Source organism: Serratia sp. 1D1416 (genome assembly GCF_003641105.1).
GTDB classification, from domain to species: Bacteria; Pseudomonadota; Gammaproteobacteria; order Enterobacterales; family Enterobacteriaceae; genus Serratia; species Serratia ficaria.
Genome location: NZ_CP032738.1, coordinates 5233943 through 5345620, shown reverse-complemented (window position 1 = coordinate 5345620; position 111678 = coordinate 5233943). Strand labels below are relative to the sequence as shown.

At 56.4% G+C, this 111678-nt stretch carries 115 protein-coding genes and 9 pseudogenes (1 of these 124 running past the window's edge); 71 read left to right on the top strand and 53 right to left on the bottom strand.

What is annotated here, in order from left to right; genetic code table 11:
- Nucleotides 1–659, bottom strand: the 5' portion of a protein-coding gene (gene mtr, locus D7I37_RS25970; protein WP_061795869.1) for a tryptophan permease. It extends 586 nt beyond the left edge of the window; the window shows 659 of its 1245 coding nt (coding positions 1–659); its start codon is at nt 657–659; its stop codon lies off the left edge, out of view.
- Between the two features lie 274 nt (nt 660–933).
- Between mtr and D7I37_RS25965 the strand changes: the two genes are divergently transcribed.
- Nucleotides 934–1188, top strand: coding sequence for a YkgJ family cysteine cluster protein (locus D7I37_RS25965; RefSeq protein WP_061795870.1), 255 nt, complete (start codon nt 934–936; stop codon nt 1186–1188).
- On the opposite strand, the gene D7I37_RS25960 is transcribed toward D7I37_RS25965, so the two are convergent.
- From D7I37_RS25960 to D7I37_RS25945, 4 genes are all read right to left on the bottom strand, one after another.
- Nucleotides 1185–2363 carry a sugar efflux transporter gene (locus D7I37_RS25960; RefSeq protein WP_061795871.1) on the bottom strand — a complete coding sequence of 393 codons (1179 nt, stop codon included), beginning with the start codon at nt 2361–2363 and terminating at the stop codon, nt 1185–1187. The genes D7I37_RS25965 and D7I37_RS25960 overlap by 4 nt on opposite strands.
- Nucleotides 2364–2530: 167 nt before the next feature.
- Nucleotides 2531–5008: a trimethylamine-N-oxide reductase TorA gene (gene torA / locus D7I37_RS25955; protein ID WP_129544696.1), complete on the bottom strand. Its 2478-nt coding sequence runs from the start codon at nt 5006–5008 to the stop codon at nt 2531–2533.
- A 12-nt stretch (nt 5009–5020) separates the two neighbouring features.
- Entirely contained in the window at nt 5021–6181 is a 1161-nt protein-coding gene (locus D7I37_RS25950; RefSeq protein WP_129544695.1) for a NapC/NirT family cytochrome c, read from the bottom strand.
- Between the two features lie 254 nt (nt 6182–6435).
- Nucleotides 6436–6858 (bottom strand): NUDIX hydrolase, encoded by a 423-nt coding sequence (locus D7I37_RS25945; RefSeq protein WP_061795982.1) that lies wholly within the window; start codon nt 6856–6858, stop codon nt 6436–6438.
- Nucleotides 6859–7105: 247 nt separating this feature from the next.
- On the opposite strand from D7I37_RS25945, the gene fruB reads away from it, so the two are divergent.
- The 4 genes from fruB (at nt 7106) to D7I37_RS25925 (ending at nt 11584) form a co-directional block, all read left to right on the top strand.
- Nucleotides 7106–8239, top strand: coding sequence for a fused PTS fructose transporter subunit IIA/HPr protein (gene fruB / locus D7I37_RS25940; protein WP_061795874.1), 1134 nt, complete (start codon nt 7106–7108; stop codon nt 8237–8239).
- The gene (fruK, locus tag D7I37_RS25935) at nt 8236–9177 is read left to right on the top strand and encodes a 1-phosphofructokinase (RefSeq protein ID WP_129544694.1); all 942 of its coding nucleotides are present in this window, start codon (nt 8236–8238) and stop codon (nt 9175–9177) included. The genes fruB and fruK overlap by 4 nt, the downstream gene beginning before the upstream one ends.
- Before the next feature lie 12 nt (nt 9178–9189).
- Nucleotides 9190–10878: a PTS fructose transporter subunit IIBC gene (fruA, locus tag D7I37_RS25930; RefSeq protein WP_061795876.1), complete on the top strand. Its 1689-nt coding sequence runs from the start codon at nt 9190–9192 to the stop codon at nt 10876–10878.
- Nucleotides 10879–11011: 133 nt separating this feature from the next.
- Nucleotides 11012–11584 (top strand): DJ-1/PfpI family protein, encoded by a 573-nt coding sequence (locus D7I37_RS25925; protein WP_061795877.1) that lies wholly within the window; start codon nt 11012–11014, stop codon nt 11582–11584.
- 20 nt (nt 11585–11604) lie between these two features.
- On the opposite strand, the gene nfo is transcribed toward D7I37_RS25925, so the two are convergent.
- From nfo to D7I37_RS25910, 3 genes are all read right to left on the bottom strand, one after another.
- Nucleotides 11605–12444: a deoxyribonuclease IV gene (nfo, locus tag D7I37_RS25920; RefSeq protein WP_061795878.1), complete on the bottom strand. Its 840-nt coding sequence runs from the start codon at nt 12442–12444 to the stop codon at nt 11605–11607.
- A 97-nt stretch (nt 12445–12541) separates the two neighbouring features.
- Complete coding sequence (locus D7I37_RS25915) at nt 12542–13618, bottom strand: YeiH family putative sulfate export transporter (protein ID WP_095098483.1); 1077 nt, start codon at nt 13616–13618, stop codon at nt 12542–12544.
- Between the two features lie 156 nt (nt 13619–13774).
- Complete coding sequence (locus tag D7I37_RS25910; protein WP_129544693.1) at nt 13775–15667, bottom strand: acyltransferase family protein; 1893 nt, start codon at nt 15665–15667, stop codon at nt 13775–13777.
- 282 nt (nt 15668–15949) lie between these two features.
- Here D7I37_RS25910 and yieE point away from each other — a divergent pair, with 282 nt between their 5' ends.
- Both yieE and D7I37_RS25900 read left to right on the top strand, forming a co-directional pair.
- On the top strand, nt 15950–16816 hold the full coding sequence (gene yieE / locus D7I37_RS25905) for a DNA-binding transcriptional regulator YeiE (protein ID WP_061795881.1): 867 nt from the start codon (nt 15950–15952) through the stop codon (nt 16814–16816).
- Between the two features lie 216 nt (nt 16817–17032).
- Nucleotides 17033–18511 (top strand): amino acid permease, encoded by a 1479-nt coding sequence (locus D7I37_RS25900; RefSeq protein WP_061795882.1) that lies wholly within the window; start codon nt 17033–17035, stop codon nt 18509–18511.
- Between the two features lie 43 nt (nt 18512–18554).
- Here D7I37_RS25900 and D7I37_RS25895 read toward each other — a convergent pair whose 3' ends face one another.
- Nucleotides 18555–19652, bottom strand: coding sequence for a diguanylate cyclase domain-containing protein (locus tag D7I37_RS25895; protein ID WP_095098480.1), 1098 nt, complete (start codon nt 19650–19652; stop codon nt 18555–18557).
- Nucleotides 19653–20033: 381 nt separating this feature from the next.
- Between D7I37_RS25895 and D7I37_RS25890 the strand changes: the two genes are divergently transcribed.
- Both D7I37_RS25890 and D7I37_RS25885 read left to right on the top strand, forming a co-directional pair.
- Nucleotides 20034–21116, top strand: coding sequence for an iron ABC transporter permease (locus tag D7I37_RS25890; RefSeq protein WP_129544692.1), 1083 nt, complete (start codon nt 20034–20036; stop codon nt 21114–21116).
- Nucleotides 21113–21901 carry an ABC transporter ATP-binding protein gene (locus tag D7I37_RS25885; RefSeq protein WP_061795885.1) on the top strand — a complete coding sequence of 263 codons (789 nt, stop codon included), beginning with the start codon at nt 21113–21115 and terminating at the stop codon, nt 21899–21901. The genes D7I37_RS25890 and D7I37_RS25885 overlap by 4 nt, the downstream gene beginning before the upstream one ends.
- A 57-nt stretch (nt 21902–21958) precedes the next feature.
- Here the strand turns inward: D7I37_RS25885 and D7I37_RS25880 are convergent, their stop codons facing one another.
- From D7I37_RS25880 to puuR, 5 genes and pseudogenes are all read right to left on the bottom strand, one after another.
- Nucleotides 21959–23953, bottom strand: a complete 1995-nt coding sequence (locus D7I37_RS25880) for a ligand-gated channel protein (protein WP_061795886.1) — start codon at nt 23951–23953, stop codon at nt 21959–21961.
- A 240-nt stretch (nt 23954–24193) separates the two neighbouring features.
- The gene (locus tag D7I37_RS25875; protein ID WP_129544691.1) at nt 24194–25189 is read right to left on the bottom strand and encodes an ABC transporter permease; all 996 of its coding nucleotides are present in this window, start codon (nt 25187–25189) and stop codon (nt 24194–24196) included.
- A complete protein-coding gene (locus D7I37_RS25870; protein WP_061795888.1) occupies nt 25186–26697 on the bottom strand; it encodes a sugar ABC transporter ATP-binding protein in 1512 nt (503 codons plus the stop codon). The genes D7I37_RS25875 and D7I37_RS25870 overlap by 4 nt, the downstream gene beginning before the upstream one ends.
- Nucleotides 26698–26823: 126 nt before the next feature.
- Nucleotides 26824–26952 (bottom strand): annotated as a pseudogene (locus D7I37_RS25865) (FAD-dependent oxidoreductase); the annotation flags it as partial.
- 6 nt (nt 26953–26958) lie between these two features.
- Complete coding sequence (gene puuR, locus D7I37_RS25860) at nt 26959–27516, bottom strand: HTH-type transcriptional regulator PuuR (RefSeq protein ID WP_061795889.1); 558 nt, start codon at nt 27514–27516, stop codon at nt 26959–26961.
- Nucleotides 27517–27910: 394 nt separating this feature from the next.
- On the opposite strand from puuR, the gene D7I37_RS25855 reads away from it, so the two are divergent.
- On the top strand, nt 27911–29329 hold the full coding sequence (locus D7I37_RS25855; protein WP_095098474.1) for a glutamine synthetase family protein: 1419 nt from the start codon (nt 27911–27913) through the stop codon (nt 29327–29329).
- A 531-nt stretch (nt 29330–29860) separates the two neighbouring features.
- Complete coding sequence (locus D7I37_RS25845; protein ID WP_061795891.1) at nt 29861–31228, top strand: APC family permease; 1368 nt, start codon at nt 29861–29863, stop codon at nt 31226–31228.
- A 60-nt stretch (nt 31229–31288) separates the two neighbouring features.
- Here the strand turns inward: D7I37_RS25845 and sbcB are convergent, their stop codons facing one another.
- Nucleotides 31289–32719 carry an exodeoxyribonuclease I gene (gene sbcB, locus D7I37_RS25840; RefSeq protein ID WP_129544689.1) on the bottom strand — a complete coding sequence of 477 codons (1431 nt, stop codon included), beginning with the start codon at nt 32717–32719 and terminating at the stop codon, nt 31289–31291.
- Nucleotides 32720–32899: 180 nt separating this feature from the next.
- Between sbcB and D7I37_RS25835 the strand changes: the two genes are divergently transcribed.
- Complete coding sequence (locus D7I37_RS25835) at nt 32900–34084, top strand: site-specific integrase (RefSeq protein WP_129544688.1); 1185 nt, start codon at nt 32900–32902, stop codon at nt 34082–34084.
- Here the strand turns inward: D7I37_RS25835 and D7I37_RS25830 are convergent.
- From D7I37_RS25830 to D7I37_RS25765, 15 genes are all read right to left on the bottom strand, one after another.
- The gene (locus D7I37_RS25830; RefSeq protein ID WP_129544687.1) at nt 34065–34256 is read right to left on the bottom strand and encodes an AlpA family transcriptional regulator; all 192 of its coding nucleotides are present in this window, start codon (nt 34254–34256) and stop codon (nt 34065–34067) included. The genes D7I37_RS25835 and D7I37_RS25830 overlap by 20 nt on opposite strands.
- A gap of 25 nt (nt 34257–34281) precedes the next feature.
- Nucleotides 34282–34842, bottom strand: a complete 561-nt coding sequence (locus tag D7I37_RS25825) for a 3'-5' exonuclease (protein WP_129544686.1) — start codon at nt 34840–34842, stop codon at nt 34282–34284.
- Between the two features lie 29 nt (nt 34843–34871).
- A complete protein-coding gene (locus tag D7I37_RS25820) occupies nt 34872–35108 on the bottom strand; it encodes a DUF4060 family protein (RefSeq protein WP_129544685.1) in 237 nt (78 codons plus the stop codon).
- Between the two features lie 160 nt (nt 35109–35268).
- Nucleotides 35269–35487, bottom strand: coding sequence for a hypothetical protein (locus D7I37_RS25815; RefSeq protein WP_129544684.1), 219 nt, complete (start codon nt 35485–35487; stop codon nt 35269–35271).
- 9 nt (nt 35488–35496) lie between these two features.
- Nucleotides 35497–35754 carry a hypothetical protein gene (locus D7I37_RS25810; protein WP_129544683.1) on the bottom strand — a complete coding sequence of 86 codons (258 nt, stop codon included), beginning with the start codon at nt 35752–35754 and terminating at the stop codon, nt 35497–35499.
- Nucleotides 35747–36082, bottom strand: a complete 336-nt coding sequence (locus D7I37_RS25805; RefSeq protein WP_129544682.1) for a hypothetical protein — start codon at nt 36080–36082, stop codon at nt 35747–35749. Before D7I37_RS25805 ends, D7I37_RS25810 begins: the two co-directional genes overlap by 8 nt.
- A 4-nt stretch (nt 36083–36086) precedes the next feature.
- Nucleotides 36087–36341, bottom strand: coding sequence for a hypothetical protein (locus tag D7I37_RS25800; RefSeq protein ID WP_129544681.1), 255 nt, complete (start codon nt 36339–36341; stop codon nt 36087–36089).
- Complete coding sequence (locus tag D7I37_RS25795; RefSeq protein ID WP_129544680.1) at nt 36338–37141, bottom strand: phosphoadenosine phosphosulfate reductase family protein; 804 nt, start codon at nt 37139–37141, stop codon at nt 36338–36340. The genes D7I37_RS25800 and D7I37_RS25795 overlap by 4 nt, the downstream gene beginning before the upstream one ends.
- Nucleotides 37142–37150: 9 nt before the next feature.
- Nucleotides 37151–37369, bottom strand: coding sequence for a hypothetical protein (locus tag D7I37_RS25790; RefSeq protein ID WP_128143555.1), 219 nt, complete (start codon nt 37367–37369; stop codon nt 37151–37153).
- On the bottom strand, nt 37366–38181 hold the full coding sequence (locus tag D7I37_RS25785; protein WP_128143554.1) for a DNA-binding protein: 816 nt from the start codon (nt 38179–38181) through the stop codon (nt 37366–37368). The genes D7I37_RS25790 and D7I37_RS25785 overlap by 4 nt, the downstream gene beginning before the upstream one ends.
- Before the next feature lie 84 nt (nt 38182–38265).
- Entirely contained in the window at nt 38266–39075 is an 810-nt protein-coding gene (locus D7I37_RS25780; RefSeq protein ID WP_129544679.1) for a DUF2303 family protein, read from the bottom strand.
- A gap of 30 nt (nt 39076–39105) precedes the next feature.
- Entirely contained in the window at nt 39106–39471 is a 366-nt protein-coding gene (locus D7I37_RS25775) for a hypothetical protein (RefSeq protein ID WP_129544678.1), read from the bottom strand.
- A 548-nt stretch (nt 39472–40019) separates the two neighbouring features.
- Nucleotides 40020–40148 (bottom strand): hypothetical protein, encoded by a 129-nt coding sequence (locus D7I37_RS27605; RefSeq protein ID WP_256369326.1) that lies wholly within the window; start codon nt 40146–40148, stop codon nt 40020–40022.
- 19 nt (nt 40149–40167) lie between these two features.
- Nucleotides 40168–40440 (bottom strand): hypothetical protein, encoded by a 273-nt coding sequence (locus D7I37_RS25770; protein WP_129544677.1) that lies wholly within the window; start codon nt 40438–40440, stop codon nt 40168–40170.
- The gene (locus tag D7I37_RS25765; protein WP_129544676.1) at nt 40424–40624 is read right to left on the bottom strand and encodes a hypothetical protein; all 201 of its coding nucleotides are present in this window, start codon (nt 40622–40624) and stop codon (nt 40424–40426) included. Before D7I37_RS25765 ends, D7I37_RS25770 begins: the two co-directional genes overlap by 17 nt.
- Nucleotides 40625–41038: 414 nt before the next feature.
- On the opposite strand from D7I37_RS25765, the gene D7I37_RS25760 reads away from it, so the two are divergent.
- Entirely contained in the window at nt 41039–41446 is a 408-nt protein-coding gene (locus tag D7I37_RS25760) for a hypothetical protein (RefSeq protein ID WP_129544675.1), read from the top strand.
- Nucleotides 41447–41485: 39 nt separating this feature from the next.
- Here the strand turns inward: D7I37_RS25760 and D7I37_RS25755 are convergent, their stop codons facing one another.
- Nucleotides 41486–42187 (bottom strand): helix-turn-helix transcriptional regulator, encoded by a 702-nt coding sequence (locus tag D7I37_RS25755; RefSeq protein ID WP_129544674.1) that lies wholly within the window; start codon nt 42185–42187, stop codon nt 41486–41488.
- A 105-nt stretch (nt 42188–42292) separates the two neighbouring features.
- Here D7I37_RS25755 and D7I37_RS25750 point away from each other — a divergent pair, with 105 nt between their 5' ends.
- The 37 genes and pseudogenes from D7I37_RS25750 (at nt 42293) to D7I37_RS25565 (ending at nt 73079) form a co-directional block, all read left to right on the top strand.
- The gene (locus D7I37_RS25750; RefSeq protein ID WP_129544673.1) at nt 42293–42529 is read left to right on the top strand and encodes a helix-turn-helix domain-containing protein; all 237 of its coding nucleotides are present in this window, start codon (nt 42293–42295) and stop codon (nt 42527–42529) included.
- 58 nt (nt 42530–42587) lie between these two features.
- Entirely contained in the window at nt 42588–43112 is a 525-nt protein-coding gene (locus tag D7I37_RS25745; RefSeq protein ID WP_128143546.1) for a YmfL family putative regulatory protein, read from the top strand.
- Between the two features lie 520 nt (nt 43113–43632).
- On the top strand, nt 43633–45165 hold the full coding sequence (locus D7I37_RS25735; RefSeq protein WP_129544671.1) for a DEAD/DEAH box helicase: 1533 nt from the start codon (nt 43633–43635) through the stop codon (nt 45163–45165).
- On the top strand, nt 45162–46130 hold the full coding sequence (locus D7I37_RS25730) for a toprim domain-containing protein (RefSeq protein WP_129544670.1): 969 nt from the start codon (nt 45162–45164) through the stop codon (nt 46128–46130). Before D7I37_RS25735 ends, D7I37_RS25730 begins: the two co-directional genes overlap by 4 nt.
- A complete protein-coding gene (locus D7I37_RS25725; RefSeq protein ID WP_129544669.1) occupies nt 46127–46708 on the top strand; it encodes a recombination protein NinG in 582 nt (193 codons plus the stop codon). Before D7I37_RS25730 ends, D7I37_RS25725 begins: the two co-directional genes overlap by 4 nt.
- Complete coding sequence (locus tag D7I37_RS25720; protein ID WP_129544668.1) at nt 46705–47367, top strand: hypothetical protein; 663 nt, start codon at nt 46705–46707, stop codon at nt 47365–47367. Before D7I37_RS25725 ends, D7I37_RS25720 begins: the two co-directional genes overlap by 4 nt.
- A 299-nt stretch (nt 47368–47666) precedes the next feature.
- A complete protein-coding gene (locus D7I37_RS25715) occupies nt 47667–48707 on the top strand; it encodes a site-specific DNA-methyltransferase (RefSeq protein ID WP_129544667.1) in 1041 nt (346 codons plus the stop codon).
- Between the two features lie 61 nt (nt 48708–48768).
- Nucleotides 48769–49122: pseudogene (locus tag D7I37_RS27210) on the top strand (putative holin); the annotation flags it as partial.
- A gap of 15 nt (nt 49123–49137) precedes the next feature.
- Entirely contained in the window at nt 49138–49419 is a 282-nt protein-coding gene (locus D7I37_RS27205) for a phage holin family protein (RefSeq protein ID WP_128143539.1), read from the top strand.
- Nucleotides 49416–50042, top strand: a complete 627-nt coding sequence (locus D7I37_RS25705) for a glycoside hydrolase family 19 protein (RefSeq protein ID WP_129544665.1) — start codon at nt 49416–49418, stop codon at nt 50040–50042. The genes D7I37_RS27205 and D7I37_RS25705 overlap by 4 nt, the downstream gene beginning before the upstream one ends.
- A complete protein-coding gene (locus tag D7I37_RS25700) occupies nt 50039–50623 on the top strand; it encodes a hypothetical protein (protein WP_129544664.1) in 585 nt (194 codons plus the stop codon). The genes D7I37_RS25705 and D7I37_RS25700 overlap by 4 nt, the downstream gene beginning before the upstream one ends.
- A 183-nt stretch (nt 50624–50806) precedes the next feature.
- Entirely contained in the window at nt 50807–51322 is a 516-nt protein-coding gene (locus D7I37_RS25695; RefSeq protein WP_129544663.1) for a hypothetical protein, read from the top strand.
- Between the two features lie 269 nt (nt 51323–51591).
- Nucleotides 51592–52086 carry a DUF1441 family protein gene (locus D7I37_RS25690; protein ID WP_129543381.1) on the top strand — a complete coding sequence of 165 codons (495 nt, stop codon included), beginning with the start codon at nt 51592–51594 and terminating at the stop codon, nt 52084–52086.
- Nucleotides 52086–54203, top strand: a complete 2118-nt coding sequence (locus tag D7I37_RS25685) for a phage terminase large subunit family protein (RefSeq protein ID WP_129543380.1) — start codon at nt 52086–52088, stop codon at nt 54201–54203. The genes D7I37_RS25690 and D7I37_RS25685 overlap by 1 nt, the downstream gene beginning before the upstream one ends.
- Nucleotides 54200–54415 (top strand): hypothetical protein, encoded by a 216-nt coding sequence (locus tag D7I37_RS25680; protein WP_054306639.1) that lies wholly within the window; start codon nt 54200–54202, stop codon nt 54413–54415. The genes D7I37_RS25685 and D7I37_RS25680 overlap by 4 nt, the downstream gene beginning before the upstream one ends.
- Before the next feature lie 7 nt (nt 54416–54422).
- On the top strand, nt 54423–55934 hold the full coding sequence (locus tag D7I37_RS25675; RefSeq protein WP_129543379.1) for a phage portal protein: 1512 nt from the start codon (nt 54423–54425) through the stop codon (nt 55932–55934).
- Nucleotides 55888–57975, top strand: a complete 2088-nt coding sequence (locus tag D7I37_RS25670) for a ClpP-like prohead protease/major capsid protein fusion protein (RefSeq protein ID WP_129543378.1) — start codon at nt 55888–55890, stop codon at nt 57973–57975. The genes D7I37_RS25675 and D7I37_RS25670 overlap by 47 nt, the downstream gene beginning before the upstream one ends.
- A gap of 78 nt (nt 57976–58053) precedes the next feature.
- Nucleotides 58054–58403 (top strand): annotated as a pseudogene (locus D7I37_RS27775) (DUF2190 family protein).
- On the top strand, nt 58404–58763 hold the full coding sequence (locus tag D7I37_RS25655; protein ID WP_054306635.1) for a head-tail joining protein: 360 nt from the start codon (nt 58404–58406) through the stop codon (nt 58761–58763). It begins immediately after the preceding pseudogene.
- Between the two features lie 2 nt (nt 58764–58765).
- Nucleotides 58766–59437, top strand: coding sequence for a hypothetical protein (locus D7I37_RS25650; RefSeq protein ID WP_054306634.1), 672 nt, complete (start codon nt 58766–58768; stop codon nt 59435–59437).
- Nucleotides 59438–59977, top strand: coding sequence for a hypothetical protein (locus D7I37_RS25645; protein ID WP_232238924.1), 540 nt, complete (start codon nt 59438–59440; stop codon nt 59975–59977).
- Nucleotides 59977–60594 carry a phage baseplate assembly protein V gene (locus D7I37_RS25640; protein ID WP_129544747.1) on the top strand — a complete coding sequence of 206 codons (618 nt, stop codon included), beginning with the start codon at nt 59977–59979 and terminating at the stop codon, nt 60592–60594. Before D7I37_RS25645 ends, D7I37_RS25640 begins: the two co-directional genes overlap by 1 nt.
- Before the next feature lie 37 nt (nt 60595–60631).
- Entirely contained in the window at nt 60632–60991 is a 360-nt protein-coding gene (locus tag D7I37_RS25635) for a GPW/gp25 family protein (protein WP_033638731.1), read from the top strand.
- Nucleotides 60966–61883, top strand: coding sequence for a baseplate J/gp47 family protein (locus D7I37_RS25630; protein WP_054306632.1), 918 nt, complete (start codon nt 60966–60968; stop codon nt 61881–61883). The genes D7I37_RS25635 and D7I37_RS25630 overlap by 26 nt, the downstream gene beginning before the upstream one ends.
- Complete coding sequence (locus tag D7I37_RS25625) at nt 61870–62406, top strand: phage tail protein I (protein ID WP_082394670.1); 537 nt, start codon at nt 61870–61872, stop codon at nt 62404–62406. Before D7I37_RS25630 ends, D7I37_RS25625 begins: the two co-directional genes overlap by 14 nt.
- A 4-nt stretch (nt 62407–62410) precedes the next feature.
- Nucleotides 62411–63106, top strand: a complete 696-nt coding sequence (locus D7I37_RS25620; protein ID WP_129544660.1) for a phage tail protein — start codon at nt 62411–62413, stop codon at nt 63104–63106.
- A 68-nt stretch (nt 63107–63174) separates the two neighbouring features.
- A complete protein-coding gene (locus tag D7I37_RS25615; RefSeq protein ID WP_242502745.1) occupies nt 63175–63555 on the top strand; it encodes a hypothetical protein in 381 nt (126 codons plus the stop codon).
- Complete coding sequence (locus D7I37_RS25610) at nt 63555–64136, top strand: tail fiber assembly protein (RefSeq protein WP_129543376.1); 582 nt, start codon at nt 63555–63557, stop codon at nt 64134–64136. The genes D7I37_RS25615 and D7I37_RS25610 overlap by 1 nt, the downstream gene beginning before the upstream one ends.
- Nucleotides 64137–64175: 39 nt before the next feature.
- Nucleotides 64176–65701: pseudogene (locus D7I37_RS25605) on the top strand (phage tail sheath family protein).
- Complete coding sequence (locus D7I37_RS25600; RefSeq protein ID WP_129544658.1) at nt 65698–66204, top strand: phage major tail tube protein; 507 nt, start codon at nt 65698–65700, stop codon at nt 66202–66204. Before D7I37_RS25605 ends, D7I37_RS25600 begins: the two are co-directional and overlap by 4 nt.
- Before the next feature lie 57 nt (nt 66205–66261).
- The gene (locus D7I37_RS25595) at nt 66262–66561 is read left to right on the top strand and encodes a phage tail assembly protein (RefSeq protein ID WP_129544657.1); all 300 of its coding nucleotides are present in this window, start codon (nt 66262–66264) and stop codon (nt 66559–66561) included.
- A gap of 103 nt (nt 66562–66664) precedes the next feature.
- The gene (locus D7I37_RS25590; protein WP_129544656.1) at nt 66665–68293 is read left to right on the top strand and encodes a hypothetical protein; all 1629 of its coding nucleotides are present in this window, start codon (nt 66665–66667) and stop codon (nt 68291–68293) included.
- Nucleotides 68290–68766 (top strand): phage tail protein, encoded by a 477-nt coding sequence (locus D7I37_RS25585; RefSeq protein ID WP_033637992.1) that lies wholly within the window; start codon nt 68290–68292, stop codon nt 68764–68766. Before D7I37_RS25590 ends, D7I37_RS25585 begins: the two co-directional genes overlap by 4 nt.
- Nucleotides 68741–68956 (top strand): tail protein X, encoded by a 216-nt coding sequence (locus tag D7I37_RS25580; protein ID WP_054306623.1) that lies wholly within the window; start codon nt 68741–68743, stop codon nt 68954–68956. The genes D7I37_RS25585 and D7I37_RS25580 overlap by 26 nt, the downstream gene beginning before the upstream one ends.
- A 1-nt stretch (nt 68957) precedes the next feature.
- A complete protein-coding gene (locus D7I37_RS25575; protein ID WP_129544655.1) occupies nt 68958–70085 on the top strand; it encodes a contractile injection system protein, VgrG/Pvc8 family in 1128 nt (375 codons plus the stop codon).
- A gap of 14 nt (nt 70086–70099) precedes the next feature.
- Nucleotides 70100–72268, top strand: a complete 2169-nt coding sequence (locus D7I37_RS25570) for a hypothetical protein (protein ID WP_129544654.1) — start codon at nt 70100–70102, stop codon at nt 72266–72268.
- A 13-nt stretch (nt 72269–72281) separates the two neighbouring features.
- Nucleotides 72282–73079: a hypothetical protein gene (locus D7I37_RS25565; RefSeq protein WP_129544653.1), complete on the top strand. Its 798-nt coding sequence runs from the start codon at nt 72282–72284 to the stop codon at nt 73077–73079.
- Between the two features lie 34 nt (nt 73080–73113).
- Here D7I37_RS25565 and D7I37_RS27145 read toward each other — a convergent pair whose 3' ends face one another.
- From D7I37_RS27145 to D7I37_RS25545, 6 genes and pseudogenes are all read right to left on the bottom strand, one after another.
- Nucleotides 73114–73272 (bottom strand): hypothetical protein, encoded by a 159-nt coding sequence (locus tag D7I37_RS27145; RefSeq protein WP_165283127.1) that lies wholly within the window; start codon nt 73270–73272, stop codon nt 73114–73116.
- Nucleotides 73273–73565: 293 nt separating this feature from the next.
- Nucleotides 73566–73889, bottom strand: coding sequence for a DUF1493 family protein (locus D7I37_RS25560; protein ID WP_129544652.1), 324 nt, complete (start codon nt 73887–73889; stop codon nt 73566–73568).
- 2 nt (nt 73890–73891) lie between these two features.
- Complete coding sequence (locus D7I37_RS25555) at nt 73892–74353, bottom strand: STM2901 family protein (RefSeq protein WP_129544651.1); 462 nt, start codon at nt 74351–74353, stop codon at nt 73892–73894.
- A gap of 61 nt (nt 74354–74414) precedes the next feature.
- Nucleotides 74415–74552: pseudogene (locus tag D7I37_RS27510) on the bottom strand (DinI-like family protein); the annotation flags it as partial.
- A gap of 230 nt (nt 74553–74782) precedes the next feature.
- Nucleotides 74783–74971, bottom strand: coding sequence for a DNA polymerase III subunit theta (locus tag D7I37_RS25550; protein WP_061795893.1), 189 nt, complete (start codon nt 74969–74971; stop codon nt 74783–74785).
- 72 nt (nt 74972–75043) lie between these two features.
- Nucleotides 75044–75253: a hypothetical protein gene (locus tag D7I37_RS25545; protein WP_095098468.1), complete on the bottom strand. Its 210-nt coding sequence runs from the start codon at nt 75251–75253 to the stop codon at nt 75044–75046.
- 256 nt (nt 75254–75509) lie between these two features.
- On the opposite strand from D7I37_RS25545, the gene D7I37_RS25540 reads away from it, so the two are divergent.
- Nucleotides 75510–76619, top strand: a complete 1110-nt coding sequence (locus D7I37_RS25540; RefSeq protein ID WP_129544650.1) for an SDR family oxidoreductase — start codon at nt 75510–75512, stop codon at nt 76617–76619.
- Nucleotides 76620–76634: 15 nt separating this feature from the next.
- Here D7I37_RS25540 and D7I37_RS25535 read toward each other — a convergent pair whose 3' ends face one another.
- The gene (locus D7I37_RS25535) at nt 76635–77381 is read right to left on the bottom strand and encodes a helix-turn-helix transcriptional regulator (protein WP_061795896.1); all 747 of its coding nucleotides are present in this window, start codon (nt 77379–77381) and stop codon (nt 76635–76637) included.
- A 176-nt stretch (nt 77382–77557) separates the two neighbouring features.
- Here D7I37_RS25535 and D7I37_RS25530 point away from each other — a divergent pair, with 176 nt between their 5' ends.
- From D7I37_RS25530 to araD, 10 genes and pseudogenes are all read left to right on the top strand, one after another.
- Nucleotides 77558–78325: an N-acetylmuramoyl-L-alanine amidase gene (locus tag D7I37_RS25530; RefSeq protein WP_129544649.1), complete on the top strand. Its 768-nt coding sequence runs from the start codon at nt 77558–77560 to the stop codon at nt 78323–78325.
- A 93-nt stretch (nt 78326–78418) separates the two neighbouring features.
- A pseudogene (locus D7I37_RS25525) lies at nt 78419–79485 on the top strand (FUSC family protein).
- A 161-nt stretch (nt 79486–79646) separates the two neighbouring features.
- Complete coding sequence (gene tmaR, locus D7I37_RS25520) at nt 79647–79964, top strand: PTS system regulator TmaR (protein ID WP_004935612.1); 318 nt, start codon at nt 79647–79649, stop codon at nt 79962–79964.
- Between the two features lie 547 nt (nt 79965–80511).
- On the top strand, nt 80512–81579 hold the full coding sequence (locus D7I37_RS25515; RefSeq protein WP_061795900.1) for a zinc-binding dehydrogenase: 1068 nt from the start codon (nt 80512–80514) through the stop codon (nt 81577–81579).
- A gap of 134 nt (nt 81580–81713) precedes the next feature.
- Nucleotides 81714–82631: an ABC transporter substrate-binding protein gene (locus D7I37_RS25510; protein ID WP_061795901.1), complete on the top strand. Its 918-nt coding sequence runs from the start codon at nt 81714–81716 to the stop codon at nt 82629–82631.
- A 57-nt stretch (nt 82632–82688) separates the two neighbouring features.
- Entirely contained in the window at nt 82689–84179 is a 1491-nt protein-coding gene (locus tag D7I37_RS25505; protein WP_129544828.1) for a sugar ABC transporter ATP-binding protein, read from the top strand.
- Nucleotides 84176–85165 (top strand): ABC transporter permease, encoded by a 990-nt coding sequence (locus tag D7I37_RS25500; protein WP_061795903.1) that lies wholly within the window; start codon nt 84176–84178, stop codon nt 85163–85165. Before D7I37_RS25505 ends, D7I37_RS25500 begins: the two co-directional genes overlap by 4 nt.
- Before the next feature lie 18 nt (nt 85166–85183).
- Nucleotides 85184–86671: an FGGY-family carbohydrate kinase gene (locus tag D7I37_RS25495; RefSeq protein ID WP_095098462.1), complete on the top strand. Its 1488-nt coding sequence runs from the start codon at nt 85184–85186 to the stop codon at nt 86669–86671.
- On the top strand, nt 86658–87527 hold the full coding sequence (locus D7I37_RS25490) for an L-ribulose-5-phosphate 3-epimerase (protein WP_129544648.1): 870 nt from the start codon (nt 86658–86660) through the stop codon (nt 87525–87527). The genes D7I37_RS25495 and D7I37_RS25490 overlap by 14 nt, the downstream gene beginning before the upstream one ends.
- Entirely contained in the window at nt 87521–88213 is a 693-nt protein-coding gene (gene araD, locus D7I37_RS25485; RefSeq protein ID WP_095098456.1) for an L-ribulose-5-phosphate 4-epimerase, read from the top strand. Before D7I37_RS25490 ends, araD begins: the two co-directional genes overlap by 7 nt.
- Before the next feature lie 7 nt (nt 88214–88220).
- Here araD and D7I37_RS25480 read toward each other — a convergent pair whose 3' ends face one another.
- On the bottom strand, nt 88221–89225 hold the full coding sequence (locus D7I37_RS25480; protein WP_061795908.1) for a LacI family DNA-binding transcriptional regulator: 1005 nt from the start codon (nt 89223–89225) through the stop codon (nt 88221–88223).
- 480 nt (nt 89226–89705) lie between these two features.
- Here D7I37_RS25480 and D7I37_RS25475 point away from each other — a divergent pair, with 480 nt between their 5' ends.
- Nucleotides 89706–90116 carry a hypothetical protein gene (locus D7I37_RS25475; RefSeq protein ID WP_061795910.1) on the top strand — a complete coding sequence of 137 codons (411 nt, stop codon included), beginning with the start codon at nt 89706–89708 and terminating at the stop codon, nt 90114–90116.
- Between the two features lie 199 nt (nt 90117–90315).
- On the top strand, nt 90316–90711 hold the full coding sequence (locus D7I37_RS25470) for a VOC family protein (protein WP_061795912.1): 396 nt from the start codon (nt 90316–90318) through the stop codon (nt 90709–90711).
- A 17-nt stretch (nt 90712–90728) separates the two neighbouring features.
- Here the strand turns inward: D7I37_RS25470 and D7I37_RS25465 are convergent, their stop codons facing one another.
- The gene (locus D7I37_RS25465) at nt 90729–91115 is read right to left on the bottom strand and encodes a helix-turn-helix domain-containing protein (RefSeq protein WP_061795913.1); all 387 of its coding nucleotides are present in this window, start codon (nt 91113–91115) and stop codon (nt 90729–90731) included.
- Between the two features lie 112 nt (nt 91116–91227).
- Between D7I37_RS25465 and D7I37_RS25460 the strand changes: the two genes are divergently transcribed.
- Entirely contained in the window at nt 91228–92277 is a 1050-nt protein-coding gene (locus D7I37_RS25460; protein WP_095098440.1) for an NAD(P)-dependent alcohol dehydrogenase, read from the top strand.
- Nucleotides 92278–92401: 124 nt separating this feature from the next.
- Here D7I37_RS25460 and D7I37_RS25455 read toward each other — a convergent pair whose 3' ends face one another.
- Both D7I37_RS25455 and D7I37_RS25450 read right to left on the bottom strand, forming a co-directional pair.
- The gene (locus D7I37_RS25455; RefSeq protein ID WP_129544647.1) at nt 92402–93688 is read right to left on the bottom strand and encodes an MFS transporter; all 1287 of its coding nucleotides are present in this window, start codon (nt 93686–93688) and stop codon (nt 92402–92404) included.
- A pseudogene (locus D7I37_RS25450) lies at nt 93681–94723 on the bottom strand (mandelate racemase/muconate lactonizing enzyme family protein). The gene D7I37_RS25455 and the pseudogene D7I37_RS25450 overlap by 8 nt, the downstream one beginning before the upstream one ends.
- Before the next feature lie 528 nt (nt 94724–95251).
- Between D7I37_RS25450 and D7I37_RS27505 the strand changes: the two are divergent.
- Together D7I37_RS27505 and D7I37_RS27135 are read left to right on the top strand one after the other, a co-directional pair.
- A pseudogene (locus tag D7I37_RS27505) lies at nt 95252–95788 on the top strand (SUMF1/EgtB/PvdO family nonheme iron enzyme); the annotation flags it as partial.
- Between the two features lie 89 nt (nt 95789–95877).
- Nucleotides 95878–96084 (top strand): annotated as a pseudogene (locus D7I37_RS27135) (transcriptional regulator); the annotation flags it as partial.
- A 179-nt stretch (nt 96085–96263) separates the two neighbouring features.
- Here D7I37_RS27135 and D7I37_RS25440 read toward each other — a convergent pair.
- The 6 genes from D7I37_RS25440 to D7I37_RS25415 all read right to left on the bottom strand — a co-directional run bounded on the left by D7I37_RS25440 (nt 96264) and on the right by D7I37_RS25415 (nt 102401).
- Entirely contained in the window at nt 96264–97382 is a 1119-nt protein-coding gene (locus D7I37_RS25440; RefSeq protein WP_129544645.1) for a M20 family metallopeptidase, read from the bottom strand.
- Nucleotides 97382–98137 carry a glutamine amidotransferase gene (locus tag D7I37_RS25435; RefSeq protein WP_129544644.1) on the bottom strand — a complete coding sequence of 252 codons (756 nt, stop codon included), beginning with the start codon at nt 98135–98137 and terminating at the stop codon, nt 97382–97384. The genes D7I37_RS25440 and D7I37_RS25435 overlap by 1 nt, the downstream gene beginning before the upstream one ends.
- A gap of 13 nt (nt 98138–98150) precedes the next feature.
- Entirely contained in the window at nt 98151–99230 is a 1080-nt protein-coding gene (locus D7I37_RS25430) for a phosphotriesterase (protein WP_129544643.1), read from the bottom strand.
- A gap of 3 nt (nt 99231–99233) precedes the next feature.
- On the bottom strand, nt 99234–100235 hold the full coding sequence (locus D7I37_RS25425; RefSeq protein ID WP_165283126.1) for an ABC transporter permease: 1002 nt from the start codon (nt 100233–100235) through the stop codon (nt 99234–99236).
- 18 nt (nt 100236–100253) lie between these two features.
- The gene (locus tag D7I37_RS25420) at nt 100254–101000 is read right to left on the bottom strand and encodes an ATP-binding cassette domain-containing protein (RefSeq protein WP_165283125.1); all 747 of its coding nucleotides are present in this window, start codon (nt 100998–101000) and stop codon (nt 100254–100256) included.
- A 378-nt stretch (nt 101001–101378) separates the two neighbouring features.
- Entirely contained in the window at nt 101379–102401 is a 1023-nt protein-coding gene (locus tag D7I37_RS25415; protein WP_129544640.1) for a LacI family DNA-binding transcriptional regulator, read from the bottom strand.
- Nucleotides 102402–102745: 344 nt separating this feature from the next.
- Between D7I37_RS25415 and D7I37_RS25410 the strand changes: the two genes are divergently transcribed.
- Nucleotides 102746–103699: a substrate-binding domain-containing protein gene (locus D7I37_RS25410; protein ID WP_129544827.1), complete on the top strand. Its 954-nt coding sequence runs from the start codon at nt 102746–102748 to the stop codon at nt 103697–103699.
- A gap of 1 nt (nt 103700) precedes the next feature.
- Here the strand turns inward: D7I37_RS25410 and D7I37_RS25405 are convergent, their stop codons facing one another.
- Entirely contained in the window at nt 103701–104573 is an 873-nt protein-coding gene (locus D7I37_RS25405; protein WP_129544639.1) for a PfkB family carbohydrate kinase, read from the bottom strand.
- 26 nt (nt 104574–104599) lie between these two features.
- On the opposite strand from D7I37_RS25405, the gene D7I37_RS25400 reads away from it, so the two are divergent.
- From D7I37_RS25400 to D7I37_RS25385, 3 genes are all read left to right on the top strand, one after another.
- Nucleotides 104600–105445 (top strand): BtpA/SgcQ family protein, encoded by an 846-nt coding sequence (locus D7I37_RS25400; RefSeq protein WP_129544638.1) that lies wholly within the window; start codon nt 104600–104602, stop codon nt 105443–105445.
- On the top strand, nt 105445–106089 hold the full coding sequence (locus D7I37_RS25395; RefSeq protein WP_129544637.1) for a TenA family protein: 645 nt from the start codon (nt 105445–105447) through the stop codon (nt 106087–106089). The genes D7I37_RS25400 and D7I37_RS25395 overlap by 1 nt, the downstream gene beginning before the upstream one ends.
- Nucleotides 106090–106390: 301 nt before the next feature.
- Nucleotides 106391–107074: a hypothetical protein gene (locus tag D7I37_RS25385; protein WP_129544636.1), complete on the top strand. Its 684-nt coding sequence runs from the start codon at nt 106391–106393 to the stop codon at nt 107072–107074.
- Between the two features lie 178 nt (nt 107075–107252).
- Here the strand turns inward: D7I37_RS25385 and D7I37_RS25380 are convergent, their stop codons facing one another.
- Complete coding sequence (locus D7I37_RS25380; protein ID WP_129544635.1) at nt 107253–108185, bottom strand: GIY-YIG nuclease family protein; 933 nt, start codon at nt 108183–108185, stop codon at nt 107253–107255.
- A 336-nt stretch (nt 108186–108521) separates the two neighbouring features.
- On the bottom strand, nt 108522–109103 hold the full coding sequence (locus D7I37_RS25375) for a TetR/AcrR family transcriptional regulator (protein ID WP_129544634.1): 582 nt from the start codon (nt 109101–109103) through the stop codon (nt 108522–108524).
- 145 nt (nt 109104–109248) lie between these two features.
- On the opposite strand from D7I37_RS25375, the gene D7I37_RS25370 reads away from it, so the two are divergent.
- Nucleotides 109249–110007 carry an SDR family NAD(P)-dependent oxidoreductase gene (locus D7I37_RS25370; RefSeq protein ID WP_129544633.1) on the top strand — a complete coding sequence of 253 codons (759 nt, stop codon included), beginning with the start codon at nt 109249–109251 and terminating at the stop codon, nt 110005–110007.
- Between the two features lie 65 nt (nt 110008–110072).
- On the opposite strand, the gene D7I37_RS25365 is transcribed toward D7I37_RS25370, so the two are convergent.
- Both D7I37_RS25365 and D7I37_RS25360 read right to left on the bottom strand, forming a co-directional pair.
- Complete coding sequence (locus D7I37_RS25365) at nt 110073–110915, bottom strand: MBL fold metallo-hydrolase (RefSeq protein WP_129544632.1); 843 nt, start codon at nt 110913–110915, stop codon at nt 110073–110075.
- An 86-nt stretch (nt 110916–111001) separates the two neighbouring features.
- Complete coding sequence (locus tag D7I37_RS25360) at nt 111002–111556, bottom strand: sugar ABC transporter (RefSeq protein WP_129544631.1); 555 nt, start codon at nt 111554–111556, stop codon at nt 111002–111004.
- Between the last annotated feature and the right edge of the window lie 122 nt (nt 111557–111678).

Sequence of the window (111678 nt, the reverse complement as noted above, 5' to 3'; positions counted from 1 at the left end):
TTGCGGTAATACTTCACCAGCCCGGGGATGTTGCCGTGGTAGCCGAACGAGGTCAGCAGGTACGGCAGCGCCGCCAGCGCATAGGGCAGGTAGCTGGCGTCGTTGTCGCCACGGTTGAACAGCACCGCCGGCTGTACGTGGGTGAACATGTCGCCGACCGACATCACAAAGGTGATCACCATACCGCCGATCAGGACGGTGCTGAGGCGATCGACCGCGCGGGTGGACAACCAGACGATAAACGCCACCAGGATGGCGAACACCAGCCCGGCGGCGCTTTGGCCGACGCCGACGCTGCCTGCCAGCGTGTGGGCGATAATCGAACCGCCGGCGGAAATATAGGCATAGGTGAGGATATACAGCACGAAGGCTATCGAGATGCCGTTGATGGCGTTCCAGCGCTTGCCCAGCAGGTCCTTGACGATGGTGTGGAAGCTGGCGCCGCTCGGGTAGTGGAGGGTGGCTTCGAGGATCATCAGGCCGGAGATCAGCATGCAGGCCCAGGTGTAAACCAGCAGCGCGACGGAACCGCTGAACCAGACGCCGGAAGTGACGATCGGAATGGAAAACATGCCGGCGCCAACGGCGGTACCGGCAATGATCATCGCGCCGCCGAGTACCGAAGGGCGGGCTGGCTTCTGGATGGTGTCCGTAGACATTGAGGCTCCTGGTGGGCTGGGGTTCTTTTGTACTAGCCCAATGGTACAGGTGCGGATGATGCATGTAAAGGGCAGTCGATGCGCGTTTCGCGCATTTCAGGCATGATTTAGGCCGTTGCTGGGCATTTGTTGGCCACCGGAGGTTTTCGCCACTGGCGAGGTGCGCAAGATGCGATGTAAAGATTGGCGGGAAAAGCGGGATTCTGCTGGCGGCGGATGAGCGCGGCTGATATTGTCGCGCTTCACTTCCCCCAGCCCACCAGGAGCCGCGCTGATGGACTGCCGTACCGACTGTGGCGCCTGCTGTATCGCGCCGTCAATATCCAGCCCGATCCCCGGGATGCCCAACGGCAAGCCGGCCAATACCCGCTGCATTCATCTGGATGAGCGGCTGCGCTGCGGCCTGTTTCATTCTCCGCTGCGGCCGAGGGTCTGCGGCAGCCTGCAGGCCAGCCGCGAAATGTGCCACGATCGCCGCGACCAGGCGTTGATTTACCTGGCTAGGCTGGAAGCGGACACCGCGCCCTAAGCGTCTTTCAGCTTCCACAGGCACAGCGCCGCGCCGGCCACCATCGCCAGCGCGGAATAGAACACCGCGTGATAGTTCCAGATCTCCGCTACCGTGCCGGCGATAGAGCCGGCGATGATCCAGCCGACCCGAATGGTGTTGGTGAACAGCGTGGTGGCCGCCCCGGCCTGGCCGGGCATCAAATCCTGGAAATACAGCATGCCGATGCCCGCCAGCACGCCGATAAACACCGCGTTAAGCAGCTGCAGCGCAATCAGCTGCCAACTGCCGGTGATAAACAGCAGGCCGATATAGAACAGCAGCCCGGCGCCGACCGCGCCGCGCATCAGACAACCTTTGCCGAAGCGTTTCGCCACCATGCCGGCGAGCAGCATGGTCGGGATCTCCAGCCCGGCGGCGGTGCCCATCAGTATGCCGGTCAGCCGCTCCGGCAGCCGCAGCGCGTGCGCCATATACAGCGGCATGTTGATCAGATACATGCTGTTGGCGGTCCACATCAGGGTGCAGGCGGCGAACAGCAGCAGCGCGTCGCGGCGATTCTGCCGCGGGGCTTCCAGCGTTGCGCCGCCTGCCGCCGCGGCTTTCGGCATCGAAGGCAACAGCTTCCACACCAGCGCGCCGCACAGCACAAAGGCCGCCGCCCCCGCCAGATACATCACCTTGAAACCGAAGCCCAGCGCCAGCGCGAAGGCGATTGGCGGGCCGATCACCCAGGCCAGCGACACCTGCGCGCGCATGATGGAGGTGAACATCACCGCCTCGCGCCCGGTGCGGTCGGCATGCTCCCGCGCCAGCGCGAACATCTGCGGATTGGCGGTGGAGCCGAAGCTGGTCAGCAGCACGCCGACCGCCAGCAGCAGGTAATAATTGCGGTTCCAGGCGAACAGCACGAAGCCCAGCGCGCCGAGCATGCAGCAGAAGAAGATCAGCGACTTGCGATCGCCTCTTTTATCCGAACGGCTGGCGAGAAACTGGCTGACCAGAATGCCGATGACCGCGCTGCCGGTAAAAAACAGCCCGACCATCGCCGGGCGCACCTTGACCTCGGTCGCCAGGAACAGGCTCAGCGTAGGCGTCTGCAACGCGCCGGCAATGCCGGTAAGGAATGCCGCCGCCAAAAAGGCCAGCGAAGTGAAGTCGGGAGAGCGGCGCGTTACCGCGGTTGAAGTCGGCATAGGGTCATTAAACAGTCGGAAAAGGGGAGGTCACGCGCATAATACGCCCGTTCTTTTAAAAAAAACAAAAAACAAAAAGGAAAAAAACAAAAAACGGTTTCAATTCGTTTAAGCGCCAGGCGCTGGGGGGAAAGGGGGCGACGGTTCCACCGCCCCCGGTGAAGCGATTAGGCGCCGGCCGGCACCGCATGCGCGGTATTTTTCAGCACCTCGCCGCGGTATTTTTCGATCTGCAGCTGCGCCATCTGCCCGCAGTTGCCCTGCGCCAGGCTGGACGAGCCTACGTCGAAGGTCAGGCAGTTGACGTTGCCGTTCTTGCACAGCGAGCCGGGCTGCGCCGGATCGGCCGGATCGAACCAGGCGCCTTCGCTGATGCGCACCACGCCGGGGCGTACGTCTTCGCTAACCACCGCCCCCACCAGGATCTGGCCGCGATCGTTGAACGCCCGCACCAGATCGCCGCCGGCGATGCCGCGCGGCTGCGCATCCTGCGGGTGAATGACGATCGCCTCGCGATCCGCCACCGCATATTTTTGCCGCAGCGGCGTGTTGTCGAGCTGCGAGTGCAGCCGGTTGGTCGGGTGCGCGGTATTGAGCGACAGCGGGTATCTGGCCGCCTCCGGCCCGCGGTACCATTCGTGCGGCGGCATCCAGGTCGGGATGCCGGGACAGTCCCGATAGTTCATCCTGGCGATGGCGTCCGAGTAGATCTCGATTTTACCGGACGGCGTGCCCAGCGGGTTCAGCAGCGGATTTTCGCGATAGTCGGCGAAGCGCACCCACTGTTTGTTGGCCTCCGGCACCGGGAAACGCACGTAGTTGTTGGATTGCCAGAACATGTCGAACGGCGGCAGCGCCACCCGGGCGCCGCGCGCCTGAGTTTTCATGTCGTCATACATGCCTTTCAGCCACTGGGTTTCATCCTTGCCCTCGGTAAAGGCGTCCTGCACCCCCAGCCTGGCCGCCATGGCGGCGAAAATGTCGAAGTCGCTGCGCGATTCATGCTGCGGCGGCACGCACTGGTGCATCGGGAACACGTACAGCTGCGAATAGTCGCCGCCCATCTCCAGATCGTTGCGTTCGTAGCTGGTGGTGGCCGGCAGCACGATGTCGGCATGCTTGGCGGTGGCGGTCCAGTAGGGTTCGTTCACCACTATGGTGTCCGGCCGCTGCCAGGCCTTGACCAGGTTGTTGGTGTCCTGATGCTGGTGGAAGGTGTTGCCGCCCGCCACGTAGACCATTTTCACCTCGGGGTAGGTGACCTGCGCGCCGTTGAAGTCGATGGTCTTGCCCGGGTTGCTCAGGCATTCGGCGATGCGCGCCACCGGGATCGGGGTCGGTGAGTTTTTCGGCGCATTGCCGGCGGAGATGCCGGCGATGATGCCGCCCTTGGCGGTCGGGCTGCCGCCGGAGGAGTAGTGATAGCTGAAGCCGAAACCGCCGCCCGGCAGGCCAATCTGGCCGAGCATCGCCGCTACCGTGACCAGCAGCCAGTGCTGCTGCTCGCCGTGGTGCTGGCGCTGAATGCCCCAGCCGCCCATGATCATGGTGCGGTGTTTCGCCATGTCGCGCGCCAGCTGGCGCAGCACCTCGGCGTCGACGCCGCTGATGTCGGCCGCCCATTCGGCGGTTTTCGGCGTGCCGTCGCTCTCGCCCAGCAGGTAAGAGCGGAATTTGTCGAAGCCGACGCTGTAGGTCTGCAGGAAATCCGGATTATACAGCTTTTCGGTCAGCAGCGTATGGGCGATGCCGATCAGCATCGCGCCGTCGGTATAGGGACGCGGGGCGATCCATTGCGCGCCGACAAATTTGGCGCTGTCGTTATGCACCGGATCTATGCTGATCACCCGGGTGCCTTTGTTTTTCAACGCCTCGAAGCCGGTCTGGCCGACGTGGTCCGGCACGTTCCAGCTGTTTTTCAGCGTGACCATCGGGTTGCAGCCCCACAGGATCACCAGTTGGCTGTTTTCGACCACGTTTGGCCAGGCGGTCTGCTGTTCGTAGACCTCCATCGAGCCGACCACGTGCGACATGATCACCTGCGCCGCGCCGGTGGAGTAGTCGCCGGCATAGCCGAGGAAGCCGCCGGTCAGGTTCATCAGCCGCTGCAGCAGCGTGCGGCTGTTGTGCAGCATACCGACGCTCTTCCAGCCGTAAGAACCGGCGTAGATCGACTGCGGCCCGTGGTCTTTCTGCAGGCGGGTGATTTCATTGCACACCAGTTCGATAGCCCGTTCCCAGCTGACGCGCACCCATTCGTCGCGGCCGCGCAGCTCGGTGCGGCTGCCGGGGCCGCCTTCCAGCCAGCTTTTGCGCACCATCGGGTATTTGACGCGGTTTTCGGCATGCACCTGATACGGCGCCATGGCGATCAGCTCATTCGGATAGGGGTCGTCTGCGATCGGCTGCACGCCGACCATCTTGCCGTCCCGAACTATGGCTTCGAAGGCGCCCCAGTGCGCGCCGGTCAGAATGCCTTTCTGCGCCTGACGCAGCGCCACAAACTGCGGCAACGCTTCGCTGATGGCCTGCGCCAGCGCGGATTTCGACCACAGGCCGGACAGCAGCGGAGCGGCGACCAGCGCGGCAGCGCCGGCCAGAAAGCGGCGGCGGTTCATTTTTAGCGGTTGTTGATGGTTGCTCATTGCGCTTCTCCCTTAAAGCTTGGCCGGTGCGGCGGATGGCATATCGCTGGCGTGTTTTTGCACGTACTGGGTCAGCACCCGCAGCTGTTCCTGCGTCAGCGAGGTGCGCGGCGCCATGCCTTTAATCACGCCGATCCACTGGTTGGCGTTGAAACGGTCGAGCGCGGTCAGCCCGTGGCAGCCGGTGCAGTTGGCCGACATCATGTCCGCCGCGTAGCGCCAGATTTTCTGCTGGTCGTCGATCAGCTGCTTGCGCGGCAGCCAGACCTGCAGCGCTACCCGATGCCACACCAGCCCGGTTTCCGCATCGGTCAGGGAGTCGCCGGTTTTCAGCTGTTTGCGGGCGTCTTCACCCAGCAGCACGCTGAGAATGCGTTTGCCCTGGGCGGCGTAGAACACTTCGCTGACTCCGTCCTGCTGCCAGCCTGCAACGCTGGCCAACACCCTGTCGCCCTCCTGTTTCACCACCTGCACTTCGGTGGACGGCATCAGGTTGCCGGCGTTGTGGTTGTCATCGGCGCTGAGGAAGAACGGCTCGGTGGCGATGGTGTAGAGGGTCGTGGCGTCAGGGGCGGTCTCCGCCGCGGCTTTCGCCAGCTCGGCGGCGCCCGCCTGGGTTTCGCCGCTCATGTCCGGCAGGATATGCGCCACGCCTTTGTGGCAGTCGATGCAGGTTTCACCCTGCTTGATGGCCACCGGGTGCTGAAGGCGCGCTTCCGGCCGCTGGGCGGTCATGTCCATGGCGTCAAAGCTGTGGCAGGAGCGGCAGGTGGCGGAGTCGTTTTCTTTCAGCGTTTTCCACACCGACTGCGCCATCGCAAGTTTGTGCGCCTCGTATTTCTCCGGCGTATCGAGGGTGCCGACCATCTCGCCATAAATGTCTTTTACCGCACGGACCTTGGTCCACAGGTAATCGAGCGGCTCATGCGGCACGTGGCAGTCGGCGCATTCGGCGCGGATGCCCTTGGCGTTCTGGAAATGGACGCTGCCTTGGTATTCGGCCAGCGGCTGTTGCATGCTGTGGCAGGAAACGCAGAAGGCGGTGTCGCTGGTTTTATGGAAGACGGTGGCGGTGCCGGCCAGCAGCGCCGCACCGAGGATAATCCCCAACAGCACCAGCCATACCCATCCCCACCGGCGCTTTTTCTCGGAGCCAGTCAGTTTTTTGCTCATGGTAAACCCGCTTATTATTATGAAATCACAAGTAAAATCTTGCCAAAGGGCCGCCGCAGGGGGCCGGCATGCCGTACTGATTATCGGGTTGATAATAAAAGGCACCTAATACCATAGGGTTATTCTGGGTCAATAAAATGGCGTTTAGCGAATAATTTAGGGTTATATCTTGTTGTATATAGCGGTTTTTTATCAGGAATTATGGCGGGGGCGGCAGGATCGCGGCCTGGGGATGAACCGCGATCGCTGCTGGGTTATGCGTTCGGCAGATAGGCCTGGCCGCTCAGCCACAGGCGAATGGCGGTGCGGCTGGCTTCGAAATGCGGTTCCGGCAGATGTTCGGGCGAGCACCAGCGCCACTCGGCGCATTTATCCGGCTCTTTCAACTCGGCCTGGCCGCCGGGGTGCGCCACCTGCAGACAAACAGACACCGTGTGTTTGCCTTCGGCGCGCCAGGTTTGCAGATTATTACTGACGCCGACAAAGCGCGGCGCATCGATCAGTAACCCGGTTTCTTCGGCGATCTCGCGCTGGGCGCACTGTTCGAAGGTTTCGCCGGCATCCAGATGCCCGCCGGGAATCGACCAGAAAGGGGCGTGCCGGCCGCAGCGTTTTCCCAGCAATATTTCCCCCTGCGGGTTAACGATAATCACCCCCACGCCAGTGACGACAGCCATGCTTTTCTCCTTCAGCAAAGTTTCAGCACAGTATGTCATTTTGCCGGCCGTGCGGCCAACCCTTGGGGAAAAGTGTGCGGAAGCTCAAAAATCTGCAATGGCAAAAGGGAGAAAACTTGCTTTCATCCTGAGCAGCTCACACACTCCTTGAAACGTTTCAGCGTTATCGGCCGCGACTCTCGCCGCAGGTAACGCTCCTTTTTCTCAATGAAGCTGAAACGATTCAATTCAGCAGGAGAGGAGAATCATGTTCCAGTTGTCACCGCAAGACATTCACCTGGGCGCCGCCGCCGGCGACAAACAGGACGCCATCCGCCAGGTGGCCGCCGCGCTTACCGCGGCCGGCTGCGTTAGCGCCGCCTACGTGGACGGCATGTTGCAGCGCGAGCTGCAAACCTCCACCTACCTGGGCAATGGCATCGCCATCCCGCACGGCACTACCGATACCCGCGATTTGGTGCTGAACACCGGGGTTCAGGTGTTCCAGTTTCCGCAGGGCATCGAATGGGGCGAAGGCCAGACCGCCTATGTGGTGATCGGCATCGCCGCCCGCTCCGACGAACATTTGGCGCTGCTGCGTCAGTTGACCCACGTGCTGAGCGACGACAGCGTCGCCGATCAGCTGGCGAAAACCGACTCTGCGGAAGAGCTGCGCAGCCTGCTGATGGGCGAGAAACAGGCGGCCGAGTTCCGTTTCGACGCGTCCCTGATTGCGCTCGACGTCGCCGCCGACAGCCTGATGACGCTGCAGGCGCTCAACGCCGGCAGGTTGCAGAAGATCGGCGCGGTCAACGCGCAGTTCGTCAGCGACGTGATCACCCGCAAGCCGCTGAATCTGGGGCAGGGTATCTGGCTGAGCGACAGCACCGAGGGCAACCTGGCCAGCGCGGCCACCGTCAGCCGCCCGGCGCAGGCGTTCGACGAAGACGGCGAGCCGGTGGCGCTGCTGTTGACGCTGTCCGTCGCCGATCCGCAGCCGCTGGCGGTGCTGAACTATTTGGGCGATCTGCTGCTGGCCAATAAAGCTGAACGCTTGCTGAACGCCGACGCCGCTACCCTGTTGGCGCTGCTGACCAGCGAGGTGGCGGAAGAAAGCGCCACGCTGAGCGCCGAGTACGTGATCCGCAACGAACACGGCCTGCATGCCCGGCCGGGCACCGCGCTGGTTAACGTGATCAAGCAGTTCAGCAGTGAAATTACCGTCACCAACCTGGACGGCAGCGGCAAGCCGGCCAACGGCCGCAGCTTGATGAAGGTGGTGGCGTTGGGCGTGAAAAAAGGGCATCACCTGCGCTTTACCGCCAATGGAGAAGATGCTGAAGCCGCGCTGAAAGCGATTGGCGAAGCCATTACTGAAGGACTGGGCGAGGGCGCAGCATGAGCAGAAGAGTAGCAACAATCACCCTGAACCCGGCTTACGATCTGGTGGGGTTCTGCCCGGAGATCGAGCGCGGGGAAGTCAACCGGGTGAAAACCGCCGGCCTGCACGCGGCAGGTAAAGGGATCAACGTCGCCAAGGTGTTGAAAGACTTGGGCATCGACGTCACCGTCGGCGGTTTTTTAGGCAAAGACAACCAGGACGGCTTCCAGCTGCTGTTCAGCGATCTGGGCATCGCCAACCGTTTCCAGGTGGTGCCGGGACGTACCCGCATCAACGTCAAGCTGACCGAGAAAGACGGTGAAGTGACCGATTTCAACTTCTCCGGCTTTGAGGTAACGCCGCAGGACTGGGAGCGTTTCGTCAATGACTCCCTGAGCTGGCTGGGCCAGTTCGACATGGTGGCGGTCAGCGGCAGCCTGCCGGCCGGCGTCGATCCCGACGCCTTTACCGACTGGATGATCCGCCTGCGCGCGCAGTGCCCGTGCATCATTTTCGACAGCAGCCGCGAGGCGCTGGTCGCCGGGCTGAAAGCCGCGCCATGGCTGGTGAAGCCGAACCGCCGCGAGCTGGAAATTTGGGCGGGGCACCCGCTGCCGCAGTTGGCCGACGTGGTGGAAGCCGCGCATGCGCTGCGCGATCAGGGCATCGCCCACGTGGTTATCTCGCTCGGCGCCGAAGGGGCGCTGTGGGTGAACGCGTCCGGCGCCTGGATCGCCAAACCGCCGTCTTGCGAGGTGGTCAGCACCGTGGGCGCCGGCGATTCGATGGTCGGCGGCCTGATTTACGGCCTGCTGATGCGCGAATCCAGTGAACATACTTTGCGTTTGGCCACCGCCGTGGCCGCGCTGGCGGTAAGCCAGAGCAACGTCGGCGTGACCGATCGTCCCCAGTTGGCCGCGATGATGGCGCGCGTCGACCTGAAACCTTTCAACCCATAAGCAGGAGGCAGAATGAAAACGCTGCTGATGATAGACAGCTCGCTGGGACAGGCCCGTAGCCACCTGGCGAAACGCATGCTTGAAGCCGCCGCGGCCAAAACCGGCCTGACGCTGGCGGCGTCGCCGGCGGACGCCGAGCTGGTGGTGGTAGCGGGGCAGGCCGTGCCCGCCGACGCCGCGCTGAACGGCAAATTGGTTTACCTGGGGGAGGTTGAACAGGCGGTTCGCGAGCCGGAAGCCTTCCTGGCGCAGGCCAGGGCCGGGGCCAAGGCCTATCAGGCGCCGGCTCAGGCCGCCGCTCCGGCGAAAGCCGCCGGGCAAAAACGCATCGTGGCGATCACCGCCTGCCCGACCGGCGTGGCGCACACCTTTATGGCGGCCGAAGCCATTGAAAGCGAAGCGAAGAAGCGCGGCTGGTGGGTGAAGGTGGAAACCCGCGGCTCGGTAGGCGCCGGCAACGCCATCACGCCGGAAGAGGTCGCGGCGGCCGATCTGGTGATCGTGGCGGCCGATATTGAAGTGGATCTGGACAAGTTTGCCGGTAAGCCGATGTACCGCACCTCAACCGGCCTGGCGTTGAAGAAAACCGCGCAGGAGCTGGACAAGGCGCTGGCCGAAGCCGAAGTGTTTCAGCCGCAAAAAAGCGGCGGCGCGGCGCCGACAGGGAAAAAGAAAGAGGGCAACGGCCCTTATCGCCACCTGCTGACCGGCGTGTCGTACATGCTGCCGATGGTGGTGGCCGGCGGCTTGTGCATCGCGCTGTCGTTCGTGTTCGGCATCAAGGCGTTTGAAGTCAAAGGCACTCTGGCGGCGGCGCTGATGCAGATCGGCGGCGGCTCGGCCTTCGCGCTGATGGTGCCGGTATTGGCCGGTTTTATCGCCTTCTCGATCGCTGACCGTCCCGGCCTGACCCCCGGCCTGATCGGCGGCATGCTGGCGGTGAGCACCGGCGCCGGCTTCCTCGGCGGCATCATCGCCGGTTTCCTGGCGGGCTATGTCGCCAAGGCGATCAGCGGCAAGCTGCGCCTGCCGCAAAGCATGGAAGCGCTGAAGCCGATTCTGATCATTCCGCTGGTGGCCAGCCTGATCACCGGCCTGATCATGATTTACGTGGTCGGCACGCCGGTGGCGAAAATCATGGAAGGCCTGACCCACTGGCTGCAGTCGCTGGGCACCGCCAACGCGGTGTTGTTGGGGGCTATCCTCGGCGCGATGATGTGTACCGATATGGGCGGCCCGGTGAACAAAGCGGCTTACGCCTTCGGCGTGGCGTTGCTGAGCTCCTCGGTGTATGCGCCAATGGCGGCGATTATGGCCGCCGGTATGGTGCCGCCGCTGGCGATGGGGCTGGCGACGCTGCTGGCGCGCCGCAAGTTCCAGAAATCCGAGCAGGAAGGCGGTAAAGCGGCGCTGGTGCTGGGCCTGTGCTTTATCTCCGAAGGGGCCATCCCGTTCGCGGCCCGTGATCCGATGCGCGTACTGCCTTGCTGCATCGCCGGCGGGGCGCTGACCGGCGCGCTGTCGATGGCGTTCGGCGCCAAGCTGATGGCGCCGCACGGCGGCCTGTTCGTGCTGCTGATCCCGGGCGCCATCACGCCGGTGTTGCTGTACCTGGTGGCGATCGCCGCGGGTACGCTGCTGGCGGGCGTGGCTTACGCCCTGCTGAAACGCGCCGAAGCGCCGGCGGCCACCCTGGCTTAACGGTTACGCAGGCAAGTAAGCAAAGCGCGGCCCTTGGGTCGCGCTTTGTCATTTCCGGCCGCCGCATGGCTAAAAGCCCCAACTGTTTCTATGATGGTGGGCAGACGGAAACCGACGTTTAACCGGAGAATCAATGAATAAAAAAGCGGCAGTGATAATGACCCCGGGCTTTGCCGACTGGGAATACGCTTTGATCGCTGGCATCGGTGGGCCTTTCTATGGGCTGGAGGTGGCATTTTTTGCGCCGCAGGTGGGGCGAATTCGTTCGCAGGGCGGCCTGGTCTGCGAGGTTTCAAAGGGGCTGGACGAACTGGCGGCATGGCATCCCGATGCCGTGGTGGTAGTGGGGGGCACCCTATGGGAACGCGAACAGGCGCCGGATATCGGCGCATTGCTTAACGCCCAGCATCTGCGAGGCATAACGTTAGCGGGTATCTGTGGCGGTACATTGGCACTGGCGCGTGCGGGTTTGCTTAACGACAGGGCGCATACGTCCAACGAGGTGGGATTTTTAACGCGCAACGCAAAGAACTACACCGGCGAACCGCTTTTTATCGCCAGTGCCTCAGCGGTGGCGGACACCAACGTCATCACGGCCCCGGGCACCGCGCCAGTCAGCTTTGCCGCCGCTATTTTCAGCGCCCTAGGGATCGATGAGGCGACGGTGACACAGTTCAAAGCCATGCTGGCCGCCGAACATGCCTGAGAACGCCGCCGTCTGAGCGGTTACTGCTGCGCTTTCAGCCAGGCGATTTCTTCCGCCCAGATGTCCGGGTTCACCGTTTCGAGGATCAGCGGAATATTGTCGAAGCGCGCATCGCGCATGATGTAGCTGAACACCGTTTTGCCGATGTTGCCTTCGCCCAGGCTGTGGTGGCGGTCGACGCGGCTGTTGAACTCGCTCTTGGCGTCGTTCAGGTGCATGCCGCGCAGGTAGTTGAAGCCGACGATATCGCCGAGCTGCTTAAAGGTTTGCTCGCAGTCCGCTTCGGTGCGCAGGTCGTAACCGGCGGCGAAGGCGTGGCAGGTGTCGATGCAAACGCCGACGCGGCTCTTGTCTTCCACGCCGTCGATGATGGCCGCCAGGTGTTCGAATTTGAAGCCCAGGTTGCTGCCCTGGCCGGCGGTATTCTCGATCACCGCCGTCACGCCCTGGGTTTTATCCAGCACGATATTGATCGACTCGGCGATGCGCGCCAGGCATTTGTCTTCCTCAATCTGCAGCAGATGGCTGCCGGGATGGAAGTTCAGCAACGTCAGGCCCAGCTGTTCGCAGCGCTGCATTTCATCGAGAAAGGCGTCGCGCGATTTTTCCAACGCTTCGCCGACCGGGTGGCCCAGGTTGATCAGATAGCTGTCGTGCGGCAGGATTTGCCCCGGGCCGAAGCCGTACTGGGCGCAGGCGCTTTTAAACTTATCGATCACGTCGGCGGGCAGCGGGGCGGCCTTCCACTGACGCTGATTTTTGGTGAACAGGGCGAACGCGGTCGCCTCTAATTCGTGCGCGCGGATAACCGCCTGATCCACGCCGCCTGACGCGCTGACATGTGCACCGACAAACTTCATTTTGATTCTCCTGTGTTATCGGCGTCATTATGGCATTGATGGCGGGCAGATTGAATGGCGGAAAAAAATAGCCCGCCGAAGCGGGCCGAAGGGGAGGTTAAAGCAGCGACTGCACCAGTTGGTTAATCGCGCCGCCGCCGACGATCAGCCAGACAAACAGCAGGGTGGCCAGCAGAATCGGTTTTACCCCGGCCTGACGTACCGCGCTGATGTGGGTGGTCAGCCCCAGCGCCGCCATCGCCATCGCCAGCATCCAGGTGTCGGCGGTAATCAGATGCCGCACCAGCGTGGCCGGGAGCAGGTCGAACGAATTCAGACCGGCGACGGCGATGAACAGCACCGCGAACCAGGGAATGGTGATGGCGGATTTGTCCGCCTTGCCGGTGGCGCTGCCGCGGCTGATGTAACCGGAAAGCAGCAGCAGGAACGGGGCCAGCATCATGACGCGGATCATTTTGGCGATCACCGCGGCGTTTTCGGCGTCCGGGCCGATGGCGTGGCCGGCCGCCACCACCTGCGCCACTTCGTGGATGGTGGAGCCGGCGTAGATGCCGAAGGTCTCCTGGCTGAGCGGCAGCCACTGGAAGTGCGCATTCAGCTGGTACAGCCACGGGTAAACGAAGATAGCCAGGGTGCCGAACACCACCACGGTCGCCACCGCCACCGCCACCTTGCTGGAGTCGGCCTTCAGCACCGGTTCGGTGGCCATCACCGCCGCTGCGCCGCAGATGCTGCTGCCGGCGCCGATCAGCATCGCGGTCTGGCTGTCGATGCCGAACACTTTCTTGCCCAGCCAGCAGGCCAACAGGAAGGTGGTGGTCAGCGTCAACGCGTCGATAATGATGCCGGTGGCGCCGACGTCGGCGATCTGCTGAAAGGTCAGCCGGAAGCCGTAGAGAATGATGCCCAGCCGCAGCAGACGCTGTTTGGCCAGCTGAACCCCGCTGTGGCAGCTGGGCTGCAGCCAGGGATAAAGCGTGTTGCCCACCAGAATGCCGAACAGGATCGCCAGCGTCAGCGCCCCCAGGCCCAATCCCGCCACCCAGGGCAGGTCGCCGGCCCAGATGGCCAGCGCGGTCAGCGCGCCGGTCAGCAGCAGCCCCGGCACCAGCCGCGGCAGGCCGAACAGGGGATAACGCCGTTCTGGAAAGGTATGCGTAGTATCGGTCGCCATATAACTCAGTCCTTCATCAAATTCCTTGCTGACAAGACTACGTTTCGGCGGCATAAAAGAGAAATTGATTATATATTTATAACCAATCTGAATAAGTGGTATAGGGCAAAGAGGCTCGCAAAATGCGAGCCTCTGAGCAGGGAGAGAAAAGGCTATCTAGGGGTAAAAGAAGTGATGATTGTTGAGCTGGTTGACGATGCCCTTTGCGACATAGTTTGCGCCGCTTAGGGTAAAGTGGCCGTAGTCGAAGGCAGAAGGTTGGCCGCTGTCGGTCATTTCCAGGCAATGGCCCGCCGGGCAAATCAAGTCGTAAACCGAGATATAGTTGACCTTCATGGACGCCGTCAGCGTTTTCAATTCGCTGTCCATCGCTTTCCGGCCTTTAACGATAGAACGGCTCGCCAGCGCAGGATCGCCATTTTCCTGATAAGCCAGCAGTTCCGGCAGCGGGCCCTTGTACTCGACCGTCGGCCCCAGTATGTAAAAGTTTTCCGTATATTTCCGCAGATAAGCTATGGTTTTAATAAGCTGATCTTTATCGTATTGATTCCAGCGCGCTGAGATGATCACGCCATCGATCTTGTTATTGGGAATAAAGTCTTTGTACACGTAGTTTATTAAATCGGTGCAGCGGTTGCTCATTTTCTGCTCGGTGACCGGCTTGCAGCCTGACGCGGTAGCCTGCATCAGGTTTACCTTATCGCCGGCGGCCAGGCTGATGGCGCGCCACAGGTGGGCGCCGTGGCTGTCACCGATCAATACGAAATTTTTCTGCGTTTCGGAAATCTTCAGGCACTTTTTCTTATCGTAGGCGCCATCGCCGCCGGGTTCGCCATTAATAAAGCACTCGCCCAGGCGATATTGGTAATTGTACTCATTTGAACCACGGTAATTGATGTAGTCGGCGATCTTCAACGACTCAGTGGAAAAGCTGCCGTTGTCATTCTTTATGTAACCAATGAACGCGGTCAGCGACGCCGCGAGTACAACGCTGGCCGCAGAGGCCGCGACAATACTTTTCGATGGAATGTTTTTCAGCTTATATCTGAACGGTATTTCGATTAAATAACGCGATGCGATCGCCAGCCCAAAGGTGAGCGAAATAACCAGCAGGCTCTTTTGCCACAGGCTGACGTCGAGCAGCAGGTTGGCGTAAACGATGATCGGCCAGTGCCAAAGATACAGGCAGTATGAGATCATGCCGATATACACGACGGGTTTGAGCGCCAGTATCTTGCCGACGATAGAATCCCGGCCGGCCAGGATTATCAGGAAAGCGCCAACGCATGGATAAAGTGCGTTATAGGAAGGGAACTTCTTGGTGGTGTCTAACCAGAGGAACCCAAAGATAATCAACGCCAACCCCAACAGGCTCAGGGCATGGCGGGTCGTCTTTTTATTCAGGGATGGCGAGTGCTCCATGCCGCTGACCGCCAGTATTGCCCCCATCGCCAGTTCCCAGGCGCGGGTCGGCAACATATAAAATGTCATGCTGGGCTGGAATTTTAGGCCCGCCAGGCTGAGTAGGAATGAACCGGCGATAATCAGGGTGATGATCAGGGTGATCCGGTTGCGGAAGAATTTTAACGCGGTGAAAAGAATAATAGGGAAAATGATATAAAACTGTTCTTCCACCGCCAGTGACCAGGTATGCAGTAGCGGCTTCAGCTCTGCTGGGCCATCAAAATAGCCGGTTTGACTAAAAAAGAAAAAGTTCGAGGAGAATAGGGTGGTGGCTAAGGCGCTCTTGCCTAACTCTGCAACCTGTACCGGGAGAAGTATATGGTAGCCAACGGCGAGTGTAGCGAATAATACAACAAATAAAGGCGGAAGGATTCTTAAGCTGCGTCGTTTGTAAAAATCGATATAAGAAAAATCACCTTTAATATATTCCTGGAAAATTATCCCTGAGATTAAATAACCCGAAATAACAAAGAATATATCGACACCGGTAAAGCCACCAGGAATACCGCCAAGCCCCATGTGATACGCGATGACCGGCAGAACGGCAAGCGCCCGTAAGCCGTCGATATCTGCTCTATACTTCACTTTTGCACCCAATTGGTAAGAAAAACGTTAGCGGAGTATAAGCAAATTGGGCAGTTATTTTGAAGGATATTTCGCCAAAACCCCGGTTTTGGGCATTAAAATAAGATAAAGCTTAGAATTGTTAACGAAAGTGTTTTTGGACGTAACGCGCCTGCGTTATGGTGTCTTCGTTTCTCGCCTAAGCCCCGCCACGGTCTTTGTGCGCGGGAGTTCAGGTTTTGATCGCATTTAAGGTTATAATTTCTCAAAGAGAATTTTTGAAATTTCAACACCGAGACGGTTATGCACATCACCCTGCGTCAATTGGAAGTTTTTACCGAAGTGCTGAAAAGCGGATCCACCACTCAGGCTTCGGTGGTGTTGGCGCTGTCGCAATCTGCGGTCAGCGCGGCGCTGGCGGATCTGGAAGGGCAACTCGGCGTTCAACTGTTCGATCGGGTCGGCAAACGGCTGGTCATCAACGAACATGGCCGCCTGCTGTATCCCAAGGCGCTGGCGTTGCTGGAGCAGGCGGGGGAGATAGAGCAGCTGTTCCGCCACGACGGCGGCGCGCTGCGCATCGCCGCCAGCAGCACCATCGGCAATTATATGCTGCCGGAGATGATCGCCCGCTACCGGCAAGCCTTCCCCGACACGCCGTTGGAGCTGAACGTCGGCAACAGCCAGGATGTGATCGTGGCGGTGGCGGATTTCCGCGTCGATCTGGGGCTGATTGAAGGGCCTTGCCACATGCCGGAGCTGGTGACTCAGCCCTGGCTGGAGGACGAGCTGGTGGTGTTCGCTGCGCCGGATAACCCGCTGGCGCAGCAGCCGCTGACGCTGGAGGCGTTGGCCAATGCGCCCTGGATCCTGCGTGAGCGCGGTTCGGGCACCCGTGAGGTGCTGGATCATCTGCTGTTGGCGCACCTGCCGCATTTCCAGCTGGTGATGGAGCTGGGCAATTCGGAGGCGATCAAGCACGCGGTGCGGCACGGTATCGGCATCAGCTGCCTGTCGCGCCGGGTGGTGGGCGAGCAACTGGCCAGCGGCGCGCTGGTGGAGCTGGCGGTGCCGCTGCCGCCGCTGATGCGCACGCTGTATCTGATCCATCATCGGCAGAAACACATCTCCAATGCCTTGCAGCGTTTCCTCAGCTACTGCGCGCTGTAATCCCTCACCACGCAAATCTCGCCTCTGCGCAGGAAAAATAAGCATAAAAACCTGCGCGCTGTCACATTAATGACAGTAAGTAAGGCTAACTGGCCCGTTGCTAATAATTGCCGCTGAGTTATGAAGCTATCTTATATCAGTGCAATGTTGCTAGTTCGCCGGTGGGTATTTGTTACAATCCGCCCTCATTTTTTTTGACGAGCAGATAGGGTAAGAATGGCTCAGCAGGATATAAAAACATCGGGGCAGCAAGCACCCGGATTGCGCCGCGAGCTGAAAGCCCGGCATTTGACCATGATCGCCATCGGCGGCTCCATCGGCACCGGCCTGTTTGTCGCTTCGGGCGCCACGGTTTCTCAGGCCGGCCCCGGCGGGGCGCTGTTGTCCTATGCCCTGATCGGTTTGATGGTGTACTTCCTGATGACCAGCCTCGGCGAACTGGCGGCCTTTATGCCGGTGTCCGGTTCGTTCTCCACCTACGGCGCCAAATACGTCGAAGAAGGCTTTGGCTTCGCGCTGGGCTGGAACTACTGGTACAACTGGGCGGTCACCATCGCCGTTGACCTGGTGGCTTCGCAGCTGGTGATGAGCTATTGGTTCCCCGATGCCCCGGGCTGGATCTGGAGCGCGCTGTTCCTCGGCCTGATGTTCCTGCTCAACTATATTTCGGTCAAAGGGTTCGGCGAAGCGGAATACTGGTTCTCGCTGATCAAAGTGACCACCGTCATCATCTTTATCGTCATCGGCGTGATGATGATCTTCGGCATCCTGAAAGGCGGCGAACATGCCGGCTGGCAGAACTGGACGGTGGGCGACGCGCCCTTTGCCGGCGGGTTCTCGGCGATGATCGGGGTGGCGATGATCGTCGGCTTCTCGTTCCAGGGCACCGAGCTTATCGGCATCGCCGCCGGCGAATCGGAAAACCCGGGCAAAAACATCCCGCGCGCGGTGCGTCAGGTGTTCTGGCGTATCCTGCTGTTCTATATCTTCGCCATTCTGATCATCAGCCTGATCATTCCTTACACCGATCCGAGCCTGCTGCGCAACGACGTGAAAGACATCAGCGTCAGCCCGTTCACCCTGGTATTCCAGCATGCCGGCCTGCTGTCGGCGGCGGCGGTGATGAACGCGGTGATCCTGACCGCGGTGCTGTCCGCCGGCAACTCGGGCATGTACGCCTCGACCCGCATGCTGTTTACCCTGGCTTCGGAAGGCAAGGCGCCGCGCATCTTCGCCAAGCTGTCGAAGGGCGGCGTGCCGCGCAACGCGCTTTACGCCACTACCGTAGTGGCCGGGCTGTGCTTCCTCAGCTCGATGTTCGGCAACCAGTCGGTTTACCTGTGGCTGCTGAACACCTCGGGCATGACCGGCTTTATCGCCTGGCTGGGCATTGCCATCAGTCACTACCGCTTCCGCCGCGGCTATATGCTGCAGGGGCATGACCTGAACGATCTGCCGTATCGTTCCGGCTTCTTCCCGCTGGGGCCGATCTTCGCCTTTGTGCTGTGTCTGATCATCACGCTGGGGCAAAACTATCAGGCGTTCCTGGAAGACAAAATCGACTGGTACGGCGTGACCGCGACCTATATCGGCATTCCGCTGTTCCTGCTGATCTGGTTCGGTTACAAGCTGACGCGCGGCACCCGTGTCGTGAAGTACAGCGAAATGGAATTCCCGAAGATGGACGTTAAATAATCTGCAATGCTGAAACGCGGCGGGATCCCGCCGCGTTATTGGGTCATTTCCTGCCGTTTTTGGCCAACGCCCGTTGCGCCGCCGCCATGAGACTTTCCACCGTCGCATAGTCCTGCGTCAGCGCCAACGCGCCGGCGTTGAGCTGCATCGTCACTTCGCCGAAATCACCGAAGCCGTAAGGCGCCTCCAGCGGCGGTAAAATACGCGCCAGGAATTCGCCCTCGGAACCGTAGGGCAAATCGTGCACCAGGATCAGAAATTGGCCGCCGATATAGCGGCAGACGAAGTCGCTGGGGCGGATCAGCATCTTGAGACGCTCGCCGACGGTGCGCAGCACGCCATCGCCAATCAACACGCCGTGGCTTTGATACAGCGCCGCCAGCGGGCCGAACTCGATAATAAACAGGTGCGAAAGCGGATGAACGGTTGCCGAAGGACGGCAGATCTCCTGCATCACCGCCTCGCCGCCGGCGCGGTTCAGGAAGCCGGTGAGGTGGTCGCGATGCGCCGCCTGCTGCTTTTCCCACGCCAGGGTGACGCGCAGCACCAGCTGCCGGTGGTAGAGGGCAATTAAGCCGTGGGCCAGCAGCACCCACAGCGGCGTGATGTCGGCCAGCAGAAACAGGTTTTGCACCCGCGACAGCGGCGCCGTCAGCAGATAGGGCAGGGTCAGTACCATCACTTCCAGCAGCGCGAAGCGCGGCGCCGCGGCGTGACGCTGCATCAGCCAGCAGGCCAGCGCGGTCACCGCCAGCCCGGCGAACAGGATCAGCACGAAGCGCCCCGACAGCATCGCCAGCACGGCGCCGGCGCCGACCAGCGCGGCCCACAGCAGCGCCATCACCAGCATGGCGTTCGGCCAATTCGGTGAACGATGGCGCGCCAGCCACCAGCGCCCGGCGGTCAGCAGCAACAGCAGCAGCAGCAGCCCAATGCCGACCAGCAGATGGCTCAGCCAGGCATAGCCGGCCAGCAGCAGCGCCGGGCCGGCGGCGTTCAGCCAGGGCGTCAGCGGGGAAGGCACCAGCGTAAGCCGCAGCTGGCGTTGGAAAGGGCCGTCGTCGGCATGCAGCGGGCTGTGCAGCAGCCAATGCAGCAGTGCCGGCCTCTTGGGCGTTAACCTGGTAGGTGGACTTCTCATTGCAGCCTCATCAATAAAGCCCTGTGCATAATAGGGACTGGAACCTCTGGTCCGGACGCGGTGATGCGTTGCGGAGCGCTTTGGCTTTGGATTCTATGTGGTTTTCTCGTCGTTTGTCATAGCCGGGCCGGTTCGGGGGCCACTTTCGGAATTGTTAACCCCGGGCAATTAACATGGCCGCAGCAGGCACGTTGGATAATAAGTATAGAAAATAAAACGTTACATCTTGATACGCCCGATTACAGCGATAGTTATGATTGATAAGTATTATCGTTTGCTTTATTGTTGGCGGCTGCTTAACGGTTAATGCAGCACTCTTTCCAGGTAAAAGCGGCCGTTCGCCTGCCGCTATCGTTATCGTCGTAACAGGTATCCGAAATAATGAGCGTATCCACCGATCCCGCCACCGGCGCCAAGGGGCAACCCGAGGTCAACGTGATGGGGCGTTATCAGCATATTCTTCGTCACCGCTTACTGATTATGGGCGTGCTGGCCCTGGCGATCCTCGGCTCGCTGCTGCTGGACTTCACCATGGGGCCATCCGGGCTCTCGCTGTCCTCGCTGTGGCAAACGCTGATCGACCCGGCGGCGGCGGACGCCGGCACCCGCGTGATCGTATGGGATATTCGCTTGCCCTACGCGCTGATGGCGGTGGTGGTGGGCTTTGCGCTCGGCCTGGCCGGCGCCGAAATGCAAACCATCCTGAATAACCCGCTGGCCAGCCCCTTTACCCTGGGGGTCTCTTCCGCCGCGGCCTTTGGCGCCGCGCTGGCCATCGTGCTGGGCATCGGCATTCCGGGCATCCCCGACCAGTGGTTCATTTCCGCCAACGCCTTTATTTTCGCGCTGTTCGCCGCGCTGATGCTGGACGGCATCACGCGCTGGACGCGGGTGGCCACCTCCGGCGTGGTGCTGTTCGGCATTGCGCTGGTGTTTACCTTCAACGCGCTGGTGTCGATGATGCAGTTCATCGCCAGCGAAGACACGCTGCAGGGCCTGGTGTTCTGGACCATGGGCAGCCTGGCGCGGGCCTCGTGGGACAAGCTGGGCATTCTGCTCGGCGTTTTCGCCGTGCTGCTGCCGCTGTCGATGATGAGCTCGTGGAAGCTGACCGCGCTGCGCCTGGGGGAAGACCGGGCGGTAAGTTTCGGCATTGACGTGCGTCGCCTGCGCCTGACCACGCTGCTGCGCATCAGCATCCTTTCCGCGCTGGCGGTGGCTTTTGTCGGCCCGATCGGTTTTATCGGCCTGGTGGCGCCGCACATCGCCCGCATGATTTTTGGCGAAGATCACCGCTTCTACCTGCCGGCCAGCGCCCTGATTGGCGCGCTGGTGCTGTCGATGGCGTCGGTGGCGTCGAAAAATCTGGTGCCCGGCGTCATCATTCCGGTCGGCATCGTCACCTCGCTGGTGGGCGTGCCGTTCTTCCTGAGCATTATTCTGCGCCACCGGGGGAATGTATGAGCCAGGGTTTGCGTATCGAACATTTCTCCGCCGGCTATCCGAAGCGCCAGGTCATCCGCGACCTTTCGGTGCCGATGCTGCCGCGCGGCCAGATCACCGTATTGCTGGGGCCGAACGGCAGCGGCAAGTCGACGCTGCTGCGTTCGCTGGCCGGGCTGAATCCGGCGCAGGGCAAACTGTGGCTGGACGACGGCGACCTGATGCAGATGCCGTTCGCCCGCCGGGCGGAGAAGGTGGTTTATTTGCCGCAGTCGCTGCCCGCCGGGGTGCATCTGCACGTGCTGGAATCCATCATCGTGGCGCAGCGCGCCTCGGGCGGCCGCAGCAATGCCGGCAGCGAAGCGGAAGTGATGGCGCTGCTGGAACAGCTGGGCATCGCCCATCTGGCGCTGAGCTATCTCGATCAGCTGTCCGGCGGCCAGAAACAGCTGGTGGGGTTGGCGCAGTCGCTGATCCGCCAGCCTTCGCTGCTGCTGCTCGACGAGCCGCTGAGCGCGCTCGATCTCAACTACCAGTTCCACGTGATGGATCTGGTGCGGCGCGAAACCCGCAGGCGCAATATCATCACGGTCGTGGTGGTGCACGACATCAACATCGCGCTGCGCCATGGCGACCACGTGCTGATGCTGCAGGATGGCGAGGTGATTGCCGACGGCGCGCCGGAACAGGTGATTACCCCGCACAGCCTGGCGCGGGTGTATGGCGTGCGCGGCCGTATCGAGCGCTGCTCGCAGGGCACGCCGCAGGTGCTGATCGACGGCTTGGTCAACCAACCGGTGATTTAGGCCCGCGGTTGCGCGGTAAGTCAGCTAAAAAAGGCCCTTTGCAGGGCCTTTCGCTTATCAGAAGTTGTAGCTCATGCCGACGGTGTAACGGCGGCCGTCCAGCGTGGTGTTGTAGTGATCGTAATCCACGCTCTTGTCGAGAATGTTGTAAACCCCGCCGGTCAGCTGCAGGTTTTTCGCCGCCTGGTAGCTCAGGCCGGCGTCGACAAAGGTGTAAGACGGCGTGCTCTTGGCCATCGAGGTGCGGCTCAGATAGTCCGAGGTTTTGCTGCGGAAGTTAACGCGCGTCCATACGCCCAGATCATGAGTGGCCTGCCAGTCCAGCACGGTGTTCAGCATATGTTTCGGCATCTGATTCAGCGGTTTACCCTGGAAATCGCCGCTTTTCTGCTCGGACGAGGTAAAGGTGTAGTTGGTGTTCCACTTCCAGTCTTTGCTGATCTGCCAGCCGAAGGTGGCCTCCACGCCGCGCATATTGGCTTTATCGACGTTGACGCGATCGCTGATGAAATAGTAAGGGGTGTTGCCGATCATGCACTGCGCATCGCCATCGCCGCTGTCACAGCGGCGTACCTCGGTGATCTTGTCTTTGAAGTCGGTGTTGAACACCGTTACGCCGGCGTTGATGCCTTTGAGGCTATCCCACATCAGGCCGATCTCTTCGCTCAGGCTCTTCTCAGGCTGCAGATCCGGGTTGCCGATAATGATCGACGTACGCCCGCCACCGGTAATTTGCCCCCAGTTGGCGGAGGATTGGCGCAGGTCCGGCGAGCGGTAGCCGGCGGAGACGCCGCCTTTCAGCGTCCACTGTTCGGTCAGATGCCACACGCCGTACATGCGCGGCGTCCAGTGGTTGCCGTAGTTTTGGTCCTGATCCATACGGATGCCGGTCGTCAGGCTGAAGTCGTTGGTCAGCGCCCATTCATCCTCGGCGAACAGCGCCCAGCTCCAGCGGGTCAACTTGCTCAAGCCGTCGGCGGCGTCCAGCTGATTGCCGCCGTCGCTCAGTTTTTCGTAACGGTACTGCCCGCCGAGGTTCAGCATGTGCGATCCCAGCTCGAATTGGTTCTGGGTATTGAAGATGGTGTTGTACATCTTCATGTCACGGCCCGGGTTATTGGTTTCTTCACGCTGAATGTAGCTGGTGGAGTTGCCGAAGTCGTAATAGCCGTTGTGGGTCAGGGCGTAGTTGGTGCGGGTATAGAGGCTGTCGCTGACGCTGTTTTGGGTGCATTTATTGTTGCGGCAGTTTTCGGCCGCCATGGATTTGCCCGGCGTGCTGTTGCGGTCCTGCAGCGAGCGGCCGACCTCGAAGTCGAATTCGTTTTTGTCGTCCGGCGTCAGCGTGAACACCGCGGTGCCGCTGCGCATGCGCTGTTCGTTGAAGCCGTTAAGGATCTTGTCCTCGGCGCGGCGCGACAGCAGGCCGTTGACCCGCAGGCCGAGCAGGCCTTCAATCAGCGGGCCGGAGGCGTAGGCGTTGGTCTGGAACAGATCGCCGGAGTTGCGGTTTTCCTGCAGGGTGGCGTCGCCGTGCAGCGAGCCTTTCCACTCGGTGCGGGAGGTTTTGCGGGTGATGACGTTGATCACGCCGCCCATGGCGTCGGAGCCGTACAGCGAGGACATCGGCCCGCGCACCACTTCGATGCGTTCAATGGCTTCCAGCGGCGGCAGCCAGCCTTGCTCGATGCCGGAGTTGTCGCTGTTCGGGCGGGTACCGCGGGTGTCTACGCGCTTGCCGTCCACCAGGATCAGCGTGTATTTGGACGACATGCCGCGAATGCTGATGTCGCTGCTGCTTGCGCCGCCGGTAACCACCACGCCCGGCACGTCTTTCAGCGCGTCGGTGATGTCGCGATAGGCCTTGTCTTCAATCTGCTGGCGCGGGATCACCGAGATCGAGGCGGCGGAGTCCTGGATCTTTTGCTGGAAACCGGAGGCGGTGACCACCATGGTGTCCTGAGCGTCGTCCTGCGGTGCGGCCAGCGCGCCGGCGCTGCTGAGTGAGGCGATAATCAATGCGGCGAGTCTGTTATAGCGTGGCTTTTCCATGAGGCAAACCTTTCCTGGTTTAGTGTTGTTTATTAACGTATTGAATAATTGGATAAATAATTCCATTGCCGCGGCGAAATGCATCGTTTCGCCCGCGTTGCGTCAGGGTATTGTAAGGATTTCAAACCAAATGTAAACGCAAATGATAATTCGTATCATTTGTATGATTGCGTCAATAAAGAGGGGAGTAACCGGATGAATTAAAGGGAAAAGCGGCGCAGCGGGGCTGCGCCGTCAGGCTTAGCGTTTCTGGATGTAGGTGATGGCCAGCGCCAATGCCAGCACCAGGCCTTTGATAATATCCATCGCGTAATAAGGGACCGAAAGCATCACCAGGCCGTTCTGCAGCACGCCGAGGATCACTGCGCCGACCAGGGTGCCGAGCGCGTTGGGTTTGCCGGAGCCGGCCAGCGAAAAGCCGATATAGGCCGCGGCGACCGCATCCATCAGATAACCGCCGCCGGCATTGACCTGAGAGGAACCAATACGTGACGCCAGCAATATGCCGCCAAGCGAGGCCAGCAGGGCAGAAATGACATAGGCGGAAACCCTGTAACGTACGGTGCGGATACCTGAAAGGCGCGCGGCCTCGGGATTGCCGCCGATGGCGTACATGCGCCGGCCGTGCTTGGTCAGCGACAGGAACAGCTGGACCACCAGGGTGACCGCCAGCATGATCAGCACGATCACCGGCACCTGGCCGAGGGCGGAAAACACCTCGGGGATCGTCCCCTCCGCCATATCCCCGCTCGGCAAGACCATGTTCTGGGTAATCGAGCCGCCATAGCTGTAGGTCATCGCCACCCCCTGGATGACGAACAGGCTGGCCAGGGTGGCCAGCATATCGGGGATTTTCAGCACCACGATCAGCAAGGCGTTGAACAGGCCGACCAGCGTGCACAGCAGCAGCGTCAACATTATGGCGCCGGCGGTGCCGAAGCCGTGCCAGACGAACAGCGAAATCACCAGCGCATTGGCCAGCGAGGCGGTGGAGCCGACCGACAAATCGAAGCCGCCGACCGACAGCGAAATAGAGACGCCGATGGCGATCACCGTAACGATGGCGATCGAACGCAGAATATTGATGATGTTATTGGGATCGAGGAAGTTATCCGACGCCAGGCCGAACAGCGCGATCAGCGCCACGACGGTGAGCAGCATGCCCCATTTATAGAGAAACTCAAACAGCTGATGGCGCCAGGGGCGGGCATTCTGCAAGGATAATTCTTTACTCACGCTGGGGTTCCTCCGGTGGAATACAGTAATAGCGTTTCTTCATCAATATCGGCGGCGTTCAGCTCCGCCACGACGCGGCCGTCCCACAGCACGCAGATGCGATCGCACAGGCCAACCAGCTCGGCGAACTCGCCCGAGGCATAGATGATGCCCTTGCCGGCGCGCGCCAGCCCGTCGATCAGGCTGAACAGCTCCTGCTTGGCCTGGATATCCACGCCTTTGGTCGGCTCGTCGAAAATCAGCACCTCGGCGTCGCCGCGCAGCCATTTGCCGATCGCCACCTTCTGCTGATTGCCGCCGGACAGCCGCGCCAGCCGCTGTTGCGGGCCGGAGGCGCGAATGCTCAGGCGCCGCATGATGTCCTGCGCCCAGCGCAGCTCCCGGCGCCGGCTGAACAGGCTCCAGCGCGAGAAGCTGTCGTCGGCGCTGACGCTCAGGTTCATCGGGATCGCTTCATCGATGAATATGCCTTCCTTGCGGCGCTCTTCCGGCACCAGCGCCAGCCCTTGTTCGACCGACAGGTGCGGCGCGCGCGGCCGCCAGGGCTGGCCGCGCAGCTCGCCGCGCTCGATGCGCGCCGGCGCGGCGCCGAACAGCGCCTTGCACAGCTCGGTTTTGCCGGCGCCGGCCAGCCCGGCGATGCCGAGGATCTCTCCCCGATGCAGCCGCAGCGAGACGTCGCGCAGCTTGTGCCTGTCGTGCAGACCCTGCACCTGCAGCAGCGGGCGGTCGCCGTGCGGCGGTCGCGGCGGCGGGAAGATGTCGTCCAGCCGGTGGCCGAGCATTTTCTCGACCACCTGTTCGCCGCTCAGGCCGTGCATGGCGTCCTCGCTGACGTGGCGCCCGTCGCGCAGCACCGTCAGCCGGTCGCAAACCTCACTCAGCTCATGAATGCGATGGGAAATAAACACGATGCCGATGCCTTCGGACCGCAGGCGGCGCACCACCCGGAACAGGCGTTCGCTCTCGGCGCGATCCAGCGGGGCGGTGGGTTCGTCCAGCACCAGAAAGCGGCAGCGGTGCGACAGCGCCCGCGCCAGCAACACCTGCTGTTTTTCCGCCAGCGTGCAGTCGGCCAGGCGTCGGCGCAGGCTGAGCTTCAGTTCCAGCTGTTGCAGCAGCCGCGCCGCCCGGCGGTGCAGTTCGGCCCAGTTCAGCAGGTGGCCCGGCTCATTCAGCCAGTCCAGCATGATGTTTTCCGCCACCGACAGCTGCGGAATCAACGCCACGTCGACCTCCTGCTGCACCACATGGATGCCGTGTCGGCGCGCCTGCAGCGGGGAATGGATATCCACCGCCCGGCCGTCGATCAGAATGTCTCCGCGGTAGTGGTCGTGCGCGCCGGACAAGATCGCCATCAGCGTCGACTTGCCCGCGCCGTTGGCGCCGACCAGCGCATGGGTGGAACCGCCCTGCAGGGTGAAATCGACATTCTGCAGCGCGTTGAAGCCGGCGAAGGCGATCGAGATATTGCGCATCTCGAGGCGTGAGGGCGTGGCGGTTGGCATAGTGTGATCGGGACGTTTAGGTGTTTAGATGGCTAAAGGTGATCTTTTGTAACACAGATCGCGATTTTGACAAGCCACTAAATGACATAACTAAGACGAAAAAAATCCTTGAGCGGGCGGGGCGTCAGATCCCCAGCCGATGCGCGCCGCTGCCGGAACCACGACGCGGCAACCCGCCTTCGTCAGGTGCAGCGCCGACGACGGGCCGGTAAAACCGCCGCCGACGATGCAGACGTCGCAATGGATGTCTTTGCTCCGGCGTCAGAAGGTGGTGGGGGTGTGCGCGCTGACGATGCGGCAGACGCGCGCCGAGGTATTGCTGAAGCTGTGCGGAATGCCGGTGTTGATGGCGTAGCTCTGGCCGGCGGACAGGCAATAGCTCTGGCCGTTGATGGTCAGCACGATTTCGCCTTCCAGCAGGGTGCCGATCTCCTCGCCCTGATGCTTGATCTTCTCGCCGGTGGTGGTGCCGGGCTGGTAGGTTTCCAGCATCATCGCCAGGTTGCGCGCCGGGTTGCCGTTATGCACCAGCTTCATCGATACGCCCTGGCTGCCGATTTCGATCAGGTCTGCGGCGTTGATCACCACCTTGGGTTCGTCGGCGGCTTCCGGCTCGGCAAAGAATTCCGACAGCGACAGCCCATACACCTTCAGCAGCTTTTGCAGCGTGCTGATGGCCGGACTGACCTTGTCCTGTTCGATGGTGCTGATTGCGCTGTGGGTTAACCCGGACAGTTCGGCGACCCGGCGCTGCGACAAACCCAACTGCAAACGGATCTGTGACAGGCGCTTGCCCGGCGCCAAGCTGACTTCGCTCATAGCGGTACTTCCTTCTGATAGGGACGACAGGCAGAAATGAATAACGGTATCGGGCGCCTGTCTGAGTGATATCGACACAGCATGATATCGGTAGTTGGGCCGGGTTTGGAAAATATATTGCCCATGGTCACCCTCGTTGCGACGGACGAAATTCTGTACGCGAAAATGGCGCCAAGGCCTTTTCGGTCAATATTTTATCAATTTAGCAGCCGGTGGCGAATAATCAAACAGGATTGTAACATTTGCAAACCCATTCTGTTAAGGCTATGTTTCATATTATGGATGTTATTTTGAGCGCCCGTTCCGGCGCAGTCTACAGAGAAATCAGACCATGTGTTGAATCGAGCGGCAAGTGGGCGCCAAGGCGCTCTCTGAGCATAATGGCGGGTGACCTATGCAAACCAATATCGCGGCAGTTGAAAATTTTGCGCAGCACAATGAAGAGAGGCGAAGTAGCGCGTTCCAACGTGAGGTCGCTCACTATTTGGAACGCCACCCCTCCACGCAGTATATCGATATCCTTCTCACCGATCTGAATGGTTCCTTCCGCGGCAAACGCATTCCCGTCTCAGGGCTGAAAAAACTGGAAAAAGGCTGTTACTTCCCCGCCTCGGTATTCGCTATGGATATCCTCGGCAACGTGGTGGAAGAGGCCGGTCTGGGCCAGGAGCTTGGCGAACCGGACCGCGTGTGCATGCCGGTGCCCGGCTCGCTGACCCCCTCGGCGGCGGACCCGGAAAATATCGGTCAGGTATTGCTGACCATGCTGGATGAAGATGGCACTCCCTTTGACGTTGAACCCCGCAATGTCCTGAATCGAGTATGGCAGGCGTTGCGCCAGCGCGGCTTGTTCCCGGTGGTAGCGGTAGAGTTGGAGTTCTATCTCATCGATCGACAGCGAGACTCGGAAGGGTATCTGCAGCCGCCGTGCGCGCCCGGCACCCAGGAGCGCAACATGCAGAGCCAGGTCTATTCGCTGGATAACCTGAACCATTTTGCCGAGGTGCTGAACGACATCGACACCCTGGCGCAGATGCAGGGGCTGCCGGCCGACGGCGCGGTGGCTGAGGCCTCGCCCGGTCAGTTTGAGGTTAACCTGCAGCATACCGACAACGTGCTGCAGGCCTGCGACCACGCGCTGGCGCTGAAGCGTTTGGTGCGGCTGGTGGCGGAAAACCACCATCTGCACGCCACCTTTATGGCCAAACCCTACGAGGAATACGCCGGCAGCGGCATGCACGTGCACATCAGCATGCTGGACGGCGAGGGGAAAAACCTGTTCGCCGACGCCGCGGGGGAAGATTCGCCGCTGCTGCATCGCGCGCTGGCCGGGATGATTACGCTGATGCCGGCGTCGATGGCGCTGCTGGCGCCGAACGTCAACGCCTTCCGCCGCTTCCAGCCGGGCATGTACGTGCCGACTCAGGCCTCCTGGGGGCATAACAACCGCACGGTGGCGCTGCGCATTCCGATCGGCGAGCCGGAAAACCACCGGGTGGAATACCGCGTGGCGGGGGCCGACGCCAATCCTTATCTGGTGGTGGCCGCTATTCTGGCGGGCATTCTGTACGGCCTGGACAACGCGTTGCCGCTGCCTGAGCCGGTGACCGGCAACGGGCTGGAGCAGGAAGGGCTGCCGTTCCCGATCCGCCAGAGCGACGCGCTGTATGAGTTCGAGCATCAACGCGAGCTGACCCAGTACCTCGGCGAACGCTTCGCCCGCGTCTATCATGCCTGCAAGATGGACGAGCTGATGCAGTTCGAGCGGCTGGTGACGGAAACCGAGATCGACTGGATGTTGAAAAATGCCTGAATGGGCGTAAAGTTAGTGACATCGTTCTGACGGCGAGCGGGTTAATAGCGGATTAATTCGCCTGGCAGGCGGGTTTCCGAACGATCGCCAAAAGAATTTGTGTAAGAAGGTTTCCGGATCTTGTCATCCGGAGGCATTCTGGTGCAAAATACCCCCAATGCAGATAGCCGACGTTTTAAAGCGTCGGTTATTTTTTTTGCATTTGTGTTTTACAAACTGAGCGTTTCATACACCAAGCGAGGCCGGACACCGATCCGGATAGATAAACAGTTTCGTGCACGATCAAACAAAACTTTATGGTCGTGACTCATGAGGATAAGAAAGATGGGGCAATTTTTCACTTTAGCGCCGGTGCCCGCCGGTTTCCGCTGCGGCCGCAGCGATTATGGAGCAGTCGAGGCTTCCTTGACCCGCTATCCAGCTTCCAATCCCCTTCTTTTAGAATTAAGTCGCTCGTTGCGAAGTTTCCCCGCAACCTTAAGTCTTGGCGTGTCCACCATCCGCAAGGCAGAAGGTAAGGGGGGCTGAACAATGTCCGATAACATCATCAGCGCCGCTCCGGCTCAGCGCACTCAGCTGCGTAAAACCCTGACTTTAGTTCCGGTAGTGATGATGGGCCTGGCTTACCTGCAGCCAATGACCATCTTCGATACCTTCGGCATCGTATCCGGCCTGACCGATGGTCACGTCGCGACCGCGTACGCCTTCGCTCTGCTGGCGATCCTGTTTACCGCCCTGAGCTACGGCAAGCTGGTGAAGAAATTCCCTTCGGCCGGTTCCGCCTATACCTACGCCCAGAAAGCCATCAGCCCGCACGTCGGCTTTATGGTGGGCTGGTCATCGCTGCTGGACTACCTGTTCATGCCGATGATCAACATCCTGCTGGCCAAAATTTACCTGGAAGCCATCTTCCCGGGCGTGCCGTCGTGGATTTTCGTGGCCGCACTGGTCGGTTTGATGACCCTTTTCAACCTGCGCGGCATCAAGCTGGTGGCCAACCTGAACTCGATCATCGTGGTGGTGCAGGTGGCGATCATGATCGTGTTCCTCGGCCTGGTGATTAACGGCGTTTATCACGGCGAAGGCGCCGGCACGCTGGTCAGCAGCCGTCCGTTCTGGTCCGAGAACGCCCACGTGGTGCCGATGATTACCGGCGCGACCATCCTGTGCTTCTCGTTCCTCGGCTTCGACGGCATCAGCTCGCTGTCCGAAGAAACCAAAGACGCGGAGAAAGTGATCCCGAAAGCCATCTTCCTGACCGCGTTGATCGGCGGGGTGATCTTTATCGTGGTGTCTTACTTCGTGCAGCTGTACTTCCCGGACATCTCGCGCTTCAAGGAACCTGACGCGTCGCAGCCTGAAATCATGCTGTACGTGGCGGGCAAGTTCTTCCAGTCGGTGATCCTGGTGTTCTCTTGCGTCACGGTGCTGGCATCCGGCATGGCGGCGCACGCGGGCGTTTCGCGTCTGATGTACGTGATGGGCCGCGACGGCGTGTTCCCAAGCCGTTTCTTCGGCTATGTGCACCCGAAATGGCGCACCCCGGCGCTGAACGTGCTGCTGGTGGGCGCCATCGCGCTGTCGGCGGTGTCGTTTGACCTGGTTACCGCTACCGCGCTGATCAACTTCGGTGCGCTGGTGGCCTTCACCTTCGTCAACCTGTCGGTGATCTCGCAGTTCTATATCCGCGACAAGATGAACCGCACGCTGAAGGATACCTTCAACTACCTGATCCTGCCGGTGATGGGCGCGCTGACCGTGGGCGCGCTGTGGATTAACCTGGAAGCCAGCTCGATGACGCTGGGCCTGGTGTGGGCGGCGATTGGCCTGATCTACCTGGCCGTGGTGACCCGCAGCTTCCGCTTGCCGGTACCGCAGGCGAGCGAAGACGCCGCATAACGCGAAAGAACGCTTTACGCGATTAAAGAAAAAGGCCGCTTATGCGGCCTTTTTTGCGTATTAGCCCGCCAGCTCGCGGCCGTAGTCAAACAGCGCTTTCAGCAGCGCGGTTTTTTCTTTGTCCCCTTCGTGCAGGTTATACAACGCTTCCAGCTGCAGCAGGTAATTCTGCACCCGCTCCGCGCTCAGCGCTTCCTGCCGGTGTTGCAGCCAGCGGCGCTGCTCGGCGTCGTCCAGCGTATTCGGGTAGTTGCGCGCGCGGAAGCGGAACAGCAGCTCTTTCATGCGATCGTCGCTGAAGGCCAGATCCAGCGCCGGCAGGTTTTGCGGCTTGGTTTGCTGGATAATCTTCATCGCCGCCTTGTCGGCATCGCTGAAGAAACCGTCGTACAGCCGGGCGTCGACGTCATCGGACCCCTTGAAAGGCTCGGCTTCGGCAAACAGCGCCACCACTTTTTCGCGCACTTCCGGATGCTGACGCAGCAGCTGCAGATTCTGCAGGCAGGCCTGGCGATCGATGCCCAGCCGCTCGGCATTTTCCGGCAGCAGCGTTTTGGCCGGCGCCAGCACCGGGCACTTGTTGATGTGTACCAGCTTGATCGGCACCGGCGCCTGGCCAGCGGCCAACTCGTCGCGGCGGGTATACAGCCGCTCGCGCAGCTGCTCGGCGCTCAGGGTCAGCAACGGGGTCATGTCGCCGGCCAGGTCGCACATGATCACCGCGTTCTTGTTGTCCGGGTGCCAGGCCAGCGGCGAAACCCAGCTGGTGTTGCCGCGCGCAGCGCCGAACATGCCGGAAACGTGCACCAGCGGGGTCATTTCGGCGATGTCGATCAGCGCATTCAGCTTGTGCTTGTTGCGGTGTTGCAGCAGAAAATCAAACAGCCGCGGCTGCGCCTGCTTGACCAGCCTGGCCATGGCGATGGTGGCGTAAACGTCCGACATGGCGTCGTGCGCCTGGGTATGCTCGACGCCGTTGGCGCGGGTCAGGTGTTCCAGACGGAAGCTGGGGAAACCCTCTTCGTTTTCCGGCCAGACGATGCCGTCCGGGCGCAGCGCATGGCAGGCGCGCATCACGTCCAGCAGATCCCAGCGCGAGTTGCCGTTTTGCCAGCTGTAGGCATAGGGATCGTAGAAGCTGCGGTAGAAAATGTTGCGGCTGACTTCGTCATCGAAGCGGATATTGTTGTATCCCAAAATACAGGTGCCGGGCACGCTGAACGCCTGATGGATCTGGCGGGCGAATTCCGCCTCGTTGACGCCTTTGGCCCGCGCCTGCTGCGGCGTGATGCCGGTGATCATCACCGCTTCTGGCTCCGGCAGGTAATCATCGGCCGGGGCGCAATAGATCACCAGCGGCTCTTCGATGATGTTGAAATCCATGTCGGTGCGCACGCCGGCAAACTGCGCCGGGCGGTCCATCGATGGGCTTTTGCCGAAGGTTTCGTAGTCGTGGATGTAGAATGTGTTCTGTCTATCGTTGTCTTTCACTGTCTAATATTGTCCGCGTTTGTCGGTTAATTTGCAGATTTTAAAGGATTTATTCCTTAGTTTATCGCTATCTTTGTCCATCTTTGTTATTGATTGTATTGTCCTGACTGCCTTTGTCCATGTAGTATTGCGTACAAATTTGGTACATAACCACAAATCGACTGCGTACAAAAAATTATTATGGCTATCAGCGATACAAAACTGCGTTCTATACATGGTAAACCATATTCGGGTAGTCCAGAAGTATCAGATGCTGACGGACTCAGTGCCCGTATATCGCCTAAGGGCGTAATCACATTTCAATACAGGTATCGCTGGCATGGTAAGGCTCAGCGGCTGGGTATTGGCAGATATCCTGCGGTAGCGCTGAAAGACGCGCGTGCAATTACATCTGAGCTGCGTATTCTTTATGACCGAGGGATAGACCCCCGTCAGTACTTTGAAACTAAGGGTAGCGCAGACACTAAGGTCACGGTCAAGGATTGCCTGGACTATTGGAAAGAAAATTATGTTGATATGTCGCTACGTGAAAACACTAAGGGACTGTATAAATCTACCGTCATTAAACGTTTAAGTAGCGCGTTTGAAGGCCGGCCAGTCACAGACATAACAGTCAAACAGTGGGTTGATCTCTTTGCGCGGGAAGAGCGGGAAAATAGCAGGAGGGCGCGGCAACTTCTTGTACAGTTGCGCTCGGCGATGGGGTGGTGTATCCGTCGGCATTTCATACCTGATTGCTCTGTGATGAAGATAGAACCGCGTGATGTTGGCAGCAGGTCTGAAAACGGGGAACGGGTACTGACATATTATGAGCTGGCAGAGATATGGGTTGCGATAGAACGCAGCAGGGCATCAACGTCAAATAAACTTCTTCATCAGATGCTGATGCTGTGGGGGGCGCGTGTTTCTGAACTTCGGTTAGCTGAGCGGAACGAGTTCAATATGCGTGAGATGATTTGGACGGTCCCAAAGGAACACAGCAAAACAGGGAAGGAAATTAGACGTCCGATCTTCACCAAAATGGAGCCTTTGCTGGAAAAAGCAATGCTGACGTATGACAAGGTTCTTTTCCCTGGGAATAAAATTACAGAACCTTTAACTATCGCGGCTGCTAACAGGTACATAAAGCGTATTCGTGAAGGATTGGACTTGGGATACTGGCGTGCTCACGACTTTCGTAGAACGTTGGTCACACGCCTATCTGAGGAGGGTATTGCCCCACACATTACTGAAAGAATGCTGGGGCATGAGTTGGGTGGGGTAATGGCTGTATATAACAGGCACGATTGGATAGAAGGGCAAAAAGAAGGGTATGAGATACATGCAGACAAGTTGTTCTGGCATGTTAAGAAGATTTCTGGTTGATACCGCCGTTTAATATCCACTGGTCAACCGCACTTTCTAAATATGCTTTTGGATGAGTGCGTACTGGCTTAGGGAAGCAATGTTTGCTCTGATAAGTGTACATCGTCTGACGTGACGAAATGCCAAGTTTGGCCATCACCTCTTTTTCAGGGATCAGGTTAATATTTTGCATAGTTACCTCGGTGATGTTGGTGGGTTTATTCTGCGGGGATAAGGCGTTGGTAAATCGCGGAAACATATCTTGCCTGGTGGGTTGCATCAGCCAGGGCGTTATGGCGTTCTCCGTCAAACGGTATATCTCGCTTAGGGTCAAAACCAACAGCTCTGCCCAGCTCAACGATGGTTCGAACGTCTCTGTCGTTGAACCATTCCCACGGCAGTTGAACGCACACGCGCTGGTATGATTCGCGTAGGATTACGTTGTCGAATACAGCGCCATTACCCCAGACACGCAGGCCGCGAGGCGTCGTTACATTAGCCCGAATGAATTTATTCAGGTCGTACAACGCAAACAGCAGCGACGGCGCACTGTCAACGCAGATAGCTGCGCGGGCTTCACTACTTTGCTTCATCCACCAGATTATCGTGTCAGCATCAGCTACTGCTTTGCTGGCAATCGCGCTTTTGAGGTCCACTGCAGTATAAAACGACTCACCCAACTCGCCGGTTGCTGGCTCAAATAGAACCGCCCCAATCGCTACGATGGGGGCATTTGGGTTATTACCCATAGTCTCAAGGTCGAGCATCATGTGTTTCATTATTTAAACCTATTAATATCAGGCTGTGGCTACATGCCTGAATGATGAATTTTTGTGAGTGAGCGGACACCAGTAATTACAGTTGCCGCTATTGTGGTTTTTCGATTTACAACTTCTATTTGGTAGGCTTTCCCGCGATAACGTACGGGGTATGTGACGTAATTATATTTATTTCCGGTTCCGAATTGCGCCTTATGCTTTTCTATCGCAATGTTAGCGGCAAAAACATGAACCGGCTCAGTGTCCCCTCGAATGACTTCTTTCATTCGTACCCATCCCAGCCATCTATCTCTTCTCGTTTACGATTTTCAATGAACCTCACGATAAATATAATGATTATGTAGTTCACGGCCATTAATAACGCCGCAACGTATCCCAGCGCAGGCCATGCGAGCAGGCTGATGATTGTTGCTATTAGGAGTATCATCACGGCTTCACCTCCGGCACCGCATCCCGCGCGGCCAGCGCTTCTTCCAAAGCATTCACCAGCATTTCCACTGTCTCGCCGCTGAATGACTCCTGCGTTTCACATATGGTGCGCAGGCGCTGAATATTCCCCTCGACGCTTTCGCCAAACTTCGGCATCGCTTTGCGTCTTGCGATCCCGGCTTTTATTTTCGCTAATGCTTCAGTTGTGATTGCCACGCCTCCCCCTTAACCCGCGGTTGATTCGACATTGTTCGGAAAATTTAAATACCCCAGCACTGCGCCGGCTTTCTCCGCTGCCGGCCCGAAGTCATGTTCGACCCCCATGTGCAGCGCCTGGTCTATCGTCCCGCGCAGCGATAGGTCGTAAACCGTGACGTCGCAGTCGCCGGTAGTGAAGAACGCGAGGCGATCGGACGGGCACGCTTCCAGCACCCGCTGAACGTCATCCAACCATTTCTGTTCTGATGCTGACAACTTACTCATCGTCAACGCTCCGCCATTTCACACCGGCGTCATTCATCGCCTGTTCGTAAATGCTCGCCACCTGCGCGGCTTTGTAGTGCTTCCATATTGACGGGATAACCACCACCACCGGTGCAGGGTACGGCGCTGCCGCCAGTTCGGTGCGTAGCTGTTCGATTTCAGACATAACCCGCCGGGATTTTTCGCGCTCACGTTCCAGAGTCTGCTCAGATGCTTCCAGCGCCTCTATCAACGCACCACAATCAGCAGGCGATAGGACCGGATAGGTGTCTTCTTTTGCGCAGGTAGCAAGGCGCTGCGCCAGCTCTTCCAGTTGTTTATTCATCATCACCTCATACGGTTTGCTGGTAGAGTTTTTCGTGAATGGCTTCAACGGATACTTCGTGCTCTTCGCAGCAGTCCCGGAAGTCGCTCTGGTGTTCGTCAAGGAATGACTTCAAGGCATGAGCCTCTTCCTCTTCGAGCTGGTATTTCCTGATATCTTCGAACGCCACCATACATAGGCGCCCACCGAGAATGTCTGTGTTGCAGTAGACCGCCGGCTCTTCCCCGTCGTTGAACTCAACAATAAACGTGTACTTGCTCATACTGCCTCCTTAGAAGCTTGACTACGCTGGCTCGGCATTCGAGCTGCCAGCTCATTACGGGTATCGTTAGAAAACATTTGAATGATCCCTTCGAACGAGTTTTTACCCCGGTACATGATTAAGTCAGTGTCGTTACGACTTGCCACCTTTCGGACGTTGCTACAGGTAATGACCGACAAAAATTGACGCGCCAGCGCTGGTTCATCTTTCGCAGCGAGGGCAATTTTCTGTATGGATTTTTTAATGCAAAAAACGCAGTTCCCCAGGTGCTCTGGGATTTGCAGATCGAAAGGTTGCCGGCTCCACCAGTCCAGGACATCCTGCTTACCAAGGCTGGAAATATCTGCCAGGTAGCTGGTGTGCGGCTTCTGTGTCAGGCGTTTTGGTTCGTCGGCACGTATACCTATCCATGTGTGGTAGCCTTTGCGCCCTATATGCTCGTCGCAGTATTTTTTAAACGGGCCAAGCTTCATGCGGTCCGTGCAGAACTCTCCGCTAACGTATGGAGTTCCGTATTTCTCCAGCATGGCGCGCCACGGTTCTAGGTCGGGGCCAATGTCGCCTAAACTGACCACGCGGTAGCTATTGCCTTTCCCGAGCACTGGATTTACTACAACGCGCAGACATACCAGGTCGATCCCCCAATGCTTAACTACATCACGTATAAACTGGTAGGTGGCCGGATGTTCTGCACCGGTGTCCATGAATACGAAATGGGTGCTAGGGTCCCGCTGTCGCATGAGGTATGCAAGGTACGCTGATGTCCGGCCGCCGGAGAAGCTGACAACGTTAATGGACATATCAAGCCTTTATTTATCTATTTCAGAGTTGTAATCATTGTGGGTAAGCAATTGCCAATTATTCCCGCCGTCTTTTGAAAGCAATCGCCAGTGTTTGTTTACCCGAAGTGTGAGATATTTTTTACCGTAGGTTTTCTTTGGGAATAATCGACCGAGGCGGAGTTGATTTAATTTATCCAGCGCCTTTGCTGTAATCCACAAAGGCGCATTATTAAACTTGATGCTCACTGCTGGTGGCCTTCATTGCGATAATCACTGATGATCTGGACCACTTCGTCTTTAACACCTGAAGGAAGTAATAGCATGTCGCTATCTCCTTGGATGATTGGTGCTGCATCAAACAACAGCTCTACAAGTCGGCGCGCTTTCTTGGCGCTAAATTGTGGCTGGGCGACGCTCTTAGTGATTTTTTTCTTACCTGAGGCCTCAGCCTTTTTCATTAGGCGCGAGGCTTCACGGTCTGCGTATACGCCGTGCTCTCGGTTTATTTGGATAGCCAGTGCGTAGTTAATAGAACCAGTGCGAACCAGGCTTTTAATGTAGGGGCTGCATTCTTGCAATTGCAGGTGTTGAATAATGTCAGATTCAGATCGCTTAACTTTCTTTGCTATCTCTGAGTTAGTCCATCCTTGGTTCACCAGCCGTTGATAGGCTGCGCCACGCTCAATGGGAGTTAGCGCCAGCCCCTGCGAGCTAGTGACCATGAATGCAATCTTATCGGCCTCAGTACCCACAAAATCTTTGCACTCAATGCGCACTACCTCATGACCAGCTTCAACGGCCAGAAGTGCGCCGTGGTAGCGGTGGTGTCCGTCGATGACTTTCACGCCGGTTTCAGTCACTTCAACAGCAAGTGGCGGTATATATTCCCCGGCAATCCACGCATCCCTAAACTCTTCGACGTGTGCCTGATTTAACTCACGAACGTTATAGCCCTCTTCGGCATAAATTTCGCTGAGTGGAACTAAGAACGTTTTGCGGGTAGTAATATCAGAACCGATACTTTCTTTTGCAGAATAACGCTGACTTAAAGTTGCCATATTTTATTTTTCCATCAGTTAATTGATAAAATACTTCACTATGCGCCACACACGGTGGCGCATAAGGCTGCACTTTATTGAGGTTTAAATTCGGCCTTCGAATACAGGAACGTCCGGCAGTTGGTTTTGCAGGTCAACCATAATTTCATTGTAGGCATGCTCAATGATTTTTTTCGGGTCAATCAGTTCATACCACAGGATCAGCCGCCCTTCGCGGAGGCGGTAGCGAATACGAGCATCAATTTGATATGGAGTGCCGTTATGGAACGGTGAGATAGCCAGTGAAATTTTTTCTGGCAGTTTAGTGTTGCCACTGCCGGTTTTTTCGTTGCTGAATGCCATCTGATATGTTCCGTCGTTTAAGCGGGTAACCGCTTTAAACTCAGATGTGCGCGTTTCCTGGAATGCCAGTACCATTTCCAGAAGTGCTGTGCCAGAGGTAGGGTTTGAGTCAGATTCTGGAGCAATACATTTAATATATTGCTCGATGAACTCTGCAAACATTACCTGATCCATTTTTTCAGCATCGTATTTACTGAATGCCTTCCATTCATCAGAAAGAGGGCAGTCATACGTTACATAGTGAGTGCTTTTGAACGGCGTTTTACTGTCCAGGTGATAGTCAATAAATGCACGGAAACGAGTGTTTTCAGTGTCCGCAAAAATAACACTTCGTTCGTCTTTGAAGCGAGAAACATATCCGATGAACGACGATGGCGAAATAACGACCACATGCTGTTTTACCTGCTGCTCATCAACCATGAAGTCTTTCAGTGACTCCAAAGAGTAGCCGTGAGGCACAACAGCATAAGGAACGTCGGTTTTAATTAAGTTGTTTGCTATTGCTAACTCAGCGATATGCTTAACAGACTCGTTATTGGTGGTAATAGCCATTTTATTTCCTTCTGGTTAGGGGAGTATTGGTTAGCCGTTTTGCGTCAATTTAATCGGCGCAACAGCAGGTGAGGTATCAATAACACGTAAATCCATTTGCACCTGCGATGGGTCATCACGCAGTAAATCACCGTCGGCGGTTGAGAACATAATAGTGTCGGCGCGTTCCAGCTCAGGAGTTGACAACTTGACGCTCGGCGTAACTTTCATCGTGTTTTCATCACGCGTATTCAGCATCTGGTAATTTAACGTTAGCGTGACGGAGCCTTTTTTACCGGTTTCACGTACAGCCTTAATTACTTTGGCCTGTGCTTCGGTCAATTCGCCGTCCAGCGTTCCTTTGTTGATATAGGCCAACTGTTGGCTAAACGGGGTACACTTAATTTCTTCAGACATTCGCATTTCTCCTTTTGACATACAGAGAAGAACTCGGGCCGGGTGACGCCCTCCACGTTAATGGATGCCTGAATTCTTCTATCTATGAAAAAGGGCGACCAGCCTATGAACATTATCTTCACCTCTTATTGGTTGAAGTTCGGCCTGGTCGCCAAAGACTACACACAGCGAATATTTAAAGCGGGTGGCCTTTTTGGCTGAGGATTTTTAGCAGACGGGCAAAGAACGTGAGTCGAGTTGCTTGAACGGCAGGGACGACACGCATACCGTCTACGACGATTGTGTTAATATTGTGGTTGATCATGTTGAATCTCCGTTCTATTGGTCATGCCCCGGCAAAGATTGGCGTCTGCAGCCGGGGCTATTTATTTCAGAAGTACCAGCGCGCGTAGCTATTAAGAATGCTGGTCCCGTTACAGTGGCCGAATTCTCTTATTGCTCTTCGGCGCTGCGTGCGTATTTCTCGCCGTGCTCTTCGACGTTCACGCTTGGTTAAGGTAATTCTCATAGGGGAGTCCTGCTGTGCGCCCAGCAGGGCGCGGTGGGGGTTAGCTGTTCAGCGCCGCTTTGGCTTCTTCAATACGCGCAGCGGTTCCCGCGTTTGGCTCAAGCTGCTGAATTCGCTGTGCGTCCTGCAGTAACTGCGCAATGATGTGTTTCAATTCTTCGTTGCTCATCGTGTAAACCTCTGCTGTGTTAATTCTCGCGCTGGCGAATGGTGTACCCGTAGCCGAGATATGCGTGTTCTTCAGTTAGCCTATAGGCTTCCGCTTTCGCTCGGTCTTCTGCCGCCCAGTAGAACGAGTCGTAAGTTTTACGCGGCGCGTCTTGAAATGTGGCGACGACGTAATCAGTGGCGTCCGGCCCGTTCTCGACTACTTCATAAATCAACGAGTGCACCTCTGTTCTGTAGTAGCGCGCCCTTTGGGCGCGTTTGAATGGGTCGTATTGCTCAAAAACCAGCTTCAATACAGATGTATTCTTGGCCTTTGGTAATGCCGAAAGGACCACATTCACCAACTTCCGAGCTTACAAATGCGCGGCCAAATTCGCCGCAATCACCGGTTGGATGGCTATAGAAAACAGATTTATCGCCATGCCCTTCGGCTTCCAGTTTTTGTAAATTTTTAATCATTTCGGATAGAGTCATCATATTCTTCCTCAGTGGTCTTATGCCTGCCGCCCTGGCTTAGCAGCGGCAGGGTAAATCCACTTTCCGTTTAGGCTGGTTGCTGCGTTAATGGGGCGCCATGCCAAACTGCCCAGTGCGCTATGCGCCTCCTTTCCCCTGGTGCGTCGCTGTGGGAACCCGACCTGTAACACCGTCGTCGCGTGGCTGGCCTGCTAGGCCATTAGCCGCTTTACTGCTTCATTGGATTGCCCTCCTGTTGTTGTGTTGTACATGACTTGTCAGCCTCCCACTGCGTAATCCTCTACGTAAGCTATCGCCCGCGGGCGCTTCACTTACCTGCCTGGTATCCGTACCGGCGCTATTTCAATTTGCCAGGGCGCGGTGGTCAGCCTGTCATGCGGTTCTGATTGTTAAAGAGCGTCCCGGTGGTTTGGGGTGACGTTGTTTCTGTTTGTGGAGTCATTAAAAACTATGGTTGTTTTTGTGTCAACAACGAAGGTTGTTTTTGTTGTCGGTTTTGTTTTATTTGGTTGTTTTTGGTGGTTATTTATTTTTCTGGGATTTGGTGTTGGAGCACTTATTTTGTGTGAGTGGCGGTGTATGTTAGTCGAAACTCATTCGGGGGATATGGATATGAAAGGCGTCAGCAGAGAGCAGCAAAAAGTCTATGAAGGGGTGTGCGCGATGATTGGCCGGGCAGTGATTGGGTTGGATGATATGGGGCATACCATATCAAAAGAGCTAATAATTTCTGCTTTAGAACAGCTTAGAGAGCGCGTGGATGAAGAGGGGGGCGATTACCCGCGATATCTTGATGTGGCGATCAAGAAGCTTGTAGGCTAGTTAAGTGTGTAAAACCCGGACCGGTGCCGGGTTAGATAGCTAAAGTTTTCCGTACATGACCGACTCGTGTAGAAGTGCTTTTCCCATCACATAGAATTGATCTTCTGTGTTTTCATCGATATACCATTTTTCAAGGTAGGGGTTGTCAGAGAGTACAGCGAGTTTAGAACCTTGCATCTGAAGGCGCTTCACATGGAACGTACGCCCGTATACGAACGCATAAACTCCATCTGTAGTGAATTCGCGAATAGCGACATCGAAAAAAAGCCGATCCCCTGACTTGATTGTGGGTGACATGCTGTCCCCATCTACCGTCATAACTTTTACGTCATCAGCTGAGCGACTACCGAATAGTGCCTTGGCTCGATCGGAAGTAAACTCAATTGCGTTTAATACTTCAACGACTTCGGAAAGCATGTATCTCCCTGGACCTGCGCTAACTACCAAATCAAGAACCTCAACTCGATAGATGTCGGGGGCATTCCTGACGCTATCTGTCAAATCGATACTCTTAGACTCTGTTGCACTATCGCACATAGGCTCTGTTCCTTCTGCAAGCCACGCTGGACGTACATCAAGAGCATTAGCAAGGTCAAGAATTTTGGTCGTTTCCTTGGCTTTTCCCACCTCTATTTTTTGGATGGCAGCCTGGCTTACGCCGATCAACTCCCCAAGAGCTCTCTGAGAAAGCCCCTTTTTGTTTCTGGCTATTTTGAGCCTTTCAGCAAGTGTCGTTTTCATTTTTCCAATTTACAACCTCGGTTGTATTCAATCAAACGAATATGGTTGTTGACTTTTTGACAACCATGGTTTTATTATTGACGTAAATAACGATGGAGGTTGTTTATGAACGAGGTAATAAAAACCGCTATCGCTTTAGTTGGGTCGCAAAAAAAACTTGGGCATGCCTGTGGGGTATCGCAGCAGGCTGTTTATAAGTGGCTGCACAACAAGGCGAAAGTTTCACCTGAACACGTAGGTCACATCGAGCGAGTAACGAATGGGGAAATCCATGGATACATGATTCGCCCTGATCTGCCGCACATGTTCAAAAAACCAAACAAATCTAGCCCATCAATCTGATGGCGACAGTATCTCGTAACTGTTGCTGCGGGGTAACCACAGTCTTAGGAGTACAACTGTGTCACAGCAAAAAGCGCCTGACTGGCAGGCAGAAAAACAACCTGATTGGGTCGTCTCTGTTGCCCGCAAAATCATTACTGGGTTGCCTGGCGGATATGCTGAGGCTGCACAGTGGCTGGGGGTGACTGAAGACGCGTTATTTAACCGCCTTCGCCCGAACAGCAATCAAATTTTCCCGATCGGCTGGCTCATGGTTCTGCAGCAGGCTGGTGGAAATACCCACTTTGCCGATGCCGTATCTCGTCAGTCGCGCAGTGTGAACGTACGTCTGCCCGAAGTTGAAGACGTCGATCGAGACGATATCAACGCAAAACTGATGGAAGCGATCGAGTACATCGGCAAGCACTCCGAACTTGTCCGCAAGTTCACCGAGGACGGTGAGATAGACGCCGATGAGCGTCAGGCACTGGATGCCAACAGCTACCGCCTCATCGCTACGTTTCAAGAGCACATCTTGCTGCTTTATAGCGTGTTTTGCCCGCCGGATGCACCGGTGAGGCAGCAATTCAAATGGAACGTCTGAAATGACGTAACGCCAACGACAGGAGGGCCGTTTTATGCAGCCTTCGACGTTTGTACGGACAGTTATGCCCACGGTTTATTGCCGTGAGGATGCCGCATGGATTCAAGGACAGCTTGGAAGGCTACCGCCTGGGCAGCGCGGGAGAATCGCGCTCGCATACGCGGAGGTATACCAAACCGCGTTTGACGGCGAGGAGGTTTCCTACCGGCAGGAGAACGCGGGGCGGAAAGCGGCGAATACCCGGCTCAGGTTGTTTGTAGTCCGGTACTCAAGAGCCGGTCAGGGCGGAACGATAGCCCCTCCGCTGGTGGGGCAGAACAGGGCAGCAGCATGAAATTTTTAGCAGGTGTTTTTTTAAACGGGGGAGAGGGGAAGGGTAAGAGGGGGGAAAGGGGGGTGATCGGGTTGGGGTGTGGGGGTAGGGACGGCCTTACCAAGAGGGATGATCTTTAAGGGATCGAGTAGTGGTGACCGCCGGCAGAAGTTTAGACGGCTAAATACTTAAACGAGGAAATGACGAATGCTTACCATTGAACCACGCGAAAAACAGGTTGTTGCACTGAATATGCTGCGCGCGGCATGGAAGCAGCATGCCTCGTTCATGATGTATGCCCCGGTTGGGTTCGGTAAAACCGCGATTGCTGCGCTGATTGCTGACGGCTTTCTGAGTCGTGGCATGCGTGTAATGTTTGTGGCTCCGTATACCGTGCTGCTCGACCAGACCGCCAGCCGCTTTATCGAATATGGCTTACCTGCCGAGGAAATTGGGTATATCTGGCGTGACCACCCGGCCTATGACCCTAGCCGCCTGATCCAGATTGCCTCTGCCGATACGCTTATCCGCCGTGAGTTGCCGGACAACATCGACCTGCTGATCATCGACGAGGCTCACCTCAAGCGCAAAAAAATTCTGCAGTTTATCGACCATCTGACAAAGAACACCGCAGTGAAGGTGCTGGGTCTTTCTGGCACCCCGTTCGCTAAGTTCTTGGGCAACTACTACGAGAAGCTGATCAAGCCAACGACGATGAAAGAGCTGATCAGCATCGGCGCCCTGAGCAAGTACGAGTTTTATGCACCGTCATATCCAGACCTGTCAAAAGTGAAAACCTCTGAGCATGCCGTTTACGGCCGTGACTACAACGAAGGCCAGCTCGGGGAGGTCATGAGCGAAGCTACGCTGGTGGGGGATATTGCGCAGAACTGGCTGGAACATGGCGAAGACCGCCCAACTATCTGTTTTTGCGTCAACGTGGCCCACGCAAATTTTGTCGCTATCGAATTCAACCGCGTTGGTGTGGCTGCTGAGGTCATGACGGCATCAACACCACACGACGAACGCCAACTTATTATTCGCCGCTTTGAGCAGGGCATAACGAAGATCATCGTGAACGTTGGCGTTCTGGTTGCTGGGTTCGACAGCGACGTGCGTTGCATCATCTATGCCCGCCCGACGAAATCAGAAATCCGCTGGTTACAAACCTTGGGCCGTGGCCTGCGCTCTGCACCAGGGAAAGACCACTGCCTGATCTTCGATCACAGCGGCTCGGTTCACAAGTTGGGTTATCCCGACGACATCGAATACGACTACCTGCCGTCCAGCTCAACGGGCATGGAAGACGCAGCGAAGCGCAATGAAAAAACCGATGAACAGGAGCGCCTGCCGAAAGAGTGCCCGAGCTGCCATTACGTTAAGCCTGCCGGAATTTATATCTGCCCAAAATGCGGCTTTAAGCCCCTGGCCGGCGAAGATGTGGAAACGGACAAGTCTCGCGGCCTGAAAAAAATCAAAAAGGCCAAAGTGACGGTAACGCTAGAAATGAAACAGAGCTGGTGGTCACAAATCCTCTATTACCAGCGTACCCGCAGCCTGCAGGGGAAACCCGTTAGCGACGGTTGGTGCGCCCATACCTACAAGCAGAAGTTTGGCGTTTGGCCGCGTGGGTTGCACAGAACCCCAAAGGAGATGACGCCAGAAGTGAGCAATTTCATTAAGTCCAAAAACATCGCATTTGCCAAAGCGAAGCAGAAAGAACAAAGGAACGCAGCATGAACACCAGACAAGCCGCCATTGGGCGTTGGCCCGAGATTTTCAAGTTTTACGGCTTACCTCCGGTGACGGGTAAGAACCACTTCAAAGGTGAGTGCCCGCTGTGCGGGAGAAAGGGTAAGTTCCGCAGTGATGATAAGAACGGCACCGGCTCATATATCTGCGTGTGCAGTGCCGGTGATGGCTGGGCGCTACTGAGTGGTGCCACCGGGAAAGAGTTTAAAGTTCTGGCCCCGGAAATCGACAAGCTGATCGGCAACGAGTATACGCCGGACGGCAACTATATGCGCCCTATGAGCACTGTTGATGCTACCCGCAACAAAGTCAGCAGGAAGTTTGCAACGTTGCCGCCGCTGCGCGGAACGGGGGCCAACAAATACCTGCAGAACCGAGGTATCAGCAGTTTGCCACATGACCATATCCGCTACTGCGATCATCAGCGTGCCGCTGGTGGGGTTTACCAGGCGATTTACTCCCTGGCGACGGATGACAAAGGCGAACTGTGTTACCTGCACAGAACCCTCCTGGATGGGGATAAAAAAGCGGTCGCTGGTGGCGCACAGAAGAAGCTGAGCAAGCTGCAGGAAGATACGTATTTAGAGCATGCCAACTCTGTCGCTATCCGCATGTTTCCTGTGGCTTCGACGCTTGGCATAGCGGAGGGCATCGAGACGGCGCTGTCGTGCCACCAGATCACGAACTGCAACACCTGGGCGACGCTCAACACGACATTTATGCGGAAATTCCGCGTTCCAGCCGGTGTTAAACGGCTAATTATTTTCGCAGATGCGGACAGTAACGGGGCAGGGCATGCAGCGGCCTTTGAGTGCGCAAGTGCGAATCTGCATAAGAAAAACGACCTGGAAGAGGTGTGCGTCCGCTGGCCGAGTCGTGGCGATTTTAACGACCTGCTGCAAAACGGTGCAGAGGTTTATGAGTGGGTATTCCGCCGGGAGGGCGCCAAGTGAAGAAGCCAGTCAAAAAAGTAAAGGTCTACAAACCGAAGGAGTGCGCGCAGTGCGGGAAAACGTTCACGCCAGTGAAATACCTGCAGAAAGTATGCGACCCACGTTGCGCCATTGACTACCAGCGCGCGGCAAAACGGCGCCAGGAAGAAAAGGAACGCAAAGACAAGCTGAAGCTTCGAAAGCTGGCCGTTAAACCGTTGCGTTATTTCATCAACCAGGCGCAGACCGAATTCAATGCGTACATCCGCGAACGCGACGCCGCTGAACCGTGTATCAGCTGTGGTCGCCATCATACCGGCCAATATCATGCCGGCCATTATCGCACTGTGGGGAGTCATCCAGAGCTGCGGTTTGATGAGGACAACTGCCATAAGCAGTGTTCAGTTTGTAACAACTTCAAGTCAGCGAATTTGAGCGAATACCGCCCTAACCTGATAGCGAAAATAGGTCAGGCGCGGTTTGACCGACTGATGGGGCCACCGCCGAAGCTTGGAAAGCTAACCCGCAGTGACTACGAGCAAATTCGCGACACATATAAAGCCAAACGCAAAGCATTGAAGCAGGAGAACGCAGCATGACCCCTAACCAGAAAAGACAGTTAAAAAATAACGCGTGGTCAGCAGCTGCCGCAGCGCCGCGTAAGTCATATCTCGGCAAGTTAAAACGTCTGAACGAAGTCCAGTCCGGCTGGATTAAATCGCTGCTTAGTGTCTGGGGTGAGTGTGTGGGTGGAAACACGGCAGGGCACCTCACCGGCGGCGGTGGAAGTTTCTGGGGCTGCATCATTCACGAAGAATGGAACGACGAGCAGGCGCAGAAGATAACGCGTGTTCTGAACGAACTGCGCAAGGCTGGCTATAAGGGCGAAGAACTGATCGCGATGGCTAAAACTATCATCTGGCCGTCAGAAAGTCTGGCAGACATGATCGCTAACGCGAAAGAAGCGGATGACGCAACGTTTGTGGAGTCCGTGATTCTGAAGGCGTTCAAGAAGGATAACCCGGTTTACATCCTCGGCCTGGACTACTACACGACAACCAAAACGGTTACGGACATGGGGCGCTATATGCGGCACTACCACGCGCCGCACCTGACGCGCATCCAGTCAGAGGACCGTGTGCGCTGGTGCATTGAGTTATTTAATTATGCCGCGTTCGTTGCTATTCGTGCGGCTATTTGTGCCGAAAATGCAGAAAAAGTGAAAAAATACTTGAAAACGGATAATGAAAACGTATAATTCATGTATGCTTTCGCGAAGCTGTACCATCAAGCGACAGTAAAAATCACCCGCCGCCGAGCGGGTTTTTTTATGCCTTAGCAATGCGAAGCGCCATCTAAATAATCAACGCCTTAGGCACTGGGTGTGTAGTGGTGAATTTGGTGGGTGGTGCTTCTCATTGCAGGAATAATGTTTGTGAGGTGGGCCGCGATAAAGTGGAGCAACACCCTATCGCGAGAACGCTCATGTAGAAGGTCACAAGCGAACCTTTGCCCGTGCTGCTAACAGCAGGACGAGCGTATCAACTAAGGGCGCTTATGATTTCAAACACACGTCTTATCAACGCTGACACAACAGCGTTTATCAAAACTTTGCCGGATAACTCCATCGACCTGATCGCGACTGACCCGCCGTATTACCGGGTTAAATCCTGCGGCTGGGATAACCAGTGGAAGAGCGAGGCCGAGTATCTCGCCTGGCTGGATTCGTTGCTGGTGGAGTTCTACCGGGTGCTAAAGCCGAACGGTAGTCTTTATATGTTCTGCGGTAGCCGCTTGGCACCCGATACTGAGCTGCTGGTGCGCCAGCGTTTCGACGTATTGAGCCACATCATTTGGGCGAAGCCTGCCGGTCCGTGGAAGCGGATGAACAAAGAAAGCCTGCGGTCATACTTCCCATCGACTGAGCGGATCATTTTCGCCGGTCACTACGCTGGCCCACTACAACCGAAGGTAGACGGCTTCGCTGCGAAGTGTGGAGAGCTGAAGCACAACGTCTTTAAGCCGCTGATTGATTATTTCAGAACGGCCCGGCAATCCCTCGGCGTGTCAGCGAAGGAAATCAACGCAGCGACGAAAACGCAGATGTGCAGCCACTGGTTCTCAGAGAGCCAATGGCAGTTGCCGAGCGAAAAGCAGTATCAGGCGCTCCAGGCTTTATTTGACCGTATCGCAAAAGAGCGGCATCAGGCTGGTGGATTGAATCGCCCCCATCATGAGCTGGTGCGGGAATACCGGACACTGAACCGCGAATATCTGGCGTTGTGCCAGGAATACAAGTCGCTTCGCCGTCCCTTCACTGTAACGGCAGCGGTTCCGTACACCGACGTTTGGCACTACCCACCGGTAGCGTTTTATCCTGGCAAGCATCCATGTGAAAAGCCCGCAGAAATGATGGAGCACATCATCAGTGCCAGTAGCCGCCCCGGTGACGTGGTGGCCGATTTCTTCATGGGTTCTGGCGCAACCATAAAGGCTGCGATAAAGCTGGGGCGTATCGGCCTGGGCGTAGAGCTTGAAGAAGAGCGGTTCAAACAGACTGAAAGGGAGATACATCCCGAAACCACACGCCCTGGCTAACCGCCGGGGTTTTTTATGCCCTCGACATGGTGAGGACAGCAAACAGCAATAAGGAGACACAATGGCTGCCGATCCAGCAACTGCATCATTTGTAGGAAAAGCGCTTACAGGCGCAGGTGTCGTGGGCTTTATTACCGGTGATTACGGGGTAGCGTTCGGGGCTTTTTCTGGCGCCGTTTTCTACGTGACTACGGCGACTGATTTACCGTTTCATAAAAAAGCCGGGTATTTCATTTTTTCGTTCCTGACTGGGGTGATTGGCTCTGACGTCGTTGGTGCGAAGCTTGCTCAATGGCTCAACTACAGTGACCGGCCGCTTAATGCACTCGGCGCCGTTATCTTGTCTGTTGTGGCGGTCAACGTGATGACGTTCATCAACAAACAGATGGAAAATCCAGGATCGTTCCTATCGAGGTTCAGAGGGGGACAAATGGCAAATGACCCACTGGTAGTTCTGAATGTCGGCCTGTGTGCTGCGATTGTCGTGCGATTGATGTTTTATCGTCGAAACGGTGCAGCTCATCGCTGGTGGGCTTCCTGGCTGGCATATGCGCTCATTGTTGCTTATGCATCCGTGCCTATCCGTTTCTTATATCACTTCTACATCGAGACACATTGGGCAGTGATATCCATCAATCTAATCATCTGCATTGCGGTGTTCCGTGCTAAGGGAAACGTCGCAAAACTTTTCCGAGTTCTGAGGCCACAATGACACAAATCGAATTTCAACGGGCGGCTGGTATTAGCGCCGGCTTAGCTGCACGCTGGTATCCACACCTGATCGCAACGTTTACTGAATTTGGCATTCAGTCTGCTGCTGAGCAAGCGATGTTCATCGCGCAAGTAGGTCACGAATCACGCGGGTTTAAAGCTGTCGTCGAGTCATTCAACTACAAAGTTGATGCGCTAATGCGCACGTTTGGGCCGTTATCCCGCTCACGCCGCCTTAGTCACCAACAATGCACGGCACTGGGCCGCACAATTCAGCAGCCGGCACAGCAAGAAGCTATCGCAAATTTAGTTTATGGCGGGCGAATGGGTAACCGAGATGCTGGTGATGGCTGGAAATACCGGGGCCGTGGGTTAATCCAGATTACCGGTCTGAATAACTACCGGGAATGCGGCGCGGCTTTGAAACTTGACCTGGTTGCCACCCCTGAGTTGTTGGAAGAGGATTTAAACGCTATGCGCTCGGCAGGATGGTTTTGGAATGCCAACAACTGCGGTCGCTATTCTGATGACGTCGAACGATGCACGCTGGTGGTGAATGGCGGGAGAAACGGACTAGCAGAACGGCAGGAGCTTTATGAGCGAGCCATGAGGGCGCTGGCATGAGCTGGTTCCCACTGTCGCACGGTAAAGCGCTGGTGGCTTCTATCGTGTTGGCCCTGCTTACCTATCTTGCGCTCAGTAATTGGGGGCTGCGTAAAGACTTGCGATTGGCCGAACAGCACAGTAAGAAGCAGCAGGAAACGATAGGGCAGCAGGCAGACATTATCGCCAGCCAGGCTCTGAATTTTCAGCGCGCAAACGCGATAAACGCCACCGCTTACCAGTACGGCATCAGCGCCGACGCCGCCACCCAGGAGAAAGAGATTGAATACCGGACGATCCTCAAAAATCAGCCGACGTGTGATCTGGCTGTTCCCGTTGCTATTGCTGGCCGGTTGCTCGACTACACGCACCGTCTACGTGCCGGCGCAGTGTCAGGCGATACCAACGACGCTGACGCAACCGGTGCTGGCTCCACTGCCTCCGGCACCCTGACATATTGCCAGGCGGTATTGTGGATTGACCCGCTGTTGTCGGCGATAGACAAGGCGAACAATCAGCTGCGTTCGATACGCCAGCTTGATTCGGAGAGAAATGATGGGAAGAAAGGCTCCAACTCCGCCACCATACAATCCGGGGGATAAAGTGGTTCGGCCACCGCCACCACCTACACCGCCATCACCGGTAACAAAATAGGCATTACAGATGGCACTCACTGAGCGCCATCGATAATGCACGATAACCGTAGATAAAGCTTTTTAGATTGCCATGTCGATAGCCTTTGTTACCATATTCTGATTATTTGGCTATCTAAAGGGACGGGCTACATGAATTTTAAGCATGGCATTTTACTTTTATCCATGATCGCGTCTTGTTCTGCGTTCGCGTCGTCTTGGAAGGTGTCGCACCAAAACGATGATATGCGCGGGACTTCTCAAAAGCTGGCTTATGCAACTTCTGACAATTTGGTTAATTTTGAGTTTCCATACAATGGTGGGTCACATCTTGGGATCATGGTTGCCTCAGCAAACACCAAGTTAGGGGAAGGGGAAAAGCCTGACAACCTTCCTATCATCAGAGCAATGCTGTTTATCGATAAAGGGCAGTTTCAATGTAATCCTTATAATGATTGTCATATCTCAGTTAAGTTCGATAATGGAGAAATACAATCATTCCCGATGGAAGAGGCTAGTGCCGGTCGTGCTGATGCCATCTTGTTCTCAGATTCCGAAGAGTTTATAAATAACCTTAAAAATCATAAAACGGTTATTATTGAAGCTGAATTTTATCGCGCAGGTAGGAAGCAATTTAAATTCAATTTAGATGATTTTCCTGGTCGTTAATTGTGCAGCCATAAGCCCGCCACTCGGTGGGTTTTTTGTTGGTGTCAACCGATATCAATTCATTCCAGTAAAAAAAACCATCAGATGCCGATAATGATTCCCATTTTCGCGGGTCCCTTTCGCGATTTTGAACACCGAGGGGGCGGCGACACGCGGGAAACGGCTAGTTTTTTGCATTTTATTGACATCATCATCATGTGCTCACGTAATTGTTTTCACTTGAAATTATTTTTTCAAGATGTCGAATCGTATAAAAAGTGTTCATCATCATGGATAAAGAATTGGAGAACGTCAGGCTGAACCTGAATCAGCTGGCGGCAATTACGGGATCACATCGGCAAACCATCGCTGCACGCCTGAAAAACGTCGAACCTGCCCCCGGCAGTAATGCCAAGCTGAAGCTTTACACGCTGCCGGATGTGCTGGCTGAACTGGTGAAGTCTGCGCCGGTGGCTGACGTTGACGAAATGCTACCGCCTGACCGAAAAGCCTGGTTCCAGTCGGAACGCGAGCGGCTCAAGTTTGAACAGGAAACCAATGAACTGATCCCTGCAGAAGACGTTGCCCGTGAATTCTCTGCGATGGCAAAGGCGATGGTTCAGGTGCTGGAAACATTACCGGATATCTTGGAGCGTGATTGCGCGCTGCCGCCGTCTGCCGTTTCTCGTGTGCAGTCTATTATCGATGACCTGCGCGATCAGATAGCGCTGAAGGTTATGAACGCTGATACAGAGATTGAGGAGGAAATGCCCGAGGAGGAGTAATGGTCGCACAGGCATCAGCCGCAGAAACCCGGCGGAATATGGCCGGTATTATTCAGGCTCCGCGCCGCATGCCGGTTGCCGAAGCTGTTGAAAAGTTTATGCGGGTGCCTATGGGCGCGGGCAACTCTGTTAAGTGGGACCCGAGCGTGGCGCCGTATGTGATTGAGCCGATGAACTGCCTGGCGTCACGTGAATACGACGCGGTGGTGTTTGTTGGCCCGGCGCGTACGGGTAAAACGATCGGCCTGATTGATGGCTGGATTGTTTACAACATCGTGTGCGATCCCTCCGATATGCTGGTCGTACAAATTTCGGAAGAGAAAGCGCGGGAACACTCCAAAAAGCGCCTGGCGCGCACGTTCCGCGTGAGTCCAGACGTGGCTGAGCGTCTCAGCCCCCGGCGCAATGATAACAACGTTCACGACCGGACCTTTCTGGCGGGGAACTATCTGAAGCTTGGCTGGCCATCGGTCAATATCATGTCCTCGTCGGACTACAAATGCACCGCGCTGACAGATTATGACCGCATGCCGGAAGATATCGACGGCGAGGGCGACGGGTTCACGCTGGCGTCAAAACGTACCACAACGTTTATGAGTGCCGGCATGACGCTGGTAGAGAGTTCACCAGGTCGCGATATTCTGGATTCAAAATGGCGCCGCCGCTCAGAGCATGAGGCCCCGCCAACCACCGGCATCCTTTCCTTGTTCAACCGCGGCGATCGCCGCAAATGGTATTGGCAGTGTCCGCACTGCGGCGAATATTTCCAGCCGATCATGGAAGTGATGACCGGATACAGGGAAATCCCTGATCCGGTCAAGGCCAGCGAATCTGCGCATATGTGTTGCCCTCACTGCAGCGGCACGATAACGGCAGATATGAAACGCACCTTGAACCAGTCTGGTGTGTGGTTGCGTGAAGGGGAGTCGATTGACGCCGAAGGCAACCGGACAGGCGATCCGCGCCGCTCCCGTATTGCGTCATTCTGGATGGAGGGGCCGGCGGCGGCATATCAGACCTGGTCACAGCTCGTCTACAAGCTGCTGACCGCTGAGCAGGATTACGAAACAACGGGATCAGAGGAAACGCTCAAGGCGGTCATCAATACCGACTGGGGCCGGCCGTATTTGCCGCGTTCTGCCTCTGAACAGCGCCGCAGTGACGAACTGCTGGCGCGCGTGGAGGATTACGGTAAACGCCTGGTGCCACCAAAGGTCAGATTCCTGATCGCGGCGGTTGATGTGCAGGGCGGCAAGAATCGCCGCTTTGTGGTCCAGATTGTCGGCTATGGCGAAAACGGCGAGCGGTGGCTGGTGGACCGGTACAACATCAAGCAGTCGATGCGGTGTGATCCTGATACGGGTGAAGCGTTGCCGATCCATCCGGGGGCATACCCGGAGGACTGGAACTTGCTGATCACTGACGTGCTCGATAAAACGTACCGGCTGCAAAGCAATCAGGACAAGCGTATGCCAATCCTCGCCATGGCCGTAGACAGCGGCGGCGAAGATGGCGTGACCGACAACGCGTATAAATTCTGGCGTCAGTGCCGCCGCGATGGCGTGCATAAGCGGGTGTATCTCATCAAAGGGGACAGCACCCGGCGTCAGAAAACCATTACAAAAATCCACCCGGACAACACAGACCGAAGCGACCGCCGCGCAGCTGCGCGCGGAGACGTCCCTGTCTACCTGTTGCAGACCGACACGCTGAAAGACCAGCTCAGTAACGCGCTGATTCGTGAAGCGCCAGGCGCTGGGTATATTCACTTCCCGAATTGGTTGGGGGAATGGTTTTTTGACGAACTGACCTACGAAGAGCGTGGATCAGATGGCAAGTGGCGTAAGCCAGGGAAGGGCAATAACGAAGCCTTTGACCTGTTTTGCTATGTGCATGCCGTCGTGATGTTGCGCCGTTACGAGCGTATCAAGTGGGATGAGCCGCCAGCCTGGGCTGAATCACAAGATACGAACCCCAATATTTTCAACGAGAACTCATCAAGGGAGGTCGTGTTGACGAAGAAAAAAACCAAGGCGGAACCGAAACAGGCTGCGCCTCAGCATACCTCTAGCGGATGGATGAACGGTGGCGGTACGGGGGGAGGAGGCTGGTTATGACGAAACAGGAAATCCGGGACATGGTGGTGCGTGTCAGGGGGTTCTACACGGACTCGCTCGACGGTAAATCCGTGTCCTTTACCGGCGTCAACGGCCGCACCATCACAAACCACGATCCGGCGGCGATGCGTGCAGAGCTGGAATATTGGGAAGGGCGGCTACGAAAGGCGTCCTGTCGTGGCGGTGGGTATAAGCTCGCTAACTTCGTGTAGGTAACCCATGGGATTTATAGAAAAGACACTCGGCGTTGTGGCGCCAGGGTGGGCCTTGTCTCGCGCCAAAAATCGTTATCAGCTGCGGGCGTATGAAGCGGCCAACGTGTCACGACTGCAAAAAGCCAAGCGCGAGGGGCGTTCTGCTGATTCGGCCGTATTCGCGGCCGGTGTGTCGTTGCGTGAGCAGGCGCGCTGGCTGGACGAAAACCACGACATTGTGATCGGCATCCTCGACAAACTGGAAGAACGAGTCGTCGGGGCGCAGGGTATTCAGGTCGAGCCGCAGCCGTTACGGAAGGATGGCACGCTGCATGAGGAATGCGCGGAGCTGTTGGCTAAGCACTGGTCCGAATGGTCCGTCCGGCCAGAAGTCACCGGCATGTTTACGCGCGCCGAGGTTGAACGGCTAATCCTGCGCTCAGCATTGCGTGACGGCGAAGTGTTCTCGCAACTGGTGCGGGGGCCGGTATCAGGGCTGAAGCATGCCACAAGCATCCAGCTGTCGCTGGAATGTCTGGAGGCGGACTTTGTACCGATGAACTTGGGAAGCCTTGGCAGCGGGAATGTTCAGCAGGGCATTGAGGTTAATGCCTGGGGCCGGCCGGTGGCTTACAACGTGTATAAGGCACATCCAGCCAGCACGCTGCGTATGTCTACGGCGACCAAGCGGGTGCCGGCTGAAAACATGTTGCACCTGGCAATGCGCAAGCGGCTGCACCAGCTGCGCGGGATCAGTCTGCTACACGGCGTGATTACCCGCCTGGCTGATATCAAGGATTACGAAGAGTCGGAACGTGTTGCGGCGCGTATCGCTGCGGCGCTGAGCTTCTATATCAAGCGTGGCGATGGTGCGGCAGGCGACGATGGGGAGTTTTCGGAGCCAGGCACGGCGCGTAACTTTGACATTGCGCCGGGCATGATCTTCGACGAACTGCGCCCCGGTGAGGATTTGGGGATGGTTGAGTCAAACCGGCCCAATGTGCACCTGTCTGAATACCGTAACGGTCAGCTCCGCGCCGTTGCCGGCGGTACGCGCAGCGGTTACTCCAGTATTTCCCGTGACTATAACGGCAGTTATTCCAGCCAGCGCCAGGAGCTGGTGGAAGGGTTCGAGGGCTACAACGTCCTGCAGAACTGGTTTGTCGGTCAATACAGCCGCCCGGTTTACCGTGCCTGGGTAGATATGTTGCGTCTGTCGAAAATCCGCCTTCCCGATGATGTGGATATGTCCTCGCTGTACAACGCGCTCTATCTGGGGCCGGTAATGCCGTGGATTGATCCGGTGAAAGAGGCTGAATCGTGGAAAACCATCGTGCGCGGTGGGGCTGGCACCGAGGCCGAATGGGTACGCGCGCGCGGCAAGTCACCGCAGGAGATTAAACGCCAGCGTGTACGTGAAGTTGAATTTAACCGCGATCACGGTCTGGTGCTGGACTCTGACGCAGCCAACGACTCAGGAGCGAAAGCGAATGAAACAAAAAAATCCGGGGTGGATGACCCCGAAAGCAAGTCTTAGCGGTATCGACGCGGTGAATACCGAAACCTGGTATGAAATCCGTGCCGCGCTGGGCCGTCCGGGGCAGGTAGAAATCTATCTCTATGAAGAGATCGGCCGCTGGGGTATTTCGGCGCAATCATTTATTAACGACTGCCGCGACGCCGGCGTGTTCGAGGCCACAAACGTTGAGCTGCACATCCACAGCCCCGGCGGGGATGTGATGCACGGGTTCGCCATTTACAACACGCTGCAGCGGCTGACCGGGCAGGTCGATATCTATATCGACGGCCTGGCGGCGAGTATGGCTTCGGTTATCGCCTGCCTGCCGAATGCCACGGTACATATGCCCTCCAATGCCTGGATCATGATACACAAACCGTGGGGCGGCATGGCCGGGGATTCTGACGAAATGCGCGATTATGCCAATTTCCTCGATCGTAACGAGGAGATGATGCTGGCGGCGTATATGTCGAAAACCGGTCTGTCGCGGGAAGAAATCGCGGCATTACTGAAGGCCGAAACCTGGATGGATGGTGCGGAGGCGGTTGCTAAAGGCTTCGCTGATGTGCTGGAAGAACCACTCGATGCAGCCGCATCGCTCAATCAAAACAAACTGAAGGATTATCACAATATGCCACAAGCAGCTAATCACCTCTTCGGCGCACGTGCGCAGACCTCGGCACCTAACGCGCAAAATTCACAGAACCCGGCTCCGGTCTCTCAGCCGGCGCCTGCTCCATCCACGCCGGTCGCACAGGCTCCACAAATCGATGTGGCGGCGCTGGCGGCGCAGCTGCAGCAGACGCTGCAGGCCAACAACACCGCACGCATCACGGATGTGAGTGCTGTCTTTGACGGTTTTCCTCAGTTGGCCGCGCTGCGCACCGAGTGCATCAACGACATGAGCTGCGATGCGAACATGGCGAAAGATCGTCTGCTGGCTAAGCTGGCGGAAGGCACCACGCCGAGCATTGGCGCCAGTGCCGCGCATATCCATGCCGGCAACGGTAACCTGGTCGGTGATTCGGTCCGCGCCTCGGTAATGAGCCGTGCCGGTCATGCGCAGGCGGAAAAAGACAACCCATATCAGGGGATGACGCTGCGTGAACTGGCGCGCGCCTCGCTGGCTGATCGCGGCATTGGTGTTGCCGGCATGTCTGGTCAGGGTGTGGTCGGTCTGGCATTCACCCATTCAAGTTCCGACTTTGGCAACATCCTGATGGATGTGGCCCATAAATCTGCGCTGTTAGGGTGGGAAGAGGCGAATGAAACCTTTGACCGCTGGACGCGTAAAGGCACGCTGACCGACTTTAAAACCGCGCACCGCGTTGGCCTGGGCGCGCTGGACAAGTTGCGTGAAGTGAAGCCGGGTGCGGAATACAAATACATTACGGTCGGTGATAAAGGGGAGCCTATCGCCCTGGCAACCTATGGCGAACTGTTCAGCATTGACCGCCAGACCATCATTAACGATGACATGGACATGTTGACGCGTATTCCTGCGATGATGGGCGGCGCTGCGCGTTACACCGTCGGTGAGCTGGTCTGGGCGGTGCTGACCAGCAACCAGAAAATGAGCGACGGGAAAGCCCTGTTCAGTGCGGATCACAATAACCTGGTGAACCAGCCTCTCACTATTGACGGACTGGATAAGGCCCGCCAGGCGATGCTGCTGCAGACCAACGGCAAGCGTAAGCTTAACATTCGTCCGGCTTATATGCTGACGCCGGTGGCGCTGGAGTCGAAAGCCAATCAGCTGATCCGCTCTGCCAGCGTGCCTGGCGCCGATGCCAACAGCGGCATCAACAACCCGATCCAGAACTTTGTGGAAGTTATCTCCGAAGCGCGTCTGGATGATAACAGCGCGGAAGCATGGTATCTGACGGCAGCACAGGGCAAGGACACGATCGAAGTGGCGTATCTGGATGGCATTGATACACCGTATCTGGAGCAGCAGCAGGGCTTCACCATTGACGGTGCGGCATTCAAGGTACGCATTGACGCCGGCGTCGCGCCGATGGATTGGCGCGGTCTGGTGAAGTCTACCGGCAAAGCCTGATAAACCGCCCGATAACGGCGGTTTTTTTATGTCCGTGGGTGGCGTCGCCACCCATTTTACTTTCTGGAGAAAATCATTATGGCAAAGAATTTACAGCAGGATGGCACCACGCTGGATTACGAGAACACGTCGGCAACACTGATTGAGTCCGGTCAGCCGGTGGCTGTTGGTGGCATTGTCGGTGTTGCACATGCCGATATCCCGCAGGGGCGTGGGGCGTGCTGCATACCGTCGGGGTGTTTGTTCTGCCAAAGGTAGCGGATGAAACCTGGGCGGTGGGTGACAAGGTTTACCTGGATGCCACTGGCGCGCTGACAGCAAAAGCTACCGACGGCGCAGAAGCTGCTGCAGCGTTCCCACTGGCCGGCTCGGCATGGAGCGCCGGCGAGGCCGGACAGGAAGAAGCCCCGGTGCGGCTGGGTTTCTAAATGAACCGGTTCACGGAACGGATGCAGCGTGCTGATCGTCGTGTGGACCGCTATTTCGCCGAAGACCCCTCGGTGGTTTTAGTCATTGAGGGGCAAGCCCGTCCGGTCGTCGCAATTTTTGAAAGCCCGGATGATATGGCCCTGGTGCAGGGCGGCGGTGAAATTCAGGATCATGCGCCAGCTATCAGCGTGTATACGGCTGACATTGTTGGACTTGAAAAAAAATGCCAGGCGTTGATCGGCGGGGCCAGCTATTGGGTGACGCATATTGGTGCTGATGAAGCGGGCAGAACGCGCGTGAAGCTTGCCAGAGGCGTCCCTGGGAAAGAGGTGGACCCCATTAACACATGGAGTAAGTAACGATGGCCAGGACTACGCGGTTACGCCGTGATCTCCCGATCGATATCGACACCATGGTTCTGCGTGACATTGCCCTGGCCGTCGGGGCAACGCACAAGCAGTACATGACCGCGTATTCCCGCGCATTGAAGCGAACCGCCGCCACCATGCGCAAACGGGCCATGGCGGATATCAAGGATGGGCTGGCGCCGCGCAGTATGGCAATGGTGAGAAAGCGCCTGCTTTCCTTTCGTGTTTCTCGCGGCTCGTTGCTGGATGAAGGGCGCTTGTGGTTCGGTCTGAATGCAATCAAGGTCAAGGACCTGAAGGGGCGTATTAACGGACGTATGCGTCCGCATCATACCCGCCGTGACCCGAAAACCGGGCGTTATGCTCCGTCGCGCCGGCGGGCAAACTCCGTGGGCTTTGAACCGCGCGGCAACCTGTTGTCAGCCAAAACGTTTGAGAATGGCGAGGTCGGACGGAGCAAACGAGAAGGACGCCGGACGGTGCTGATCCGCGACCCGGCGACGCGGCGTACCCGCGAAGCCGAAGTCGATATTTATGCGCCGATGCTGGATTACATCGAAGACAACGCGTTTGCGGATGTTGTTGAAATATTTCTGCATCACTTTGAAACCGATATCCGGGGCAGGGTAAAGGCGCGGGTTAATGTGAACAGCTGGAGGAAGTAAGTGGCCAAGCCTATTTTAATGCCGACCTATCACGACGCGGTCATTGAAGCGCTGCGGTCGTTGTCGTGGGTAAACAATGCCGACGACTACCCGGAACAGGCAACGCAGCTCACCACGCCGGCCGTGTTCTTTTCGATCATGGGCTGGGAACAGTCGCCAAGCAGTGACGGGCAGCTCAATGTTGAGTTTGAATGTGATTTGTTTGTGGTGATCGACAAGGCCAGCAACACCATTGATAAACCCCAAATTTTCGCCCGATCGGCGGCGGCGGATATCAGCCAGTGGATCAACGGACAAACCTTCGGGCTTGAAGGGCTGCAGCCGGCTGCGTTTATCAGCGCGGGGCCGGACAGCTTCGATCCTGCAATGGATGATTATATCGTCTGGCGCATCACGTATAGCCAGTCTGCGGCCATGGGGGAAGACCCGTTCGAATCGGTTGCCGGTCCGCTGCGTGAAGTCTGGCTGGGTGCGGCGCCGGAAATTGGTGCTGCGCACATTAATGATTACCGGCTTATCTACAAGCGCAAGGAGGAATGATGTCACAGGATATGGGGGACCTTGCCCGGCGCGTGGCCAACATGATCCGCCGTGGTGTCGTTCAGTCGGTGAAGCACGGCCCGCAGCCGCAATGCCGGGTAGAAATCGGCGACATTACCACGACCTGGTTGCCGGTCTGCCAGCCGTCATCCAGCGCCAACAGGGCTGACTCTAACCCGATTGCCGTAGGGGATGCCGTTACCGTCATCAGCGAAGCCGGCGACCTGAATAACGGCCGGGTGTTCCCCGGCTGGAACACGGGGAAAATGCCGGTCCCGGACGGGAGCGAGAGCGAGCATGTCACCCGATACAGTGACGGCACACAAATCCGTTATGACCGCGATGCCCATGCCCTGAAAATCATTATTGCCGAAGGCGGCACGTATGAGATTGAGGGTAAGGGGACGCTGCGCGGCCCGGTGGAGATCACCGACACTCTGACGGTTCAGGGTGTCACGCAGATCAATGCCAACACCGGCATTAACGGGGACTTGTCCGTCAGCGGCCAGATATCGGATGGCAAGAGCACGCTGGATCGGGTGAGGGAGGTTTATAACAACCACGCTCACCCAGGAGACAGCGGCGGCACGACAGGCGAGCCAAACAGCAAGATGTGACCCGCGATTGTGCGGGTTTTTTATTATGGGGGTAATCATGCACGGTGTTAATGCCGGCAACGGCAAGCGGCTCTCCGGCACTGAGCATTTACGGCAATCCGTCATTGACATACTCACCACGCCGATCGGCTCGCGTGTGCTGCGCCGTGACTACGGGAGCGAGCTGGTTGATCTGGTCGATAACCCGCAGGACGAAAGCAACCGCGTCCGTATTATTGCGGCGACGGCCGGCGCCCTGGCTCGCTGGGAGCCACGCATTCGTGTGTCATCGGTGCAGGTGGCGTTTGTTACCCACGGTCATTTTGACCTCACCATCGTTGGCACGGACATAGAGAGCAGCCAGCCGATCACGTTGACGGAGATAAGCATTAATGGCGACGAATTCAGCAACAATTAACCTTTCCGAGCTGCCGGTGCCGGATGCGGTGAAAGTCCCGGACGCCGGCCTGATTTTTGAAGGATGGTTAAACCGTCTGCGCGGGCTGGACCCGGTCTATGATGCGCTGCTACCTTCCGATCCGGTGTACAAACAGGGCGAAGTTCTGGCCTATCACTCCACGCTGTTACGCGTGGCGATGAATGACTCCATCCGCGCCGTGCTGCTGGCCAGCGCAAAAGGCGCAGACCTTGACCAGATTGGCGCAAACTTTGACGTGGCGCGGCTGCTGATAAATCCGGGCGATCCGAATGCAGTGCCGCCGGTTGAGCCGGTTTATGAAGATGATGACGCGTTCCGCACGCGCATCCAGTTGGCCTGGTCACGACTCAGCACCGCCGGCGCCGAGAACGCCTACACCTTCTTTGCCGCCTCTGCAGACCCCTCTATTCTGGATGTTCGCGCCTATGGGCCGCTGGATCATGGCCGACGCGGCGAGGTTGATATTTACGTGCTTTCCCGTGATAACGACGGTATCCCCACGGCGGAGGTGTTGGAAAAGGTCAATCAGGCCGTTAATGCGAAGGACGTCCGGCCCATGACCGACTTTGTCACCGTGAAGCCGGCGGCAATGGTGAAGTTCGTGGTAACGGCAGATATTTACATCCCCTCCGGCCCGGATATCGACACGGTGATGAGTGCATCACGGCGGGCGCTGGAAACCTACCTCGAACAGACACACCGGATCGGCAGCCGCGTATCACGTTCGGGGATTGACCGGGCGCTGCATCAGCCGGGTGTGGTCACTGTTAAGCTGGCCTCGCCGGTCGATGATCTGCTGATGGATATCGGTCAGGCGCCGCTTTGCACGGAAATCACGCTGAAAAAGGTGATCGTCAATGTCGATGCATAAAACGTTATTGCCGCCTAATGCGCTGCCCGCCGAACGGGCGCTGGAAGAGGCAACCACGACAGAGGTGCTGTCGATCCCCGACCTCATCCGCGCCGTAAAGAACCCCGACACGTGCCCGGCGGAGCTGCTCCCATGGCTGGCATGGGAATACAGCGTAGATACCTGGTTGCCTGAGTGGAGCGAGGAACAAAAGCGCGCAGCCATACGGAGCGCTACCTATATTCACCGGCACCGGGGGACGCGTGGTGCGATAGAGACGGCGCTGGAAGGTCTGCCCTTCACCTACCAGTTAACCGAGTGGTTTGAACAGACGCCGCGCGGGGAGCCGTACACGTTTTCGCTGGTGGTTGAGCAAGCCGGGAACCCGGTGAACGAGCAGCATATTCAGGATTTTAAGAACGCGGTGATGCGCAGTAAAAACCTGCGTTCGTGGTTCGACATGTCCTTTCAAAATGCCACACAAGGCACCGCATACTCGGCCTCCTACATGGTGACGTCCGAGATAACCAGTTACGGGAGTTAACTTAATGAGTGGTCTTATTCTGACGACTGCCGGCGCGGCGGCGATCGAGGCCGCTTACCAGGCGGGAACCGTCGTAAAAATTACGCTGGCGGCGTTTGGTGACGGTGGCGGTAAACCAATAACCCCGAATCCCGGCGCGACGGCATTGGTGAACAAGTTCGGCGATGCCCCCTTTACCGGTGGGGCATCAACGGAAGGAATGATTAGCGGTCAGACCGTTATCGAAGCGAGGAAGTATCCCGGCAAAGTTCTGCGAGAAGTGGGGCTGCTCAGTGCTGACGGTGTGCTGGTGGCGTACGGCGATTACCCGGACACGGTATTGCCGGCGGACGGTGCGCCGGTGATGAAAGAGATCATCATTAACTTCGTGATGACGCTGACGCATGCTGAGAGTGTGGTGATTGAGGTCGATCCCAATGTCTCCGCGTTAACCATTTCAGAGGCAGATAAGCGATATGTGAAAAAATCCGGTGACGTTATGTCCGGAAAATTACATGTCCAAAATAATATTGCTGTCGATGGCGAAGTGAGTATCGGTGGAGCACTTGGCGCAAACACGCTATCCATTGCCAAAACGGCACAAATTGGATCGTTGACGTTCAGTGATGACGTTTATGTCGGTTCAGCCCCGTTGATGCCAGTAGGGGCGCCAATCTCCTGGCCGTTAAGCTCACCGCCCCCGGTTATGCATTCCTGTTAGGCCAGGGATTTGATAAGGCCATTTACCCGCGCCTTGCGCAAGCCTATCCGTCCGGCGTGCTGCCGGATATGCGCGGTAATACGATTAAGGGCAAACCGGACGGTCGCGAGCTGCTGACCTTTGAGGCCGACGGCAACAAATATCACGGACATGGACTGGAGATTGACGGCACTGACCTGGGCACCAGGCAGACTACGCCGGGCGGCGCTTATCAGTTGAAATTACGCTCATACCGCTCTAACACCTCTCTGGACGGCGGCGAAAGTTCACGCCACAGCATCGACCAGGAAAGAGGCTTCGCTGACTTTGGCTTGATTGAACCGCTGCCTTCTCATACGCACGATGTTCCGATAGGTTGGCACAGCCACGGCGGCCGCATAAACCCGGACGGCAACCCGGAAACCACCGTCAAAAACATTGCATTTAACTATATCGTGAGGCTTGCATAATGAGCACAGACTTTGAGTTTTCTGCCCAGCCGCGCTGGATGTGGATTTACAATTTCGATGAAAATAACGTTTTTACTGGCACCCTGAATTTTTATGTCGCGCCACACACAGGGCTACCAGCCAACTGCACGACAACGAAGTGCGCGCCGAAAACCGGCCAGGCTGGCGTCTGGAATGATGGGCAATGGCAATATGTTAATGATTACCGAGGCTCACCGTACTGGGATGCGCAGGCGAATAAACACATCATGTTTGAGGTCGGCCCTTTGCCTGACGGTTGTACGTTTACGCCGCCGAACACACCGTATGACACGTGGGACGGTGAGAAATGGGTAACGGACGAAGCCAAGGCGCAGAGCGAGCAGCTTCAAATTGCAAAGAATGAACTGGCGCAACGTAGCGCTGAAGCCGCTGAAGCCATTGCACCGCTACAGGACGCGGTAGAGTTCGGCGACGCGACAGACGCTGAGCAGGAATCACTGACAGAGTGGAAAAAATACCGGTTGGCGCTAAGCCGCATCGATGTTAATCAGGCGCCGGATATCTCCTGGCCAACCCGACCAACCCCAATTAAACAATGACCCGCCATCGAGCGGGTTTTTTTATGCCTGGAGGATACTATGGCCGAATTGCACGGCGTAGAAACAATTGAACTGACAAGCGGGACGGTTGCCGTTACCACGATCCAGACTGCGGTTATCGGCCTGGTCGGTACGGCCCCGGATGCATCACCGGGAACCAAGGCGCAGGCTGTCACCGGGACTGCGCTGCTGGATAATGAACTGACGTTTGCGGCCTCGCAGCCGGGGCGGGCAGGTAACCAGCTCCGCGTTACCGCTGCTGCGGCGCCGGCCGGCGGAAAAACCAGTGCTACCTATGCGCGAGGCGTGCTGGACATTCTGCTGGCCAGCGATGCCGACGGCAAACTCACCGCCACCGCGCAAGAGGTGTCCGACGCTGTTCTGGCACTGACTGACAGCTTGGTCACCGTATTACCGGGCGCCGACACCGGCAAGGTCAGCCCGTTTAGCGTGGTGCTGTCCGGCGGACAGGATGAACCCTTTCCCCTCAACACACCGGTAGCCGTCGTCGGAGGTACGCAGATGCGGGCGCTGGGTAGTGCAGGAACTATCCCGCCGGCCGTGCAGGAGATTGCCGACCAGACCAACGCGCTGATCGTCATTGTGCGCGTTGAAGATAATGAACAGCCGGTCACCGTCTCCACCGAAGAAAAAGAGCCGATCACCGCCGAGGATGAACAGCGCCTGCTGTCTGATCAGATTTTCAATATCGATATCCGCGCGAATATCCTGGCGGGGATCAACGCCTGGTCATCCAGTGAATCGGTCAACGGTTATCGCCCTCGCATCTTGATTGCGCCGGGGTTCAGTGAAGATGACGGTATCGGCAAAGGGCTGGAAACGGCAGCCGAAAAACTCCGCGCCGTGGCTTATTTGGACTGCGCCTCGATGGCAACGTTGCCGGAAGTAGTGCAGCGCCGGCAGATGTACGGTGGTCGCGTCGAACTGCTGCGGCCTCGGGTGCAAAAAGTGAATGCCAGCGGCGAGCTGGAGTTCCGGCCGTATTCCGCCTTTGCAGCTGGCCTGCGGGCGCGCATCGATCTGGAGAAAGGCTGGTGGTGGAGCAAGTCCAATCAGGACATCAACAGCATTCTTGGCCTTGAGCAGGTTGACGAGTTTATTCTCGGCGATCCGAACTGTGAAGCGAACCTGCTGAACATGCAGAACGTCAGCACCATCATCCGCCGCACGGGGTACAAGCATTGGGGCAACCGCCTGTGCATCGATCACCCCAGTGGCGTTTCGAGTCGGTCCGCCGCACTGCAGACGTTATCGAAGACAGTATCCAGAACACGGTCATGATTTATAACGACCGGCCGCTTGATAAAGAGACGGCTGATGACATTCTCGGCACGGTGAACGCATACCTGCGCCAGCTTGTTGGCCTGGGTGCCATCTTTGGCGGTACTGCGTGGCTGGACGAAGAACTGAACACGGCGGAATCCCTGGCCGCTGGTGTGCTGTATATCAACTATGACTTCGGGCCGAAGTCGCCGACCGAGCGCATCACCATGCGTGTGCGCATCAATAATGACTACGCCGTTGAGGAGATGACCGCACAATGAGCGCACTACATACATTAAGGGCATGGACCATTTTTGCCGGCGGCTTCCGTGTTACCGGTGCACATGAGTTTACGCCGCCGGAGCTGTCCATCGTCACCTCGCAACTGCGCACCGGCGCCCAGGATGCACCGACCCCGTTGGATGATGGCATGGAGGCGCTGACGTGCTCTATCAAGTTCTGGGGCATTGATACCGACGTGCTGAGCCGCTTTGGTTTTATTTCCGGTCAGCGTCCGCGTTTTATGGCGTATCAGGGCTACCTGAGCAACGGCCGGGCGGTCGGCACGATCGAAGAGATTGAAGGGTTCGTCTCAAAGGTCACGCCGGATGCGCGGGGCAATGAAAACATGGGGGAAACGGCGATCACGGTTGAGATTGCGATGAGCTATTACAAGCAGACGCGCGACGGTATGGAGCTGTTTGAAATCGACACCGAGCGTTTTATCCGCCGTGTGAACGGCGTGGATCAGCTGGGCGGCCTGCGCAGCAAAATCCGCATCTAATCCCCACTCAACAACCATTAAGCGGCCTTTGTGCCGCTTTTTTATTGGAGCAATACCATGAATTACCCAGGCAGCAACGTAGAAATCAAACTGTACTCCCCGCTGACGCTGGCCGATGGCAGCAAGCTTGAAAAAGTCACGATGCGCGAACCGCTGGTGCGTGACCGCATCGAGTATGTCAAACGTCCGGGGAGCGATGCAGAAAAGGAAATTGGCATGCTGGCCGATCTGTGCGGCATGAATGTTGAGGACGTCTATCAACTGACTGCGGCTGACTATTACCAGCTTGAGGCGGCCTGGAACAATTTTTTGCTGCCTCCTGGGGAGCGTCAGAAGGCGACATCCGACAAGCATTGAGGCTGGTTGGCCGCACCCTGAATTACAGCATGGGGGACTGGCTCTCCATGCCGTTTTCCGCCTTTTACGACTTTGTTAAAGACGAATATGAGCGGGTGAGTAAATGAGCAGCATAAGTCAAAAACTGAAAGCCGTCATAACGTTTGGCGGCAACATCGACGGCAGCTGGGGCCGCTCGACGGACGGGCTTAACAAAGGGCTGAAAGCCGTCGAGAAACAATCTGAACACCTCGCCAAGCAGCAAAAGGCGCTGGCGGATCGGATGAAGCAAACCAAGCTGGCGGGCAAGGATGTCAGCGCCCTGAAGCGCGATTACGACACTGTGACGCGCTCTATCAAACGGACGGAGCAGGAGCAGGAATCGCTGAACCGCAGCCTGCAGCGCGCTGAACGTTTTCGCAGGGCGGGTGCTATGGGACGCGGCCTTGTAGGCCGGGCAGGCCGGACGCTTGGCGCCGGGTTGGGGATTGCTGCCGCTGGCGGGTTAATCGGGGCGGGGATCGGTGCGGTTATGTCTCCTGTTCGTTCTAATGCGGAAACCGCCGAGTCATACGGCATTGCCCGAAGCTACGGTGTGAACATCGATACGTTCAATGCCTGGCAGAGCCTCGGTAAGCAGATGGGGCTGAACGGGGAGAACTTCGGAGACCTGTTTGAAGAGTACCGCAATAAGGTCTCAGATTTTAAGAAGGACCCGACGAAAGGCGCTATCGCAGAGAACTTCCCGCTGCTGGGGTTCAAGGCCGGCGATATGTACGGCAAAAGCAATGAAGACCAGGTGTCGAGCATTTTTGAACGCCTGCTGAAACTGGATAACGAACAGCTGGCGGCAGGGTACGCGGACTCCATCTTCGGCGGTGAAGCCAACAAAATCCTGACCTACATGCGCCTGACCGGCAAAAGTTATCGCGACCTGATGAACGAACAGAAGCGATACAACCTGGTGACCCGTGACGGCGCGGAAGGGGCGATGCGCAGCAACATCGCGTTCAGCAACTTGCGGACGGTCTGGAGCAGCGCTGTTGACCAGATCGCCGGCAAGCTGGGCGGCGACCTGGCTCCGATGGTCACGAAACTGGCCGATGAGCTGTCTGACTGGTTCAAAAACGGCGGTATTGAGGTGATTGCGTCAACGATCCGCAATTCCTGGATACCTGCGCTGATTGAGTTCGGCAATGGGTTGCTCACCTTCAGCAAGGTGGCCGTAAACATTGCGAGGTGGCTGGGGCAGTTTGTGCCGGACGAGGCCGACAATAAGAAAAAGGTGTTGCGTTCGCTGGCTTATAACGGCTCCACGGAAATAGCCAGGCAGACGGCTGACCGTTATGGGTTGGGGGAGTGGTTTGATCAGCAGGTTGCTGCTAACCCGAACCTGGCTAAACAAGCCGTAGCTGCGAATACAGAAAGCACGAGTTTCTTCGGCACGTTTAAGGACGGTAAGGCTTTCGATAAGCGTATTGATGCCTTGTATAGAAACACCGTTGGGAATGAGTCAGGTGATCCGGTCATCAATAAGTTCTCAGAAATGATGGCGAATGTTGGCCTCACTGATAAGAAAACTCCTCCTAATGTCACCGATAACCGCCGGAATAATATTTATATGACCGTCAACGGTGCGCCGGGTCAGGATGCCAAGAGCATCGCCGATAACGCGGTAACGCAGATCGGCAAGCTGGACGTATTCAACGGGAACAATGCGATGTATGACGCACCGGGAGGCTGGAGCGGATGAGCGATATAGACATCATTGGAACGATAACCGGTGCGTACAGCTATAACGCGCCGAACGGGCGCCCGGCAGAAAATGCCAAAATCATGATGATGCTGGGCGACTTTGAATTCTCCATCGATACGGCAGCCTATAACCAGCTGACGCGGGAGGCGCGCTGGCGCTGGCAGGAGCAGGAGCGGATCGGCAAACAGGACCTGCTGCAGTACACGGGCAAGGAAGCCCGCAGCGTCAAATTGGACGGTGAGGCCCACGCCTTTTTCCGCAACGGGGTCACGTCCATCGATGCACTGTACGATCTCGCCGACAAGGCGCAGCCCCAGCAGCTGGTCAGTGGCGCCGGGGATGTGCTGGGCTGGTGGGTGATTACGGACTTTACCGATACCACGCCGGCATTCCTGCCTGGTGGTTCTCCGCGAAAGAAAACCTACTCGATCACGATAAAACATTATGCCGACGACATACATAACCCATGAAGGCGATGTGCTGGATGCCATCTGCGCCAGGCATTACGGTCTGGCAAATCTCCCTCAGACGCTGACGGAAGTGCTGGATGCCAACAGGGAACTGGCCGCGCTGGGGGCGATATACCCTTCCGGCTTAATCATTACGCTGCCTGATATCGAAACGCAGGTTGCAGAGTCAACGGTTCAACTGTGGGATTGATATGGAAAACGTGCAGAGAGAAGAATATCGGCCGGAGTTCAGCCTCACGGCGGAAGGGCGGGATATTACTGCGCTGATGCGTGAGAACCTGGTGGAAATCAGGCTGACGGATAATGGTGGCGCCACGGCAAAGGCTGACGAACTGCAGATCACCATTTTGTCGGAAACCATGGCGCTCCCTAACAAGGGCGCTCGCCTGCGGCTAGGGCTGGGGTTTAACGGGGTATTGCAGGACAAGGGATGGTTTGTTGTCAGCGGTATTTCCAGCAGCGGCCCGCCGCGCAAAATCGTTATTTATGCCACGGCAGCGCCGATGAACGCCCAGCGCCAGCCCGGTGACGTGCTGAACCAGAAAAGCCGCAGCTGGGACGACGTGAATCTTGGCGACATTGTGAAGACTGTCGCCAGTGACAACGGGTTGATCCCCAAAGTGGCCGGCGCACTGGCAGACATCGCGGTCGGGCACCTCGATCAGGTCAATGAGTCGGATGCCGCGTTAATGACCCGGCTTGCCAGTCGTTTTAATGCGATCAGCAAACCGTCCGGCGGCTATTGGCTGTTTCTCCAGCAGGGGGAGTCGTTAAGCGTCGGCGGGAAGCCGCTGGCCAGCGTAACGATTTTAAAGGAAGAGGTGTCGGAGTGGAGTTATACCGATGGCCAGCAGCGCGGCGCAACGACTGGCCCCGGTAAAAAAGGTGAGGGTGGGAAGAAGGGCAAAATCAGTGTCGCGTACTTTGACCCGGAAGATGGGCGAACGAAAACGCAGTCACTCGAACATGATGGCCCGTCACAATCCCACCCATTCACCCAGCCGACCAAAACCGCCGCCAACCACAGCGCGCAATCCAGAAAAACGCAGGTAAGCCGCAATGAGCGCCGCATGACGCTCAGCGGGCCGTGCCGGCCGGCACATATTCCACTGACGGCAGAGAGCCGGGTTATTACCCAGGGCTTCGGCACGGTGGAGGATCGGAGCTGGTTAATCGAATCGTTGGTGTTTTCTCTTACCTCTCAGGGAATGTCGTTCGCGTTCAATCTGGCGACGGATATCAAGCCGCCAAAAGGGAAGGGCGGGAAAAAGTCGGGGAAAAAGAAAGATGATGGTATTGGCTATTTTGATAAAACATAACGGGAGTCTGCAGCATGGTTAGCAGGTTAAAGCAAAGGGTGGTCAGTGACCCCATCGGTGTCGATAAGGAAATGAAGATATCGGAACTTCCTTCGGCAGAGAATTCGTTAATTGATGACCTTCTTGTTATTTCTCAAAGCGACAGTGATGGTTTGTTGCGCACCAAGAAAATATTAATGTCATTACTTATTAAGTCGCTGGTCTCTGATCGCTCCGGTAACCTCGTCAGTCTTGTAGACGGTTTTAAACTTTTTGCCGACAAGTCTGTTTTGGACGGATTGACGGAAAGGGCTGAGGATGCCGCAGGAAGGGCGGAGAATACTGCTGACGCCAACACGTATTACATCACCCCTGATGATCCTGATGGAACGATTGCCGGCCTTGCCGGTACGCCTTTCGGGAAAAGCTTCCGCGTCGGCCAGGGGGAAGGGAAAGGTTTTAAATATTATATGAACCTGAATGGCACCGCACTGGAGTTTGCAAGTGCAGCCGGTGCCAGTGATGTTGAGAATGCCATTGACTTTGCGAGCAAATCATTATCACAGAGTGGTGAGGTAGATAAGCGCACGCAGGGGTATGGCGTTGAAAAAAAGGTCTATGACACAGAGGGGGTATTAGTCGGGGGCGGTTTTTTTGCTGCGAACGGTGTGTCACCGATTAACTATACAGAAAATGGTGACGTCAATATTACCGGCGTACAGTTTAAAAATCTTGGCAACCATCATGAATATGATTGGGCGCAGACAGATAAAAAGAACGTGCCGTATATCGGCGGTTCGAAAATGGGCGGTGTCATCATTGGCCGGGTTGAGATTGTTGAAATTCCGGGGCCACCAGGCGTTGTGTTTGTCGATAAAGGTTATGTCCCTTATGCCTGTGATCCAGGGTATGAAACCGATCTGGATATTCCCGTGATTGGCTCTACCCCCCCGAAGCCTGATATTCCACCGGTGCCGTTCCGGCCGTATGACTACATGGGGGTGCGCAGTGAGGGGCAGTCGTTGTCTCTTGGTGCAGCGAACCCTAACGATGACCCACAACCGGTCAGCACAGAACAGCGCTATGGGAACAAGGGATTCAGCACTAACAACAACAGCGGCATGACTGATACAGACACGCTTGTGCCACTTGTAGAAAAACGCTACCAGCCTGCAGAGGGAACTTGGCCGGCGGCGGAAACCCCTGTTACCGGCGCGACGCATAAGCTGGTGGAAATGATCCAGGCAGAAACAGGGCTGCCCTTTGACCATCAGGCCAGCGCCTATATCGGTTCTGCGCCCGGCACCGGCGGTCAGCCAATCAAGAACCTGATCAAGGGCACTGCGGCCTATAGCCGCATGATCGCCCATGTTACCAACAGCCTACGCCTCGCTGCAGAAGAAGGAAGGACTTTTGCAGAATTGGCAGTTGTGTGGATGCAGGGCGAATCAGATTATCGCGATCAGACGTCGCGCGCTGACTATCTCGCTATTTACCTGCAGTACATCGCCGATTCGCTGGCAGACAAAAAAGCGATCACCGGCCAACTGTTTGACCCCATTTTTATCAGCTACCAGCTCAGCACGCACCGGGCGTACCGACGCCGCGACCCGCTTGTCGCTCTGGCACTGCGTGACGCTGCAATGCTGGGTAAAACGGAAATCGCTTACCCCGGCTACATCGGTGATTACTACGCATCAGACCACATCCACGGTATGCCTGAAACGTACTACATGTTCTCCCAGTATACGGGCCGCATGATTTACAAAAAGCGACGGGACATGCTGGAGGGCGTGACGCGCATGCATCGCCTGGATGTGATTGATGAAATCCGGCAGGGCATCTTCACCATGCTCTATTTCAACGTGCCTGCTCCGCCGCTGGTTTTCGACACGGACTGGGTGGCACCGGCGGAAAACATGGGGTTCTACATTCGTGACAGCGTTTCGCTCGACGTCATAGACATTATCACGGCCGTCGATATTGCTGGCCCCGACCGTGTCCGCATCACGACAACGCGGCCACTGCGCGATAGCGAAATCGTCACTTACGGATGGGGCAAGGCAGGTGATCCGCTGACGAACGGCAGAACGACGGGGCCGCGCGGCAACCTGCGCGATAGCGAAGGGGATTTACCGGGCGAAAGCTACACAGACAGCGCAGGTGTTTTGCGCAAACTGCACAACTGGTGCGTAATTTTTTAAGTAAGGTAACGAAATGACAACGATTATTCGCAATCTGGATATGGAAATTAAGAACCCAACATTACCACCGCTGTTTGAGCCGTTTGCCACGGTGTCGGGCCTGATGGCTGGATGGCGTTTTGGGGATGGTTTCTCCGATCTGTCTGGGAATGGACACACGTTAAAGGCTGTCGGCACGCCAGTATTTAACGCGTTCTTTGTGACTGGCGATAAAGATAACGGCTTTATTACCGATGTACCGGACGGACTGCAGCGCACCCTGATTGCGGTGTACCGCCAGGCTGCTGATGTGAATACGTTCGGTTACCCCGTAGGGAACATTGTGCAGTCGGCCTCGGCAAACGGGGAAGGCATTGCCATTACGGATGTATCAGTGGACGCACTTCGCCGGCGTTCATTGAGTATTGGCGGTCAAGCCTACAATGAAAAACTGTATGGTACGGCGGCAGGGCCTTCTGAGGCGACTTCAAGCCGTAACAACTTTGTATTTACTGCTGTCACTGTTGACGGCGCAGGTAACCAGGGCGGCTTATATGTACCTTCTGCCAGCGCTGACATTATCCCGGCAACACTCGCCGAAGGCGCGAATCTGGCCGAACGTTCGGTGACGGAAAAGGATACGGAAAGCTTCTATCGCATTATCACCTGGCGCAATCCAAACTTGCCGCCGGTGCCGCCTTCAAGTCCCAATACAGGGCTGGCTGTTGCTGAAGTGTTGATTTATGACCGGGTGTTATCTTTGGATCAGCTGAAGGTTCAATACGGCCGTTCTCAGCGTTACTTCAAAAACACGTATGGTGTGGTCGTTTAGTGATGGGCGCCGGGGGATATCTCCCGGCTATTAGTCATTTTCGATGCCAGTCCCACTCTGCATGCACCCAGATGGCTAACATCACGAAGTTATAGATGAACATGGCCTCGGGCCAGCGGGTGAACCCAGAGATAAGGGAAAGCGCAGACACAGCGGCGCCGAGTCGAACGAATGCTTTTATGAAGGTATTCATGCTGTTCCTGCCGTTAATAAAAAGCCCATGCGGTGCAGGCATGGGCGCAGTGAGGGGATTCCCTGGTGCTGTTGTAGTTGGTATGTGGTCAATGATTACACGGTTTGTATGCAAAATAACAATTGGTTGTATAGATCGGTTTTTTGGTATCGATCGGTTAAATCGATCAAGTTGTATAGATGAGTGTATTGCAGGCAAAAAAAAGCCCGGCCACGGTGCCGGGTCTATCAGGTAGGCATATGTTGAGGCTATAACTGCCTCTGGTACAAATTATAGATGTTGGCCTGAAAGCGTCAATACAGCCATCGGCCAGCCTTGGCTGATTCAACCAACATCCGTATTGTAATGGTCTTGAGGGGCGGGTCAGGGATTTTAGAGCCTAGAAATTCTGGGGCAAAATAGTGGGTAAACTCCATATCTCCTGGATCGACGTTCCACGTTTCCAGATAGGTGTTTATTGCATCATCGCCGTCATCCCAACCGATTTTCAAATCTTCACGCAGTCTCGTATCCAGAGTGACCGGCGTTCTGGGTCCCCAAAAAACATATTTTCTGGGGCTGAAATTTTCGTAATAGAACTCAATTATTTCCTGTTCTATTTGCTCAGGCGTTTTCATAGTCAAAAGTAGGTCCACTGGATTCTGTCGGCCGGCCGGGCGATAAGGTTAAATCGGTCCTTCACGTCGCGACTGATAGCGTAAATGGTCCAGGCAGATAAGGCATACCCCAACCAAGGAACATTGCGGCCGATAAATTTACCCCAGTTATTAACATAGCTGACATGCAAGCGCTGTGGGTTTTCTCCGATAAGGGTCGGCAACCGAATGCCTTTAGGAAGTGGCTTATCTAAAAGCTTACGGGATAGCCTAGACGCTATCGATGTGCCTACCATAGCGGTGCCGGGTTTTTGTCGGGTTGGTAACCAAGGTTGACCCGATACTATAAGAACGGCGTCAGCAATGCTTACGCCAAGGTGTTCACGGACTGCGTCTACGGTGATCAACCACCACAACTGTTGAGGAGTTAACTGGCTATAGCCCTTGTAGAAATACGTTCCGTTTAATTCTTCGACAGTATCCATCACTTTTCCTTGTTAATTGGCATGGCTGTAACATAGCCAACCATGCCCAAGGTTTCAATGATCAATCGGTAACCAACCACTGGTCAGACTCTTCACACATATCTTCCAGCAGGCGATTCAGCTTCTATTTGTCGCTTTTGCTCGCGTCAGTATTCAGGCCATTAAGATGCATAGGCTTGACCCTCACTTCGGAAGCGGGGGAACAACCGATCACGTCTCCCGTGTACATAAATGAGTACCAAGATAGAGTTTTATTTTAAAAATGTTATTATTATCAGTGTGTTGATGCTGTTGTTTTGTAATCGTGGATGTAGAATGTGGCCGGTGCCTTGCTGCTCAAAATCGCATCTCTTCAGTGGCGAATGAATATGCCCCTATTGTAACGGCGAGATGCGCGATGCCAAGCGGTGGTTAGCGAAATGCGCGTTATTACGCACCGCGGTAGTAATTCAGACGCTGAAAAAAATAGGCGCGCAGGTGTTCGGGCACCTGTTGTTCCGCATCGGCCTGAGTGGAGGCGATGCCGTAGCGTTCGTTATAGATAACGCTGATGGCCAATAAGTCGGCTTCGATTTTTTCACGTTCCGCCTGGGGCAAGCTATCCAGCTTTCGAGTCATTTTTATCTCCCTGTAAATCTCAGGGCATCATAGGATCGTTAGCGGTGCTTGTCCCTACCCATAACGGGGGGATCAGGCGGTTGGCGGCAAGGGGGGAGTCCCTTGCGCCGTGCGGGTGTCGTGATGGATTTGGCCGTGTTGCGCCGCCAGCTCGTCGCTCTGGCGATGCTGACCGACGCGCTCAAGGTCGCCATTGAGCGAAGAAATACCGCCGATCACCGCCAGCCAAAAAAAACTGCACAGCAGTAATATACCCAACCAAACTTTTTGGTTATAGGTCATACGCCCTCCAGGGGAAAAGAAAAGTTATGCTGAGAAGTAAATTAAATCAGAGACAACATCAATGATATTTAAACGACGCTGATTAACTCCCGTCATTTTAACGCCAATTTGTTACCAAATGCCGCGCGGGTGTTTCAAAACATTCTTAAGATAATATTAAGAAAAGATAACTAAACACTCCGAGGTTTTATTTAATATTTGTTTAAATATCCACGCATACAATCAGCCTCATTCAATGCCATTGTGGATAATTATTATGAAAACGCTGCTGTTGACTGGCGCTACCGGCTTTCTCGGTGGTGCGGTTCTTGAGAAGTTACTGAATGAAAATCAAAACATTAACTGCCTGTTGTTAGTGCGTGCAGAGGATGCGCCGCGGGGGTTGGCGCGTATAAAAGCCAATATGGAAAAATTTAATGTCGCCGCCAATCTATTATCTAAAATAACGACAGAAAATATATTGTTGGGCGACTTATCCGAGCCGGAAGCTTTTTTATCTGACTCGCGTATCGATAATGTCACGCACGTTATCAATTGTGCGGCGGTTGCGTCATTCGGCAATAACCCGCTCATTTGGAAAGTGAATGTGGAGGGCACGCTGGCCTTTGCCGAAAGAATGGCGCAGGTAAAAGGGCTGCAACGTTTCCTGCACGTCGGCACCGCGATGTCCTGTGCGCCTGAGCCGGGTTCGCTGGTGGCGGAAAGCGGCGAGTTTGAAGAGGGCGCCGAGCATCTGGTGGAGTACACCCGTTCCAAATCCACCATTGAGCAGCTGATGCGCCAGCGCTGCCCGCAGCTGCCGCTGGTGATCGCCCGGCCGTCGATTGTGGTGGGCCATACCCGCCTCGGCTGCCAGCCCTCCAGCAGCATTTTTTGGGTGTTCAGCATGGCGCTGATGCTGCGCAAGTTCATGTGCTCGCTGCAGGATAACATCGATGTGATCCCGGCGGATTACTGCGCCGACGCGCTGGTGATGCTGATGAACAGCGGCCCGCTGGAAAACGACGTCTACCATATTTCCGCCGGGGAAGGGAGCAGCGTCAGCTTCGCCGATATCGATCGCGCCATGGCCGCCGCGCTGGAAAAGGCGCCGGTCGGCGATGCTTACGCGCAGGTCAACTATGACGCGCTGGTAAAAATGCGCAGGCAGCTGAAAGATATCTTCGGCCCGTGCAATGAGCGGCTGATGCTGAAAGCGATGCGGCTGTACGGGTCATTCGCCATGCTCAACGTGCGTTTCAGCAATGAGAAGATACTCAAGCTGGGCATGCCGAAGCCGCCGCGCTTTACCGACTACATCCACAGCTGCGTGCAGTCGACCCGCGGCCTGACGATCCAGCAGCAGATGGTGGTGGACTTCAAGTAAGCGCCCGGTTGCGCGTCACCAGGACGACGAAGACCAGAACACCCGCCCCAGCACCACCAGCTGCTCTTTGCGCTGCTGGTAGCTGAGGTGCTCGTCCTGATATTCTTCCCGGTTGAGCGAGCGGATGACGACGCCGCCGTCGGGCTGCTCGATCAAAATTTTCACCCGCAGCAGGTTGCCGTGGCGTATCGCGTAGGTCTTGCCTTCGCGAATGCGGGTGTCGTCGGTATTGATGCCCACCACGTCGCCATCCTGCAGGCGCGGCTCCATGCTGGAGCCCGAGATGCGGATAATCCGCGCCGCGTTCACCGCCACCCCCATCTTGTGCAGATAGTAGCGGCGGAAGATCAGCGAAAACTCTTCGCGATCGACGATTTCATAGCAGCCGTCGCCGGCGGAAAAATCGATATCCAGCAGCGGGATCTCCACGAACTCTTCCTTGTCCTGTTCGGTGTCCTCCCACACCACCGGTTTCAGGCGGGCGGGTTGAAAGTCGGATTCTGCCGCCACGTTGTCGAACGGACGGGTCAGCTGCTTTTCATGAAACACGTCAAACCAGCCTTTGGGCAGATCCAGCCTGGCCTCTATCCGCCTGGCGAGGTTGTCGCCAAGATTGCGGGAGGATTTTTCACCGATGATTTGGCTCAGCGTGGGCGCAGAGGATTCAACCAGGGCGGCGAACTCGTTCTGGTTGACGCCTTGCCGGGCGTAGCGGGCCATCAGTTCGCGCAGGTTGTTGCGTCTTATTTCTTTAGTTTCCATCTGTGGATGATCTCACTCTTTAGCAAAAAGGTAAATAACGTTTTTGCTAAAAAACGCTTGCGCGAGATTTAGCGTTTAGCTAAAACAAAGAGGGGGTCTGCAGGCTCACGCCGAGAGAACGGCCAGTCATGATGATGAGCCGTTCAGTGAAATCAACCGAGAAGAGGGAATTTACGATGTTCAAGATTGATTACAACAGCTACCGTTCGGTCGCCAGCTTTGGCCACCGCGTGCGCTTCCTGGTGCTGCATTATACGGCGCAAAATTTTGTCGATTCCGTCCAGTCCCTGACCGGCAAGTCGGTCAGCGCCCATTATCTGGTGCCGGATCCGACCGATCCCGGTTACCAGGCCGCCGGCTTCAGCGGCGTGCGCATTTTCAACCTGGTGGACGAGAACGAACGCGCCTGGCACGCCGGGGCCAGCCAGTGGGGCAACCGCAATAACCTCAACGACACGGCGATCGGCATCGAGATCGTCAACCTGGCGAGCGGCGATGGAGAAGACATCACCTTTCCGCCGTTTGATCCGCAGCAGATTGCGGCGGTGACCCAGCTGGCGCAAAACATCCTGCAGCGCTACCCGGATATCACCCCGGTCAACGTGGTGGCCCACTCCGACATCGCGCCGGGCCGCAAGAGCGATCCGGGCCCGCAGTTCCCCTGGCGGCAGCTGCATCAGGCCGGGGTCGGCGCCTGGTACGACGACGCGGTAAAGCAGCGGCATCAGCAAAGCTATTGCAGCCAGGGCCTGCCTGCGCAGCAGGAACTGCTGGCGCTGTTCGCCAAATACGGCTACGACACCTCGGCGGCCACCAATGCAGAAGGGTACCGCCAGCTGGTGCGCGCTTTCCAGCTGCATTTCCGTCAGCAAAAGTATGACGGCGTAATGGATGCGGAAACCGCCGCCGTCCTGCGTGCGCTGGTCGACAAGTACGTCGCCTAGGCCGGGGGCGAATGGGGGACGCCTCATTCGCCTTTTCTCCCGTCGTCTTCCTCCGCTAAACTAAGCCTCTGGCCCGTATTAACCGGATGCATTGTGCGCCTCGACAGAAAGATTTCGCCGTTTGAACTGCTGACCTACCGCCATTACCGCATCGTGCACGGGGTGCGCATCGGGTTGGCGTTTATCCTGACCTTCCTGCTGATCCGCCTGCTGGAGGTGCCCGAAGGCACCTGGCCGCTGATCACCCTGGTGGTGGTGATGGGGCCGATATCTTTCTGGGGCAACGTGCTGCAAAGGGCGCTGCAGCGCATCGCCGGCACGGTGTTCGGCGCCGCCTCCGGGCTGATCGCCCTGTATCTGGAACTGTATTCGCTGCCGCTGATGCTGGCCTGGTGCGGGGGGTGATGTTTCTCTGCGGCTACCTGACGCTGGGCAAGCGGCCTTATATGGCGTTGCTGGTGGGGATCACGCTGGCGGTGGTGTGCGGCGCCGGCGCCGGCGACATGCATACCGCGCTGTGGCGCAGCGGCGATGTGATCTTCGGTTCCCTGCTGGCGCTGCTGTTCACCAGCATTTACCCGCAGCGGGCCTATATTCTGTGGCGCATGCAGATGGCCGACTGCCTGCAGAACGCCGGCAGGATCTATAGCGCCTATCTTTCGCCCAACGTGATTGAGCGGCCGCGGCTGGAGCCGCAGCTGAAAGACTTGCTTAATCAGGTGGTCAAGCTGCGCGGCCTGATCGTGCCCGGCAGCAAGGAAACCCATATCCCCAGGGCGGTGTTCGAAGCGGTGCAGACCCTCAGCCGCAACCTGGTGTGCACGCTGGAGCTGTTGGCCGACGCCTACTGGGCCTCGCGCGAGACTCACTTCATCATGCTGAATGCCAAGACTTTGCGCAGCGCCCAGCTACTGACGCTGAGTTCATTGGCGTCGCTGGCGGCGCTGATGCGTGAAGGGCCGCAGCAACGGCGGCAGGCCGCGGCGGGGCAACTGGGGGAAATCGCCGGCGAGTTGCAAATCCTGATGCGCGAGGCCAGCGTCAGCCAACACGGCGAAGCGCCGATTTACGGCTATGTGTGGCTGAGCATGGTACTGGCGCGGCAGTTGGAGGAGCTTGGCGACCTGCTCAAGGTGTGCACCGCCGGCGGTCCTGAATAAGGGGTCAGATCATGAAGCGAGCGCTTTCGGTTTTGGCCGATGGCCTAAAGTGGGTAAGATAAGGCAATGAGAGTTGTGCCTGACCGCCACAAACCTGTATCTTGGTGCCATTGTGGCCGTAAGCAAATGAATCTGTGTATTACTAAAGCAAGGGTATGAAGATGGATAATGCAAATAAGCCGAGTTTCCAGGACGTTCTGGAGTTTGTGCGTATGTTCCGCCGTAAAAATAAGCTGCAGCGCGAAATCGTCGACAACGAAAAGAAAATTCGTGATAACCAGAAGCGCGTGTTGCTGCTCGACAACCTGAGTGAGTACATCAAACCCGGCATGAGCATTGAAGACATTCAGGGCATCATCGCCAACATGCGCAGCGACTATGAAGATCGCGTTGATGACTACATCATCAAAAATGCCGATCTGTCCAAAGAGCGTCGCGAGCTGTCCAAAAAGCTGAAAGCGATGGGCGAAGTGAAGTAACCTGCTTTATCGGGCCAGGCGTTGCGCCTGGCCCCTGTGTTCCCCCTCTGTTTATCCTCCCAACGCCTTTACCGGCGCTTGCTATGCCTGAACCGCGCCTTTTCTTCAGTATGTAAACGCCGTTTAAAAAACGCATCAACGCGTGGAGAAGCGTCATGCCGTACCGGGCAAACTCTTCCCGATATGAGCGGATGCGATACCGCTACTGCGGCATCGGCTAGACTGTTTCTGTTTATTTTCAAACCATTGCCCCTCTGCAAGGATCCTCCGGCGATCTTTCACCTCATTCATAGTGGGATCGCTGTCGGGTTTGTAGCATTTTTAGCCGCAATGTTAACGATATGTGATTTCGATCAAACAATTATTTTTGCAGCTTTGGTTATATGATGATCAATGTTTACGTTGTCATTTTCTGTTTTTCGAGGTTTCTTATGTTAAATCAATTAAAATCATTAGGTTAATTTAACCTTTGTTTTTGTTTGCATAAAAATGACAACGTCAACATTGCTATTTTACAGTAACTTAACGTTTGTTTTTGGAGGGATTGATGAGCCAGTTGCCTGAAAAAATGCGCGCCGTAGTGTGCCACGGACCGCAGGATTATCGTTTTGAGCAGGTCCCTACGCCGCTGCCGAAGGCCCGCGAGTTGGTGATCAAGGTGGAAGGCTGCGGCATCTGCGCCGGCGACTGCAAGTGCAAAAACGGCGCGCAGATGTTCTGGGGGGAAAACCCGTGGGTCAAGCCGCCGGTGGTGCCCGGCCACGAGTTTTACGGCCGCATCGCCGCCATGGGCGAGGGCGCGGAGGGGAAGTACCGGATCGGCGAGCGGGTGATCGCCGAACAGATCGTTCCCTGCTGGGACTGCCGCTATTGCAAATCCGGCAGCTACTGGATGTGTGAAACCCACAACATCTACGGCTTCCAGAAAGACGTGGCGGAGGGCGGCATGGCGGAATACATGCGCTTCTCGGAAAACGCCATCGTGCACAAGATCCCGGAAAGCCTCAGCCATGAAGACGCGGTGCTGATCGAACCTATGGCCTGCGCGATCCACACCGTGGCGCGCGGGGATATTCAGCTGGACGACGTGGTGGTGCTGGCCGGTGCCGGGCCGCTGGGGCTGTGCATGGTGCAGGTCGCCCGGCTGAAGACGCCGAAGAAGCTGATCGTCATCGACGCCATCGACGAGCGCCTGGCGCTGGCGAAAGCCTTCGGCGCCGACGTGGTGATCAACCCGTTAAAGGAAGATGCCGACCAGATAGTCAAATCGCTGACCGGCGGCTACGGCTGCGACGTTTATATCGAAGCCACCGGCGCGCCGATCGGCGTAACCCAGGGGCTGCAGATGATCCGCAAGCTGGGGCGTTTCGTCGAATTCAGCGTATTCGGCAAGGAAACCACCGTCGATTGGTCGATCATCGGCGACCGCAAGGAGCTGGATATTCGCGGCGCGCATCTGGCGCCTTACAGCTATGAAATCGCCATCGACCTGTTTGAACGCGGGTTGGTGACCTCAACCGGAGTGGTGACCCACAGTTATTCATTAAATGAATGGGACCAGGCGTTCGCCCTGGCGGATTCCACCGACTCGATCAAGGTTATTCTGGTTCCCTGATTTATCACGTGAGTCTCGAGGCTTATTTCACTCGGCGATAGAGTGAAATAAGCCGCCTTATCAATAAATAAAACCAAGACATGCTGTTGCTCTGATAACCACAATAATATCCGAACCCTACAGGAGAATAAGCTATGTTTTCATTCGCCAGAAAAACCGTGCCTTTTATTATCGCCGGTGGAATGTTGGTGGCCAGCCAAATGGCGATGGCCAAGCAGATCACCATTGGCATTTCATTCCAGGAAATGAACAACGATTATTTTGTCACCATGAAAGAATCGCTGGAGCAGGCGGCCAATGACATCGGCGCCAAGGTGTATGTCGCCGATGCCCGGCATGACGTTTCCAAGCAAATCAGCGACGTCGAAGACATGCTGCAGAAGAAGGTGGATATCTTGCTGATTAACCCGACCGATTCGGTGGGGGTGCAATCGGCGGTGATCTCCGCGCATAAGGCCGGCGCGGTGGTGGTGGCGATAGACGCCCAGGCCGAAGGGCCGCTCGACTCCTTCGTCGGCTCGGAAAACTACGACGCCGGTTTCCAGGCCGGTGAGTACCTGGCCAAATCGCTGGGCGGCAAGGGCAAGGTGGCGATCCTCGACGGCATTCCGGTGGTGCCGATCCTCGAGCGGGTGCGCGGCTTCGAAGCGGCGATGAAGAAATACCCCGACATCAAGATTGTCACCAAGCAAAACGGCAAGCAGGAGCGCGATACCGCGCTGACGGTAACGGAGAACATGCTGCAGTCGGCGCCGGACCTGGCGGGGATTTTCAGCGTCAATGACATCGGCGCGCTGGGCGCGCTGGCGGCGATAGAAAGCAACGGCGCCAAGGTGAAGCTGGTCAGCGTCGACGGCCAGCCGGAGGCGATTAAGGAGATCCTGAAGCCGAATTCGCCGTTCATCGCCACCTCGGCCCAGTTCCCGCGCGATCAGCTGCGTATCGCGTTGGGCATCGCGCTGGCCCGCTATTGGGGCGCCAACGTGCCGAAAACCGTGCCGGTAAAAGTGAAGCTGATCGACCACAGCAACGCGGCGGGCTTCAGCTGGTAAAGGCGTCAATTATCGCTCCGTTCGGGCGGAGCGATAAACGCGGAGGGTATGACAGTGCTGACACCTTTATTGGAATTAAAGCAGATTAACAAGTCCTTTCCGGGCGTGAAGGCGCTGGACGGCATCGATCTCAGCATTCAGCGCGGCGAGGTGCACGCCTTATTGGGCGAAAACGGCGCCGGTAAATCCACGCTGGTTAAAATTATGTGCGGGATTTATCAGCCGGACAGCGGCGATATTTTTATTGATGGCGAGCAGCGCCATTTCAATAATTATCGCCAGGCGATCAACGCCGGGGTGGGAATTATATTTCAGGAGTTTTCATTAATTCCTTATATGAACGCGATCGATAATATTTTCCTGAACCGGGAAATAAAAAATCGCTGGGGATTATTGGATCGCCGCGCAATGCGGCGCAAGGCCGAAGCGATTTTCAAGCGCCTGACGGTGGATATCGATCTCGACCGCCCGGTGGAGCAGCTGAGCGTGGCGCAGCAGCAGTTCGTCGAGATCGCCAAGGCGCTGTCGCTGGACGCGCGCATTCTGGTGCTGGACGAGCCCACCGCCACGCTGACGCCGGGCGAGGCAGAGCACCTGTTCAGCGTGATGAACGATCTGCGGCTGCTCGGCGTCGGCATGGTGTTTATCTCGCATCACCTGGACGAGATTTTCACCATTTGCGATCGGATCACCGTGCTGCGCGACGGCGGCTATATCCAGACGCTGACCACCGGCGATACCGACGTCGAGGAGCTGGTCAGGCTGATGGTCGGGCGGAAAATCGAACATGCCTTTCCGCCGAAGCGGCACCCGGCCGGCGACGCGACGGTGCTGCTGGAGGCGAGCATTCAGCGCGAAAAGCACGGCGCGGAGGACCGCTTTCACCTGCGGCAGGGGGAAATCCTCGGCTTCGCCGGGCTGGTGGGCTCCGGGCGTACCGAAACCGTCGCCGCCATGATTGGCGCCAGCGGCTGTTACCGCAAAAACATTCGCCTGGCCGGGCAGCCCGCCGCGCTGCGCAATCCCGCGCAGGCGCTGCAGCGGGGCATCGGCCTGCTGCCGGAAAGCCGCAAAACCGAAGGGCTGGTGCTGCCGTTTTCGGTGGCGCAGAACATCACGCTCAACCGGCACCACCGGCGCGGCAAGATTTTCATCAATGCCCGCAAGGAGCAGGACATCGTGCAGCGGCTGATCCGCGCCGTCGGGGTAAAAACGCCGGATGCGGACACCGCCGTCAGCACCCTGAGCGGCGGCAATCAGCAGAAGGTGGTGATTGCCCGCTGGCTCAATAACGACTGCAACATTCTTATCTTCGATGAGCCCACGCGCGGCATCGACGTGGGCGCCAAGGCGGAAATCTATCAGCTGATGCAGCAGCTGACGCAAAAAGGCATCTCCATCATCATGATTTCATCCGAGTTACCGGAAATTATCGGCGTATGCGACCGCGTGCTGGTGTTCCGCGGCGGGCATATCGTCGCCGAACTGACCGGCGATGAAATCGAGTCCAACAACATCATGCTTCACGCGACCGGGAGTGCATTATGATCGGAATTGAACAGTCTTCCGCAACGGGGCGCGCCGCCGGCCCCGGCCTCAGCAAGCGCTGGGAAAAACGCCTGCATCACCCGGCGGTGCTGCCGTTTATCGGTTTCGTGATCCTGTTCGTGCTGATGAGCGGGCTGAACGACAGCTTCCTGACGGTAAACAACCTGACCAACGTGGCGCGGCAGGTGTCGATCAACGCCATCATCGCCGTCGGCATGACCTGCGCGATCCTGACCGGCGGCATCGATCTGTCCGTCGGCCCGGTGATGGCGCTGGCGGGCTCCATCGCCGCCGGGCTGATGCTGGCCGCGGTGCCTATCCCGCTGGCGATGCTGGCGGCGTTAACGATCGGCGCGCTGTTCGGCCTGGCCAACGGCGCCTGCATCGCCTATCTGCGCATGCCGCCGATCATCGTCACCCTGGCGTCGATGGGCATCGCCCGCGGCCTGGCGCTGCTGTACACCGGCGGTTATCCGATCTCCGGCCTGCCCGAGATGTTTTCTTTCTTCGGCCGCGGCACGCTGCTGGGCATTCAGGTGCCGATCCTGATCATGATCGGCGTGTACCTGCTGGCCTGGCTGATGCTGAACCACCTGCCGTTCGGCCGCTACGTCTACGCCATCGGCGGCAACGAAGAGGCGGCGCGGCTGAGCGGCATCCGCGTGCCGCGCTACAAAATGCTGGTGTACGTGGTCAGCGGCCTCACCGCCGCGCTGGCCGGGCTGGTGCTGACCTCGCGCCTGATGAGCGGGCAGCCGAACGCCGGCGAAGGCTTCGAACTGGACGCCATCGCCGCGGTGGTGCTGGGCGGGGCGGCGATTTCCGGCGGCCGCGGGGCGATTATCGGCACCCTGGTCGGGGCGATGATGCTCGGCGTGCTGAACAACGGCCTCAACCTGATGAACGTTTCCCCGTATATCCAGAACGTGGTGAAGGGCGGCATTATCCTGGCCGCCATCTATCTCAGTTCCGTGCGCCGCAAGTAAGGCGGGGGAGATAACGCCATGGGATTTTTTATCGGGGTGGATATCGGCGGTACGGTGATCAAGGCCGGATTATACCGCGCCGACGGCCAGGAAATGGCGATTGCCGAACGCGACGCCGGGGCGCTTTCCGTTAGCCCCGGATTTAGCGAGCGCAATATGGACGCATTGTGGGATGACGTTTGCGCGGTGATCCGCCAGGCGCTGCATGCGGCGGCGATCGACGCCGGCCAGGTGCGCGGCCTCAGTTTCTCCGCCCACGGCAAGGGGCTGTACGCCATCGACCGGCAAGGCCGCCCGGTCGGCAACGGCATTCTCTCTTCGGATACCCGGGCGGCGGCGATGGCCGAGGCATTGCGGCGCGACGGCGTTGAAGCGCTGAGCTATCCCCGCAGCCTGCAGCCGATCTGGAGCAGCCACCCGGCGGTGCTGCTGCGCTGGCTGAAACAGCGGCAGCCGGCGCAGTACGCCGCCATCGACCGGGTGCTGATGGCGCATGACTATCTGCGCTTTCGGCTGACCGGCGAGATTGCCGCCGAAGTGACCAACATCTCCGGCAGCAACCTGTTCAACCAGCACAGCGGCGATTATGACCCGGCGCTGATGGCGGCCTTCGGCATCGAAGAGGCCGCGGACAAAACCGCGCCGATCGTCGGTTCGGCACAGCTGGCCGGGCGGGTGACGGCCGCGGCGGCGGCGCAGTGCGGCCTGCGCGCGGGCACCGCGGTATACGGCGGGCTGTTCGACGTGGTCGGCGCCGCGCTCAGCTCCGGCGTGGCGGATCACCGTACGCTCAGCGCGGTGGCGGGCACCTGGTCGATCGCCACCTGCGTGACCGACCGTTTGCTGCCGGCCGACTACCCCTACGCCTGGGGGCGTTATTGCATCGAAGGGCGCTACTTTGCCCACGAAGGCAGCGCGACCTCGGCCGGCAACCTGGCGTGGTTTTTGCGCCAGTTCTGCGGCGGCGATCGCCAGCGCTACGCGCAGTTCAACGCCTGGGTGGCCGAACGCCGCGAACGCGCCTGCGACATTCTGTTCCTGCCGTACCTGTACGGCTCCAACCTCGGCGCCGGCGTGCCGGGCGGGCTGATTGGCCTGAGCGGGCACCACGGCATGGCGGACGTGGTGCAGGCGATTTACCAGGGCATCGTGTTCTCTCACCTGATCCACCAGGACCGCCTGCTGCAGCTCAACCCGCGGGTGGAGCGGGTGCGCATGACCGGCGGGCCGACGCAGTCGGAGGTCTGGATGCAGATCTACGCCGACGCCGGCAACTTGCCGCTGGAGGTGGTGGAGACCCGGCAAAGCGGCTGCCGCGCCGCCGCGCTGTGCGCCGCGGTCGGTGCCGGTGAATACGCCGGTTTCTCCGAAGCGCTCGAGGCCGCGCCGCCCCGGCTGCGCCGCTATTTCCCCGAACCCGCCGCCAACCGCCGCCTGCGCGCCCAGATGGCGCGCTATCTGGCGGTGGCGCAGGCATTGAATGAGGTTAACTATGCAAACCACTAGCGCCGCCTGTCTGGGGCTGTACGAGAAAGCGCTGCCCGCCGGCCTGAGCTGGGCGCAGCGGCTGGCGACCGCCGGCGAGCTGGGCTTTCAGTTTATGGAGATTTCCATCGACGAACAGCCGGCGCGCCAGCAGCGCCTGGACTGGGATCGCCGCGAGCGGCTGGCGTTTATCAACGCCCGGTTCGACAGCGGGGTGGCGGTGCCGAGCATGTGCCTGTCGGCGCACCGGCGTTATCCGTTCGGCAGCGCCGACGCGGCCACCCGGCAGCACGCCAGGATATTGCTGACCAAGGCGCTGGCGTTCGCCGGCGATCTCGGCATCCGCAACATTCAGCTGGCGGGTTACGACGTGTACTACGAGGCTTCCGATCGCCATACGCGCCAGCGTTTTATCGAGGGCATGCAGTGGGCGGTGGAGCAGGCGGCCAGGGCGCAGGTGATGCTGTCGGTCGAGGTGATGGACACTCCGTTCATCAGCAGCATCAGCAAATGGCGGGACATCGCGCGCCACGTCGGCAGCCCGTGGTTCACCGTTTACCCGGATATCGGCAACCTCAGCGCCTGGGGCAACGATCTGGCAACCGAGCTGGCACAGGGGATCGAGCAGATCACCGCGATCCACCTGAAAGACACCGTGCCGGTGGCGCCGGGCTCGGCCGGGCAGTTTCGCGACGTGCCCTTCGGCGAAGGCTGCGTAGATTTCGCGCACGCCTTCGCCATTCTCAAATCGCTCAACTATCGCGGCCCTTTCCTGCTGGAAATGTGGGCGCGCGACGACGAGCAGGACATTAACCGCATCCGCCAGGCCAAGGCCTGGATGGAGCAACAAATGATCAGCGGGGGGATTGCATGCTGAACGAACTCAAACAGCGGGTGCTGGCCGCCAACCTCAGCCTGCCGGCCTATGGGCTGGTGACCTTTACCTGGGGCAACGTCTCGGCGATCGACCGTCAAAACGGGCTGGTGGTGATCAAGCCTTCGGGCATCGCCTATGAACAGATGACGCTGGAGGATTTGGTGGTGGTGGATCTGGAAGGCCGGGTGTGTGAGGGGCACCGCAAACCCTCATCCGACACCGCCACCCATCTGGCCCTGTACCGCGCCTTTCCGGCGATCGGCGGGGTGGTGCACACCCACAGCCGCAACGCCACCATCTGGGCGCAGGCCGGGCAGCCGATCCCGGCGCTGGGCACCACCCACGCCGACTATTTTTATGGCGACATTCCCTGCACCCGGCCGATGAACGAAGCGGAGATTGCCGGCGACTACGAGGGGGAAACCGGCAAGGTGATTATTGAGACCTTCAACCAGGCGGGGCGCGATCCGCAGCAGGTGCCGGGGGTGCTGGTGTATTCCCACGGGCCGTTCGCCTGGGGCAAGGATGCGGCGGATGCGGTGCACAATGCGGTGGTGATGGAGGAGGTGGCGGTGATGGCGATGGCCACGCGCCAGCTTGCGCCGGCGATCGCCCCGATGCAGCCGCAGCTGCTGGACAAGCATTTCCTGCGCAAGCACGGCAAACACGCCTACTACGGGCAATAACCCGCCTTCAGCGATTCAGCAGCGAGCCGGTGAAGAATTCCCTGCGCACCGGCAGCTCGCCGCGGCTGGCGTTAATCGCGCTGAACAGCAGATCTGCGGCGATCTCCCCCAGCATTTGGGTGTCGTGATACACCCCGGCGATATGCAGGCCGTAGGCGCCGGCGCGCGGCGGTTCATCGATCGAGAAGAATTTGACCCGCTGATAAATGCCCAGCTCGTGACACAGGGAGATCGCCCCCAGCGTAATGATGCCGTTCAGGCCGATGATATAGTCCGGCAGGGTTTCCGCCGCCGCAAGATACGCCCTCACCGCCGCTTCCTGCGAGTTAAAATCATAATCGCCGTTGATGATATGGATATCGTGGCCGTTGTCCCGCAGCGCGTCGACGATGCCGGCGGTGCGCGCCAGCGTAATTTCCGAATCGGCCGGCCCGCCGATAATCAGCATTTTTCTTTCCGGCTGCTGCGCCAGATATTCCCCGGCCAGGGTGCCGATTTCGCGGTTATTGAGGAACACGCCGCTCAGCTGCTGATCGTAGAGGTCGCGGTCGATCAGGATCAGGGGGATGCGATACACCTCGGCTAATTCCAGGTAGGCGGGGCGGTAGTTTTTATCGTCGCGCACCGCCGAAAGCAGTATGCCGCGCGCCTTGTAGCCGAACAGCGCCTGAATGGCCCGCATTTCCGCCTCTTCGCTGCCGTCGGTGTCGAACAGCATGATCTGGTAGCCCTGCAGCCGCGCGATGCGCGACACGGTCTTGATCAGGCCGGAATAAAACGGGTTGTACATGCTGCTGGTGACGATGCCGATAATCTGGCTGCTGCTGCTTTTCAGCCCCTGGGCGAAGGCGTTGGGCACGTAGTTCAGCTCTTTGGCGATGGCGTGAATGCGCTCGCGGGTTTCCGGCTTGACCAACTCGGGCTTATTGAACGCGCGGGAAACGGTGATGTTGGTCACCCTGGCGCGGCGGGCGATATCCACGATGGTGGCATTGGAGTTGGCTTTCGACACCGTCTTTCCTTGCGTTATGCCTCAACAGATCCCTTATTGTAGGGAAGGGGCCGGAGGTATGCCAGATGTAAGTCACTCGGTGAGGTGGGGGCGGCAAAAAGCGTGCTTGGGGGGAAGGTTGGGGTTGTGTGGCGTATTGAAATGGCGGTCTGCTTGGTGGCAAGAGCGGACTTAAGTAACTCCTTAAACTTTTATCAACATCTCTTCTTCCCGTTGTCTAAAATGTACACCGAGTCACTGGCTAAACTATCAGTCGTTCATCCTGAGCAAAATCCAGAAACGGCTACGTACTATCTGTATAAATTTTATCGGAAGACGTTTTGGTGATTTCAGAAAAACATGTTGAAAAAGATGTATATCGACGTTAGTTTGATATGACTAATGATTAGAAAAGAAGGTGGGAAATACACCACGTACGGGGGCGGCACCTTCTAACAAATTGTTAGTATTCAATCGCGGAATATTGTGGAACGTTAGATTGTGGAGTTAAAATTGAGAGACTTTAACAATGGCGGTGACATAAACGTTAACGGGGATTTTAACGTAAATGATAATTCTAAAAGTGAGTTTAAACTCTATATTCATTGCTCAAACGAAGAGTTGTTGGCTGACCGTCCCTTTAGAGCTGAAAATATCAAAATTGAACAGCGAAAGAAAATTAAGCGCTTGAAGCCATTCTATGCTCTTACTGTTTGTTTAGCTTTCGCTGCGGCTATTTGGGCTATGTACAACGGAAAGACGGATCTTATTACGATATTGATGGGAGCAGTTTCCGCATTTTTTGGTTATCAATCTTTGATCGCGACCATTGAGCCAAATACATTTCAAAAAGAAGAACAGGCGGCAGTAAATGAGATAAGCAAAATATTAAAGCAGCGTCGAGTTGAATGATAGCAATGAATACTGACAAGGCGCTCAAGCGAATGAGTTGTTGAATTCGGCGTTAATGTCCGTTTTTCGCTCACAGCAGGCCGTTTTGTGACTGTGGTAGGCACCGATGCTTTGGGCCATATACAGGCTCGGAATGAAGCGCGTTTGTGATAAAAAGAGTTTCAGACCCGTTATGCCTGAAACTAGACGGAGCAGAAAAATGAGAACGCAGAAGCGATGCATGGGATATGTGGCCGTGGTGGTCGATGATTACGATCGCGCAATCGAGTATTACACAGACAAGTTGGGTTTTACCCTCGTTGAAGACACGCCGCAACCGGGGAAGCGCTGGGTAGTGGTGACGCCGAACCCGGAAAGCGATTGCAACATTCTTCTGGCCCGAGCCTCGAACGCGAAACAGGAAGGCTTTATTGGTAACCAATGCGGCGGCAGGGTGTTTCTGTTCCTGCAGACCGACGATTTCTGGCGCGATTACCACGCGATGAAAGCCAAAGGGGTTCATTTCTGCGAAGAGCCCCGTGAGGAGGGCTACGGAACGGTGGTTGTGTTTGAAGATATCTACGGCAACCGCTGGGACCTCTACCAAAACGCGTAGAACGAAGCGCCCAACGGTTAGTCGGACGCCGCCGCCTGATAATTGGCTGCCATTTTATCCAGCGCGGACTGATTTTCTAACCCCCATTGGTACATTTGCTCAATGGGTTCGGCCAAGGTTCGGCCAAGTGGGGTCAGCCGGTAATCGACTTTGGGTGGGATCACGTCATACACATGGCGGGCAATCAACCCGCGCAGCTCCAACTCTTTCAGCGTTTGGAACAGCATTTTCTTGGAAATCCCCTGCAAGCTGCGTTGTAACTCACCGGTGCGTGCGCGTTCATCCGGCCAGTGATACAGCGCGTGCAGCACCATTGTGCTCCATTTAACTGAAAAGAGCTCCATCAGGCGGCGCGGCGGCGAGTCCGCATAGAAAAAGAGTTTACCCTCAACCCAGGCTGGCACTGTTCTGTCCTCTGCTTATGGTCACCAAATGGTAACTACTATCAATATGAAACCCTGTTGACTATAGTCTGCCCCCTTGAGTTAGCCAAAACCAGCACATTCTTGAGGCAAGATGAAAATCAACGCATTAGTCGCACATGACGCGGCACAACCCTTAACATCAGGCCAGGTTTCGCTGCGCTCGTTACAAAAGCAGGATGTCAAAATCGAGATCCTTTATTGCGGCGTGTGCCACTCCGATCTCCATATGGCGCGTAACGAATGGGCGGTCAGCCAATATCCACTGGTGCCGGGACACGAGATAGTCGGGCGAGTCGTGGAGATCGGGGACGAGGCCACCCATTTTAAACCCGGCGATATCGTCGGCGTGGGCGTGATGGTCGACTCCTGCCGCGAGTGCCATTTCTGCAAGCACCACGAAGAACAATACTGTGAAGCGGGGTTTACCGCGACCTACAACGGCATTGATAAATATACCGGCGACAGCACCTGGGGCGGCTATGCGCAGAGCGTGATTGTCGATCAACATTTTGTTGTTTCCGTACCGCGAAACCTGTCGCTTGCCGGGGTTGCGCCGCTGTTGTGCGCGGGCGTGACCGTATGGTCGCCGCTGCGCCATTTCAACGTCAATGCAGGCGATCGCGTTGGTGTCGTGGGGCTGGGGGGGTTAGGCCATATGGCCGTGAAGCTGGCCAGTGCGATGGGGGCGGAAGTGACGCTGTTCACCACCTCCCCGGAGAAGGGCGAAGATGCCCGTCGTCTGGGGGCAAAACAGGTGGTGGTATCGCGCGATGCCGCGCAAATGGCTGCCTGCCGAACCTCGCTGGATTTTATTATTGACTGCGTAGCGGCACCGCACGATCTGGATCCTTATCTGGCAACGCTGAAAACCAATGGCCGCCTGGTGTTGGTGGGTATTCCTGACCAGCCGCACGACTCGCCGAATATTACGCCCATGGTGTTTCGACGTTTAAGCATCAGCGGTTCGTCGATTGGCAGCATTCAGGAAACCCAGGAGATGCTGAATTTCTGCGGCGAGCACAATATTACCGCCGATATTGAAATGATCGGTGGCGAGGATATCGAGGCTGCCTTCGGCCGTATGCTTAAGGGGGACGTTAAGTACCGCTTTGTGATTGATATGCAGGCTACGCGCTGGTAGCGGAGCGGCCGTTCCTGGCCGCCCGGTGCCTTCTCCCGCCTTCTGAGTAATGGCAGACAGCAGGGAGATCCTCCGGTTGTCTCAGAGCTGGCGGGAACCGCCAGCCTGGATTGCAACCCGTCTGCTAGTGGCTCGTTTGTGAACGGAGCATATTCACCCCGTTCTGGCGGACCAGCAGAGCAAGCAGAAGCATACCCGAGAGAGCCAGTATGCTGGCCAGTATAAAAGCGGTGTGATAGCCGCCTCCGTACTGGATCAGAAAACCGGTGATGCTTGGTGATAAGATCCCGGCCAGATTTGCCAGCAGGTGAACAAAGCCGCCAGCCGTTCCTATCCGCCCGGCGGGCACTATATCCTGCAGCAGAGACCAGCAGGCCTGCGGTGTCATATAGGCAAACACGCTCGCCAGGGTAATAAACGTCACGGCGGACATCACACTTTGGCTCCAGGCGGTAAGCAAAACGCACAGCGCTGCCACGGCAAGGCCCACGAAAATCACCAGCTTGCGTGACAACAGGAAATTCTGCGTACGGCGGAACAGCATGTCAGACACGACGCCACCTCCCAGAAAGCCTAGGGTAGCGCCCAGCCACGGCAGCACGCCGATAATGCTCATGCTTTTGATATCCAGATGCTGGAAGTCTGTCAGATAGCTCGGCAGCCAGGACAGGAAAAAAAACTGGATATAGTTGAAGCAAAAAAATGCACTGGCCACCCCGAGCACCGGTAACGAGAACACGTAGTGCCAGAGGGAATGGCTGTCCTGCTGGGGCTGATTCAAGGTATTCCCCGCCGGTCGCCGCTGCATGATGTACTCACTCTCAGCGGCGCTTACACGCGGGTGTTGCTCGGGCTTATCCCGGAACAGCAGCAACCAGCAGGCGACCCAGATGAATCCCAGTACGGCTATCACCATAAAAGCAATGCGCCAGCCAAACTGCAGACCGACCAGGCCTACAATCGGTGCCGCAATGGCCGCCCCGAGCGGCTGGCCCGCATTGGTGAAGCCTACCGCACGACCGACTTCATTTCGCGGGAACCAGTTAGCTATCGATTTGTTGGTGGTGGTCCCCATCGGGCCTTCCCCCACGCCAAACAGCATGCGTACGATGAGCAGGTGAGTGAATCCCGTCACCAGTGCCGTGGCACCACAGAACAAGGACCAGATGCTGGCTGCCCATGCATAGACGCGACGAGGTCCGAAACGATCTGCCGCCCAGCCGCCAATAAAGCAGAACAGGCAGTAACCGATAAAAAAGCAGCTGAACAAAATACCCATCTGCGCATCGTTGATGCTCAAATCCTTTTTAACCAAGGGGGCCATGACGGAGAGTGCTGCGCGGTCAAGATAGTTAAGGATGCCAGCAAAAAACAGCAACAGAGCAATGACGATACGGTAGTTTTTAAACATGGCTGCTGACTCCCTGCTGGTCGATACGCGTCAATGACAGGCGATAATTCCAGAGAACGGCGGGATCGGGCTCGTACCCCAACCCGGGGGCATCGCTCAGGCCGAAGCATACGTTCTGTGGGAGTGAGGGATACAACGGCGCTTCGAACGTAATCCAGGGGATTTCCATTTTGATGTCATCCGGCAATGCGGCAACCAGATGCGCGGTGGCCAGCATGCCCGCCCCGTAGTAGAAGCAGTGTGGCACCACCTTCACGCGATACTGGCGGGCCAGTTTGAACACGCGCAGTGCGGAAGTAATCCCCCCACCTTGGCAACGCTGGGCTGTGCAACGTCCACGGCACCACTTTCAAACAGGTTCACGAATCCGATGTCACCCTCTACGTTTTCACCCGCAGCGAGCGGTACGCCGGCTTTGCGCAGTTGAGACAGCCCCAGAAAATCATCCGGCGGCCAGATGGGTTCTTCAAGCCAGCCCAGTTGAAGAGGACGCAGTTCGCTCGCATTGGCCTGCGCCTGTTCGCGCGACCACGGGCAGTTGACATCCACCATCAGGTCAACGCCCGGCGGCAATGCCTGGCGTGCAGCAGCGATCGCGGCGGGATGTGTTTCATGGAGCTTGAGCGTACGGTAACCTTCCGCATACGCACGCTGGATCTGCGTAGTCACTTCCTTCGCGTCATTACCGTAGCTCACCAGACTTGCATAGCGTTCAATCTGGCTGCGCGTGGCTCCCAGTAATTGCCATAGCGGTTTCTGTTGTCGCTTACCTAACAGATCCCACAGTGCAATATCGAGTGCTGACAGGGCGTAACGAACCGGCCCGCTGCGGCCAAAGGCGTGAAGTGCCTGCTCGGTGGATTGCATCATCTCCGAAATCTCCTGCTGACTCGCAGGGACAGTTCGCTGAAGAAAAAGAGGGGCGACCAGGCTTATCAGCGCCTGCTCGGTGACGGGGTTGGACAGGTGACCAAACGCCTCCCCCCATCCTATGCTACCGTCTTCGGTGATGACTTTAACCAGCAGCGTTTCCATACGTTTCAGTGAAGGAGACGCCGCGTTATACGGGGTTTCTAGCGTATCGGGCTGGCGCCGGTGCGCATCAAACGGGATAGAGATACGTGTAATTTCTATAGCGGTTATTTTCATGCCATAAACCTCATAAGGGTAACGCCCGGCGATTTTTATAGTGGGTGCCGTAGCTAAGAGGGGGGTAAACCATTAATGAGTATAAAAAGGCACCTATGTATGAAGCATCAGGCATAAGCACAGGAGTCGTCGGCATTTCGAGCCAGATTTTTGGGCTTACCTACGATAAGAAAGGGCAGCGATCACATTAACCTGGGTTGTCCTGCCGAATTGAACCTGAAGCAGCACGCCCTTTTGTTCATACTCGGTAAATCCGGCACATCCGCTTTGCGGGTTAGCCCGTGAGGGCGGGGGAGAGGCTATTAAAGTTTATTTACAGAATGCGTATAGCTTCGAATAAAAACGTTGTTATAGTTTTCGGCCTTTGGAATACAGCCAGTTAAGTGGCTGTTTTTAATCAGCCAAGATGGTTTTGTGAAAGATAAGCTCCTCTTTTTGCCGTTGGCCTTCTTTGCCTTTGCCGCAGTAGCGCAACCTTTTGATGACGTCGTGGTTGCTGGTGGTAAATATTATGCAGGCGATGTTTTTGGCCGGCATGACTATGTCGCACATTCCAACATCACACTAACAGCCTTTCGTATCATGCGTTCTGAAGTCACCTACCGGTCTTATACCGATGTTCATGAATGGGCACTGGAGCATGGTTATGCATTTGGTGCCGGATGTAACGGTGCCAGTTACGAAGACTGCCTACCCGTTGCCACCGACAACGGTATGCATCCGGTTACCAATGTCGAATGGTCAGATGCGGTGGTTTTTGCAAACGCGCTGAGTGAGAAATCAGGGCTCAAACCGGTTTACCTCAATAAGAACGGTGATCCCGCGCGCGATAGCTCAACCGACCAATTTACGCAGGATACCCAAGCTAACGGTTATCGCTTACCCACGGCGGAGGAGTGGCAAGTCGCCGCCCGGGGCGGTAAGGCTGCCCTACAGCAAGACTCTTATGGCGATGCTTTCGCGGGTAGCAAAAACGCAAACGCTGTCGCGCCGCATTCAGGGCGTATTATGGAGCGAGCAGTAATTCAGAAAGTTTTGATGATGTTATTCAGGATCTTCTCAACAGAAGTGAACCGTTTCGCACCATGTGGGCTCGGCATAATGTCAGTAAAATCGGTGCAGGCAACAAAACCATTATTGATGAATGCAATACGATCCACCATTACACTTATACTTCACTGGAAATTGAAAGTTCTCCCGGCATGTATTTAATATTTTATCTTGCGGGAAATTCATCCAGCGATTAAAGAAGGTTTTTTTAGTAGGCGTCGCCGTGGCAATTGCCGTTCTCGACATGACGCCACCGGCATCTCGATGGCGTCAGCCCCGAGGTCTTCGAAAAGGCCCCACCTTGAGGGCAGAAACTGCCTGCCTGAACGAACGCTTCCCATGATGCACGGAACCGTTTAAGGATATCGGGGGGCATTCAATACTTACGCATCCAGTCGCGAATAATATCTCCATATAGCCGCTCTGCCTCGTCTATTCGGCTGAGCAGACAGTATTCGTCGGTCTGGTGGGCCATGGAGGGTTCTCCGGGGCCGAGAATAATACAGGGTGGATTACCCAGCGCCGGTAGCAGCAGAGATGCGTCGGTGAAGTAGGGCACCACGCGAGGTTCCAGCGGCTTTTCGTGCAGTGGCTGACAGCGCTGATAAACCTGTTTTATCCATGCGTTATCCTCCTCGCTCAGTACCGCAGGCAGATCGATCAGCGTGGAAACCGTTACGCTCTTGCCAAGCAGAGTGGTCAACTGCTGTCGAATGGTCGCGTGCTGTAAATTGGGGCCGCTGCGGATGTCCACATCAAAACGCGTGTGGTCTGGAACGGAATTGATATTTAGCCCACCTTCAATGCGTCCGACGTTAAGCGTGGGCTGCTTCATCAGTGGATGCGGTGCACCTGGTGAAAAGTGTCGAATCTTGCCCAAGGCATCCGCCGCCAGATAGATGGCATTAATCCCCAGCTCCGGCATCGCGCCGTGCGCAGTTTTCCCCCGAGTTTCGCAGCGAAGCCAAAGCGCGCCTTTATGCCCGATAATCGGGTAATTGGCGGTGGGTTCACCCACGATCAGCGCGCCAATCTCCGGTAACTTATCCGACTCGATCAGCGCCCGTGCGCCGTCACAGCCGGTTTCTTCCCCGCCGGTGATCAGCAATACCGCACCGTGCCCGGCGAGAATGTCTTTGCGCTGCTGAATGCAGGCGACGGAAAAAGCCGCCACTGCCGCTTTCATATCGCTGGCGCCGCGTCCGTAAAGTCGCCCTGCATCCATCTGTGAGCCGAAAGGATCGTACTGCCACTGCGCATTGCCGAGCGGAACTGTGTCCAGATGGCCGGTAAAGGCCAGCGGTTTGCCAGCCGTCGACCCAGGTAGCCTGGCGATCAGATTGCTGCGTCCCTCGCCGAACGACGACAGCGAAACCTCAAAGCCGCTATCGCGAAGCCAATCGGCAAAGAACTGCATGCAGTCGGTTTCGTTACCCGGCGGGTTAATGGTGTTAAAGCCCAGCAGTTGCCGGGCCAGTTCTAGGGTGGTGGTCATTAGCCGCGTTCCGTCAGCCAGTCGAGGCAGTTAATCCACAGTTGGCGGTAGCCGGGCCATTTGGCAAACTCTTCTGGCAGCCAATGTGCTGACATGTCGCTGGTCCATACCAGCGAGCGACCCTGTTGATATTCGCGAACGGCCAGCAGCGGATGACCGGTGCCGGCGACCGTAGCCAGCAGTTTGCCCTGCGGATGCATTTCCACTTCGTTATAGCCCAGTAGCCACGGCCACTCGCCCGGAATATCGTTAAACAGCGCGTGGGATCCCGTCACCTCGGCATAGCAGCCTTCCGGAGTTTCAATGCGATCGTCCCATGCCAGGCAGCGCACTGGCAGCACTTTCTCCACTGCGGTATTGCGATAGCGTGCGCCGCCGTTAATTCCCTGGAAGCTGTAATAGCCGCCAATCATCATCAGCGCGCCACCAGCCGCAACATAATCATGCAGTAGCGTCAGACGGTTGGCGGTACGGCAGCTTTTCAGCCAGGTATCCGGATGCAGCAGCAGCGTATTGGCACCGATATCCGACAGGATAATCGCATCCCATTGCTGTAATGCTTCCTGCGTTAGCGGAAACTCGGTCGCCGCCGCATGGGCTGGCATATAGGTAATGGCGTAGTTGCTGTCTGCCAGCGCGGCCAAAAAATCCGTTGCGCCGGTATGCCAGGTGGCAGTGGCAAACTGATCGAAGCCCTTAACGTGTGTTGAAGTGCTGGTCCAGGATTCACCCACCAGTAAAATTTTCTTCTGCATTATTATTTTCCTTTTATCCGCCAAAGACCCGTTGGGGATTTCCAATCATCAAGGTTTCCAGTTGTTCGCCGCTGACGCCGTGGCGCCGCAAGCGAGGAACGAAATGCTTGAGTATGTAGCCGTAGCCGTAGCCGCCATAGCGGGTGAGCATAGTTTTCAGGAACACATCCTGCGACAGTAAAATCTGCTGGATATAGCCGTCGTCAATCAGCTCGCAGATGGCGCGAGCGTTCTCCTCGTCAGAGGGCGATTGCGCCGACTCGTCGGCGTAGTAGTAGCTCATGCCGATCATGTCGTATTCGAGGAACGCTCCGCGCTGCGCCAGTTCGCGCTGGTAGCGCTTATCGGCAAAGCTCGGATTCATATGGCACAGCACCGTATGGCGTAGGTCGGCGCCTTCCTGTTCGAGAATATCCAGCACCCGATGACCAAGTCGCTCCCAACCTGGCAGATGTACTTCGATCGGTACGCCGGTCGCGGCGCTTGCCCGACCTGCTGCACGCAAAGACTTCTCTTCATCCGACGTAAAGCGGCTGGAGATACCGATTTCACCGATCAGCCCGGCGAGCACTGCCGGCTTCTCCTCCGCGCCGCCGAGGTCGTAGATCAGCCGCTCGGTCAACTGTTCGACGCTGCTGGTTTTTACCCACTCGGGATGCGACGGTTCCAGATAGAGTCCGGTACCCATAATAATGTTCAGCCCGGTCAGGCGAGCGATGCGCGCCAGCGCTTGCGGATCGCGGCCAATACCGATATTGGTCGGATCGACCACCGTTTCCCCGCCAAGGGCGCGATATTTGGTCAGTTCTTCAATCGCCACCTCGACGTCAAACAGTTGACAGTTATCACGGCTCATCAGTGGATTCAGCGACAGTTCGCCGAGGTTTTCTATCTTCACCGGCATTTCGGCAAGGTGGCGATCGCTACAGCAGCAGGGGGGCACCCATTTGCCGGAGGCATCCAGCAGAATATGCTCATGCATCAGCGTGACGCCCATCTCGCTAATAGGCAGCGGACCAAGCACCGTCATTACGTAACCGCTGTTGACGCCTATCGGCAGCGGAATGGGGTGGCGAAAAATCGATCCTTTCATCAGCTATCCTTTTGCCGCAGAGCGCATGGGGTTGAGAATGCGGGTGTTCAGCCAGATAGCCAGCAGGATAATGGTGCCGGTGGCTATCTGAGTGTAGAACGGCGAGATATGCGACAGGATCAGCCCGTTCTGAATCACCGCAATCGACAGCGCGCCCAACAGTGTGCCGATAATGGTGCCGAAGCCGCCAAACAGGCTGGTGCTGCCAAGAACAACGGCGGCGATCACCTGCAGTTCGAAGCCTTCGCCTTGGTTGGAGGATCCGCTGCCGAGGCGTGCGGTAATAATCATTCCGGCCAGCGCAGCGGCCATGCCACTGATGATGTACACCTTCATCGTCACCGCTTTGGTGTTAATCCCGCTGCGTCGTGCGCCTTCGGCGTTGGCGCCGATAGCCGTAACGTAGCGGCCAAAGCGCATATGGTTCAGTACGATATGCCCGATGACCAGAATCATAATGCCGATCAGCGCCGGCATCGGAATACTCATAACCCAGGCGCGACCAATAAAGGTAAACGGACTGTCTGCTGGAACGGGAATCGAGTAGCCCTGGGTCACCAACAGCGCGATACCCCGTACTACAGCCAGGGTGGCAAGGGTGACGATAAACGCCGGTATCCCTTCATAGGCAATGAAGAAACCGTTGACTGCGCCAACCAGCCCGCCGAGCAACAGACCACCGAGCAGGACCACTGGCCACGGCAGTCCCCAGTTATTCAGGGCGATAGCGGAGAGCGCGCCGACCAGCGCGAGGGTGGAGCCAACCGACAGGTCTATGCCACCAGTGGTAATCACCAGGGTCATCGCGGTCGCGACGATCAGCAGCGGAGCGCTCTGGCGGATGATATTCAGCCAGTTGGTGCCGGTGAGGAAGTTACTGGTGATCAGTGAAAACACCACGCAGCAGAAGACGAAAAACAGAGCGATGCTGACCACGCCCGAGTGGTTATGCAGTAGGCGCCGCGGCAGTGAATGCTGGATCATGCGGGAGCTGCTTAAGTTCATGATACTCATCCTGTTACCTCAGTGTGCAGCCGCAGAGTGGGCGGTGAATTTTTCGCCCACAATCAGATTGACGATATCGCTCAGGCTGGTGTCGGCCACCCGCCGATCGGCGACGTTGGTCCCTTCATACATCACCATGATCCGGTCACAGACCAGGAACAGGTCCTGCAGGCGGTGGGTAATCAGAATCACGCTCACACCGCGAGCGGAAACGCGACGGATGAGCGCCAGAACCGCTTCTACTTCCGCGACGGCAAGTGCGGCGGTTGGCTCATCCATAATCAGCACCTTAGGGGCAAAAGCCGCCGCACGGGCGATGGCAATAGCCTGGCGCTGGCCGCCGGAGAGATTACGGACCAGCAGGCGGGTGTCGGGAATGGAAATTCCCAGCCCTTTTAGCATCTCACGGGCATCGGCGTGCATTTTGGCTTCGTCGAGAAAGGGAATACCGAGCACAGATTTCATCGGCTCGCGGCCCATAAACAGGTTGCCCGCGACATCCACCGTGTCACATAGAGATAGATCCTGATACACCATCTCGATATGGCAACGCCGAGAGTCCGCCGGATTGGCAAACTGACGCTGTTCGCCGTCTATACGGATCATGCCGCTGGTGGGGATCACCGCGCCAGACAGCACTTTGGTCAGGGTTGATTTCCCCGCGCCGTTATCGCCCACTAAGCCCAGCACTTCGCCCGGAGCCAGCTCCAGGTTGACGCCGCGCAATGAACGTATCGACCCGTAGGTCTTGGTGATGTTGATCATCTCTACCCTTGGCGGGATAGTTTGTGGCTGCTGCATCTGTTAACTCCCATCGCTATTGCAGGGAAAATGTTCGCCATCCTGTGGGAGATACGCCATCCAACACGGTTTACAGTCTAGTAAACCGGTTTACCTGAGGAGAGGAGTACTCGCAAACACAGTCAGGCCAACGTTATTTTAGATATTTGTTCGCCAGTAAGAACATTGCAGCATCCGTGCCAGGGCAGGAACAACACAGCAGCCCTATCATTTAACTATATGTAATAAATAAATTTTTTTATTGCACTTCGGTAAACCGGTTTACTGATTATAGTGAAGAGATTTTAAGTTGAGCGTTTTTTGCGCCAAAACTGTGCGCTTTTGCGCCATTTTGGGACGTGCTTAACAAATCTTGATCGAATCACGGCTAATCCATTCAACCGGCAGGCGGGTTTCAGCGGGGATATCTTTCTCGTTGTTCAGCAGGCGCAGCATGATGTTCACTGCGGTGCGGCCCAGTTCCCGTGCAGGCTGACGTATGGTTGAGATACGCGGCTGGGTAAAATCGGCATAGTTGGCGTCATCGAAGCCGACCAGCGACAATGCCGCCGGTGCCTGTAGCCCGCTGGCGCGCAGCCCGTCGAGCAGGCCAAGCACCAGATAGTCGCTGGCGGCAAAGACGGCAGTAGGACGAACCGGCTGGCTAAACAGGTACTCTAGCGCCCGTTGGCCGAACTCGCGCTGGTAGTCGCCGTACATTACCCATTCAGCTGGCCAGCTTAGACCGGCCTGCTCCATAGCGGTGCAGAATCCCTGATAACGTTCGCGGACGCTCATCAACTTGTCCGGCCCGCCAACGAAGGCGATATGGCGATGCCCGGCGGCAATCAGCTTTTCAGTGGCAATTCGTCCGCCCTGTACGTTATCGGCAAAAACTTTCGGTACCTTACTGCCGGGAATGTCCTCATCCAGCAGCACAATGCGTTCGTGACGCTGGATCTCTTTGCGCAGCAGGCCGTTATCGGGGCGGTTAGTGGTGAACAACAGACCATCGACCTGGCAAGTATCCAGCCAGCGAATAAACTGACACTCTTTTTCCGGGTTATTGCGGGTGATGCACAGCACCAGGCTGTAGCCGCTGGCAGAGGCGGCCTCTTCGGCGGCATCGGCCAGTTCAGCAAAGAAAGGGTTGGTAATATCGGGTAGCACCAGGCCAAGGGTTTCGCTGTCGCCCTTGCTAAGGCGGCGTGCAAGGCTATTGCCGCGATAGTCCAGTTCGTGGATAGCCGTTTCGATGCGATCTATGGTGTCCTGCGGTAGCACAATACTGTTGTTCATATAGCGCGACAGGGTTGCCTTCGACAATCCCGCCAGCTTTGCCACATCGGATAACAATACGCGTTTTATACTCATTTCCTGCGCCATTTCTGCCAGAATCGGCTATCTGTAACATAGTTAAGCTCAGTGGATACAGCAATTTCTCTGGCAACAATTACGTGAAATAAATGCTTGACAAAATTTAATCGGCGGAGAATTGTATAGGCAGTTTACCGCATCATCCGGGAAGTCATTCCCAAACCCGCTTAAGACATTCCAGTAGCGCACCGAAACGGACCGGTTGCCGGAATGAATTCAAGCCGGTGCTAGCCGAACGGTCCTCGATTGTTCTGGCCATATACACGATATTTGCCCGCCAAAAAATAATTTTTCTGCGTTTGCATGCTGCGCGGAATTCTACTGGTTATCAACAATTCCCGACGAGGATAATGATGATGTTATTTAACACCGGAAAACTGCGTTTTATTGCTATAGCAACGACGATTCTGGCATCAGTCAGTTTTGTTTCTGCTGCCAGTGCTGCGAGTCCAACTTATGCTTTGGTGCAGATCAACCAGCAGGCCCTGTTTTTTAATCTGATGAATAAAGGCGCGCAGGATGCAGCAAAATCCAGTGGCAAGGATTTAGTTATCTTTAACTCTAACGATAATCCAGTTGCGCAAAATGACGCGATTGAAAACTATATTCAACAAGGCGTTAAAGGAATTCTGGTTGCCGCTATCGACGTTAACGGAATTATGCCGGCGGTAAAAGAAGCCGCCGCGGCAAACATTCCGGTAATTGCTATTGATGCCGTATTGCCGGTCGGACCTCAGGCGGCTCAGGTCGGCGTTGATAATATCGAAGGCGGCAGAATCATTGGTAAATACTTCGTTGACTATGTGCAGAAAGAGATGGGAGGTCAGGCGCGGCTGGGTATCGTCGGTGCTCTGAACTCGGCGATTCAGAATCAGAGGCAGAAGGGTTTCGAAGAAACGCTGAAAAGTAATCCGAAAATTACCCTCGCTGACGTCGTCGACGGCCAGAACGTGCAGGATAAAGCGATGACCGCAGCGGAAAACCTGATTACCGGCAACCCTGATCTGACGGCGATATATGCCACCGGCGAACCCGCGCTGCTGGGGGCAATTGCCGCCGTGGAAAACCAGGGGCGTCAGAAGGATATTAAAGTCTTTGGCTGGGATCTGACGGCGAAGGCGATTTCGGGTATTGACAGTGGCTACGTTACCGCAGTGCTGCAGCAGGATCCGGAACAGATGGGGGCTGAAGCCCTGAAAGCGCTGAACAGCATAACTTCGGGTAAGACCGTGCCGAAAACCATTCTGGTTCCGGCCACGGTGGTGACCAAAGCGAACGTTGATACCTACCGTTCGCTGTTCAAGTAAGTCAGTACGCGCCGCCCATGGCGAACAGGGCGGCGAGTTCATGGCCGTCAGGAAACGCGCTGAGCGTACCTCGGCGGCTAACGGTAATGGCGGCAGCGCGGCTGGCATGAGCAAGCGCCAGGCCATCCGGCGCCACCCCGCGCAGCAGCGCAGATGCCAGCATCACGGCGAGGAAAGTATCGCCCGCGCCGGTGGTATCAAGCGCTTCGACAGGGAGGGCGGAGCAGAACTGGCGCTGGCCTTCACGGAGCAGCCAGGCTCCGGCAGCGCCCCGGGTAATGACTAAGGTTTTCACGCCGTAAGGCTGTAGCAGTTCCGCCTCTGATTCATTGACCACCGCGATGTCGATAAGTGGCCACAGGTGGCAAAAGTCAGGATTAACCGGCGAGGGGTTAAATACCGTGGTCATACCCCGCGTTTTGGCGAACTGGAACAGGGCGCGAGTTTTTCCCAGCGAGAAATTCCCCTGTTGCAGCAGAATATCGCCCAGGGCGGCATCAGCCATATGTGACATAATATCATCGAGGCTGAATGTATCGGCGGCGGCGGTGGTTGTAATAATAGCATTATCGCCATCGGCACTGTTTAATATAATCGAGGTGTCACTATGTTGATTTAAATGGTAGTCGGGTAGCAGTGTCAGAGGTTCCTTTTTTATCTTCTGACGGATCCAGGTTCCGTTGCTGTCATTTCCCGTGGCGGCAATTAAACGCGTTTCTATTCCACAGCGGGACAATATAATCGCCTGATTCGCGCCTTTACCGCCGATATCCTGCGAGATTTTAACCCCATGAATTGAAGCTCCTTTTTGTGGTATGTCAGAAATGGACCAGGTTTCATCTACGGTAATATTGCCGGTAACGTAAACGCGCATAGTGTTCCCTTAATAGGAAGGATAAGATGGTTACTATCTCAGCAGAAAAGCCGGATGCAATACAAGCTATTTTTTCACGTAATAAAGTCGTTATTGGTGTCGTTCACTGCGCCCCTTTTCCTGGCGCGCCTAAATATAGAGGTTCATCAGTGAGTGATATTGTCGAGCGTGCGATTCGCGACGCTGATAATTATATTTCAGGCGGCGTTCATGGCCTGATTGTAGAAAACCACGGCGATATTCCCTTTTCCAAACCTGAAGATATTGGCCCTGAAACGTCAGCGCTGATGGCGGTCATTACCGAGAAAATTCGCGAGCGCTTCGGTGTACCGCTTGGGATTAACGTACTGGCTAATGCCGCTATTCCTGCGATGGCTACCGCATTGGCGGGCGGGGCCGATTTCGTCCGCGTAAACCAGTGGGCCAATGCCTATATCGCCAACGAAGGTTTTATTGAAGGGGCCGCGGCTAAGGCATTACGCTACCGCAGTAAGCTGCGTGCTGAACATATTCGCGTCTTTGCCGATAGTCATGTCAAGCACGGTAGCCATGCAATCGTTGCCGATCGCTCGATTCAGGAGCTGACTCGAGATGTGGACTTTTTCGAGGCCGATGCGGTGATTGCCACCGGCCAGCGCACAGGAGATAGCGCCACCATGGAAGAAATTGATGAGATTCGCGCTGCGACAGAATTACCCTTGTTGGTGGGGTCCGGCGTGACACCTGCTAACGTCTGCCAGATCCTTGGACATACCCAGGGGGTGATCGTCGCCAGCACCATGAAGGTTGATGGTGTGTGGTGGAACGACGTTGAACTGGCGAGGGTTAAGCACTTTATGTCGGTCGCTCAGGCCGCTTTGGAGGATGCGTAATGGAAGCGTTTAGCGAGCGTTTGCTGCGCGAACATCAGCAGGTCTGGCAGGCGATGCAGCAGCACCGTTTTGTGGTTGATATTGAGCAGGATCGGTTAGCAACGAGGGTATTTAACCGCTATCTGGTATTTGAGGGTAACTTTGTCGTCACGGCGATTGCGATTTTTGCCCTGGGCATCAGCAAGGCACCGAATATGACTCAGCAGCGTTGGTTGATCGGTGTACTAAATGCGCTGGTTGAAACGCAGATTACCTGGTTTGAAAAGGTATTGGCGGAGCGCCGGATTAATCCCGCTGATTACCCTGACGATCTGCCCGGCGTACGGCACTTTCGCAATGGTATGTTGCAGACGGCCCAGCAGGGCAGCTATGAACAAATCATCACCATGATGTTCGGCGCTGAATGGATGTATTACTGCTGGTGCCGACGGGCGAGTGAGCAAAGCCAGAGCGATGCGGACGTCCGGCGCTGGGTAGAAATGCATGCGGAAGAGGGGTTTTACCAGCAGGCTTGCTGGCTGAAGGACGAACTGGACCGCTGTACCATAGCACTTGGCGAATGCGAAAAGCAGACGCTGTCGGCGCTGTATGGTGACGTGCTTCAGTGGGAAATAGATTTCCATACTGCGGCGTATGAGAATTAGCCATGCTGGCAAAATGGGGGCACCTAAAACGGCCCTTTGCATTGCCGTTGTATTGGATGTCAACGCCAAGTTCAGATGCCTGGGGCAGGGTAAAGTTGCATGCAGTCCATTAGCGTGCTGGAGTCACCGCCGTCCAAAGATATCTGGGTGGGGTATCACTCTGACCTCCGGCATATGGATCGCCTGCGGGTCAATCGGGGTGTACTAATCAACGGGGGCAGGTCACATAGTCTAAAATGTCTGACAGAAAGATGATTAATAATCAATTATCTGTGTTCACACTTCAGCCATAAGGTCTGTCATGAAATCAGTAAGCCTGCAAAAGACGTATCTTTCTGCAAACGAGAACACCATCGCAATGTGGGGGAAAAATGCAGGAATTGGGGAAATCAGAGAAGAAAACTACTACGATCCACTAAAACTCGCTCTTGCAGCAGGCATTAAGCCCTCTGTGCCCGGTTGTGTCTCACATCTTATTGATGAATTAAAAAGACTTGCAAAGGATGATCCACTTGCCGATACGCTGCCAACACAGGGTTTCCATTTCACTTTCTTACCCCTGACCCTGCCACTGTATAAAGTGAACGAGCAATTGCCAGCGAAAGTGGATCAATTGGCAAAGATTTGGACTGAATTTCATGCGAAAAAAATTGTTATCAGGGATCTCCGGTTAGTTGCGTTGTCCAGTCAGTTGTTGCTTGCTGGGATCCCTGAGCGTTCTGCGATAGACATGCGCCAGTCATTTTGTGAAAAGGTTCTGGATTCGCACTGGAAAAATGAGTTGCTGATGCGACATACTGGCAGCCCTTTACCTGCACCATTCTGGCACAGCACGCTTCTGCGCTACAGTGCTGCTTTTTTACCCGTAACCGTGCGTCAATTTTTTATTGAACGTCAGACTATTAATTTCGGCGATGTTGCCGGAGAGCTGACATTAGCGAGGGTCAATTACAACTGGACAAAATGTTATCCATTAAAGAATTAACGGAGGCGTTGTCATTGCAGGCCAAAAATAATCCTGTATGTCTTCCACTGTGTGTACTAGCGTAATAGCCATTAAAGTAGTCCGCTTTCGCTACAGCGGACCTTCAGCTCAGTTAGCTTGCCCGCTTCGTGCCAAGAGCTGAAGTTGCTAGATTGGTTTATTTCATCAATATGTAACGTCATAACCATCCGACGCTATTTCGCCACTTACGATTAGTAATTTTATCATTTTCGATTATTTTTTTAGAAATAGAACGAGGATCCCTTCCAAGGTAATCAGATATTTCTGTTGGTGACAACTCAAAATCTACTAGCATGACTCTTAGTTTTTCCATTTCCTTTAAAGTCCAAGGTTTTCCATAATTTTCATAAAGAGAAACCATTTGGTTCCTAGTTGCTCGCTTTCTCAGAGTTTCTTTTTCCCTCTGAAAAATCTCACTTTCAAATTGTGAATGGAATTCTTTGCCAAAGTTTCCATCGATTCTTTTTAAAAATAAATTATCAAAAATAAGTTTGGATGCCGCGTCTACATCAGGAGAATCAATAATAAGATATTTAATATTTTCTAAATAAGGTTTCTCAATTTTACCCAAAATGCTTAAGTCTTTAGCATTAAAAAAACCTCTTAAATCAAAAGATTTAATGAGCTTTGATTGGATTACACTTTCAATTTTAGTTGCATTTGAAGAACAGTAATTGGCCATTGGCAGGGCCCATACTACCAGTTGAGGTATATATTTTTCAAATGCAATGCTCTCCCATTTGGCATCAAAAGTCTGTTTTTTTGCTAATATGTTTATAGGTGAATCAAAATGCAGTGTAGTTGAACCCCATATTTCATAATTCTTTGCCAAGGACTGATAGTGTTTTATATGATTTCGAATTTTGTAAGTTGACATAAGACGATATACGTCATCATTGTGACCTGCATTGTAAATTGTTCGATTTCCTCTCAGGTAACCTTCATAATGTTCATTTATCCTTCTTCCTACATTACAACTCACTCCAACATAAACAACACGATTAAATATCCCTTGATGAATGATAAGATAAACACCACTACAGCCGGACTTTCTGGCATCTGATATAGAACCTAAAAATCTCCATTCCATTTTTAAAATTCCATCTTCGCGTTAAAGGTATTTATTTATCATTATTTAATAAAAATATCAATTGGTTTAATTAAAGCATGGTGAATTTTTAGTCATATACAATTTTATTCACTATTGTCAATGATTATACATTGTAGTGATATGCGCATTTTTTTCATCTAACTAGAGGCGAGCAACTCTCCGTTGATTAATACAAAACAATGTTATTAATGTCTGTTAGACAGTAAAAAGTTATGAACTTCCGCTTTTCGCTCGGAGCGGACGTGACTATCCTCTGTATGCATGCGGCGTTAATCGACGGGGAGTCGCCGAACATTCCCTGCATGTCTAAACACGTCACGACGGCCAGCCTGCCAGCACCTGATTGATTATCGCTTCCAGCTTGTCGCGTCCGAACCCCGCCTTGGCCTGAATGGCCATGCCATGCAGTACGGTACACAGATAGGCGGCCAGGGCGGTGCAGTCGGTGGTTGGCGACAGCTCGCCTGCGGCTTTGGCCTGCTCGAACCTGGCGCGCAGCTGCGCCTCGCCGGCTTCACGCGTTTCGATCAACGCTTGTTGTACCGGTTTGGCCAAGTCAGAACACGCCAGTGCACCGTTGATTCCCAGGCAGCCGGTGTGCTCCGGATAGCGGGTATGTAAATCCGCTGCGGCGCGCAGCATATACGCCGCCACCGCTTTTGCGGTTGGCTGCGCCAGCGCCGCCGGAAAGAAATCCAGATAGTGCGCGTTGTAATGCGCCAGCGCGTGCAGAAACAGCGATTCCTTATTGCCAAAGGCGGAGTAGAGCGCAGGGCGCTCCACGCCTGTAGCCTTGGTTAAATCAGAATACGAGGTTCCCTCGTACCCCTTGCTCCAGAAAACGCCAAGCGCCGCATCCAGCGCCTGGACGACATCAAATTCGCGCGTACGTCCCATGACATGGCCTCATTATTTCATAACGATCGATATTAAATCGCTTGACGGTATAAGTCTAATTTCATAACGTTCATTACGATATTGATGTCATGAAACGTTCCAGACCCCATTAATGGGTAACTCTCACTGACGGAAGGAATTGGTTATGCAGAAATCATTAGCGGGTAAAGTGGCGCTGGTAACCGGTGGATCGCGCGGGCTTGGCGCCGTTATCGCCGAGCAGCTCGCCGAGCAGGGCGCGGATGTGGCGATTACTTACGTTGCATCCGGTGAAAAAGCCGAGGCGGTGGCGGAAAAACTGCGTGCGAAGGGCGTACGGGCGCTGGCCATTCAGAACGATCAGGCCGATATGTCGGCGGCGCAACCGCTTGTGCAGGCGGTGGTCTCGCAGTTCGGCAGGCTGGATATTCTGGTGAATAACGCGGCCATCGCCGTTCAGGGGAAAACGGTGGACGATCCGCAGCTGGATACCCCTAATCTTGACCGGCAGTGGCAAACCAACGTGATGGGGCCTGTGGGGATTACCCGTGCCGCCGCGCAGGTTCTGTCTGCGGAAGGCAGGATCATCTTTATCGGCTCGCTGCTGGGCGGCCACGTTCCCTTTGCGGGCGCCGCCGACTATGCCGGAACCAAAGCGGCCATTGTCGGCTATGCGAAAGGCGTAGCGCGGGATCTCGGCGGCAAGAATATCACGGTAAACGTTATCCAGCCTGGCGTTATGCCAACGGATATGTCGCGTGAGGCGTTGGGCGAAACGGTGCCGGAATTCCTGATGGATCTTCACCCCATCCGCCGCATCGCCACGCTGGAGGAGGTGGCGGCAATGGTGGCGTTCCTGGCGGGGCCGCAAGGGGCGTATATCACCGGCAGCGCCATTGATATCGCCGGCGGATTAAGCATCTGATGCCGTGGCTAAGCCGGAGGCTATCCGGCTTAGCGTTATCGCAGCAATGCGGGCGCCAGCGCCGTTTATTCTTCAGCGTAGGAAATACGATACCCCTCATCATTCATGAGAATGGTCGCAAATCCCGCGTGGCCCAGGTGCATGCCGCCAATAATCAGTTTTTCCCTAGCGGCCTGTTGCAGCACCGTTCTCCGGGTCTTTTTGGCTAACGCGGGGTCTACGTCAAACAAAATAGAAACGTCCGGTCGCGCCGACTGAATATGCGGGTAGTGGGCAATATCCCCCCATATGAATAAGCATTTATCACCCGAATCAATCCGGAACCCCGTATGCCCGGGCGTGTGGCCCGGCAGCCAAACGGGCAGGATGCCTGTCGCTATCTGGTCCCCGCTAAAAAAACGCAGGTTTTGTGCGTAGGCGTCCAGCGTTTGACGGGCCAGCGCAAAATTACGCTGCCCGCGCTCACCGGCAATTTTACGTTTTTCATCATCCCGCCAGTATTGCGCTTCGAGAGGGTGCAGGTGAAGTTCGGCATGCTGAAAGACCGGGCGCTGCTCAGCGTCCAGCAGGCCGCCGATATGGTCGGGATGGCAGTGCGTTAATAAGACGGTATCCACGTCGCCGGGGCTGACTCCGGCGGCGGTGAGGTTTACCTTGAGCTGCCCGCCGACGTTGTTCAGCCCTCCGGCGCCGGCGTCAACCAGAATGGTGCGTCCCCGGCCGCGGATAAGATAACCGCCGATCGGGATATTGCCGGGTTCAGCGATCCCGGCGTGGTGCTGAATGCCCGCTGCCTCAGCCGTTTCAATGCCTGACAGTAAATCCAGACTGGCAGAGATAGCGCCGTCACTCAGAGCGGTAACCTGAAAATCCCCAATTTGGCGGAACGGGGAGGCCGGATGGTTCATAAATACCTCGGGATGAGTTGCGGGCATATATTTGTGGCGCCGTAGATCTAACCCGTCTGTTAAGCGGGGACGTATATCGTTCTCCATCACTGCCGGCGTACGCCATCTCGTTGCTGATCCTCAGCCGAACCCTGTAACTGTACTGTCAGCGCTTCGTAGAGATGTACGCCGGGGATATTCGCCAATAACCCGGCTTTTTCACGCGGCAGAACGTATGCCACACGACGCAGCGGGAAGTTATCCAGTCCTGCGGCCTGCATGTCCAGCCTCTGGTAGCTCCGCTCGGCCTCTATCGCGTTTATCGGCTGAGCGCTAAATAGCAGGATTTCCTCTGGGGATACTGCCGGAGCCGGATCTGCACACTGATACAGGTTACGATGCCAGTCGGTGATATATGGCTGCCAACGGGCGAAATTACCGCCTCCCTTCAGCCGATAATCCTGGCTGCTGAGAACATCCGCTCCCCCTACCGTATGAATGGCGAGATAAGCAGGGCAGCCAGCTTGAACGGCGCGAAAGCGCTGAGAAGCCCTGAACCCGCTTACCGAGATCAGCGCGGGCAGCTTTTCCTGACTATAAAAGTGATTCCACTCTGCCTCGCTGGCAGGATCGTTATACGAACATTCCACGATATAGAACATCAACTCACCTTCGCATAATGGGATAGTAAAACAGCAATCGTGTTTAATGACCTTTCATCATGCTATAAGCTATTTTGACGATGATAAATCGATAATATTTCATTTATTAGTGACATTAACTC

What these genes read in the sequence shown, in the direction of transcription:
- D7I37_RS25625 (WP_082394670.1), top strand. Translation starts at nt 61,870, where the DNA reads ATGTCGATGCATAAAACGTTATTGCCGCCTAATGCGCTGCCCGCCGAA.
- D7I37_RS25375 (WP_129544634.1), bottom strand. Translation starts at nt 109,103, where the DNA reads ATGGGACGTACGCGCGAATTTGATGTCGTCCAGGCGCTGGATGCGGCG.
- D7I37_RS25500 (WP_061795903.1), top strand. Translation starts at nt 84,176, where the DNA reads ATGATCGGAATTGAACAGTCTTCCGCAACGGGGCGCGCCGCCGGCCCC.
- D7I37_RS25495 (WP_095098462.1), top strand. Translation starts at nt 85,184, where the DNA reads ATGGGATTTTTTATCGGGGTGGATATCGGCGGTACGGTGATCAAGGCC.
- D7I37_RS25695 (WP_129544663.1), top strand. Translation starts at nt 50,807, where the DNA reads ATGAATTTTAAGCATGGCATTTTACTTTTATCCATGATCGCGTCTTGT.
- D7I37_RS25715 (WP_129544667.1), top strand. Translation starts at nt 47,667, where the DNA reads ATGATTTCAAACACACGTCTTATCAACGCTGACACAACAGCGTTTATC.
- D7I37_RS25395 (WP_129544637.1), top strand. Translation starts at nt 105,445, where the DNA reads ATGGAAGCGTTTAGCGAGCGTTTGCTGCGCGAACATCAGCAGGTCTGG.
- D7I37_RS25570 (WP_129544654.1), top strand. Translation starts at nt 70,100, where the DNA reads ATGGTTAGCAGGTTAAAGCAAAGGGTGGTCAGTGACCCCATCGGTGTC.
- D7I37_RS25455 (WP_129544647.1), bottom strand. Translation starts at nt 93,688, where the DNA reads ATGTTTAAAAACTACCGTATCGTCATTGCTCTGTTGCTGTTTTTTGCT.
- D7I37_RS25795 (WP_129544680.1), bottom strand. Translation starts at nt 37,141, where the DNA reads ATGTCCATTAACGTTGTCAGCTTCTCCGGCGGCCGGACATCAGCGTAC.
- D7I37_RS25825 (WP_129544686.1), bottom strand. Translation starts at nt 34,842, where the DNA reads ATGAAACACATGATGCTCGACCTTGAGACTATGGGTAATAACCCAAAT.
- D7I37_RS25400 (WP_129544638.1), top strand. Translation starts at nt 104,600, where the DNA reads ATGGTTACTATCTCAGCAGAAAAGCCGGATGCAATACAAGCTATTTTT.
- D7I37_RS25640 (WP_129544747.1), top strand. Translation starts at nt 59,977, where the DNA reads ATGTCACAGGATATGGGGGACCTTGCCCGGCGCGTGGCCAACATGATC.
- tmaR (WP_004935612.1), top strand. Translation starts at nt 79,647, where the DNA reads ATGGATAATGCAAATAAGCCGAGTTTCCAGGACGTTCTGGAGTTTGTG.
- D7I37_RS25380 (WP_129544635.1), bottom strand. Translation starts at nt 108,185, where the DNA reads ATGGAATGGAGATTTTTAGGTTCTATATCAGATGCCAGAAAGTCCGGC.
- D7I37_RS25510 (WP_061795901.1), top strand. Translation starts at nt 81,714, where the DNA reads ATGTTTTCATTCGCCAGAAAAACCGTGCCTTTTATTATCGCCGGTGGA.
- D7I37_RS25490 (WP_129544648.1), top strand. Translation starts at nt 86,658, where the DNA reads ATGCAAACCACTAGCGCCGCCTGTCTGGGGCTGTACGAGAAAGCGCTG.
- D7I37_RS25580 (WP_054306623.1), top strand. Translation starts at nt 68,741, where the DNA reads ATGCCGACGACATACATAACCCATGAAGGCGATGTGCTGGATGCCATC.
- D7I37_RS25925 (WP_061795877.1), top strand. Translation starts at nt 11,012, where the DNA reads ATGAATAAAAAAGCGGCAGTGATAATGACCCCGGGCTTTGCCGACTGG.
- D7I37_RS25895 (WP_095098480.1), bottom strand. Translation starts at nt 19,652, where the DNA reads ATGAGAAGTCCACCTACCAGGTTAACGCCCAAGAGGCCGGCACTGCTG.
- nfo (WP_061795878.1), bottom strand. Translation starts at nt 12,444, where the DNA reads ATGAAGTTTGTCGGTGCACATGTCAGCGCGTCAGGCGGCGTGGATCAG.
- D7I37_RS25750 (WP_129544673.1), top strand. Translation starts at nt 42,293, where the DNA reads ATGAACGAGGTAATAAAAACCGCTATCGCTTTAGTTGGGTCGCAAAAA.
- puuR (WP_061795889.1), bottom strand. Translation starts at nt 27,516, where the DNA reads ATGAGCGAAGTCAGCTTGGCGCCGGGCAAGCGCCTGTCACAGATCCGT.
- araD (WP_095098456.1), top strand. Translation starts at nt 87,521, where the DNA reads ATGCTGAACGAACTCAAACAGCGGGTGCTGGCCGCCAACCTCAGCCTG.
- D7I37_RS25420 (WP_165283125.1), bottom strand. Translation starts at nt 101,000, where the DNA reads ATGATCAACATCACCAAGACCTACGGGTCGATACGTTCATTGCGCGGC.
- D7I37_RS25385 (WP_129544636.1), top strand. Translation starts at nt 106,391, where the DNA reads ATGAAATCAGTAAGCCTGCAAAAGACGTATCTTTCTGCAAACGAGAAC.
- D7I37_RS25845 (WP_061795891.1), top strand. Translation starts at nt 29,861, where the DNA reads ATGTCCGATAACATCATCAGCGCCGCTCCGGCTCAGCGCACTCAGCTG.
- D7I37_RS25720 (WP_129544668.1), top strand. Translation starts at nt 46,705, where the DNA reads ATGACCCCTAACCAGAAAAGACAGTTAAAAAATAACGCGTGGTCAGCA.
- D7I37_RS25885 (WP_061795885.1), top strand. Translation starts at nt 21,113, where the DNA reads ATGAGCCAGGGTTTGCGTATCGAACATTTCTCCGCCGGCTATCCGAAG.
- fruK (WP_129544694.1), top strand. Translation starts at nt 8,236, where the DNA reads ATGAGCAGAAGAGTAGCAACAATCACCCTGAACCCGGCTTACGATCTG.
- D7I37_RS25370 (WP_129544633.1), top strand. Translation starts at nt 109,249, where the DNA reads ATGCAGAAATCATTAGCGGGTAAAGTGGCGCTGGTAACCGGTGGATCG.
- D7I37_RS25560 (WP_129544652.1), bottom strand. Translation starts at nt 73,889, where the DNA reads ATGAAAACGCCTGAGCAAATAGAACAGGAAATAATTGAGTTCTATTAC.
- D7I37_RS25555 (WP_129544651.1), bottom strand. Translation starts at nt 74,353, where the DNA reads ATGGATACTGTCGAAGAATTAAACGGAACGTATTTCTACAAGGGCTAT.
- D7I37_RS25415 (WP_129544640.1), bottom strand. Translation starts at nt 102,401, where the DNA reads ATGGCGCAGGAAATGAGTATAAAACGCGTATTGTTATCCGATGTGGCA.
- D7I37_RS25360 (WP_129544631.1), bottom strand. Translation starts at nt 111,556, where the DNA reads ATGTTCTATATCGTGGAATGTTCGTATAACGATCCTGCCAGCGAGGCA.
- yieE (WP_061795881.1), top strand. Translation starts at nt 15,950, where the DNA reads ATGCACATCACCCTGCGTCAATTGGAAGTTTTTACCGAAGTGCTGAAA.
- D7I37_RS25685 (WP_129543380.1), top strand. Translation starts at nt 52,086, where the DNA reads ATGGTCGCACAGGCATCAGCCGCAGAAACCCGGCGGAATATGGCCGGT.
- D7I37_RS25550 (WP_061795893.1), bottom strand. Translation starts at nt 74,971, where the DNA reads ATGACTCGAAAGCTGGATAGCTTGCCCCAGGCGGAACGTGAAAAAATC.
- D7I37_RS25775 (WP_129544678.1), bottom strand. Translation starts at nt 39,471, where the DNA reads ATGTCTGAAGAAATTAAGTGTACCCCGTTTAGCCAACAGTTGGCCTAT.
- D7I37_RS25735 (WP_129544671.1), top strand. Translation starts at nt 43,633, where the DNA reads ATGCTTACCATTGAACCACGCGAAAAACAGGTTGTTGCACTGAATATG.
- D7I37_RS25780 (WP_129544679.1), bottom strand. Translation starts at nt 39,075, where the DNA reads ATGGCTATTACCACCAATAACGAGTCTGTTAAGCATATCGCTGAGTTA.
- D7I37_RS25460 (WP_095098440.1), top strand. Translation starts at nt 91,228, where the DNA reads ATGAAAATCAACGCATTAGTCGCACATGACGCGGCACAACCCTTAACA.
- D7I37_RS25675 (WP_129543379.1), top strand. Translation starts at nt 54,423, where the DNA reads ATGGGATTTATAGAAAAGACACTCGGCGTTGTGGCGCCAGGGTGGGCC.
- D7I37_RS25410 (WP_129544827.1), top strand. Translation starts at nt 102,746, where the DNA reads ATGATGTTATTTAACACCGGAAAACTGCGTTTTATTGCTATAGCAACG.
- D7I37_RS25960 (WP_061795871.1), bottom strand. Translation starts at nt 2,363, where the DNA reads ATGCCGACTTCAACCGCGGTAACGCGCCGCTCTCCCGACTTCACTTCG.
- D7I37_RS25670 (WP_129543378.1), top strand. Translation starts at nt 55,888, where the DNA reads ATGAAACAAAAAAATCCGGGGTGGATGACCCCGAAAGCAAGTCTTAGC.
- D7I37_RS25810 (WP_129544683.1), bottom strand. Translation starts at nt 35,754, where the DNA reads ATGAGTAAGTTGTCAGCATCAGAACAGAAATGGTTGGATGACGTTCAG.
- D7I37_RS25540 (WP_129544650.1), top strand. Translation starts at nt 75,510, where the DNA reads ATGAAAACGCTGCTGTTGACTGGCGCTACCGGCTTTCTCGGTGGTGCG.
- D7I37_RS25700 (WP_129544664.1), top strand. Translation starts at nt 50,039, where the DNA reads ATGAGCTGGTTCCCACTGTCGCACGGTAAAGCGCTGGTGGCTTCTATC.
- D7I37_RS25730 (WP_129544670.1), top strand. Translation starts at nt 45,162, where the DNA reads ATGAACACCAGACAAGCCGCCATTGGGCGTTGGCCCGAGATTTTCAAG.
- D7I37_RS25915 (WP_095098483.1), bottom strand. Translation starts at nt 13,618, where the DNA reads ATGGCGACCGATACTACGCATACCTTTCCAGAACGGCGTTATCCCCTG.
- D7I37_RS25535 (WP_061795896.1), bottom strand. Translation starts at nt 77,381, where the DNA reads ATGGAAACTAAAGAAATAAGACGCAACAACCTGCGCGAACTGATGGCC.
- D7I37_RS25945 (WP_061795982.1), bottom strand. Translation starts at nt 6,858, where the DNA reads ATGGCTGTCGTCACTGGCGTGGGGGTGATTATCGTTAACCCGCAGGGG.
- D7I37_RS27605 (WP_256369326.1), bottom strand. Translation starts at nt 40,148, where the DNA reads ATGAGCAACGAAGAATTGAAACACATCATTGCGCAGTTACTGCAGGAC.
- D7I37_RS25900 (WP_061795882.1), top strand. Translation starts at nt 17,033, where the DNA reads ATGGCTCAGCAGGATATAAAAACATCGGGGCAGCAAGCACCCGGATTG.
- D7I37_RS25805 (WP_129544682.1), bottom strand. Translation starts at nt 36,082, where the DNA reads ATGATGAATAAACAACTGGAAGAGCTGGCGCAGCGCCTTGCTACCTGC.
- D7I37_RS25690 (WP_129543381.1), top strand. Translation starts at nt 51,592, where the DNA reads ATGGATAAAGAATTGGAGAACGTCAGGCTGAACCTGAATCAGCTGGCG.
- D7I37_RS25435 (WP_129544644.1), bottom strand. Translation starts at nt 98,137, where the DNA reads ATGCAGAAGAAAATTTTACTGGTGGGTGAATCCTGGACCAGCACTTCA.
- D7I37_RS27145 (WP_165283127.1), bottom strand. Translation starts at nt 73,272, where the DNA reads ATGAATACCTTCATAAAAGCATTCGTTCGACTCGGCGCCGCTGTGTCT.
- D7I37_RS25425 (WP_165283126.1), bottom strand. Translation starts at nt 100,235, where the DNA reads ATGAACTTAAGCAGCTCCCGCATGATCCAGCATTCACTGCCGCGGCGC.
- D7I37_RS25705 (WP_129544665.1), top strand. Translation starts at nt 49,416, where the DNA reads ATGACACAAATCGAATTTCAACGGGCGGCTGGTATTAGCGCCGGCTTA.
- D7I37_RS25765 (WP_129544676.1), bottom strand. Translation starts at nt 40,624, where the DNA reads ATGATGACTCTATCCGAAATGATTAAAAATTTACAAAAACTGGAAGCC.
- D7I37_RS25855 (WP_095098474.1), top strand. Translation starts at nt 27,911, where the DNA reads ATGCAAACCAATATCGCGGCAGTTGAAAATTTTGCGCAGCACAATGAA.
- fruB (WP_061795874.1), top strand. Translation starts at nt 7,106, where the DNA reads ATGTTCCAGTTGTCACCGCAAGACATTCACCTGGGCGCCGCCGCCGGC.
- D7I37_RS25950 (WP_129544695.1), bottom strand. Translation starts at nt 6,181, where the DNA reads ATGAGCAAAAAACTGACTGGCTCCGAGAAAAAGCGCCGGTGGGGATGG.
- fruA (WP_061795876.1), top strand. Translation starts at nt 9,190, where the DNA reads ATGAAAACGCTGCTGATGATAGACAGCTCGCTGGGACAGGCCCGTAGC.
- D7I37_RS25655 (WP_054306635.1), top strand. Translation starts at nt 58,404, where the DNA reads ATGAACCGGTTCACGGAACGGATGCAGCGTGCTGATCGTCGTGTGGAC.
- D7I37_RS25615 (WP_242502745.1), top strand. Translation starts at nt 63,175, where the DNA reads ATGCGCGGTAATACGATTAAGGGCAAACCGGACGGTCGCGAGCTGCTG.
- D7I37_RS25530 (WP_129544649.1), top strand. Translation starts at nt 77,558, where the DNA reads ATGTTCAAGATTGATTACAACAGCTACCGTTCGGTCGCCAGCTTTGGC.
- D7I37_RS25870 (WP_061795888.1), bottom strand. Translation starts at nt 26,697, where the DNA reads ATGCCAACCGCCACGCCCTCACGCCTCGAGATGCGCAATATCTCGATC.
- D7I37_RS25470 (WP_061795912.1), top strand. Translation starts at nt 90,316, where the DNA reads ATGAGAACGCAGAAGCGATGCATGGGATATGTGGCCGTGGTGGTCGAT.
- D7I37_RS25800 (WP_129544681.1), bottom strand. Translation starts at nt 36,341, where the DNA reads ATGAGCAAGTACACGTTTATTGTTGAGTTCAACGACGGGGAAGAGCCG.
- D7I37_RS25630 (WP_054306632.1), top strand. Translation starts at nt 60,966, where the DNA reads ATGGCGACGAATTCAGCAACAATTAACCTTTCCGAGCTGCCGGTGCCG.
- D7I37_RS25515 (WP_061795900.1), top strand. Translation starts at nt 80,512, where the DNA reads ATGAGCCAGTTGCCTGAAAAAATGCGCGCCGTAGTGTGCCACGGACCG.
- D7I37_RS25755 (WP_129544674.1), bottom strand. Translation starts at nt 42,187, where the DNA reads ATGAAAACGACACTTGCTGAAAGGCTCAAAATAGCCAGAAACAAAAAG.
- D7I37_RS25575 (WP_129544655.1), top strand. Translation starts at nt 68,958, where the DNA reads ATGGAAAACGTGCAGAGAGAAGAATATCGGCCGGAGTTCAGCCTCACG.
- D7I37_RS25365 (WP_129544632.1), bottom strand. Translation starts at nt 110,915, where the DNA reads ATGAACCATCCGGCCTCCCCGTTCCGCCAAATTGGGGATTTTCAGGTT.
- D7I37_RS25405 (WP_129544639.1), bottom strand. Translation starts at nt 104,573, where the DNA reads ATGCGCGTTTACGTTACCGGCAATATTACCGTAGATGAAACCTGGTCC.
- D7I37_RS25595 (WP_129544657.1), top strand. Translation starts at nt 66,262, where the DNA reads ATGAATTACCCAGGCAGCAACGTAGAAATCAAACTGTACTCCCCGCTG.
- D7I37_RS25545 (WP_095098468.1), bottom strand. Translation starts at nt 75,253, where the DNA reads ATGACCTATAACCAAAAAGTTTGGTTGGGTATATTACTGCTGTGCAGT.
- D7I37_RS25600 (WP_129544658.1), top strand. Translation starts at nt 65,698, where the DNA reads ATGAGCGCACTACATACATTAAGGGCATGGACCATTTTTGCCGGCGGC.
- D7I37_RS25820 (WP_129544685.1), bottom strand. Translation starts at nt 35,108, where the DNA reads ATGAAAGAAGTCATTCGAGGGGACACTGAGCCGGTTCATGTTTTTGCC.
- D7I37_RS25890 (WP_129544692.1), top strand. Translation starts at nt 20,034, where the DNA reads ATGAGCGTATCCACCGATCCCGCCACCGGCGCCAAGGGGCAACCCGAG.
- D7I37_RS25965 (WP_061795870.1), top strand. Translation starts at nt 934, where the DNA reads ATGGACTGCCGTACCGACTGTGGCGCCTGCTGTATCGCGCCGTCAATA.
- D7I37_RS27205 (WP_128143539.1), top strand. Translation starts at nt 49,138, where the DNA reads ATGGCAAATGACCCACTGGTAGTTCTGAATGTCGGCCTGTGTGCTGCG.
- D7I37_RS25635 (WP_033638731.1), top strand. Translation starts at nt 60,632, where the DNA reads ATGCACGGTGTTAATGCCGGCAACGGCAAGCGGCTCTCCGGCACTGAG.
- torA (WP_129544696.1), bottom strand. Translation starts at nt 5,008, where the DNA reads ATGAGCAACCATCAACAACCGCTAAAAATGAACCGCCGCCGCTTTCTG.
- D7I37_RS25835 (WP_129544688.1), top strand. Translation starts at nt 32,900, where the DNA reads ATGGCTATCAGCGATACAAAACTGCGTTCTATACATGGTAAACCATAT.
- D7I37_RS25680 (WP_054306639.1), top strand. Translation starts at nt 54,200, where the DNA reads ATGACGAAACAGGAAATCCGGGACATGGTGGTGCGTGTCAGGGGGTTC.
- D7I37_RS25620 (WP_129544660.1), top strand. Translation starts at nt 62,411, where the DNA reads ATGAGTGGTCTTATTCTGACGACTGCCGGCGCGGCGGCGATCGAGGCC.
- D7I37_RS25785 (WP_128143554.1), bottom strand. Translation starts at nt 38,181, where the DNA reads ATGGCAACTTTAAGTCAGCGTTATTCTGCAAAAGAAAGTATCGGTTCT.
- D7I37_RS25830 (WP_129544687.1), bottom strand. Translation starts at nt 34,256, where the DNA reads ATGCAAAATATTAACCTGATCCCTGAAAAAGAGGTGATGGCCAAACTT.
- D7I37_RS25590 (WP_129544656.1), top strand. Translation starts at nt 66,665, where the DNA reads ATGAGCAGCATAAGTCAAAAACTGAAAGCCGTCATAACGTTTGGCGGC.
- D7I37_RS25880 (WP_061795886.1), bottom strand. Translation starts at nt 23,953, where the DNA reads ATGGAAAAGCCACGCTATAACAGACTCGCCGCATTGATTATCGCCTCA.
- D7I37_RS25565 (WP_129544653.1), top strand. Translation starts at nt 72,282, where the DNA reads ATGACAACGATTATTCGCAATCTGGATATGGAAATTAAGAACCCAACA.
- D7I37_RS25430 (WP_129544643.1), bottom strand. Translation starts at nt 99,230, where the DNA reads ATGAAAGGATCGATTTTTCGCCACCCCATTCCGCTGCCGATAGGCGTC.
- D7I37_RS25610 (WP_129543376.1), top strand. Translation starts at nt 63,555, where the DNA reads ATGAGCACAGACTTTGAGTTTTCTGCCCAGCCGCGCTGGATGTGGATT.
- D7I37_RS25585 (WP_033637992.1), top strand. Translation starts at nt 68,290, where the DNA reads ATGAGCGATATAGACATCATTGGAACGATAACCGGTGCGTACAGCTAT.
- D7I37_RS25440 (WP_129544645.1), bottom strand. Translation starts at nt 97,382, where the DNA reads ATGACCACCACCCTAGAACTGGCCCGGCAACTGCTGGGCTTTAACACC.
- D7I37_RS25650 (WP_054306634.1), top strand. Translation starts at nt 58,766, where the DNA reads ATGGCCAGGACTACGCGGTTACGCCGTGATCTCCCGATCGATATCGAC.